At 70.3% G+C, this 113,046-nt stretch carries 110 protein-coding genes (2 of these 110 running past the window's edge); 28 read left to right on the top strand and 82 right to left on the bottom strand.

Annotation, left to right across the window (positions count from 1 at the left end; translation table 11 throughout):
- Window positions 1–52 carry the 5' end (the start) of a carbohydrate ABC transporter permease gene (locus tag BUR99_RS10210; RefSeq protein WP_084183882.1) on the bottom strand. It extends 935 nt beyond the left edge of the window, so 52 of the gene's 987 nt are visible here — the first part of the coding sequence; it begins with the start codon at window positions 50–52; the stop codon falls past the left edge of the window.
- A gap of 61 nt (window positions 53–113) precedes the next feature.
- Entirely contained in the window at window positions 114–1,358 is a 1,245-nt protein-coding gene (locus tag BUR99_RS10205; RefSeq protein ID WP_074260199.1) for an extracellular solute-binding protein, read from the bottom strand.
- A gap of 415 nt (window positions 1,359–1,773) precedes the next feature.
- Between BUR99_RS10205 and BUR99_RS10200 the strand changes: the two genes are divergently transcribed.
- The 9 genes from BUR99_RS10200 (at window position 1,774) to BUR99_RS10160 (ending at window position 11,226) form a co-directional block, all read left to right on the top strand.
- Entirely contained in the window at window positions 1,774–2,643 is an 870-nt protein-coding gene (locus BUR99_RS10200) for an SIS domain-containing protein (protein WP_074260342.1), read from the top strand.
- Entirely contained in the window at window positions 2,643–3,617 is a 975-nt protein-coding gene (locus BUR99_RS10195) for an ROK family protein (protein WP_074260198.1), read from the top strand. Before BUR99_RS10200 ends, BUR99_RS10195 begins: the two co-directional genes overlap by 1 nt.
- Entirely contained in the window at window positions 3,614–4,606 is a 993-nt protein-coding gene (locus BUR99_RS10190; RefSeq protein WP_074260197.1) for a 1-phosphofructokinase family hexose kinase, read from the top strand. Before BUR99_RS10195 ends, BUR99_RS10190 begins: the two co-directional genes overlap by 4 nt.
- A complete protein-coding gene (locus BUR99_RS10185) occupies window positions 4,603–5,451 on the top strand; it encodes a class II fructose-bisphosphate aldolase (protein ID WP_074260196.1) in 849 nt (282 codons plus the stop codon). The genes BUR99_RS10190 and BUR99_RS10185 overlap by 4 nt, the downstream gene beginning before the upstream one ends.
- Before the next feature lie 67 nt (window positions 5,452–5,518).
- A complete protein-coding gene (locus BUR99_RS10180) occupies window positions 5,519–6,304 on the top strand; it encodes a DeoR/GlpR family DNA-binding transcription regulator (RefSeq protein ID WP_074260195.1) in 786 nt (261 codons plus the stop codon).
- The gene (nagA, locus tag BUR99_RS10175) at window positions 6,305–7,465 is read left to right on the top strand and encodes an N-acetylglucosamine-6-phosphate deacetylase (protein WP_074260194.1); all 1,161 of its coding nucleotides are present in this window, start codon (window positions 6,305–6,307) and stop codon (window positions 7,463–7,465) included. It begins immediately after the preceding gene.
- Between the two features lie 477 nt (window positions 7,466–7,942).
- Entirely contained in the window at window positions 7,943–9,961 is a 2,019-nt protein-coding gene (locus BUR99_RS10170) for a sigma-70 family RNA polymerase sigma factor (RefSeq protein ID WP_143231569.1), read from the top strand.
- Window positions 9,962–9,970: 9 nt separating this feature from the next.
- Complete coding sequence (gene purU, locus BUR99_RS10165) at window positions 9,971–10,834, top strand: formyltetrahydrofolate deformylase (RefSeq protein ID WP_074260192.1); 864 nt, start codon at window positions 9,971–9,973, stop codon at window positions 10,832–10,834.
- Between the two features lie 23 nt (window positions 10,835–10,857).
- Entirely contained in the window at window positions 10,858–11,226 is a 369-nt protein-coding gene (locus BUR99_RS10160) for a YrdB family protein (protein ID WP_074260191.1), read from the top strand.
- Between the two features lie 45 nt (window positions 11,227–11,271).
- Here the strand turns inward: BUR99_RS10160 and BUR99_RS10155 are convergent, their stop codons facing one another.
- Window positions 11,272–12,327: a hypothetical protein gene (locus BUR99_RS10155; RefSeq protein WP_074260190.1), complete on the bottom strand. Its 1,056-nt coding sequence runs from the start codon at window positions 12,325–12,327 to the stop codon at window positions 11,272–11,274.
- A gap of 102 nt (window positions 12,328–12,429) precedes the next feature.
- On the opposite strand from BUR99_RS10155, the gene BUR99_RS10150 reads away from it, so the two are divergent.
- On the top strand, window positions 12,430–13,020 hold the full coding sequence (locus BUR99_RS10150) for a TetR/AcrR family transcriptional regulator (protein WP_074260189.1): 591 nt from the start codon (window positions 12,430–12,432) through the stop codon (window positions 13,018–13,020).
- Window positions 13,021–13,077: 57 nt separating this feature from the next.
- On the opposite strand, the gene BUR99_RS10145 is transcribed toward BUR99_RS10150, so the two are convergent.
- The 10 genes from BUR99_RS10145 to BUR99_RS10100 form a co-directional block, all read right to left on the bottom strand.
- Entirely contained in the window at window positions 13,078–13,863 is a 786-nt protein-coding gene (locus tag BUR99_RS10145; RefSeq protein WP_074260188.1) for a glucosamine-6-phosphate deaminase, read from the bottom strand.
- Window positions 13,842–14,792: an ROK family protein gene (locus BUR99_RS10140; protein WP_074260187.1), complete on the bottom strand. Its 951-nt coding sequence runs from the start codon at window positions 14,790–14,792 to the stop codon at window positions 13,842–13,844. The genes BUR99_RS10145 and BUR99_RS10140 overlap by 22 nt, the downstream gene beginning before the upstream one ends.
- Window positions 14,789–16,324 carry a glycoside hydrolase family 3 protein gene (locus BUR99_RS10135; protein ID WP_074260186.1) on the bottom strand — a complete coding sequence of 512 codons (1,536 nt, stop codon included), beginning with the start codon at window positions 16,322–16,324 and terminating at the stop codon, window positions 14,789–14,791. The genes BUR99_RS10140 and BUR99_RS10135 overlap by 4 nt, the downstream gene beginning before the upstream one ends.
- On the bottom strand, window positions 16,321–17,253 hold the full coding sequence (locus BUR99_RS10130; protein WP_074260185.1) for a carbohydrate ABC transporter permease: 933 nt from the start codon (window positions 17,251–17,253) through the stop codon (window positions 16,321–16,323). The genes BUR99_RS10135 and BUR99_RS10130 overlap by 4 nt, the downstream gene beginning before the upstream one ends.
- A complete protein-coding gene (locus BUR99_RS10125; RefSeq protein WP_074260184.1) occupies window positions 17,250–18,206 on the bottom strand; it encodes a carbohydrate ABC transporter permease in 957 nt (318 codons plus the stop codon). The genes BUR99_RS10130 and BUR99_RS10125 overlap by 4 nt, the downstream gene beginning before the upstream one ends.
- A 121-nt stretch (window positions 18,207–18,327) precedes the next feature.
- Entirely contained in the window at window positions 18,328–19,623 is a 1,296-nt protein-coding gene (locus BUR99_RS10120) for an extracellular solute-binding protein (RefSeq protein WP_074260183.1), read from the bottom strand.
- A 75-nt stretch (window positions 19,624–19,698) separates the two neighbouring features.
- Entirely contained in the window at window positions 19,699–20,889 is a 1,191-nt protein-coding gene (locus BUR99_RS10115) for an ROK family transcriptional regulator (RefSeq protein WP_074260182.1), read from the bottom strand.
- Between the two features lie 123 nt (window positions 20,890–21,012).
- Window positions 21,013–22,893 carry a heavy metal translocating P-type ATPase gene (locus BUR99_RS10110; protein WP_074260181.1) on the bottom strand — a complete coding sequence of 627 codons (1,881 nt, stop codon included), beginning with the start codon at window positions 22,891–22,893 and terminating at the stop codon, window positions 21,013–21,015.
- A 143-nt stretch (window positions 22,894–23,036) separates the two neighbouring features.
- Complete coding sequence (locus tag BUR99_RS10105) at window positions 23,037–24,254, bottom strand: NADP-dependent isocitrate dehydrogenase (RefSeq protein WP_074260180.1); 1,218 nt, start codon at window positions 24,252–24,254, stop codon at window positions 23,037–23,039.
- A 160-nt stretch (window positions 24,255–24,414) separates the two neighbouring features.
- Window positions 24,415–25,044 (bottom strand): hypothetical protein, encoded by a 630-nt coding sequence (locus tag BUR99_RS10100; RefSeq protein ID WP_074260179.1) that lies wholly within the window; start codon window positions 25,042–25,044, stop codon window positions 24,415–24,417.
- A gap of 134 nt (window positions 25,045–25,178) precedes the next feature.
- On the opposite strand from BUR99_RS10100, the gene BUR99_RS10095 reads away from it, so the two are divergent.
- Both BUR99_RS10095 and BUR99_RS10090 read left to right on the top strand, forming a co-directional pair.
- Window positions 25,179–25,631, top strand: coding sequence for a GNAT family N-acetyltransferase (locus tag BUR99_RS10095; RefSeq protein ID WP_074260178.1), 453 nt, complete (start codon window positions 25,179–25,181; stop codon window positions 25,629–25,631).
- Window positions 25,632–25,660: 29 nt separating this feature from the next.
- Window positions 25,661–26,002 carry an MGMT family protein gene (locus tag BUR99_RS10090; protein ID WP_074260177.1) on the top strand — a complete coding sequence of 114 codons (342 nt, stop codon included), beginning with the start codon at window positions 25,661–25,663 and terminating at the stop codon, window positions 26,000–26,002.
- Between the two features lie 36 nt (window positions 26,003–26,038).
- Here the strand turns inward: BUR99_RS10090 and BUR99_RS10085 are convergent, their stop codons facing one another.
- From BUR99_RS10085 to BUR99_RS10070, 4 genes are all read right to left on the bottom strand, one after another.
- Window positions 26,039–27,823, bottom strand: coding sequence for a sensor histidine kinase (locus BUR99_RS10085; protein ID WP_084183879.1), 1,785 nt, complete (start codon window positions 27,821–27,823; stop codon window positions 26,039–26,041).
- Complete coding sequence (locus tag BUR99_RS10080) at window positions 27,823–28,488, bottom strand: response regulator transcription factor (RefSeq protein ID WP_074260176.1); 666 nt, start codon at window positions 28,486–28,488, stop codon at window positions 27,823–27,825. The genes BUR99_RS10085 and BUR99_RS10080 overlap by 1 nt, the downstream gene beginning before the upstream one ends.
- 147 nt (window positions 28,489–28,635) lie before the next feature.
- Entirely contained in the window at window positions 28,636–30,441 is a 1,806-nt protein-coding gene (locus BUR99_RS10075; RefSeq protein ID WP_074260175.1) for an ABC transporter ATP-binding protein, read from the bottom strand.
- Window positions 30,438–32,327 (bottom strand): ABC transporter ATP-binding protein, encoded by a 1,890-nt coding sequence (locus BUR99_RS10070; protein ID WP_074260341.1) that lies wholly within the window; start codon window positions 32,325–32,327, stop codon window positions 30,438–30,440. Before BUR99_RS10070 ends, BUR99_RS10075 begins: the two co-directional genes overlap by 4 nt.
- 456 nt (window positions 32,328–32,783) lie before the next feature.
- Here BUR99_RS10070 and BUR99_RS10065 point away from each other — a divergent pair, with 456 nt between their 5' ends.
- From BUR99_RS10065 to BUR99_RS10050, 4 genes are read left to right on the top strand one after another with little or no spacing between them, the layout of a single operon-like run.
- A complete protein-coding gene (locus BUR99_RS10065) occupies window positions 32,784–35,822 on the top strand; it encodes a hypothetical protein (protein WP_074260174.1) in 3,039 nt (1,012 codons plus the stop codon).
- Window positions 35,819–38,569 carry an FtsX-like permease family protein gene (locus BUR99_RS10060; RefSeq protein WP_074260173.1) on the top strand — a complete coding sequence of 917 codons (2,751 nt, stop codon included), beginning with the start codon at window positions 35,819–35,821 and terminating at the stop codon, window positions 38,567–38,569. The genes BUR99_RS10065 and BUR99_RS10060 overlap by 4 nt, the downstream gene beginning before the upstream one ends.
- A 4-nt stretch (window positions 38,570–38,573) precedes the next feature.
- Window positions 38,574–39,644, top strand: coding sequence for an ABC transporter ATP-binding protein (locus BUR99_RS10055; protein ID WP_084183878.1), 1,071 nt, complete (start codon window positions 38,574–38,576; stop codon window positions 39,642–39,644).
- Window positions 39,641–40,339 carry an ABC transporter ATP-binding protein gene (locus BUR99_RS10050; protein WP_074260172.1) on the top strand — a complete coding sequence of 233 codons (699 nt, stop codon included), beginning with the start codon at window positions 39,641–39,643 and terminating at the stop codon, window positions 40,337–40,339. The genes BUR99_RS10055 and BUR99_RS10050 overlap by 4 nt, the downstream gene beginning before the upstream one ends.
- Here the strand turns inward: BUR99_RS10050 and ddaH are convergent.
- From ddaH to sucC, 10 genes are all read right to left on the bottom strand, one after another.
- A complete protein-coding gene (gene ddaH, locus BUR99_RS10045; RefSeq protein WP_327077888.1) occupies window positions 40,311–41,564 on the bottom strand; it encodes a dimethylargininase in 1,254 nt (417 codons plus the stop codon). The genes BUR99_RS10050 and ddaH overlap by 29 nt on opposite strands.
- A gap of 204 nt (window positions 41,565–41,768) precedes the next feature.
- Window positions 41,769–42,863 (bottom strand): Glu/Leu/Phe/Val dehydrogenase family protein, encoded by a 1,095-nt coding sequence (locus BUR99_RS10040; protein ID WP_074260170.1) that lies wholly within the window; start codon window positions 42,861–42,863, stop codon window positions 41,769–41,771.
- Between the two features lie 266 nt (window positions 42,864–43,129).
- A complete protein-coding gene (gene purH / locus BUR99_RS10035) occupies window positions 43,130–44,740 on the bottom strand; it encodes a bifunctional phosphoribosylaminoimidazolecarboxamide formyltransferase/IMP cyclohydrolase (RefSeq protein WP_074260169.1) in 1,611 nt (536 codons plus the stop codon).
- Window positions 44,737–45,330: a phosphoribosylglycinamide formyltransferase gene (gene purN / locus BUR99_RS10030; protein WP_074260168.1), complete on the bottom strand. Its 594-nt coding sequence runs from the start codon at window positions 45,328–45,330 to the stop codon at window positions 44,737–44,739. The genes purH and purN overlap by 4 nt, the downstream gene beginning before the upstream one ends.
- Window positions 45,331–45,397: 67 nt before the next feature.
- On the bottom strand, window positions 45,398–46,942 hold the full coding sequence (locus BUR99_RS10025) for an APC family permease (protein ID WP_074260167.1): 1,545 nt from the start codon (window positions 46,940–46,942) through the stop codon (window positions 45,398–45,400).
- Between the two features lie 69 nt (window positions 46,943–47,011).
- Complete coding sequence (locus tag BUR99_RS10020; protein WP_074260166.1) at window positions 47,012–48,322, bottom strand: cell division protein PerM; 1,311 nt, start codon at window positions 48,320–48,322, stop codon at window positions 47,012–47,014.
- 31 nt (window positions 48,323–48,353) lie between these two features.
- On the bottom strand, window positions 48,354–49,823 hold the full coding sequence (locus BUR99_RS10015; RefSeq protein ID WP_084183877.1) for a hypothetical protein: 1,470 nt from the start codon (window positions 49,821–49,823) through the stop codon (window positions 48,354–48,356).
- Between the two features lie 82 nt (window positions 49,824–49,905).
- Window positions 49,906–50,433 carry a hypothetical protein gene (locus BUR99_RS10010; protein WP_074260165.1) on the bottom strand — a complete coding sequence of 176 codons (528 nt, stop codon included), beginning with the start codon at window positions 50,431–50,433 and terminating at the stop codon, window positions 49,906–49,908.
- Between the two features lie 140 nt (window positions 50,434–50,573).
- Entirely contained in the window at window positions 50,574–51,476 is a 903-nt protein-coding gene (sucD, locus tag BUR99_RS10005) for a succinate--CoA ligase subunit alpha (protein ID WP_074260164.1), read from the bottom strand.
- Between the two features lie 16 nt (window positions 51,477–51,492).
- Complete coding sequence (gene sucC / locus BUR99_RS10000) at window positions 51,493–52,659, bottom strand: ADP-forming succinate--CoA ligase subunit beta (RefSeq protein WP_074260163.1); 1,167 nt, start codon at window positions 52,657–52,659, stop codon at window positions 51,493–51,495.
- A gap of 253 nt (window positions 52,660–52,912) precedes the next feature.
- On the opposite strand from sucC, the gene BUR99_RS09995 reads away from it, so the two are divergent.
- Complete coding sequence (locus BUR99_RS09995) at window positions 52,913–53,632, top strand: VIT1/CCC1 transporter family protein (RefSeq protein WP_074260162.1); 720 nt, start codon at window positions 52,913–52,915, stop codon at window positions 53,630–53,632.
- Window positions 53,633–53,701: 69 nt separating this feature from the next.
- On the opposite strand, the gene BUR99_RS09990 is transcribed toward BUR99_RS09995, so the two are convergent.
- From BUR99_RS09990 to BUR99_RS09980, 3 genes are read right to left on the bottom strand one after another with little or no spacing between them, the layout of a single operon-like run.
- Window positions 53,702–54,244: an NUDIX domain-containing protein gene (locus BUR99_RS09990; RefSeq protein WP_074260161.1), complete on the bottom strand. Its 543-nt coding sequence runs from the start codon at window positions 54,242–54,244 to the stop codon at window positions 53,702–53,704.
- Window positions 54,241–55,356 carry an FUSC family protein gene (locus tag BUR99_RS09985; RefSeq protein WP_074260160.1) on the bottom strand — a complete coding sequence of 372 codons (1,116 nt, stop codon included), beginning with the start codon at window positions 55,354–55,356 and terminating at the stop codon, window positions 54,241–54,243. Before BUR99_RS09985 ends, BUR99_RS09990 begins: the two co-directional genes overlap by 4 nt.
- Window positions 55,357–55,358: 2 nt before the next feature.
- The gene (locus BUR99_RS09980) at window positions 55,359–57,827 is read right to left on the bottom strand and encodes an ATP-dependent helicase (protein ID WP_074260159.1); all 2,469 of its coding nucleotides are present in this window, start codon (window positions 57,825–57,827) and stop codon (window positions 55,359–55,361) included.
- 153 nt (window positions 57,828–57,980) lie between these two features.
- Between BUR99_RS09980 and BUR99_RS09975 the strand changes: the two genes are divergently transcribed.
- Window positions 57,981–59,372, top strand: a complete 1,392-nt coding sequence (locus tag BUR99_RS09975; RefSeq protein WP_074260158.1) for an MFS transporter — start codon at window positions 57,981–57,983, stop codon at window positions 59,370–59,372.
- Window positions 59,369–60,193, top strand: a complete 825-nt coding sequence (locus tag BUR99_RS09970; RefSeq protein ID WP_074260157.1) for a carbohydrate deacetylase — start codon at window positions 59,369–59,371, stop codon at window positions 60,191–60,193. Before BUR99_RS09975 ends, BUR99_RS09970 begins: the two co-directional genes overlap by 4 nt.
- A 19-nt stretch (window positions 60,194–60,212) precedes the next feature.
- Here the strand turns inward: BUR99_RS09970 and BUR99_RS09965 are convergent, their stop codons facing one another.
- Window positions 60,213–61,262, bottom strand: a complete 1,050-nt coding sequence (locus tag BUR99_RS09965; RefSeq protein ID WP_074260156.1) for a glycerophosphodiester phosphodiesterase family protein — start codon at window positions 61,260–61,262, stop codon at window positions 60,213–60,215.
- Between the two features lie 154 nt (window positions 61,263–61,416).
- Between BUR99_RS09965 and BUR99_RS09960 the strand changes: the two genes are divergently transcribed.
- Window positions 61,417–62,232 carry a Bax inhibitor-1/YccA family protein gene (locus BUR99_RS09960; RefSeq protein ID WP_074260155.1) on the top strand — a complete coding sequence of 272 codons (816 nt, stop codon included), beginning with the start codon at window positions 61,417–61,419 and terminating at the stop codon, window positions 62,230–62,232.
- A gap of 87 nt (window positions 62,233–62,319) precedes the next feature.
- On the opposite strand, the gene BUR99_RS09955 is transcribed toward BUR99_RS09960, so the two are convergent.
- From BUR99_RS09955 to BUR99_RS09920, 8 genes are all read right to left on the bottom strand, one after another.
- Window positions 62,320–63,264: an L-lactate dehydrogenase gene (locus BUR99_RS09955; RefSeq protein ID WP_074260154.1), complete on the bottom strand. Its 945-nt coding sequence runs from the start codon at window positions 63,262–63,264 to the stop codon at window positions 62,320–62,322.
- A 106-nt stretch (window positions 63,265–63,370) separates the two neighbouring features.
- A complete protein-coding gene (gene guaA, locus BUR99_RS09950) occupies window positions 63,371–64,954 on the bottom strand; it encodes a glutamine-hydrolyzing GMP synthase (protein ID WP_074260153.1) in 1,584 nt (527 codons plus the stop codon).
- Window positions 64,951–65,457, bottom strand: coding sequence for a DUF3817 domain-containing protein (locus tag BUR99_RS09945; protein WP_074260152.1), 507 nt, complete (start codon window positions 65,455–65,457; stop codon window positions 64,951–64,953). The genes guaA and BUR99_RS09945 overlap by 4 nt, the downstream gene beginning before the upstream one ends.
- A gap of 34 nt (window positions 65,458–65,491) precedes the next feature.
- A complete protein-coding gene (locus tag BUR99_RS09940) occupies window positions 65,492–66,292 on the bottom strand; it encodes an SURF1 family protein (RefSeq protein ID WP_159440981.1) in 801 nt (266 codons plus the stop codon).
- Between the two features lie 110 nt (window positions 66,293–66,402).
- Entirely contained in the window at window positions 66,403–68,148 is a 1,746-nt protein-coding gene (locus tag BUR99_RS09935) for a glycerol-3-phosphate dehydrogenase/oxidase (RefSeq protein WP_074260150.1), read from the bottom strand.
- 149 nt (window positions 68,149–68,297) lie between these two features.
- Window positions 68,298–69,422: a GuaB3 family IMP dehydrogenase-related protein gene (locus BUR99_RS09930; protein WP_074260149.1), complete on the bottom strand. Its 1,125-nt coding sequence runs from the start codon at window positions 69,420–69,422 to the stop codon at window positions 68,298–68,300.
- Between the two features lie 145 nt (window positions 69,423–69,567).
- The gene (locus BUR99_RS09925; RefSeq protein WP_143231568.1) at window positions 69,568–70,056 is read right to left on the bottom strand and encodes a DUF6463 family protein; all 489 of its coding nucleotides are present in this window, start codon (window positions 70,054–70,056) and stop codon (window positions 69,568–69,570) included.
- A 99-nt stretch (window positions 70,057–70,155) separates the two neighbouring features.
- Entirely contained in the window at window positions 70,156–71,856 is a 1,701-nt protein-coding gene (locus tag BUR99_RS09920) for an ABC-F family ATP-binding cassette domain-containing protein (RefSeq protein ID WP_074260147.1), read from the bottom strand.
- Between the two features lie 127 nt (window positions 71,857–71,983).
- On the opposite strand from BUR99_RS09920, the gene BUR99_RS09915 reads away from it, so the two are divergent.
- Window positions 71,984–73,135 (top strand): MalY/PatB family protein, encoded by a 1,152-nt coding sequence (locus tag BUR99_RS09915; protein WP_074260146.1) that lies wholly within the window; start codon window positions 71,984–71,986, stop codon window positions 73,133–73,135.
- Between the two features lie 52 nt (window positions 73,136–73,187).
- Window positions 73,188–73,670 (top strand): GNAT family N-acetyltransferase, encoded by a 483-nt coding sequence (locus BUR99_RS09910; protein WP_074260145.1) that lies wholly within the window; start codon window positions 73,188–73,190, stop codon window positions 73,668–73,670.
- On the opposite strand, the gene guaB is transcribed toward BUR99_RS09910, so the two are convergent.
- Window positions 73,667–75,169 (bottom strand): IMP dehydrogenase, encoded by a 1,503-nt coding sequence (guaB, locus tag BUR99_RS09905; RefSeq protein ID WP_074260144.1) that lies wholly within the window; start codon window positions 75,167–75,169, stop codon window positions 73,667–73,669. The genes BUR99_RS09910 and guaB overlap by 4 nt on opposite strands.
- A gap of 401 nt (window positions 75,170–75,570) precedes the next feature.
- Between guaB and BUR99_RS09900 the strand changes: the two genes are divergently transcribed.
- The 4 genes from BUR99_RS09900 to BUR99_RS09885 are packed head-to-tail and all read left to right on the top strand — an operon-like array spanning window position 75,571 to window position 79,376.
- Entirely contained in the window at window positions 75,571–76,722 is a 1,152-nt protein-coding gene (locus tag BUR99_RS09900; protein ID WP_394327834.1) for a branched-chain amino acid ABC transporter permease, read from the top strand.
- 15 nt (window positions 76,723–76,737) lie between these two features.
- Entirely contained in the window at window positions 76,738–77,718 is a 981-nt protein-coding gene (locus BUR99_RS09895; protein ID WP_074260340.1) for a branched-chain amino acid ABC transporter permease, read from the top strand.
- Complete coding sequence (locus tag BUR99_RS09890; RefSeq protein WP_074260142.1) at window positions 77,708–78,622, top strand: ABC transporter ATP-binding protein; 915 nt, start codon at window positions 77,708–77,710, stop codon at window positions 78,620–78,622. Before BUR99_RS09895 ends, BUR99_RS09890 begins: the two co-directional genes overlap by 11 nt.
- Window positions 78,609–79,376, top strand: coding sequence for an ABC transporter ATP-binding protein (locus BUR99_RS09885; RefSeq protein ID WP_074260141.1), 768 nt, complete (start codon window positions 78,609–78,611; stop codon window positions 79,374–79,376). Before BUR99_RS09890 ends, BUR99_RS09885 begins: the two co-directional genes overlap by 14 nt.
- Before the next feature lie 47 nt (window positions 79,377–79,423).
- Here BUR99_RS09885 and BUR99_RS09880 read toward each other — a convergent pair whose 3' ends face one another.
- From BUR99_RS09880 to groES, 4 genes are all read right to left on the bottom strand, one after another.
- Complete coding sequence (locus BUR99_RS09880) at window positions 79,424–79,864, bottom strand: HIT family protein (protein WP_074260140.1); 441 nt, start codon at window positions 79,862–79,864, stop codon at window positions 79,424–79,426.
- Between the two features lie 108 nt (window positions 79,865–79,972).
- Window positions 79,973–81,265 (bottom strand): ABC transporter substrate-binding protein, encoded by a 1,293-nt coding sequence (locus BUR99_RS09875; protein ID WP_074260139.1) that lies wholly within the window; start codon window positions 81,263–81,265, stop codon window positions 79,973–79,975.
- Between the two features lie 264 nt (window positions 81,266–81,529).
- A complete protein-coding gene (gene rarD, locus BUR99_RS09870) occupies window positions 81,530–82,486 on the bottom strand; it encodes an EamA family transporter RarD (RefSeq protein WP_074260138.1) in 957 nt (318 codons plus the stop codon).
- Between the two features lie 187 nt (window positions 82,487–82,673).
- Complete coding sequence (gene groES, locus BUR99_RS09865; protein WP_022889766.1) at window positions 82,674–82,970, bottom strand: co-chaperone GroES; 297 nt, start codon at window positions 82,968–82,970, stop codon at window positions 82,674–82,676.
- Between the two features lie 207 nt (window positions 82,971–83,177).
- On the opposite strand from groES, the gene BUR99_RS09860 reads away from it, so the two are divergent.
- Window positions 83,178–84,365, top strand: coding sequence for a class I SAM-dependent methyltransferase (locus BUR99_RS09860; protein WP_074260137.1), 1,188 nt, complete (start codon window positions 83,178–83,180; stop codon window positions 84,363–84,365).
- A 12-nt stretch (window positions 84,366–84,377) separates the two neighbouring features.
- Here BUR99_RS09860 and BUR99_RS09855 read toward each other — a convergent pair whose 3' ends face one another.
- From BUR99_RS09855 to glmS, 10 genes are all read right to left on the bottom strand, one after another.
- Window positions 84,378–84,998, bottom strand: a complete 621-nt coding sequence (locus BUR99_RS09855) for a DUF4190 domain-containing protein (RefSeq protein WP_143231567.1) — start codon at window positions 84,996–84,998, stop codon at window positions 84,378–84,380.
- Between the two features lie 10 nt (window positions 84,999–85,008).
- Entirely contained in the window at window positions 85,009–85,734 is a 726-nt protein-coding gene (locus BUR99_RS09850) for a hypothetical protein (RefSeq protein ID WP_234980803.1), read from the bottom strand.
- A 47-nt stretch (window positions 85,735–85,781) separates the two neighbouring features.
- The gene (locus BUR99_RS09845) at window positions 85,782–86,252 is read right to left on the bottom strand and encodes a DUF4190 domain-containing protein (RefSeq protein ID WP_074260135.1); all 471 of its coding nucleotides are present in this window, start codon (window positions 86,250–86,252) and stop codon (window positions 85,782–85,784) included.
- Between the two features lie 127 nt (window positions 86,253–86,379).
- Window positions 86,380–87,447 (bottom strand): tRNA (adenosine(37)-N6)-threonylcarbamoyltransferase complex transferase subunit TsaD, encoded by a 1,068-nt coding sequence (gene tsaD, locus BUR99_RS09840; protein ID WP_074260134.1) that lies wholly within the window; start codon window positions 87,445–87,447, stop codon window positions 86,380–86,382.
- Complete coding sequence (gene rimI, locus BUR99_RS09835; RefSeq protein WP_074260133.1) at window positions 87,444–88,004, bottom strand: ribosomal protein S18-alanine N-acetyltransferase; 561 nt, start codon at window positions 88,002–88,004, stop codon at window positions 87,444–87,446. The genes tsaD and rimI overlap by 4 nt, the downstream gene beginning before the upstream one ends.
- Window positions 88,001–88,636 carry a tRNA (adenosine(37)-N6)-threonylcarbamoyltransferase complex dimerization subunit type 1 TsaB gene (gene tsaB / locus BUR99_RS09830; protein WP_074260132.1) on the bottom strand — a complete coding sequence of 212 codons (636 nt, stop codon included), beginning with the start codon at window positions 88,634–88,636 and terminating at the stop codon, window positions 88,001–88,003. Before tsaB ends, rimI begins: the two co-directional genes overlap by 4 nt.
- Before the next feature lie 10 nt (window positions 88,637–88,646).
- Window positions 88,647–89,189, bottom strand: a complete 543-nt coding sequence (gene tsaE, locus BUR99_RS09825) for a tRNA (adenosine(37)-N6)-threonylcarbamoyltransferase complex ATPase subunit type 1 TsaE (protein WP_074260131.1) — start codon at window positions 89,187–89,189, stop codon at window positions 88,647–88,649.
- Window positions 89,189–90,334 carry an alanine racemase gene (gene alr / locus BUR99_RS09820; RefSeq protein WP_074260130.1) on the bottom strand — a complete coding sequence of 382 codons (1,146 nt, stop codon included), beginning with the start codon at window positions 90,332–90,334 and terminating at the stop codon, window positions 89,189–89,191. The genes tsaE and alr overlap by 1 nt, the downstream gene beginning before the upstream one ends.
- On the bottom strand, window positions 90,331–90,699 hold the full coding sequence (locus BUR99_RS09815; protein WP_074260129.1) for a holo-ACP synthase: 369 nt from the start codon (window positions 90,697–90,699) through the stop codon (window positions 90,331–90,333). Before BUR99_RS09815 ends, alr begins: the two co-directional genes overlap by 4 nt.
- Window positions 90,700–90,724: 25 nt before the next feature.
- Window positions 90,725–92,575 (bottom strand): glutamine--fructose-6-phosphate transaminase (isomerizing), encoded by a 1,851-nt coding sequence (gene glmS / locus BUR99_RS09810; protein WP_074260128.1) that lies wholly within the window; start codon window positions 92,573–92,575, stop codon window positions 90,725–90,727.
- A gap of 58 nt (window positions 92,576–92,633) precedes the next feature.
- On the opposite strand from glmS, the gene coaA reads away from it, so the two are divergent.
- Window positions 92,634–93,590 (top strand): type I pantothenate kinase, encoded by a 957-nt coding sequence (coaA, locus tag BUR99_RS09805; protein WP_074260127.1) that lies wholly within the window; start codon window positions 92,634–92,636, stop codon window positions 93,588–93,590.
- Window positions 93,591–93,643: 53 nt separating this feature from the next.
- Here coaA and glmM read toward each other — a convergent pair whose 3' ends face one another.
- The 28 genes from glmM to rplP form a co-directional block, all read right to left on the bottom strand.
- Entirely contained in the window at window positions 93,644–95,008 is a 1,365-nt protein-coding gene (glmM, locus tag BUR99_RS09800) for a phosphoglucosamine mutase (protein WP_074260126.1), read from the bottom strand.
- Between the two features lie 23 nt (window positions 95,009–95,031).
- A complete protein-coding gene (gene rpsI, locus BUR99_RS09795) occupies window positions 95,032–95,517 on the bottom strand; it encodes a 30S ribosomal protein S9 (protein WP_074260125.1) in 486 nt (161 codons plus the stop codon).
- Window positions 95,518–95,560: 43 nt separating this feature from the next.
- Complete coding sequence (rplM, locus tag BUR99_RS09790; RefSeq protein WP_056010815.1) at window positions 95,561–96,007, bottom strand: 50S ribosomal protein L13; 447 nt, start codon at window positions 96,005–96,007, stop codon at window positions 95,561–95,563.
- Window positions 96,008–96,181: 174 nt separating this feature from the next.
- A complete protein-coding gene (gene truA / locus BUR99_RS09785; protein ID WP_084183873.1) occupies window positions 96,182–97,174 on the bottom strand; it encodes a tRNA pseudouridine(38-40) synthase TruA in 993 nt (330 codons plus the stop codon).
- 10 nt (window positions 97,175–97,184) lie between these two features.
- Window positions 97,185–98,486, bottom strand: a complete 1,302-nt coding sequence (locus tag BUR99_RS09780) for an acyltransferase family protein (RefSeq protein ID WP_074260124.1) — start codon at window positions 98,484–98,486, stop codon at window positions 97,185–97,187.
- A gap of 136 nt (window positions 98,487–98,622) precedes the next feature.
- The gene (locus BUR99_RS09775) at window positions 98,623–99,660 is read right to left on the bottom strand and encodes a GNAT family N-acetyltransferase (RefSeq protein WP_074260123.1); all 1,038 of its coding nucleotides are present in this window, start codon (window positions 99,658–99,660) and stop codon (window positions 98,623–98,625) included.
- 86 nt (window positions 99,661–99,746) lie between these two features.
- The gene (gene rplQ, locus BUR99_RS09770; RefSeq protein WP_074260122.1) at window positions 99,747–100,274 is read right to left on the bottom strand and encodes a 50S ribosomal protein L17; all 528 of its coding nucleotides are present in this window, start codon (window positions 100,272–100,274) and stop codon (window positions 99,747–99,749) included.
- A 50-nt stretch (window positions 100,275–100,324) separates the two neighbouring features.
- Entirely contained in the window at window positions 100,325–101,311 is a 987-nt protein-coding gene (locus BUR99_RS09765) for a DNA-directed RNA polymerase subunit alpha (RefSeq protein WP_022893850.1), read from the bottom strand.
- 138 nt (window positions 101,312–101,449) lie between these two features.
- Entirely contained in the window at window positions 101,450–101,848 is a 399-nt protein-coding gene (gene rpsK / locus BUR99_RS09760; protein ID WP_022889749.1) for a 30S ribosomal protein S11, read from the bottom strand.
- A 32-nt stretch (window positions 101,849–101,880) separates the two neighbouring features.
- Entirely contained in the window at window positions 101,881–102,261 is a 381-nt protein-coding gene (rpsM, locus tag BUR99_RS09755; protein ID WP_074260121.1) for a 30S ribosomal protein S13, read from the bottom strand.
- A 166-nt stretch (window positions 102,262–102,427) separates the two neighbouring features.
- Window positions 102,428–102,544: a 50S ribosomal protein L36 gene (gene rpmJ / locus BUR99_RS09750; RefSeq protein ID WP_005050492.1), complete on the bottom strand. Its 117-nt coding sequence runs from the start codon at window positions 102,542–102,544 to the stop codon at window positions 102,428–102,430.
- Window positions 102,545–102,615: 71 nt separating this feature from the next.
- Window positions 102,616–102,837 carry a translation initiation factor IF-1 gene (gene infA, locus BUR99_RS09745; RefSeq protein ID WP_021759551.1) on the bottom strand — a complete coding sequence of 74 codons (222 nt, stop codon included), beginning with the start codon at window positions 102,835–102,837 and terminating at the stop codon, window positions 102,616–102,618.
- Between the two features lie 189 nt (window positions 102,838–103,026).
- A complete protein-coding gene (ptsP, locus tag BUR99_RS09740) occupies window positions 103,027–104,709 on the bottom strand; it encodes a phosphoenolpyruvate--protein phosphotransferase (protein ID WP_074260120.1) in 1,683 nt (560 codons plus the stop codon).
- A 177-nt stretch (window positions 104,710–104,886) separates the two neighbouring features.
- Entirely contained in the window at window positions 104,887–105,714 is an 828-nt protein-coding gene (gene map / locus BUR99_RS09735) for a type I methionyl aminopeptidase (RefSeq protein ID WP_074260119.1), read from the bottom strand.
- Window positions 105,715–105,722: 8 nt separating this feature from the next.
- Entirely contained in the window at window positions 105,723–106,340 is a 618-nt protein-coding gene (locus tag BUR99_RS09730) for an adenylate kinase (protein WP_074260118.1), read from the bottom strand.
- Window positions 106,337–107,656, bottom strand: coding sequence for a preprotein translocase subunit SecY (secY, locus tag BUR99_RS09725; protein ID WP_074260117.1), 1,320 nt, complete (start codon window positions 107,654–107,656; stop codon window positions 106,337–106,339). The genes BUR99_RS09730 and secY overlap by 4 nt, the downstream gene beginning before the upstream one ends.
- A gap of 115 nt (window positions 107,657–107,771) precedes the next feature.
- On the bottom strand, window positions 107,772–108,455 hold the full coding sequence (gene rplO / locus BUR99_RS20545) for a 50S ribosomal protein L15 (protein ID WP_074260116.1): 684 nt from the start codon (window positions 108,453–108,455) through the stop codon (window positions 107,772–107,774).
- A complete protein-coding gene (rpmD, locus tag BUR99_RS09715; protein WP_074260115.1) occupies window positions 108,455–108,640 on the bottom strand; it encodes a 50S ribosomal protein L30 in 186 nt (61 codons plus the stop codon). The genes rplO and rpmD overlap by 1 nt, the downstream gene beginning before the upstream one ends.
- Window positions 108,640–109,341 carry a 30S ribosomal protein S5 gene (gene rpsE / locus BUR99_RS09710; protein WP_074260114.1) on the bottom strand — a complete coding sequence of 234 codons (702 nt, stop codon included), beginning with the start codon at window positions 109,339–109,341 and terminating at the stop codon, window positions 108,640–108,642. The genes rpmD and rpsE overlap by 1 nt, the downstream gene beginning before the upstream one ends.
- Complete coding sequence (gene rplR / locus BUR99_RS09705; RefSeq protein ID WP_056010846.1) at window positions 109,338–109,697, bottom strand: 50S ribosomal protein L18; 360 nt, start codon at window positions 109,695–109,697, stop codon at window positions 109,338–109,340. Before rplR ends, rpsE begins: the two co-directional genes overlap by 4 nt.
- Before the next feature lie 2 nt (window positions 109,698–109,699).
- Window positions 109,700–110,236: a 50S ribosomal protein L6 gene (rplF, locus tag BUR99_RS09700; RefSeq protein ID WP_074260113.1), complete on the bottom strand. Its 537-nt coding sequence runs from the start codon at window positions 110,234–110,236 to the stop codon at window positions 109,700–109,702.
- Window positions 110,237–110,240: 4 nt separating this feature from the next.
- A complete protein-coding gene (rpsH, locus tag BUR99_RS09695; RefSeq protein ID WP_056010852.1) occupies window positions 110,241–110,639 on the bottom strand; it encodes a 30S ribosomal protein S8 in 399 nt (132 codons plus the stop codon).
- 129 nt (window positions 110,640–110,768) lie between these two features.
- Complete coding sequence (rplE, locus tag BUR99_RS09690; protein WP_074260112.1) at window positions 110,769–111,356, bottom strand: 50S ribosomal protein L5; 588 nt, start codon at window positions 111,354–111,356, stop codon at window positions 110,769–110,771.
- Window positions 111,356–111,715, bottom strand: coding sequence for a 50S ribosomal protein L24 (gene rplX, locus BUR99_RS09685; protein WP_074260111.1), 360 nt, complete (start codon window positions 111,713–111,715; stop codon window positions 111,356–111,358). The genes rplE and rplX overlap by 1 nt, the downstream gene beginning before the upstream one ends.
- A 2-nt stretch (window positions 111,716–111,717) precedes the next feature.
- Window positions 111,718–112,086, bottom strand: a complete 369-nt coding sequence (gene rplN / locus BUR99_RS09680; RefSeq protein WP_056652970.1) for a 50S ribosomal protein L14 — start codon at window positions 112,084–112,086, stop codon at window positions 111,718–111,720.
- Window positions 112,087–112,119: 33 nt separating this feature from the next.
- A complete protein-coding gene (gene rpsQ / locus BUR99_RS09675; protein ID WP_074260110.1) occupies window positions 112,120–112,422 on the bottom strand; it encodes a 30S ribosomal protein S17 in 303 nt (100 codons plus the stop codon).
- A gap of 2 nt (window positions 112,423–112,424) precedes the next feature.
- Window positions 112,425–112,754 carry a 50S ribosomal protein L29 gene (gene rpmC, locus BUR99_RS20645; RefSeq protein ID WP_074260109.1) on the bottom strand — a complete coding sequence of 110 codons (330 nt, stop codon included), beginning with the start codon at window positions 112,752–112,754 and terminating at the stop codon, window positions 112,425–112,427.
- Window positions 112,754–113,046, bottom strand: the 3' portion of a protein-coding gene (rplP, locus tag BUR99_RS09665) for a 50S ribosomal protein L16 (protein WP_056010870.1). 127 nt of this gene lie beyond the right edge of the window; only the last 293 of its 420 coding nucleotides appear in the window; its start codon lies off the right edge, out of view; its stop codon occupies window positions 112,754–112,756. Before rplP ends, rpmC begins: the two co-directional genes overlap by 1 nt.

The following is a 113,046-nucleotide window of genomic DNA, read 5'->3' as shown; positions in this document are numbered from 1 at the left end:
GGCCATCGGCCGCCCCCGCCTGGATCGGTGACGCATCGGATGTGGTGCTCATGGTTCGGTGGTCACCGATCCCTCCGGGTGTTGCGAACGGACTGCTGGTCGTGCGGGCGGGATCAGCCCGCGTCGGCCTGCGCCTGGATCTCGGTCAGCACGTCCTGTGCGGGCTTCGTCTGGAGCTGTCCGAACAGCGCCTTGAACGCGGCATCCGTCGCCGACCACTTGGGGTTCGTGCTCGGGTAGAACTGGGCGTCGGGCAGCACCTCGAGGAACGGCGCGAGCGCCTCCTCGGAGGAGAGCTCCTCGGCACCCGACTTCGTGACGGGCAGGAAGCCCTCGGTCTGCACCCACGGCACGTAGACATCCGCCGTGTAGTAGTAGTCGAGGAACTTGGTGATCGCTTCCTGCTTGTCGCCGTCGTTCTGGAAGGCCATGAGCTGGTCCATGACGCCGACCGTCATGGGGCTGCCGTCCTTCGTGGGGATCGGGACGATCGAGTAGTCGAGCTCGGGGTTGTTCTCCTCGATCTGGCCGACGGTCGGCGGGAGGCCGACCTGCATGCCGATCTTGCCCTGGATGAAGATGTCCATGAGCGGCGAACGGTCGGTCGAGCCCGGGTCGGCCTGGGTGGCGCCCGCGTCGATCATCTTCTTGATCTGGTCGGCGCCGGGCAGGTTCGCCGGGTCGTCGACCGTGATCTCGGTGGCGTCGCCGAACGTGCCGCCGCCGCCCCAGAGCCACACGGCCGCTTCGGCCTGCGCCTCTTCAGAGCCGAGGGGCATGCCGTAGCCGGCGATGCCGCCGCCGAGGCCGGAGACCTTCGTCGCGGCATCGAGCAGCTCGTCCCAGTTGGTGGGCGGCGCCGCGACGCCGGCCTGCTCGAGCAGGGCGTTGTTGACGAACAGCGCGCGAGCCGATGCGATCAGCGGCAGCGCGTACGCCGTGCCGTCGACCTCGGCGTTCGCGATGAACGACTCCTGGAAGTCGCTGAACGTCTCGGGCGAGACGACGTCTTCGGCCGGGTAGAGCAGTTCGTCGGCTGCGAAGCCGGCGAAGGGGCCGCCGTTGTAGATGTCGGGTGCCTCACCGCCCTGGATCTTCGTGGCGATGACGGTCTCGAGGTTGTCCCACGACTGCACTTCGAGCTTGACGTCGATGTCGGTGTTCTCGGCTTCGAAGCCCTCGATGACGTCTTCCCACAGACCCTGGGTGTTGTCGGAGTAGCTCGGCACGAGCAGGTCGAGCGTGGTCTTGCCACCGGCTTCCTCGCCTGAACCGCCGCCGAAGCCGCAGGATGCGAGCGTGAGCGACGCCGTGGCGGCGAGCGCGACGGCCGTGCCGAGGCGCAGAGACTTCTTCATGGATGCTTCCTCACTGTGGTGGATGGTGCACCAACGCCCGGACGGAGCCTCGCGCGACGGTGCGTGTGTTCGGGGATCCGCACATGACGACGGTGCCAGAGTGCTGTTTCCTGAACGTTTCGACGAGCAAACGATCATGTTCGTTCATTCGACGCACGAAATCTATGACGGATGCGGATCAGCCGTCAAGACGTGCAACTGATTCGTTATGAGATTTTGTTCAGATCCCTCACAAATTCAAGGATGCAGCCGAATGGGCCCAATCGATCGCTTGACTGATCGTTGGACATCGATTGCAGTCATCTGCAATCATGAGGAGTCATGTCGGCGCCGATCTCGTGCGCCGGCCGCCGAACACCCGTCTGGAGCCGTCTTGACCGAGCATTCGACCACCGCACACACCCCCGCCGAGCACATGTCGGCCGAGCTCGACTCGCAGCCCGAGACGTGGGCGAAGGCCGAGTCGCTTCGCGCCGAGCAGGCGCTGCTCCCGGCCAGCGGCGCACGCATCGCCGTGGTCGGCTGCGGCACGTCCTGGTTCATCGCGCAGTCGTACGCGTGGCTCCGCGAGGCCGGCGGCCACGGCGAGACCGACGCCTTCGCGGCATCCGAGGCCTTCGTCGATCGCGGCTACGACGCCGTCGTCGCCCTCACCCGGTCGGGCACGACCACCGAGGTGCTGCAGCTCGTCGAGGGCCTGCGCGGGCGCGTGCGCACCGTCGGCGTGATCGGCGATGCATCCTCTCCACTCGTGGGCCTCGTCGACGAAGCCGTGCTGCTGCCGTTCGCCGACGAGCAGTCGGTCGTGCAGACCCGGTTCGCCACGACCGCGCTCGCCCTCTTCCGCGCGTCGCTCGGCGAAGACCTGAGCGGTGCGATCGCCGACGCCGAGCGAGCGGTCGCCGAAGAGCTCGCACCTGAACTGACGGGCGCCGAGCAGTACACCTTCCTCGGCCGCGGCTGGTCGGTCGGACTCGCCCACGAGGCGGCGCTGAAGATGCGCGAGGCATCGCAGTCGTGGACCGAGTCGTACCCGTCGATGGAGTACCGCCACGGACCGATCGCGATCGCCGCTCCCGGCCGGGTCACCTGGCAGTTCGGCCCGACGCCCGAGGGCCTCGCGGGCGACGTCGCCGCGACCGGCGCGCACTTCGAGGCGGGCACGCTCGACCCGATGGCCGAGCTCGTGCGCGCACAGCGGGTCTCGCTCGCCCGTGCCCGCGCAAAGGGCCTCGACCCAGACGCGCCGCGCAACCTCACCCGCTCCGTCATCCTCGACGCGTGATGGCCCCGCACCCCACCCCCGATGCGACCCGGCTCGGCCCGGGTCATGCGGTGCTCGCCTTCGACGTCGGCGGCACCGACACGAAGTCGGCGCTCGTCGACGCGTCGGGGCGGGTGCTCGGCCTCCGCCGCACGCCGACGCCCCTCGACTCCGCTGATCCCGCCGGCACGATCGTGGCCTCGCTCGCGGTGCTCGCCCGCGAGCACCTGGCCGCAGCGCCCGGCATCGTGCCGGTGGCCGCGGGCGTCAGCGTGCCGGGGCTCGTCGACGAGCTGGCCGGCATCGGCATGTTCGCCTCGAACCTCGGCTGGCGCGACGCCCCGATCCGCTCGATCGCCGAGACGGCGCTCGGCCTGCCGGTCGCCTTCGGACACGACGTGCGCGCCGCCGGCGATGCCGAGCACCGACTCGGTGCAGCTCGCGGCTACGGCGATGTCGTCGTGCTCGCGATCGGCACGGGCATCGCGAGCGCGCTCGTGCTCGGCGGCCGTCCGTATGCAGGCGGCGGCTTCGCCGGCGAGATCGGTCATTCGCTCGCCGATCCGCTCGGCGAGCGCTGCCCCTGTGGTGCGATCGGATGCCTCGAAACGATCGCGTCCGCCGGCGCCATCGCCCGGCGCTATGCCGCCGCGTCGGGCACGCCCGTCGGCGGCGCGCGCGAGGTGCTCGATGCCGCCACCGCGGGCGACCCGCTCGCCCGCCGGGTGTGGGACGACGCCGTCGAGGCGCTCGCGGAGGCGATCGCGAGGCTCGTCGCGATCCTCGCACCAGAGGCCGTCGTGATCGGCGGCGGTCTGGCGCAGGCCGGCCCCGCGCTCTTCGGCCCGCTCGGGGCGCGACTCGACGCCCTGCTCAGCTTCCACCGCCGGCCGGCGCTCGTGCACGCCGAACTCGGCGACGACGCGGGCCTGCTCGGCACGGCGCTCGCGGCTCGCGACCTCGCCGGCGCGCGGCGCGACGGTGATTCCGCATGATCCTCACCGTGACGCCGAACCCGGCGCTCGACCTCACCTGGCACGTCGATCGCCTGCAGCCGGGCGAGACGCACCGGGTCGATGCGGGCGCCGCGCGAGCGGGCGGCAAGGGGCTGAACGTCGCCCGCGTGCTGCACGCCGAGGGGCATGACGTGCTCGCACTCACGACCACCGGCGGCGCGGTCGGCGCCGAGTTCGCCGCGGAGCTCGCGTCGAGCGGCATCCCGCATCGACTGATCCCCGTGACCGGCGCGACGCGACGCAGCATCGCCCTCGTCGACGAAGCCGTCGGCGAGACGAGCGTGCTGAACGAACGCGGCGCCGCGCTCGCGCCGGGCGAGGTCGCCGCCTTCGCGGCGAGCGCGCTCGAGCTCGGCCGCCTCGCCGACGCCGTCGCGATCTGCGGGAGCCTGCCCACCGGCTTCGGGCCCGAAGAACTCGCAGAGCTGGTCGCCTCGCTCGTTGCTGCGGGCGTGCCCGTGATCGTCGACACGAGCGGGCCCGGCCTGCTGGCGGCCGCCCGCGCCGGCGCCTCGGCGCTGAAGCCCAACGCCGAAGAGCTCCGCGCCGAGACCGGCCTCGACGACCCCGCCGCCGGCGCCCGCGCACTGCTCGGCCTCGGCGCCGGCATCGTCGTCGCCTCCCTCGGCTCCGAGGGTCTCCTGATCGTGTCGGCGGATGCTCCGGGCGGCATCCGCGCCCGACTGCCCCGCACGCTGCACGGCAACGCCACCGGTGCGGGCGATGCCGCGGTCGCCGCGATCGCGGCGGCACTGGCCGAGAGGCCCGATCTGGCCGCCGACACGTCGGCCGCGGCCGACGCACGTGCACGCCTCGCCCGCCGCGCGACCGCGTGGTCGGCCTCCGCCGTGCTCATGCCGCTCGCGGGCGACCTCTCGCCCGAACACGTCGCCCTCGAACTCGAAGTCGACGTGACCACGACCAGCACCGGCACCGCCGGCCCCTCCGACCCGGAAGCGACAGCATGACCCTCACCCCTACTCGCGCCATCCTCACCGACGCCGTCGCGACGGGCCGCGCGGTCGGCGCGTTCAACGTGCTGCACCTCGAGACCGCCGAGGCACTCGTACGTGCGGCCGAGTCCACCGGGCTCCCCGTGATCCTGCAGATCTCCGAGAACGCGATCCGCTACCACGGCGGCTTCGAGCCGATCGCCCGCGCCACCCTCGCCGTAGCCGAGGCCTCGACCGCTGCCGTCGCCGTGCACCTCGACCATGCCGAGGACGCCGAGCTGGCGCTGCTCGCCATCGACCACGGCTTCGGGTCGGTCATGTACGACGGCGCCAAGCTCGACTTCGCCGACAACGTCGAGACCACTCGCAGAGTCGTCGCGCATGCCGCGACGACCGGCGTGCTCGTCGAAGCCGAACTCGGCGAGATCGGCGGCAAGGACGGCGCTCACGCACCCGGTGTGCGCACCGATCCCGCCGAGGCGGCGCAGTTCGTCGCCGAGACCGGCGTCGGAGCCCTCGCCGTCGCCGTCGGCTCATCGCACGCGATGACCGAACGGGTCGCGGCGCTCGACCTCGACCTCATCGCCCGTCTTCGGTCGGCGGTGCCGGTCCCCCTCGTGCTGCACGGTTCGTCGGGCGTGCCCGACGAGACGATCGTCGCCGGCATCCGCGCCGGGCTCGTCAAGATCAACGTCTCGACCCACCTGAACGCGCAGTTCACCGGCGCGATCCGTAGATTCCTCGACGAGCATCCGACGGTCGTAGACTCGCGCAAGTACCTCGCCGCCGGACGAGACGCCATCGAGGCTGAAGCGGCCCGCCTCCTCCGTCTCTTCGCCGGGAAGGACCCCAACGGATGATTCGCCCGGAACTTCCGACACGACCGAGCGCCGTGCTCGACCTCATCGCAATGAAGGAGTGCAACGGATGAATCGTGCCGAACGCCTGAGCGCCGTGCTCGACCTCCTCGCCGAGGGCGGCCAGGTCGACGTCGACCAGATCGTCGACCGCCTCGAGGTGTCGCCTGCGACGGCCCGGCGCGACCTCGACGCCCTCGCCCGTCAGCAGCTGCTGACCCGCACGCGCGGCGGAGCCGTGGCGCATTCCGTGGCCTACGACCTGCCGATCCGGTACAAGAACCAGCAGAACCCCGACGCGAAGGCCGCGATCGCCCATGCGGCGAGCGCCCTGGTCCCGCGCGGAGCGGTCATCGGCCTCTGCGGCGGCACGACGTCGACGGCGATCGCGGATGCCCTCATGTCGCGCGCCGACATCATGGAGCCGGCGCCCGACCCGAGCCTGACCGTCGTCACCAACGCGATCAACATCGCCATGCAGCTCGCGATGCGCCCGCAGATCAAGACCGTGGTGACCGGCGGCGTCGTGCACGCCCGCTCGTACGAGCTGGTCGGCGCGTACACCGACGCCGTGCTCGGCAGCATCACGCTCGATCTCGCGTTCATCGGCGTCAACGGCATCGATCCCGTCGTCGGGCCGACCTCGCACGACGAGCGCGAGGCCGCCGTCAACGCCCTCATGGCCGCCCGCGCGACGCAGGCGGTGCTCGTCGCAGACTCCTCGAAGATCGACAAGCGGGCGTTCGCGGCGATCGGTCCGAGGCGACTCTTCTCGACCGTCATCACCGACGCCGGGGCCACGCAGGAACAGCTCGAACGGCTGTCCGACGCGGGCTACGACGTTATCGTTGCTTAGGTGAGCACCCCACCCGTCATCATCCATTCCGCGCGTCTCGTGAGCGGCGCCGACACCGTCACCGACGCGTGGGTGCGCTTCGACGGCGATCAGGTCACCGAGCGCGGCATCGGCGACGGCTGGCGCGACGGGATCGCGGTCGAGCAGGCGACCGTGACAGATGCCGCGGGGCGCTTCCTCACTCCCGGATTCATCGACATCCACTGCCACGGGGCCGGCGGCGCAGCCGTCGACGAGGGCGATGCGGCGATCGAGACCGTGCTCGCGGTGCACAACGCGCACGGCACCACGCGCTCGGTGCTCTCGCTCGTCACCGCATCGGTCGATCGCCTCACTCGAGACCTGACGACGATCGCCCGCTTCGCGGAGCGCGATCCGCGAGTACTCGGCTCGCACCTCGAGGGGCCGTTCCTCGACACGGAGTTCCGCGGGGCGCACGATCCCTCGCTGCTGCGCGACGCCGACGAGGCATCCGTCGACCTGTTGCTCGAGGCGGCCGCCGGCACGCTGCGACAGATCACGATCGCCCCCGAGCACGACGGCGCCCTCGACGCGATCTCGCGGTTCGTCGCCGCCGATGTGCGGGTGGCCGTCGGTCACACGGGCGCCGACTTCGAGACCGCCCTCGCCGCGTTCGACGCCGGCGCCTCCATCCTGACGCATGCGTTCAACGGCATGCGCGGCATCCACCACCGCGCTCCCGGCCCCGTGACGGCGGCGATGCACGCCGACCACGTCACCCTCGAAGTCATCAACGACGGGGTCCACGTGCACCCCGACGTCGTGAAGCTCGCCTTCTCCGGCGCACCCGGCCGAGTCGCCCTCGTCACCGACGCGATGGCGGCGACGGGCTCCGCCGACGGCGTCTACGAACTGGGCTCGCTCGAGGTCGTCGTGACCGACGGCGTCGCCCGCCTTCGCGAGGGCGGGTCGATCGCAGGGTCGACGCTCACGCAGGACGAGGCGCTGCGACGGGCCGTGCTCGAGTGCGGCATCCCCCTCGACGAGGCCGTCGGCGCGCTCACCGTGACGCCCGCCGCGGCGATCGGCCGTGCCGGAGACCTCGGACGCCTGCAGCCGGGTTTCGCCGCCGACGCCGTGCTGCTCGACGCCGACCTCCGCGTGCAGGCCGTGTGGGGCGCAGGCTCGCGCCTGGCCTGATCAGCTCGTCGATCGAGACGGGGCCCGGAGACGTGTTCCCCATCGTCTCCGAGATCCCGGCCCGTTCGAGACGGAGCTCGGAGACGTGTTCCCCATCGTCTCCGAGATCCCGGCCCGTTCGAGACGGGGCCCGGAGGCGTGTTCCCCTTCGCCTCCGAGACCCTCGCCCGTTCGAACGGAGCGCATCGTTCCCCCGATGCACTCCGCTCACTCGCCGGCTGCGCCGGCACCCGTCTCGGGTGTTCGGGTCGCCTGAGACGGCGGTGATCGGAAGGCGTTCGCACGCCTTCCACCTGAGAGACGGCAGTACGGGGCATTCATGACGCGGATTCGGAGATTTTTTTCCGCACCCGTTTCCCAGCGATCTCTGGTGGAATAGGGGCACCCGAATCTTCGCGTCCTGATCCCCCTCTCGGCGCGTCTCATCGATGGACCGCTTCGACCTGCGGATCCGCCTTGTACCCGAAGGAGCCCGTCGTGCCGCCGCTGCGCACCGACCGATCGGCCGACGCCGCGCTCATCGAGCGCACGCGCAAGGGCGACGGCTCGGCGTATGCCGAGCTGTGGGAACGTCACTCCGCCTCGGCGCGCACCGTCGCGCGCTCGTACAGCTCGCTCGACCCCGACGATCTCGTCGCCGAGTCGTTCACGAAGATCTACAGCGCGATCCTGGCCGGTGGCGGGCCGACGGGTGCCTTCCGCCCGTACCTCTTCACGACGATCCGCAACACAGCCGCCGGCTGGGGCCGCGCGCGCCACGAGACGACGCTCGAGACGCTCGAGTCGTTCGAAGACCCGGCCACGAGCGAATCCGCCACGCTCGACGCGCTCGACCGCAGCGCCACCGCGCAGGCCTTCCGCGCGCTGCCGACGCGCTGGCAGGAGGTGCTCTGGTACTCCGAGGTCGAGAACATGACTCCGCAGCAGATCGCGCCGCTCCTCGGCATGAGCGCCAACAGCACGGCGGCGCTGGCGTACCGTGCTCGCGAGGGTCTGCGGCAGTCGTGGATCCGCGTGCACCTGCGCAACCCCGCCAACGCGCCCGAGTGCCAGTGGAGCATCGACCGTCTGGGCACGTACACCCGCGGCAAGCTCCGCGCTCGCGAGACCACGCGCCTCGAGGCGCACCTCGACGACTGCGCCCGATGCACCATCGTCGCGGCCGAGGCGCGCGAGGTCGGCTCGCGGCTCGCGCTCGTGCTGCTGCCGCTGACCGCCGGCATCGGCGGCGCGACCGCGTACTCGGCCTGGCTCTCGCAGGGCGCTCCCGTCTCCGAGATGGCGATGGGCGCGGCCGCGATGCCCGCCGTCATCATCGGCCACACGGCCGGCGCGGGCTCGACCGCCGGCGCCGGGTCGACCGCCGGCGCGGGCTCTACGGCAGGGGCGGGTGCCGGCGGCGCCGGCACCGCGGGTGCCGCCGGCGGTGCGGGATCCGCGACCGGGCTCGGCGCGCTCGGCGGCACCGGCGTCGTGATCGGCGTCGGAGCCGGCGCGCTCGTCGCCGCCGTCGCGGTCGCCGCCGTGATCGTGGTGCCCGGCATCGTGAACCCGACCGACCCCGAGTCGCCGCCCGTGGCCGTGGCCGCAGCGCCCGCAGATTCCGGGTCGAACCCATCGGTCGACGAGGCGCCCGCGGCGATCCCGCCGGCGCCGCGCGCACCGGCACCGGTGGTCGAGCCGGATCCGGACGAGGCAGAGGAGGCCGACGCCCCTGCGGCCGAGCCGGACCCTGCGGATCCTGTCCCCGCGCGTCAGTCTCCGTCACCGGTCCCGTCGCCCGAACCGACGCCGACTGCTACTCCGACTCCGACGCCGACTGCCACTCCGACCCCGACGCCTACGCCCACGCCCACGCCCACGCCGACTCCGTCTCCCACCCCGACCCCCACCCCGACCGAGCCGACTGACAACGTCGCACTGCCGCCGGTGGTCTCCGAACCCGATACGGCCGGAGGGCTCGTCGACCCGTTGCTCTCGGGTACGGCCGAGCCGGGCGCCACCATCAACGTGACCGTGCGCTCGAGCGATGCAGCGCTGGCCGCGGCATCCGCAGGCCTCGAACACCACGCCGTCGCAGACGACGACGGCAACTGGTCGCTCGTCTACTCGGGGCTCGCCGCCGGCACGCACGTGCTCGGCATCACGCAGACCGACGTCGCGGGCAACCGTTCCGAGCCGAGCTCGGTCACGGTGGTGCTTGCGAGTCCGAGCCTCGTCTTGAGCGGATTCGGTCCCTTCGTCTACGAGGCGACCATTCGAGGCCTCGCGCACCGCGACGTGCAGGTCTTCCGCGACGGACGGCACCTCGCCACCGTGCCCCTCGGCGCGAACGGCACCTGGCGTGAGCAGGGCCTCGAGGTCATCCCGTGGAACGTCGTGATGACGGTGCGGTACACCGCCGACGGCCGCACGGGTCCTGCATCGATCGCGACGCGAACGGACTGGTCGTCCGACCGCAGCCAGGTGACGAAGGGCGAGCTCTTCGCCGGGTAATCTGGGCGGATGACCGCGACCGAACACCTCCACCACTGGGTCGTCACGCTGAGCTGCACCGACGGCCCCGGCATCGTGCATGCGATCAGCGGGGCGATCGTGGCGGCTCGCGGCAACATCACCGAGAGCCAGCAGTTCGCCAGCCTCGACACGGGCAACTTCTTCATGCGCCTCCAGGTCGAGTCATCGGCCGACCGCGCCGAGTTCGAGGCCGCGCTCGCCCCGGTCACCGAGCGGTGGAACATGCAGTGGCACCTCGACGAGGTCGGCCGGCCGCTGCGCACCCTCGTGCTCGCCTCGACCGCCGGCCACTGCGTCAACGACCTGCTGTTCCGCCAGCGCGCGGGGCAGTTGCCGGTCGAGATCCCGCTCGTGCTCTCGAACCACGGCACCCTGCGCGACCTCGTCGACTTCTACGGGGTGCCGTTCGAGTCGCTCGCAGTGACGGATGCCGCGTCGAAGGCCGTGTTCGAACGGCGGGTGCTCGACGCGGTCGACCAGCACGACATCGAACTCGTGGTGCTCGCCCGCTACATGCAGATCCTCTCCCCCGAGCTGTGCGCCGCACTCGAGGGCCGCTGCATCAACATCCACCACTCGTTCCTGCCCGGGTTCAAGGGTGCGAACCCGTATCGCCAGGCGCACTCGCGCGGGGTGAAGCTCATCGGTGCGACCGCACACTTCGTGACGAGCGACCTCGACGAGGGGCCGATCATCGAACAGAACGTCGTGCGGGTCGACCACTCGCGCAGCCCCGGGGAGCTCGTCGCGATCGGTCAGGACGAGGAGAGCCGCACGCTCAGCCAGGCGGTCAAGTGGTTCGCCGAGCGCCGGGTGCTCCTCGACGGGGTTCGCACGATCATCTTCCGCTGAGGTCGCGGGTAGGCTTGACGGTTGTGAGCGACGCACAACAGCACGAGCAGCAGCCGAAGATCGGGCCGAACGACATCCTCCGGTTCTTCCTCGAACTCTTCGCCTTCGTCTCGCTCGGCGTCTGGGGCTTCCTGGCCTTCCCGCTTCCGTGGCCCGGGGTGCTCGTCGGCATCGGCGCGCCGCTCCTCGCGATCCTCGCGTGGGCGCTCTTCGTGTCCCCGAAGGCGGTCTTCCGCATCGACACGTTCGGCAAGGCGATCGTGGAGATCGCGGTCTTCTCGGCTGCTGCGCTCGGGTGGTGGACGCTCGGTCAGCCCGTCGTCGCCGTCGTCTTCGCCGTTGTCGCCGCAGTGAGCGGCATCATCAACGGCCGCAAGGAACTCGCCGGCTGACCCGCGGCGACCCGGCCGGAGCCGGGTCGCCTTCCGGCCGAAGGCTCAGACCGCGACGGCCGCCTCGGCGTCGGGTTCGGCACCGCCCGCGGTGCGGAAGTGTCCGACGACCGAGAGGAGCAGTCCGCCGACGGCCCACGCACCGAGCACCAGCCAGGGGAAGGTCATGTCGGCCGACGGGAAGTACGAGAGTTCTCGTACGAGGGTCGCCGCCGCTCCCGGCGGGAACCACTGCCCGATGTCGCCCCACGGCGCCGGATAGAACTCCTTCGGCGCCGCGGCGCCCGAGATCGGGTTCGCGAACAGCAGCATGACGACCGGGCCGACGGCGATGCCGGCGCGACCGATGAGCGCCACGAACCCGGTGATCGGAGCCGCGATGGCGGCCAGCGCCAGGCCGATCGCGGCGGCATTCAGCAGGTAGTCGCCCTGCAGCGCACCGAACCACCCCTGCAGGATGCCGGCCAGCACGAGCCCGCCCGCCGTCGAGTAGAGCAACACAGCGATGACCCGGCGCATCGCGCCGATGACGGCGATCGAGATCGCGATGCCGCCGAGCATGCCGCCGAGCACCAGCGGGAAGAGCGCTGCGGTGAGCCCGGTGCCGCGCGGGTCGGTGTCGGCGAGCGGCACCACGTCGGTGACGGCGACGTCGATGTGCGGCGGTGCGACGGGAGCACCGGCGGCCTCGGCCGCAGCAGCCGCCTGGGCGTTCACGCCCTCCTCGAGTCCGCTCGCGATGCCGGTGAGCAGCTGCGCGACCACGAGACTCGACGCCGACGAGGTCAGCACCTCGGGCTCGGCCCCGAGCACGATGGCGCCGTACACCTCACGGGATTCGATCGCGGCCACGGCGGCCTCGCGATCGTCGACCGTGTCGAACGCGATGGCGCCCGGCGACTGCTCGTCGACCGTGGCCTCGACCGCGGAGACCGCCTCGGCGGGGCCGGCGATCGCGATCGGCAGGTTCTTCGCGTCGGCCGTCACCGAGGGCCACGAGAACGCGAGCACGATGACGGCGACGACCGCGGCGAGCGCGAGCGCGATGCCGACCACGCGGCCGATGGGGGTGTGCCGGTTCGCGACATCCGAGTGGGCCATGATCTCCTCCGAAGAAAAACGAATGTTCGTTCTTTATTATTCTGAGCGCGCCGTCTAGGCTTGTCAAGAACGAAGATCCGCTCATCGACGGGGAAGCCGAGCATGCCGAAGGTCACCGCCGCGTACCGCGAGGCACGCAGGGACGAGATCATCGACGCCGCGCTGCGCGCCTTCGCCGCCAAGGGCTTCCAGGGCACCTCGATGGCCGACGTCATCGCCGAGACCGGCCTGTCGGCCGGCGCGATCTACGGGCACTTCGCCGGCAAGAAGGAACTGTTCGCCGCCGTCGCGGCCCGCACCTTGCAGAGTCGGCGCCTCGAGGTCGAGGCGCAACAGGCCGGCGGCCGTCTGCTCACACCCGGCGAGGTCGTCGCCACGATCCTCCGCGGCATGCGCGACACCTTCGACACCCGGCTGCTCGTGCAGCTCTGGGCGGACGCCGCCGCCGACCCCGGGATCCTCGAGAGCATCGGAGCGCCGCTCGCCTTCGTGCCCGAGGCGTTCGGTGCATCCGTTCGCCCGTGGTTCGAGGCGCACCCCGAGCACGCCGGCGGCGACATCGACGCCACGATCGCGCGGCTCGTGCCGATCATGCTGGCGCTCGGGCAGGGCTTCATGATCCAGCGCCAGATCTTCCCCGACTTCGACGACGAGGCCTACCTCGCGAGCGTCAGGGAGCTCCTCCCCCACTGACCGCGATGGGGCGAGCGGATGCCGCGGCATCCGCTCGCCCCATCGGCGACGCTTGGCTCAGATGCCCTGCCAGGCGGGCTTGTTCGCCCAGGCGTGGCGGTAGTAGTCGAGGTTCTCGAGTTCTGCTGCCGCGGCCTCGTCGACGATGACCGTGGTGTGCGGGTGCAACTGGATCGCCGAACCCGGCTGGCTCGCCGAGACGGGCCCCTCGACGGCGGCCGCGACGGCGTGGGCCTTCGCGGCGCCGAACGCGAGCAGCACGAGGTGGCGTGCGCGGAGGATCGTTCCGATGCCCTGGGTGATGCAGTGCATGGGCACGTCGGAGGGCGAATCGAAGAAGCGGGCGTTGTCGAGTCGCGTCGCCTCGGTGAGGGTCTTGACCCGCGTGTGGGAGGCGAGCGACGAGCCCGGCTCGTTGAAGCCGATGTGGCCGGTGCGTCCGATGCCGAGGATCTGCAGGTCGACGCCGCCGGCCGCCGTGATGGCCGCCTCGTAGTCGGCACCGGCGTGCTCGATCGTGGCGGGGTCGCCACTCGGCACGCGCACGAGCTCAGGGGTCAGCCCGAGCGGTTCGACGACCTCGCGGGAGATGACCGCGCGGTAGCTCTCGGGGTGCCCGGCCGGCAGCCCCACGTACTCGTCGAGCGCGAAGCCGCGCACGCCGCGCACGTCGATCGCGTCGTCGGCGATGCGACGTGCGAGCGCGCGGTAGCTCGCGAGCGGCGTCGAACCGGTCGCGAGGCCGAGCACGACATCGGGCTTCGAGCGGATGAGCGAGACGATCGTGTCGGCCACGAGTGCGCCTGCGGCGTCTTCGTTCGCTACGACGACGACTTCAGCCATGGGTCTTCTCCTACGAGGGCGGCGCCGACGGCGGCCGCTGGGAATCCGGGTGGGATGACCTGCACGCGAGTCGCGAGGTCTATCGATGCGAGGAAGGCCGATTCGACCGCCCACCGATTCAGGATACGGCGTGTGCCGGCGAGGAGTGGACCGCCGAGCGCGGCGAGCCCGCCCCCGATCACCACGGCGTCGACGTCGACGGTCAGCACGAGCAGGCGAACCGCCGCGGCCACGCCGGTGAGGAAGTCCTCTCGCACCGCGATCGCGCGCGCGTCGCCCGCCTCCGCGGCATCGAAGAGTTCACGTGCCGGATGCTCGGAGTTCGACGGCCAGGTACGCGCGATTGCGAGGCCCGATGCCACGGTCTCGAGGCATCCGCGCTGCCCGCACCCGCACAGCACGCCGACCGGATCGATCGGGATGTGGCCGATCTCACCAGCGACGCCGTGGCCGCCGCGCAGCAGGCGCCCGTCGAACACCACGCCGGCGGCGAGCCCCGTGCCGAGGTTGAGGTAGGCCATCGAATCGGCCCGGCGCCCGCCGGGCAGGTCGACGGGGTCGGATCGGCCGAGCAGGTGGTGTGCCCCGAGAGCCGCGGCCTTCACGTCGTTCTCGACCCGCACGTCGACGCCGAGGCGGTCGTAGAGGCGGCGGCCGAGATCGAGCCCGTCGAGCCCGAGGTTCACCGCGTGCTCCACGCGGCCGGTCGCGCTGTCGACGGCACCGGGGATGCCGATGCCGATCGAGGTGAACGACGCCGCGCCGACCCCGGAGAGCTCGCTCATGCGCTCCACGGTGCGGAGCGCGGTCGCGACGACCTCCTCCGCACCGAACCCCGTGGGCATGCGCACCTGGTCGGTCAGTTCTCCGTCGGCACCGATCGCCACCGCGGCCGTCTTGGTGCCGCCGATGTCGATGCCGAGCCTCACGACGTCGCCACCGCTGCCCTGAGCGCGTCGTCGACGAACTCGATGACCGCCTCGCCGAGGAGACGCGAGGCCCCGAACGTCGAGACGTCGGCATAGGCGCGATCGTTCGACGGCCAGCCCATGTCGATCGTCACGACGTCGTCGCGCACCGCGCGCAGCGCATCGATCGCCGCGCGGGCGAACTCGTGCCGGTGCAGGTCCTTGCCCACGACGAGCACGACGCCGTCGAGCCCTGCCGGATCGACGAGGCCCTGCTGCGCCGACACGGCGACCGTCTCGGCGCCGCCGAGCCACGACGGGTTCTCCGAGACGTCTTCGGCGGCGAACGGGCCCCACGGCGCGACACCGACGGCGATGTTCGCGACGGCGTCGACGCGCACGACCGTGCCGACCCGGGTCGATCGGGCGAGACGTTGGCGTGCGGCATCCGTCACCTCGAACGCGCCGATGACGCGGCCGATCTCCTCGGCGTCGTGCCGCGGCTCGATCGAGGCCGGAAGCGCCGGCCCCGCGGGCACCGGAACCGATTCGGCGGCGAGCGCGCGCACCCTGGCCGCGGATTCGCGCACGCGCGCCTCGGGGAGCCGGCCCGTCGCGATCGCGACCTCGACGGCGCCGACGATCTCGGCCATCTCCTCGGCGGAGTTGTCGGAGCCGATGCAGAGCAGGTCGCAACCGGCGGCGAGGGCGCGCACCGCAGCCTCGGGGATGCCGTGCACGCCGCTCGCCCCCTTCATGTCGAGGGCGTCGGTGACGATGACGCCCTCGAACCCCAGCTCCCCGCGGAGCAGGCCGTTCAGGATCTGCGGGGAGAGGGTGGCCGGGTTCTCGGGATCGAGCTCGGGCATCAGGATGTGCGAGGTCATGATCGTGCGGCTGCCGGCGGCGATCGCGGCCCGGAACGGCACGAGCTCGCGCTCGCGCAGGGTGGCGAGCGGCACGTCGACGACGGGGAGCGCGAGATGCGAGTCCGTCGCGGTGTCACCGTGGCCCGGGAAGTGCTTGGCGCTGGCCGCCACTCCGGTCTGCTGCAGTGCCGTCGTCCATGCCGCCGAATGGCGCGCCACGAGCTCGGGATCGGCACCGAAGCTGCGGATGCCGATCACCGGGTTGTCGGCGTTCGCGTTCACGTCGACGTCGGGGGCGAAGGCCACGGTGCATCCGGTCGCGGCGAGCGCCTCGCCCACGGCCGCGGCGACCCGGGCGGTCAGCTCGACGTCGTCGATGCGGCCCAGCACAGCGTTGCCGGGGAACGGCGCGCCGCGGTCGTAGAAGAGCCGGGTGACGTCGCCGCCCTCCTCGTCGATCGCGATCACGGCGAGCGGGTTCGCCGTGCGCAGCGTCGCGTTCAGCGAGCGCAGCTGCTCGGGCGATTCGATGTTCTGCCCGAAGAGGCAGACCCCGCCGAGTCCGTCGCGGAGCAGCCCGAGCACCCACTCGGGAGCATTCAGGCCGTCGAATCCCGGCAGCAGCGTCGTGAGGATGTCCCGGCGGAGGTCGGTGCCCGCGCCGGTCGAGTCGGTGCCGGTCATCCCTTGACCGCTCCGCTCACGAGCCCGCTCGTCATCCGTCCCTGCACGATGAGGAAGAACACGATCACCGGCACCGCGACGAGGGTGGATGCGGCCATCACCTGTCCCCAGTCGGTCTCTCGTGTGGCGCTCGCCTGGATGAACCCGCGCAGCCAGAGCGGCAGCGTGTGCATCTGTTCGGCAGGCAGCAGCACGAGCGCGACCGTGAACTCGTTCCACGCCTGCAGGAAGGCGAACACGCCCGATGCCACGAGGCCGGGAGCCAGCAGGGGGAAGGTGATGCGCATGAACGCCTGGGTGCGGCTGAGGCCGTCGACCATCGCCGCCTCCTCGAGGTCGGCCGGGATGCCGGCGACGAAGCCGCGGAGCATCCACACCGTGAACGGCACGACGGCCGCGGTGTAGATGATGCTGACGCCGATCACCGAGTTCAGCAGGCCGACGCTCGAGACCATCTTGTACTGCGCGATGAAGAGGCCCTCTGCGGGGAGCATCTGCACGATGAGCACCGCGAGCACGAACGCCTTGCGGCCCTTGAATCGGAAGCGGCTGATCGCCACGGCCGCGAGGAACGCGAACAGCAGGCAGCAGAAGACCGCGATGAGGGTGACCGAGAGACTGATGCCGAGGGCCGAGAAGAACGACCCGCCGTCGAGCACGTTCTCGTAGTTGTCGAGCGAGCCGCCGATGGGCAGGAACGTCGGGATGAACGACTGCAGCGTGCGGTTGGGCAGCAGCGACGAGTTCAGCATCCAGTAGACGGGGAAGACCCAGGCGATCGCGATCGCGAACGCGAGGACCGTGAGCACGACGCGGCGGGGGCGGAAGCGCCGGCTCCACCGTGTGCGGGTGCGGACTCGGGCGACGGGGATCGCCGACGCGGTGGCACCGAGCTCGCCGCCGGTGGGAATCGTGACGGAGGTGGTCATGACTGTTCGTCCTCCTTGAGCAGGGAGCGCACGTAGAACCAGCTGATGGCGAGGGTCAGGGCGAGCACGAAGATGGAGACGGCCGATGCCATTCCGAAGTCCTGGGCTCCGGCGCCGAGCTTGTAGATGTAGGTGCCGAGCAAGTCGAACTCGGAGGCCTTCGACCCGGCGTCCTGCAGCATCGTGATCTGCGTGAAGACGCGCAGGTCCCAGATGAGCTGGAGCAGCAGCACGATCATGATGACCGGCCGGATCATCGGCATGATGATGTATCGCAGGCGCTTGGCGCCGTTGGCACCGTCGAGCTGGGCGGCCTCGAGCACCTCGTCGGAGACCTGGGTGAGGCCGGCGTACACCGAGAAGGCGACGAACGGCACCGACATCCAGATCACGATGATGCTCGCGACGATGAAGAAGGTGAGGGGGTTAGACAGCCACGAGAAGCGGTTCATGTCCACGCCGGGGATCATGTCGAGCAGGTAGTTCACGACGCCGCGGCGGCGGTCGAAGAGCCAGATCCACACGGTCATCGCGGCGACGACGGGCATCGCCCAGGCGAGCAGCAGGGAGATCTGCAGCGTGAGGCGGGCGGTGCGCCCCACCGCGGTCATGAGCATGGCGAGGAGCAGGCCCACGACGAGCGTGAGGGCCGCGGTGACGAAGCAGAACAGCAGCGATCGGCCGACGACCTGCCACATGGTGGGGTCGGTGGCGAGCGTGATGTAGTTCTGCAGACCGACGAAGTCGGCCGGCTTGCCGAACTGCTGCTGGATGCCGAAGTCCTGCGTCGAGGTGATGATCTGCCACACGAGCGGATAGCCCATGCCGACCAGGAGGATGAGGATGGCGGGGATGAGGAGCAGGTGGGGCACTGAGAGACGGCGTCGCGCGGGGGCGGACGCGCGCGGAGCCGGAGTCGCGGTGGCGACATCGTCAGCGAGGATTCTGGTCACGTTCTCATCCTCCTTTCGAATGGAGCTCGCGTCACGGGTTTCATGGGTGGGGGCCACGGGCGAAGAGTCGCCCGCGGCCCCCGGTGGTGCTGGTCGCGGATGCCGAGGCATCCGCCGGGTGCTAGTTGAGGAGCTCGTTCAGCTTCTCGTCGTACTCGGCAGCGAGGTCGGCGACGTCGCCGCCACCCGAGACCTTGCCGAAGAACTCCTCGAGGATGCCGGCACCCTCGACCGCTGCCCAACCGGGTGCGGCCGGGGTCAGCTTGGAGCCTGCAGCGGACTCGATGAGGGCCTTCGCGAACTGGTCGTCACCGAGGCTCGACGCGTAGTCGAGGTTGGCCGGGCCGAGCCCGTTCTCGCCGAGCATCGTCTGGTACTCCTCGGAGAAGATGATCTTCATGAGTTCCTTGGCGCCGGCCTGGTTCTTGCTGGCCGCCGACACGGCGATGTTCGATCCACCTGCGAAGACCGGGGCCACGCCGCCGTCGACACCGGGGAGCACGAAGGTGCCGAAGACGTCGTCGTTCCACGTCGCGATCGTCTTGGTCGAGTCAGCGGGGTCCGGAGCGAGGTCGCCGATCGACCAGTGCGCCCATCCGGGAGCGATGATCGTTGCGGCCTCGGGCTTGCCGGTGGCGTCGTTGTTGTTGATGTTCACCCACGGGGTGCTGTCGAACTCGGTGACAGGCGCGTTCGAGGCACCCGTGAAGAGGGCCTGGAACTGCTCGAGGCCCTTGACCGACTCGTCGGACGACAGGGCGCCGACCCACTTGTCGCCGTCCTTCACCGCGAGCTCGCCGCCGTTGGCGAAGATCCACGAGATGCCGTTGCGCCAGTCGGAGCCGCCGATGTAGAAGCCCGACTGCGCGTCGGTGCGGAGCGACGTGACGGTCTCGCCGAACTCGTCGAGCGTGGTGGGAACGGTCTTGCCCGCTGCGTCCCAGATGTCCTTGCGGTAGAAGTTGTAGCGCGAGCCGAAGTAGTACGGCAGCGCGTACTGCGCGCCATCGACCTCGCCGACCTCGACGAACGACTTCAGCAGCTTGTCGCCGCCGAGCTCGTCGTACATGTCGGAGAGATCGGTGAAGGCGCCCGCGTTCGTGAACGTCGGCGACCAGGTGTTGCCGATCTCGGTCACATCGGGGGTGTTCGCGGCGTCGGGAAGCGCGGTGGTGAGCTTCGCGACCGCGTCGCCCCAGCCCTGCTCCTCGATCGTCAGCTTGCCACCGGTGGCGTCTGCGTACTCGGACTTCAGGTAGTCGCGCAGCTCGTCGGGCGTGTCGCCGCCCATCAGCCACAGCGTGATGTTCTGGCCATCTGCAGACCCGTCGTCGGCAGGCTCGCCGGTCGAGCTGCAACCGGCGAGAACGAGTGCGGCGGCGGTTGCGATCGCCGCGGCAGCGTACTTCCTCTTCATTGCGGTTTCCTTCTCTTGGTTGGGGTGTGGTGCGCCGGAACCGGTTCGGGTGAACGCGTCCGGGTGGCGGGTCAGCTAGGTGACCCCGAGTTGTCCGGAAAGGACCATGACGGCCGCGCCGCGAAGGACGATGTCCTCCGCCTGCTCGGACATCCGGAGCCTCAGATCACGGTTGAATTCCGTCATCGTCCGCTTCCGGAGCGTGTCGACGGCGGCCTCGTGGAACACGCCGTCAAGCAGTTGGGCCGGGCCGCTCAGCACGACCTCGGAGAGGTTCAGCGCGCCGACCACGGGTGCGAGCACGATGCCGAGTCGTCGGCCGGCCTCGCGGAGGATGTCGTCGCGAGCGGATGCCGCGGCGCCGGTGTCGCCGTCGCCGCCGAGTTCGGCGAGCTGCGCGGTGAGCCGCGGTGCGGCGACCCAGGCCTCGAGGCACCCGTCTCTGCCGCAGGCGCAGCGGGGTCCGCCGTCGGTGCCGACGACGACGTGGCCGATCTCGCCGGCCGCGAAGCCGCCGCCGACGACCGGCCGTCCGCCGATGATCAGGCCGGCGCCGACACCGTGGCCGACCTTGACGAGCAGGAGGTCGTCGTGGTCGGAGGAGCCGTGCTCGGCGAGCACGGCGACGTTCGCGTCGTTGGCGACGTGCACGGGCAGCGCGAAGCGGGCGGCGAGGCGGCCCTGCAAGGCGACATCGCTCCAGCCGAGGTTCGGGGCCGAGCGCACGACCCCGTGCGGGTCGACGACACCGGGCGAACCGATGCCGATGCCGAGCACGGGGGTCGAGGTGCGGGCGAGCAGGCGCTCGACGAGCGCCTCGACGAGGAGCACGGCGGACTCGCCGGTCGCGCCGTCGCGGCAGACCTCGTCGCGATCGATGATCTGGCCGTCGAGCCCGACCACGGCGCCGCGGAACACCTCGTGCTCCGAGAGGTCGATGCCGATGATGTGGAACGCCTCGCGGGCGACGTCGATGAGCGTGGCCGGCTTGCCCGGGCGGGCGTCTTCGCGTTGCCCGAGCTCGACCACGAGGCCCTCGGCGATGAGGTCGGCGACGAGGTCGGAGATCGTGACGCGGGTGAGACCGGTCTCGCGGGCGACATCCGCCCGGCTCTGCGCACCGGCGCTGTAGAGCGTCTGCAGCACGAGTGCGCGGTTGTGGGTGCGTGCGTGCTCGGGCAGCACCTTGCCGGTGGGGCGAAGGGCACGAGAGCGGCCGAAGATGACGGCGCCGGGTGTGACCGCGGCGCGCAGTTCGGATGCCACCGGGGAGGTGGGGGGCGTCGGCACCGTGACCGGGCCTCGCTGTGCATCCGTTGCAGTCACGTTTGTTAGTAAACCTTACGAACAAACTCCTCGCAAGACGGTTCCGACGATTTCTTCGCGGCGTTACCGAGTTGTGACCAGCGAGTGGATGCCTCGGCCGGACGCCTCGGCCTTGGCGTCGAGCCTCCCGCCGATCGCGCGGAGTGCCGCGAGGATCGTCACGAGGTCGACCACCTCCTGCAGGAGGGCTCCGATCGTCGCGGGGATCACGCCGAACGCGGCGATGATCATCAGCCCGATGCTCACGATGATTCCGAGCCAGATGCTCTGCAACGCGATGCGCACCGTGTCGCGCCCGATCTCGACCGCCTTCGCCGTGCGCGAGATGTCGTCGACGAGGATCACCGCCGACGCCGACTCGCTCGCCGCCGTGGCGCCCTTGGCCCCCATCGCGATGCCGACGTCGGCCGCCGCGAGCACCGGTGCGTCGTTCACGCCGTCGCCGACCATGATGACCGGCCGCTCGGCGATCGCCGCGACCTCCGCGACCTTGTCGGCGGGCAGGCAGTCGGCGCGCACCCGGGTGATGCCGAGCTCTGCGGCGATGTGATCGGCGGTCGCCTTCGCGTCACCGGTGAGCATCATCGTCTGGTGCACGCCGAGTTCACCCAGTCGCGCGAGCGTGGCATGGGCGTTGTCGCGCAGGCGGTCGCTCGCGAGGATCGCCCCGGCGAAGCGCCCGTCGACGGCGACGTACACGGCGAGCTCGCCCGGTGCGATACCGGTGCGTTCTGCCTCGGGCGCGTGCTCCTGCACGAATGCGAACTTGCCGACGACGATCTCCCGCCCGTCGAGCTCGGCCGTCACGCCGTTCGTCGCCGCCTCGCGCGCCCACTCGGCCTCGACGAGCGGCAGTCCACGATGCTTCGCCGCCTCGATCATCGACGTCGCGAGCACATGGGAGGAGTACTGCTCGGCCGAGGCGACCGCTGCGAGCAGCTCGTCCTCGCCGAAGCCCGGTTCCGGGCGGATCGCGACGAGCGTCGGCGAGCCGTACGTGAGCGTGCCGGTCTTGTCGAACACGGCGGTCTGCGCCGCGGCGAGCTGCTCGAGCACTCCCCCGCCCTTCACGATCACGCCGTTCCTCGCCGAGCGACTCATGCCGCCGATGAACGCGACGGGCGCTGCGATGAGCAGCGGGCACGGAGTGGCGAGCACGAGCACCTCGGCAAAGCGCACGGGGTCGCCAGAGACCCACCACGCCACCCCGGCGAGCGCGAGCGAGAAGACGGTGAACGGCACGGCGTAGCGATCGGCCAGCCGCACGACCGGAGCCTTCGACTCGGCCGCCGCAGTCACCAGGGCCACGATCTGCTGGTACTGGCTGTCGGCGGCGGACGCCGCGGCGACGACCTCGACCGCGGACTGGCCGTTGACCGAGCCGCTCAGCACCAGATCGCCGGCCTGCTTCTCGACCGGCACCGACTCGCCCGTGATCGACGACTCGTCGAAGCTCGCCTCGTGCGAACGCAGCGTCGCGTCGACCGGCACGATCTCGCTCGGCCGCACGAGCAGCACGTCGCCCACCTGCACGTCGGACGCGAGCACGTCGACGATCGCGTCGCCCTCCATGCGGTGCGCGTGCTGCGGCGATCGCGTGAGGAGCGCGTCGAGCTCGCGCTTGGCGCGGCGGTTGGCGTAGTCCTCGAGCGCGGCCCCGCCCGTGAGCATGAGCACGACGAGGAGCGCAGCGACGTACTCCCCGACGAGCACCGTCGCGACGATCGCGGTCACTGCGAGGATGTCGAGCCCCCAGTGCCCGCGCAGGATGTCGCGAACCATGCCGACGGCCTGCCAGACGGCGATGCCGAGCGCGTAGACGCTGAAGATCCACGGCACGGCGGCGCCTGCCCCGGTGAGCGCGAGCACGATGCCGGCGAGACCGATGCCGAGCGTGAGGGTCACGACCCAGTACCTGCGTGCGAGCTTCAGAAGGCGTGCCATGCGTCCATCCTCCCCTCGTTCCGCCGTCCAGTCGCTCCCCCGCCCCGGGTGCACGGGATTCGGGCTGTCCCAGGGCGAGCGGACCGAAACGGAACGGGGGCCGGATGCCAGTGGCATCCGACCCCCGTCTCGAGGCGTGTCGACTACGCGGCGATACGCGCCTTCAGGTTGTCGGCCAGCGTCGCGAGGAACTCCTCGGTCGTCTGGTAGCCCTGCTCGGGGCCGACGAGGAGCGCGAGGTCCTTCGTCATGGCGCCCGACTCGACGGTCGTGATGACGACGTCTTCGAGGGTCGCCGCGAACTCGATGAGCTCCTGGTTGCCGTCGAGCTTGCCGCGGTGCGCGAGGCCGCGCGTCCAGGCGAAGATCGAGGCGATCGGGTTCGTCGAGGTCGGCTTGCCGGCCTGGTGCTGACGGTAGTGACGGGTCACGGTGCCGTGCGCCGCCTCGGCCTCGACGACCTTGCCGTCGGGAGTGGCGAGCACCGAGGTCATGAGACCGAGCGAGCCGAAGCCCTGCGCGACGGTGTCGGACTGCACGTCGCCGTCGTAGTTCTTGCAAGCCCAGACGTAGCCGCCCTCCCACTTCATGGCCGAGGCGACCATGTCGTCGATGAGGCGGTGCTCGTAGGTGAGGCCGGCAGCGTCGAACTGCTCCTTGAACTCGGTGTCGAAGATCTCCTGGAAGATGTCCTTGAAGCGACCGTCGTACGCCTTCAGGATCGTGTTCTTCGTCGAGAGGTACACCGGGTAGTTGCGCGAGAGGCCGTAGTTCAGCGAGGCGCGTGCGAAGTCGCGGATCGAGGCGTCGAGGTTGTACTGCACCTGCGCGATGCCGTCGCCCGGGGACTGGTAGACCTCGAACTGCTGCGGCTCGCCGCCATCCTTCGGGGTGAACGAGACCGAGAGGGTGCCCTCGCCCTTGAAGAGGAAGTCGGTGGCGCGGTACTGGTCGCCGAAGGCGTGGCGGCCGATGATGATCGGCTTGTTCCAGCCCGGCACGAGGCGCGGGATGTTCGAGATGATGATCGGCTCGCGGAAGATGACGCCGCCGAGGATGTTGCGGATGGTGCCGTTCGGCGACTTCCACATCTTCTTCAGACCGAACTCCTCGACGCGCGCCTCGTCGGGCGTGATCGTCGCGCACTTGACGCCGACGCCGTGCTTCTGGATGGCGTGCGCCGCGTCGATGGTGATCTGGTCGTCGGTCTCGTCGCGCTTCTGGATCGAGAGGTCGTAGTACTCGAGGTTCACATCGAGGTACGGGTGGATGAGCGTGTCTTTGATGGCCTGCCAGATGATGCGCGTCATCTCGTCGCCGTCGAGTTCGACGACGGTGCCTTCAACCTTGATCTTGGACAACAGGGTCTCTCCTTGGATCTACTGGGGGAAACGGGGAAGTGTGCGGGGCGGTCGGACACGCCGTCTGCCAGCTTACCGCGTCGCCCGAATATCTCGACATCGAGAGAATTCCGGCTCGGATTCGAGCGCATGCGGATGCCGCGGCATCCGTTCGATCAGGTCAGATGCCGGCCGTGTCGCGGATGTCCGTGAGCAGTTCGTCGAGCATGGCGCGCTGGAGCTGCACCGTCGAGTACGTGCCGACGACGAGCAGGTCGTCCCCATCGGTGATCAGGCTGTAGGTGACGTGGCCGGGCGTCGTCCCGCCCGTGTCGGCGAGCAGCACGACGACGCCCGACTCGGGATCGGTGAGGTCGGCGAGGCTCACCTGGCCGTCGCACTCGGCCGCGTCCGCGGCGATCTGCTCGACGAGCGCCTGCCAGTCCTCATCGGAGTCCTGCACGATCGAGACCGAGAGCTGGGCCGCCATCCACTCGAGGTCGAACATCCGCGAGGCGTCGGGCTCGACCGACACGCCGCCCGAGAAGTCGCCGCCGCACACGCCGCGCGAGTCGTCTGACGCCTCGGCGTCATCCGCGTCGTCGGTCGGTTCGGCCTCGACGTCCGGCTGCGCGATCCAGCCCTCCGGCAGGTCCTCGGCGGTCGGCAGCCGGTCTTCGGCAGGCACCGCCGCGGCGGTCGACTCCGAGGTCGGCTCGCCGGTCGGCTGCGACTCGGCGCTCGACGCGCACCCGCTCAGCAGCATCGCCGAGGCGATCACCAGACCCGACCACATGAACCCTCGACGCATGACTTCCCGCTTCCTCCGACGACCGACATCGACAACCCGCGAGAGACTATCAGCGACCCTGACGGCTCGGCGGCAGTGCGCTTTTGTTGCCGCTCGGCTACCGAGGCGACGGCCCCACGGGTTAGCCTTGGCGCATGGCTGAGCTGAGACTGGAAGATCTGTCGGCGTCGAACATCGTGGCGGCGAACTCGTTGTCGCTCAAGCCCGGCCAGGAGCAGTTCATCGCGCCGGTCACGTACTCGGCCGAGTCCTCCGTCGTCAATCCCGCCACCGCCTGGCAGCGCGTGGCTCTGCTCGAAGATCGCGTCGTCGGCTTCATCCACGGCAACTTCGACCCCGAGAACGAGCACGAGGAGTTCCGGGCCTGCATCTGGCGCATCAACGTCGACGCGGAGGTGCAGGGCAAGGGCGTCGGCCGGTTCCTCGCGACGGCGCTCGCCGAAGAGGCCAAGCACCGCGGCTTCGACCGCATCACCGTGCTGTGGGAGCCGGGCGAAGAGGGCCCCGAGGCGTTCTTCCACCGCATCGGCTTCACCGACATCGGCGAGACCGCGTACGGCGACGTCATCGGCGCACTCGAACTCTGACGGGGCACCCGAGCGATCTGGCGCACCGGATGTCGCAGCAGCACGCCGCCGGACGCCGTCCGCAGCCCGCCGAGGGGTTCGTCGAGGCGGTGCTCGTGGTCGTCGCCGACATCCCCGCAGGGCAGGTCGCGACCTACGGCGACGTCGCGGCGCTGCTCGGCTCGCGCGGGGCACGCGCCGTCGGACGGGTGATGGCGCGCGCGGGCGGTGACGTGCCGTGGTGGCGGGTCGTTCGCGCCGGCGGCCGCCCTCCGGCCGGGCACGCCGAACGGGCGCGGCGGCACTACGTCGCCGAGGGCACCCCGCTGCGACCTTCGGCCGACGACGACGGCTACCGCATCGATCTCGCGGCCTGCCGCTGGCGCGGCTGACCGGCCGTCGCCGGCGCTGCGCGACCGTTCACCGGATCAGGTCGAGGTGAACCGGCCGAGCGGGATGCGAATGGTGATCGTCGTGCCGGCACCCGGCTCGCTGTCGAGGCGGAACCGGCCGCCCACCGCGTCGACGCGGTCGGCGATGCCGAGCATGCCGCTGCCGTCGGCGGATGCCCCGCCGACCCCGTTGTCGCGTACGACGAGCTCGAGTTCGCCGTCGACGAGCACGGCCCGCACCCAGCCCCTGGTCGCCTGCGCGTGCTTGGCGACGTTCGCGAGCGCCTCGGAGACCACGAAGTACGCGGTCGACTCGACGACCTCGGGCAGGCGCCCCTCGGCCTGCACGTCGATCTCGACCGGCACGGGGCAGCGGCCCGCGAGTTCGGGCACGGCGAGCGCGAGCCCGCCCGACGACAGCAGCGAGGGATGGATGCCGTGGGCGAGCTCCCTGAGCTCCTTGAGCGCCTGGTTCAACATCAGGATCGTGCCGTCGAGTTCGACCCCGAGCGGCTCGACCCCGCGGTCGCGGGCCTGGTTCGCCGCGAGGCGAAGTCGCATGCCGAGCGAGACGAGGTGCTGCTGCGCCCCGTCGTGCAGGTCGCGCTCGATGCGGCGCCTCGCCTCGTCGCCCGCTTCGAGGATGCGGGCCCGCGACTGGCGCACCTGTTCGAGGGTGCGCTCGATCTCGGACCGCAGCCGGCCGTTGTCGACCGAGAGGCGCAGTGCGCTCGAGACGCCGTCGAGCAGGCGCATGTTGTCGGTGAGCACGCGGTCGTGGCGGATCACGGCGATGGGCATGCCGGTCGGCGAGGAGACGGGCAGCAGGCCGTGGTCGCTGCGGCGGGCGGCGGGGCTGTCGTCGAGCGGCTCCCCCGAGGCATCCGCGTACCCGGCGCGCTCCTCGTCCCACCAGTAGACGCGCACCGAGGCGTCGCGAAGGGTGCGCGCGAGCGACTCCGCCCAGAGGCCGCGATCGGCGCCCTCGCGCGTGATGCGCATGAGATCGGCGACGCGGGCACGCATGTTGCGCGCGTGCGCGATGCCCGCGACGAAGCTGACGGGGATCGAGGCGATCGCCACGAGCGAGACCGTGTCGAGCACGAGGTCGGCGCCGCCCGAGGCGTACGCCGCGGCCTGGATCGCGAGGGTGATCACCCAGGCGATCAGGGCGATCGGCATGAGGAACGCGACGGTGCGGGCCGGCACGCTGCCGCGCACCCACCGCACGAGCAGTCGCACCGCGATGACGATCGCGAGCAGCACGCCGATGGCGCGGTAGCCGACGTCGATGATCGCGAACACGCCGGGTGCGTCGGCGACGAGATAGGGATTGACGGTGCAGTCGCAGACCGCGGCCGACGGCTGGCCGAGCAGCAGCACTCCGAGCAGGTAGCCGACCGAGGTGACGAGCGCGATGCCCGCGATCCAGCGGTCGACGCCGTCGATCAGCCGGCCACGGGGATACAGCAGCACGAGGATGCCGGTGAGCACCGCCCACCAGAGGTGCACGCCGTAGACGAAGGGCCAGAGCCAGGCGACGTGCTCGATGACGCGGAGGAACGAGAGCGGGATCCACACGAGCGGGAAGATGACCATGAGACGGGCCGGCAGGCGCGAGGGCCCGATCGCCCACGCCACCCCCGCGCACGCGGCGAACACGAGCGGGACGATCGCGTGCAGCGTCGTCCACGACACCTCGCGCCGCAGCTCCCCGGGGGTCGCGAGGAACCCCGTGATCTCCATCGTGAGGCTCGCGGCCACGACGAGCGCGATGACGATCGTGCGCCTGATGATCCGGCCCTTGCGGCCGGGGGCCATCACCTCGCGCCGAGGAGCGTCAGCACCGCGAGCACCCTCCGGTGATGCTCGGGCGACTCCTCGAGGTCGAGTTTCTGCAGGATGGAGCGCACATGCGTCTCGACGGTCTTCAGCCCGAGGAAGAGCGTCTGCGCGATGCCGCCGTTGGAGTACCCCTGGGCCATGAGCTCGAGCACGGACCGTTCACGCTCGGTGAGGCGGGAGAGCGGGTCGTCGGCGCGCGTGCGCTGCACGAGCTGCTCGACGACCTCGGGGTCGACGACCGAACCGCCCGAGGCGACCGTCTCGACGGCGCGCACGAGGGTCTGGGGCTCGGAGACGCGTTCCTTCAGGAGGTACCCGGTGCCGCTGCCCGCGCCCATGACCCGCAGCGCGTACTCGGGCGTCGCGTACATCGAGAGCAGCAGCACGCCGATCGTCGAGCCCTGCGCGCGCATCTCCTCGAGCGCGACGATGCCCTCGTCGCGGTAGCTCGGCGGCATCCTGATGTCGAGCACTGCTGCGTCGAGTCCCCCGCGTGCGGCGACCTCGAGCAGTTCGACGCCCGTGCCGACCGAGGCGACGACCTCGAGACCGCCGTCGGCGAGCACCTTCGCGATGCCCTCGCGCAGGAGCAGTGCGTCGTCGGCGATCGCGACGCGCAGGGGACGTTCGGGCGTCTCCATGTCTCCTCCAATCCGAGGGCAGGCCTGACCATGACGGTGTGCCCGCCTGTCGTGAGCGTATCGCGCGCGAGGCACATGCCGCGCGCCCAGTTCAGGGGGTGCCCCGAGGCGGGCACCCCTCTGAACGGTCAAGCTGGATGATTCGGCTCAGACCAGCGAGTCCCGCCACGCTGCGTGCATCGCCGCGAAGTGGCCCGTACCCGCGATCAGGTCGGCCGGTGCACCGTCTTCGACGATGCGCCCGTGTTCCATCACGAGCACCCGGTCGGCGATCGCGACCGTCGACAGACGGTGCGCGATGATCACCGCGGTGCGGTCGGCGAGGAGCTTCGTGAGGCCCTCCTGCACGAGCCGCTCGCTCGGGATGTCGAGCGAGGAGGTCGCCTCGTCGAGGATCAGCACGGCGGGGTTCGCGAGGAACGCCCGCGCGAACGAGATGAGCTGCCGCTGGCCGGCGCTGACCCGCCCGCCGCGCTTGTTCACGTCGGTGTCGTAGCCGTTCGGCAGTCCCTCGATGAACTCGTGCGCACCGACCGCCATCGCCGCGCGCACGATCTCGTCGAACGACGCGTCGGGCTTGCCGAGCGCGATGTTGTCGGCCACCGACCCCGAGAAGAGGTAGGCCTCCTGCGTGACCATGACGATCGCGCGTCGCAGGTCCTTCGGGTGCAGCTCGGTGAGCGAGACGCCGTCGAGGGTGACCGCCCCGTCGCTCGGGTCGTAGAAGCGCGCGATGAGCTTGGCGAGCGTCGACTTGCCGGCTCCCGTCGACCCGACGAGGGCGATGGTCTGCCCCGCCGGGACGTCGAGATCGAAGCGCGGCAGGATGACGCGGTCCTTCGTGTAGGCGAACTCGACGCCGTCGAAGCGCACGCGACCCTCCGCGTTCCACAGATCGACGGGCTTCACCGGATCGGGCACGCTCGGCTCCTCCTCGAGCACGCCCGAGATCTTCTCGAGCGCCGACGAGGCCGACTGGTACCCGTTGTAGAACATCGCCATGTCCTCCATCGGGTCGAAGAAGCGCTTCGTGTAGAGCACGACCGACAGGAGCACGCCGACGCCCATCGCACCGTCGACGACCCGGAAGCCGCCGAGCACGAGGGTGGCCGCCACCGCGGTGTTGCCGATCAGGGCGAGCCCCGGGTTGTAGATCGCGAAGAGGCCGAGCACCTTCGCGTTCACGTCGCGGTAGTCCTCCACGAGCCCGCCGAACTCCGTCTCGTTGCGCCGCTGCTTGCGGAAGGCCTGCACCGCGCGGATGCCGGTCATGGTCTCGACGAACTGCACGATGAGCTTGGCCGACGCCACCCGCGATCGCCGGAACAGCTGCTGCGAGCGCACCTGGAACCACCGGGTGAGGATGCCGAGCGGGATCAGCGCGACGAGCAGCACGAGTGCCGACGGCGCATCGACGATGACGAGCATGATGCCCGTGAACACCATGTACATGAGGCCCCGCACGAGCAGCGTCAACCCCTCGTCCATGAGCTCGCGGATCGCGTCGAGGTCGCTCGTCTGCCGCGAGATGATGCGGCCCGAGGTGTAGGACTCGTGGAACTCGAGCGAGAGCTTCTGCGTGTGCAGGAACACCCGGGTGCGGAGGTCGATCAGCACCGCCTGGCTGATGCGCGCCGACTGACGGATGTACACCGAGATGAGGAACGCGCCCGCGAGCCCGGTCAGCAGGTACGCGATGCCCGCGAACGCGACCGGGAACCAGTTCTGCTGCATGAGCGCGGGGATGCCCTGGTCGATGCCGTACCCGATGAGGGCGGGGCCGGCGACCTGGGCGGCCGACGAGATGATGATGGCGACCGCCGTCCACCAGAGCCGCGCCTTCTGCGGGGCGAGGAGCGACCCGAGCAGGCGCCGCGAACGGGCGCGGATCTGCGCGGATTCGGCCTTCGAGTAGTCCTGGCGTTCTTCGCCCTGCACACCGGTGACGCTCATGATGCGGCCTCCTCTCGGATCGTGGTGTCGACGTCGACGGCATCGACGCCGGTGCTTCTGCGCTCGTCGTCTTCGAGGCTCGTGATGACGAAGCGGTAGTGCTCGCTCTCGCGGAGGAGCTCCGAATGGGTGCCGACGGCCGTGACCCGCCCGTGCTCGAGCAGCGCGACCCGGTCGGCGAGCATGACCGTCGACGGCCGATGCGCCACGATGAGGGCGGTGGTCGAGGCGAGCACCGAACGGAGCTCGGCCTCGACTCGCGCCTCGGTCGCGACGTCGAGCGCCGAGAGCGGGTCGTCGAGCACGAGCACCGCAGGCTTGGCCGCGACGGCGCGCGCGAGGGCGAGGCGCTGCCGCTGGCCGCCCGAGAGGCTCATGCCCTCTTCGCCCACCTTCGTGTCGAGCCCGTCGGGCAGGTCGTAGACGAAGCCCGCCTGCGCGATGCGCAGCGCCTCGTCGAGCACGCGATCGGCCTCGGCGCGCACCGCCGGCTCATCGCCCGCGAGCTCGGGCCGCCCGAGCAGCACGTTGTCCCTGACCGAGGCGCTGAACAGGGTCGCGTCCTCGAACGCCATCGCGATGTGGGTGCGCAGCTCGTCGCGGCTGAAGGCCCGCACGTCGACGCCGTCGAGGGTCACCGACCCCGCGGTGACGTCGTACAGCCGCGTCGTGAGGGCGGTCATCGTCGTCTTGCCGCAGCCCGTGAGGCCGACGAGCGCCATCGTCTCCCCGGGCTCCAGCACGAGGTCGACGCCGTCGAGCAGGTCGCCGAACCGCTCCGGCGAGTCCTGGTAGCGGAAGTGCACGTCGCTGAACGCGAGCTCGCCTCGCGGCCGCTCGAGCGTGCGCGGCTCCGCAGGGTCGACGATCGTGTTCTCGCTGTCGAGGATGTCGAAGTAGCGGTCGGTCGCGGTGCGCGCGTCGAGCGCGAACGCGAGCATGAAGCCGATCGACTCGATCGGCCACGCGAGCACCGTCGCGGTCGCGAAGAACGCGACGAGCTCGCCGACGCTGAGTTGGCCCTGCGAGGCGAGCCAGACGCCCACCACGAGGCAGAGCGACAGGGCGATCGCGGGCACGACCATGATCCACACCCAGATGTTCGCGTCGAGGCGCGCCTTCTCGATCTCGGTGCTGCGCAGCGATTCGGCCTGCGCACGGAAGGTCGAGAGGGCGTGCTTGCCCCGGCCGAAGGCCTTCAGCACGCGGATGCCGTGCACCGACTCCTCGACGGCGGTCGCGAGGTCGCCCGCCTGGTCCTGGCTGAGTCGCGACATCTCGGAGTACCGGCCCTCGAAGCGCCAGCCCGCCCACCACAGCGGCAGCGAGCAGACGAGGAAGATGAGCCCGAGGAACCAGTTCATCGACATCAGGATGCCGACGCCGACCACGATGATGACGACGTTGGCCCCCGTCAGCACGAGGCCGAACGACAGCCACCGACGGATCAGGCCGAGGTCGCTGACCGCTCGCGAGAGCAGCTGGCCGCTCGGCCAGCGGTCGTGGAAGCTCACCGGAAGGTCCTGCAGCTTCGCGTACAGGGCGTTGCGCATGCGCGCCTCGACCTTGGTGCCGGGGCCGACCACCAGCCAGCGCCGGACCGCGAAGAGGATCGCTTCGACGGCCCCGAGCACGAAGACCAGCAGAGCGAGCGGAATGACCGCGTCAGCCTCCTGGTTCGCGAGCGGCCCGTCGACGATCTGCTGCAGCACCTGCGGGATCGTCAGCGCGATGAGCTGGGCGACGAGGGCCGCGGCCATGCTGCCGGCGAATGCCGGCATGGCGGGCCCGGCGTACTCGCGCAGTCGCCAGAGCGCGCGGACGGTGCCCAGTCGAGGAGGCTGCGACGCGGGTTCGGGCGCGTCGGGTGCGGTCGGCGTTTGCAGGGATACGGACACAGCCGGGTTCCAATCGGGATGGGAGCACCGAGCGCCCGCGGAAGGGCCGGTCGGTGAAAGGAAGGAGTGGAGGAAGCCGCGGATCGCGAGAACGCGTGAAACCGCGGAGCAGGCGGAGCCTGCGCGAGAGAGACGGGCGGTCTACCCGGCGAGCCCGAAGAGGTACGCCGGGCGGGCAGAGCCGGAGGCCGCAATCGTGCGGGCGTCGGTTTCTGTCTGCATGGTGTCCTCCTGCGTCATCGTCTCGAACCCTCGAGGCCGGTCGGAACTCACTCCTCGGCCAGCCCTACAGAATATGGGTTCGAACGGGTGGCGCGCAAGACCCACCACGGCGTTAGGCTATGCGGATTCGTCGCTGCGCGGGCGACGACGGCGTCCCCCGAGACGCCGTCCATTCCGGCCCCTATGCCGCCGCGCGTGCGACCCGACCGACGAGGAGCACGCGTGGGAGCGGCACGGACAGCGTTCGCCCGCGCGAACGCCCGCGCGGGTGTGCTCGCCTCGATCGCCGCGGTCGTCCTCCTGCTCTCCGGCCTCTCCACCGCGGTCATCGACTCGCTCGCCGGCTCCTCGGCGAGCGGTCTGCGCAGCAGCCTCGCCGCCGCGCAGGGCACGGCGGGCGCGGCACGCTGGCAGATCCGCATCGCACAAGACCCCGAAGCCCAGGCGGATGCCGCGGCATCCGTGCTCGATCGCATGGTCTCGCCGTTCGACGCCTCCTGGAGCCGCAGCGTCGAGACGGCACCGGTCGACGCCACGAGCGGCGACACGGCGTTCGGCGCGGTGCTGCTCGCCGACCCCGGGGCCGCGGAGCGCTCCGAACTCGTCGACGGCAGCTGGCCGGAGGAGCCGGAGGCGATCGCGGCGGCCGAGGCCGAGGGCGCCGTGCCGGCAACGCTGCACGCGGCCGCCGCCGAGGCGCTCGACCTCGCACCCGGCGACCTCGTCGACCTCGAGGGCGGTTCGGCGCGCCGCCTCCTCGTCGTCGGCACCTGGCTGCCGCTCGAACCGAGCGACCCGGCATGGTTCGGCGAGGGCATCGTCGCCTCGGGCACGACCGCCGACGGTGCGGGCCCGTTCCTCGTGGCCGAGGGCTCCGCGCTCGATCTGCCTGCGGCGATCGTCGTGCGCTGGACCGCCGTCGTCGACGCCTCCGTGACCCCCGACTCAGCGCGGCTGCTCCGATCCGAACTGCCCGATGTCGAACCCGCGCTCCGCGCCGAACCGGCCATCGGCACCGACGGGCTGAGTGCGCTCGGCGGCCTCGAGGCGACCCTGTCGCGGCTCCTCGCGAGCCTCGGCGCCGTGCGCGCCATCGCTCCGCTGCCGATCCTGCTCCTCGCCTTCACCGGCATCGCCGCGCTCACCCGCCTCGCGACGTTGCTCGGCGCCGCCCGACGCGGTGAGACGGTGCTGCTCCGCGCCCGCGGCGCCTCCGCCGCGCGACTCGCCCGCGACACCGCCGTCGAGGTGCTCGTGCTCGGAGTGCCGGCCGCGGTCCTCGGCGCTGCGGGGGCCCAAGCCGTGCTCATGGCGGCCCGCCCCGGAGAGACCCGCGATCCGGGCACCGCGGCCGTCGTGGCATCCGTCGTGGTGGTCGTCGCCCTCCTCGTCGTCGCCGGTCGCGCCTGGCTCGATGCGCGTCGCCCGGTCGTTCGCGGCGCGGGCGACGAGGTCGGCAGGGTCGCGCGCGGCCTCGCCACGGGCGGCGGGGTGCTCCTCGTCGTGCTCGCCGCCGTCGCCCTCTGGCAGTTCCGGTTGTACGGGTCGCCGCTCGTCGCGAGCGCATCGGGCGCCATGGAGGTCGACCCGATCGCCGTGCTCGCACCGATGCTCGTGCTGGTCGCCCTCGCGCTCGCGGCGCTCTGGCTCACGCGACCGATCGACGCGGTGCTCGAACGACTCGCCGCCGCCCGCCCCGGGCTGGTGCCGGCGCTGCCGATGCGGCAGCTCGCGCGGCGCGCGTCGCTGTACGCCGCCGCATCCCTCGTCACGATGCTCGCGGTCGCCGGGCTCACGCTGTCGGCGGCGTTCTCCGGCGCCTGGCAGGGCATCGACCGCACGGCCTCCGCGCTCGCCACCGGTGGCGAGGTGCGCGTGTCGTATGCGGGTCGCGACGTCGTGCAGGGCCCCGACCCGCTGGCACTCGACAACGGATTGGCGGGTGCCGAGGGCATCTCGGCCGAGGGGCCGGTCTTCCGCGGCGAGGTGCGGATCGGGTCCGATCAGGCGACCGTCGTGGCGCTGCCCGCAGGCGGCACCGCCCGCATCGCGCCGGGCACCGGGGCGGCACGCGTCGCCGCAGAGCTCGAGGCGTCAGCCGATGCGGCCGGCGCGGCCATGCCGGCCGGCACCACGGCACTCGACGTCGCCGTCGCACTCGACGCCCCGGCCGGCACCGGCGGCACCGTCGCCGTGACCGCGTGGTTCATCACGGAGGACGGCGCAGCGACGTCGACCGACCCGGTGTCCGTCGAGGTCGCGGCTGACGGCGGCCCGGTGAGCCTCGCAGTGCCCGATGCCGACGGCCTCCGGTTCATCGGCCTCGGCGCCTCGCTCTCGGGCGCCTCGGGTGCCGAGGTGCTCGTCTCGTTCGGTGCGATCTCGCTCGATGGCACCACCGTCGCCGGCGCGGAGTTCGAGATCGAGCCCGAACACCTCCTCACCTCCAAGGCGCCGAACGCGCGGGCGACGCTCACCACCGGCGGCAGCGATCCGCTGCCCGTCGTGCTCAGCGCTGACCTCGCCGAGCGGATGTCGGCCGAGATCGGCGACCGGTTCGCGTTCCGTGTGCTCACCGGGAGCGCCGAGATCGATGCCGTCGTGGCCGGGCTGCTCCCCGTCGTCCCCACCGCGGGCGATGACGGCATGCTGGCCGACCTCGCCGCGTTCGAGCGGTACACCTTCGACTCCGGCGCCGGGGTGCCGGCATTCGGCGAACGCTGGATCGCGACCACGGAGCCCGATCAGCTGGCCGCCGACCTCGATCGCGAGCACGGGTCGACGGTCATCGCCGATGCCAGGTCGGCGTCGTCGTCGGCGCCGTTCATCGCCCCGGCGATCGCCGCGCTCTGGGTCGGCGCTGCGGGGGCCCTGCTCTTCGCCCTCATCTCGGTGGTGGCACTCGTCGCGGCGCTCGGCGGCAGCCGCCTCGGCGAGGTCGTCGTGCTGCGCGCGCTCGGCGTGCCGGCGCGCACGCAATCGCGAGCCCGCTTCGCCGAACTGGCCGTGACCCTCGGCACCGCGGTCGTGATCGGCACGCTCGTCGGGTTCGCGACGGCCGTGCTCACCGCGCGCGAACTCGCGCGGGCGGCCGTCGCCGCGGTTCCGGCCGTCGTTCCCGTCGAGTTCGGCGTCGACGCGGCGCCGTGGCTCATCGGCATCGCCGCGTTCCTCCTGCTCGCCACGGCGATCGCCGCGGGCGCCGCGGCATCCGTTCGGCGCGTCGCGTCGCGCCCCGGGCTCAGGCAGGAGGAAGGATGACCGACACCCGGCACTCGCGGCTCAGTGCCGCCGGCCTGCTTCGACGCCAGTTCTTCGCAGGTCCGGTCGCGTCGATCATGCTCTCGCTGCTCGTGCTCGCCGGCGCACTGCTCGCGACGGGCGTTCCGCGCGCGGTGGCCGCGATGCACACCGCAGCGCTCGAGGACTCGCTCGAGCAGTTCCCCGGGCGCGAGATCGACCTCGTCACGTCCAGTCGGAACCTGCCCGAGCTCGGCGCCGCGAGCGGCGACACGACGCTCGAGCCCGAGATCGAGGCCGTCTGGGGCGCGCAGGAGCAGCGCCTGCTCGACATCCGTGCCGGCATGCCCGAACTGCTGACGCACGTCACGGGCGAACCGCTCACCGCGCTCGTCGCCGGACCGACGAACGCCGGCTCCGAGGGCTCGACCACGTACCAGCTCTTCACGGCGTACGACCCCAGAATCCGCGAGCACATCGAGCTCACCGGCGGCGAGTGGCCGGCGCCCCTGACCGGCCCCGTGCCGGGCGGGGCCCCCCTCGAGATCGTGCTCGCCGATGAGGTCGCCGAGCAGATGGGGTGGGAGACGGGCGTCGACCGCTCGATCCCGATCGGCACGGATCCGCAGGATGTGCGCCTGGTCGGCACCTTCGCGGCGATCGATCCCCACGACGGCTTCTGGACGCACGTGCCGTCGGTGGCGCTCGAGCCGGCGGTGGCGTACACCCCCGAAGGCAACATCGAGGTCACGGGCCTCGGGTTCGCCGACCCGGTGTCGTGGGCCGCGCTCGAGGAGTCCAAGCTGCCGACGGCGATGGATGCCTGGTACCCGGTGATTCCCGAACGCATCCGCGCCGCCGACTCCGCCGAACTCGTCACCCAGCTCGGCGAGTTCACGAGCCAGGTGTTCGTGCTCGGCAGCGGCTCCTGGGAGTACTGGTTCGCGACCGTCGGCGAGGTCGCGTTCACGAGCGGCCTCACCGACGCGCTGGGCGACGCGGCCGTCGCCGCGAGCGCGAGCGACGCCGTGCTCGCCACGATCGCCTCCGGGCCGATCGGCGTGATGGTCGCGGTGCTCGTGCTCGGCGCCCGAGTGGTGTTCGAACGGCGGCGCACCGGCCTCGAACTCGCCGCCGCCCGCGGGGCGTCGCCCGGCCAGCTCCGCGGCATCCTCGCCCTCGAAGGCCTCGCCATCGGACTTCCCGCCGCGATCGTCGGGGGGCTGCTCGGCACGGTGCTCGTCCCTGCCGATGCGGGGGCGGGCGGGTGGACGATCGCGGCGCTGTTCGCGCTCACCCCCATGGTGCTGCTCATCGCCGCCGAGCCCGGCCTCAGCCCGCTCCGCAGGGCGCGTGCCGACCTCGGCAGGCCGAGCACCGGACGTTTCCGATGGATCGCCGAGGCACTCGTCACGGTGCTCGCCGTCACGGCCGTGGTGCTGCTGTACCGCCGCGGCCTCGCCACCTCCACCGCCACGACAGGCGTCGATCCTTTGCTCGCGGCCGTGCCGCTGCTGCTCTCGCTGCTCGCCTGCCTCGTCGTGCTGCGCGTGTACCCGATCCCGCTCGCAGCCCTCGTACGCCGCACCTCGCGCCGGGCCGGCCTCGTGCCGTTCCTCGGATCGGCGCGCGCACTGCGCGACCCCTCCGCCGGAATCGTGCCCGTGCTCGCCGTCGTCGTCGGAGTCTCGGTGACGGTGTTCTCCTCGGTGCTGCTCGGCACCGTGCAGGCCGGGGTCGACCGCGCGGCCGACGCGCAGGTCGGCGCCGACGCCTCGGTCGCCGGAACGCCCTTCACGCTCGAACAGCTCGACGAGTTCGCAGCCGTGCCCGGCGTCGCGGCGATCGCACCCGTGTACTCGGCCAAGCCCACCAAGGTCACCGCCGACGGACGCGCCCGTACCTCGACGCTCATCGTCGTCGACGCCGAGCAGATGCGGCGGGTGCAGCAGGGCCGGGCCGCGCCCACGCAGCTCCCGGAAGGGCTCGGTGAGACCGACACCGAAGACGTGCCGGTGCTGCTCTCGAAGCCGGTCGCGGACTTCGTCGCGGACGCAGACTCCGCCGACCTCGACGGCGAGGACTTCGACGTGCTCGGCGTGGTCGACGGGCGCACGGCGTACTCGCCCCGCTCGAACTGGGTGCTCATGGACGTCGCCAACGCGAAGCCGTTCACGGCGACCCTCGTGCCGCGCACCGTGCTCGTCCGCTTCGAGCCGGGCACCTCCGCCGCAGACGCCGACGAGATCACCGCCGCCCTCGCCGAGATCGCCGGCGAGAACGCCGTGGTCGTCACGCCCGAAGACCTGCTCGCCGAGTTGCGCGAACGCCCCACGACGCAGGGGCTGGTCATCTCGCTCGTGGTCGCGATCGTGCTCGCGAGCCTGCTCACGGCGCTCGCGATCGTGCTGACCCTCGTGGTGGGCCGCCCCGCCCGTGACCGGCTGCTGCCGCTGCTCTCGACGCTCGGCCTCGGCCGACGCGGCGAGCGGGCGCTCGTCGTCTGGGAGATCGGACCGGTCGCCGTCATCGCGCTCGTCGCGGGCGCGCTGCTCGGCATCGCCCTGCCGTTCGTCGTGCTCGCGGGCATCGATCTGCGTGCGTTCACCGACGGCGATGCCCAGCCGGCCGTGACGCTCGACCCGTGGCTCATCATCGCGGTGCTCGCGGGCAGCATGCTCGTGACGATCGCCGCGGCGGTCGCGGCATCCCGCATCGACGGCAGCGTCAACGCTGCTCGCGCGATGCGCAAGGAAGAGGAAGGATGACCCCGTGACCCTCACCGAGACGGCGGCGCCGGCATCGACGCAGCCCCACATCCTCTGCACCGACCTCGTGCGCATCTTCAGCGCCGATGGTGTCGAGGTGCAGGCGCTCCAGGGGCTGAACCTGCGAGTCGACCCGGGTGAGATGGTCGCCGTCGTCGGCGCATCGGGCTCCGGCAAGTCGACCCTCCTGACGATCCTCTCCGGACTCGACACCGCCACTGCCGGTGTCGCCCGGGTGGCCGGCCACGACCTGCTCTCCATGGGCGGTCGCGAACGGGTCGCCTACCAGCGGCACACGGTGGGCTTCGTCTGGCAGCAGACCTCGCGCAATCTCCTGCCGTACCTCACCTCGGCCGAGAACGTCGCGCTCGCGATGAACGTCGCCGGCACCCTCCGCGGCGCGCCGCGGGCCCGCCGCGTCGAGGAGCTCCTCGAGCTGCTCGACGTCGGCGAGATGCGCGACCGGCGCCCCGGCGAGCTCTCGGGCGGCCAGCAGCAGCGCGTCGCGATCGCCGTTGCCCTCGCGAACTCCCCGCAGGTGCTGCTCGCCGACGAACCCACCGGCGAACTCGACGAGTCGACGTCGGCAGCGGTGCTCGAGGCGATGCGCGGCGTCAACGCGGAGCTCGGCGTCACCACGCTGATCGTCACCCACGACCCGACGGTGTCGGGCCACGTGCGTCGCACGGTGCAGATCCGCGACGGCCGCACGTCCACCGAGGTGCTGCGGTCGACCCGCGTCGACGAGCACGGCGAGGAGCAGCACATCGCCGAGGAGTTCGCGGTGCTCGACCGCGTGGGCCGCCTGCAGCTGCCGCACGACTTCATGCAGAGCCTCGAACTGCGCGATCGCGTGCGGCTCGCCCTCGAGGCCGACCACGTGGGCGTGTGGCCCGGCGACGAAGGGCGAGCGGATGCCGCGACGCCGCCGCCGCCCGATCAGCGGCCGCCCGGCGCGCCTGCAGCTGCGCGCGCCGAACCCGCAGCGCCCGCCCCCACGTCACGGCGCGCCCGGCGCGCCGAGGAGCGCGCGGCCGAGGCATCCGCCGCCGACGCATCCGAGGAGGAACGATGAGCACGCTGCGCGCCGAATCGATCAGCCGGGTCTTCGAGTCGAAGGCCGGGGACGTGCACGCGGTGGCGGAGGTGTCGCTCGAGGTGCGGCCCGGCGAGCTGCTCGTCGTGACCGGCCCGTCGGGCGCCGGCAAGACGACCCTGCTCAACCTGCTCGGCGGGCTCGACCAGCCGTCGAGCGGGCGCGTCTTCCTCGGCGACGACGAGCTCTCGGCCCTCGGCGACGACGAACTCGCCGCGGTTCGACGCGACCGTCTCGGCTACATCTTCCAGTCGTTCGGCCTCATCCCGGTGCTCTCGGCGGCGGAGAACGTCGAGGTGCCGCTCCGCCTGCAGCGCATGGATCCCGCCGAACGCGACGCGCGCGTCGCCGAGTCGCTCGACCTCGTCGGTCTCGGCGCGCACGCGGCCCAGCGTCCCTACGAGCTCTCGGGCGGGCAGCAGCAGCGCGTCGGCATCGCCCGGGCGCTCGCGGCGCGCCCGCAGCTGCTCCTCGCCGACGAGCCGACGGGCCAGCTCGACAGCGGCACCGCCGCGACGGTCATGGACCTCATCGGCGAGCTCGTGCACACCCGCGGCGTCGCGGCCGTCGTCACGACCCACGATCCGGCCCTCGTCGGCCGTGCCGACCGCGTGCTCGAACTGCACGACGGCCGCGCGGTCTCGCTCAGCGCACCCGCACCGACAGGCACGTGACGCAGCCCTCGAGCTTCTCGAACTCGCCGATGTCGACCGTCACGACCCGGTAGCCGAGGCTTGCGATCATCGCAGCGGTCTGCGGCGCCGACGACGACATCAGCAACGACTCGCGCGAGAGTTCGACGACGGCGACGCCTTCGGGTTCGAACACCGGCAGGAAGCGCGGGAAGAGGCTCGTGACGTCGAGCAGCGCAGGGTCGCCGATGATGGTGCCGTCGGGCAGCGCGGTGACGGCGCTCTTCAGGTGCAGCGCCTTCGTGACGGGCACCGCCACGACGGTGTACCGGTGCGGCGTGAGCAGGGTGCGCAGTTGCCGGATGCCCTCGGCGTTCGTGCGGTCCGACGCGCCGACGTAGACCGTCGAACCGACCTTCAGCACGTCGCCGCCGTCGAGGGTGCCCGGCAGCTCGATGCGCGTCACGGTGAGGCCGGGCACCTCGCGCACCGCGCGTTCGACCGCTTCGACCTCGGGCCGGCGCGACTCGGCGCCCGGGCTTGCGAGCACGGCGAGGTCGCCGAACATCACGACCATGTCCTCGACGAAGACCGAGTCGGCCAGTTCGGGTGCCGCGTCGACCTCGATCGTCTCCCAGCCCTCGGCCACGAGCGCGGCGCAGTAGTTGTCCCACTGCTGGTCGGCGAGCGCCTGGTCGATGGGCTGCCGGTCGCGGTGCGTGAGCACTGCCTCGTCGAGGTTCGACGCGGGGATGCGCACGAGGGCGATGCGCCGGTCGACCGCTTCGGGGGCGTAGGCGAGGATGCCGCGGAACACCACCGGGGCGAGCAGCATCTCGCCCACGATGATCGAGAGGATGAAGATCAGGTTGAGGCTCACGAGCGAGCCGACCACGAACAGGAAGATCGCGCCCGAGAACGGGTTGCCCACGGAGCTTGCGGTCGCGGTCGTCGCGATCAATGCGGCGAGGCAGCCCGAGGTGAAGCCCGTGATGAGCGTCAGGAACCAGGCGCGCGTCGCCCCCACCGCGTTCGCGACCGAGAGCAGCACCCACGCGACGAAGGCGGCGAGCGCGAAGTGGCCGAACACCTGTCCGAGCACCTGGGGCGACTGACCGCTGCCGATGAAGAACGCCAGCAGTGAGACGAGCATCGCGGCGAGCGCGACGGCCGCCGACGAGGCGAGCACCGCGGCGACCCGTCGCCCCGGTGTGATCGCCGGGGTGAACCTGGCCGGGGCGGTCGGTGGCATGGCGGGGGACGTCATGGCACGAGCCTACTGGCGCGCCGGAGCCCGCCGCTTGCGCGAGAGGCGCGGCACGAGGCCCTCCGCTCGCGCGAGGCGCGGCACGAGGCCGCACCGAGGCGCGCCGAAGCCCTCCGCTCGCACGAGGCGCGGCACGAGGCCGCACCGAGGCGCGTCGAGAGGGCGGCACCCCGGCGAACCGGAGTGCCGCCGCCCTCGACCGACTCAGCGGCCGGCGTCGAGCCGCGTGCGTGCGAGGCGCTCGGCGGCCTCGAGCGTCGTCGTGCCGTCGGCACGGGCGCTGCGCAGCACCGATGCCACGGTGTCGCCGATGCCCTCGATGCGGGCGTCGAGCGCGGCCTGGTCGGCGCCGGGCACGCTCGCGACGTCGAGGTAGATGACGCCACCGGCGTTGACCACGAAGTCGGGCGCCCAGACGATGCCGCGCTCCTGCAGCAGGGCGGCGACGTCGCGCGAGGCGAGCTGGTTGTTCGCGGCGCCGACGACGGCGGCGACGCGGAGGTCGCGCACGACCTCGGGTGTGAGCACGCCGCCGAGTCCGCAGGGCACGAAGACGTCGGCCTCGACGCGGTGGGCCTCGGCCGGGTCGACCCATGCTGCGCCGAGCTCGTCGGCGAGGGCGCGCTTGCCCTCCGCGACGTCCGTGACGGTCAGGCGGGCGCCGGCCGCGGCGAGGCTGCGTGCCAGGCGGCCGCCGACCTGCCCGAGACCGGCGATGACGAAGTGCCGCCCCTCGGGGTCGTTCGAGCCGAAGACCTCGCCGAGCGTCGCGAGGATGGAGGCGTGCACGCCCGCGGCCGTGGCATCCGCCGGCTCGCCGACGCCGCCCTGCTCGGGCGGGAGGCCGCAGACGTGTTCGGTGCGCTCGTGCACGACGGCCATGAGCTCGGCGCTCGTGCCGACGTCTTCGGCGGTCATGTAGGCGCCGCCGAGGGACTCGATGGCGTCGCCGAGGTCGAGCATGGCGTCGTGGGTCGTGGCGGCGTCGATCGTCGTGCCGGCCGGAATCGCGATGACGGACTTGCCGCCGCCGCGCGCGAGGCCCGCAGCGGCGTTCTTCATGGTCATCGCCTGCGAGAGGCGGAGGGCGTCGGCGAGGGCGTCGGTCCACTGGCCGTAGTGCCAGAGACGGGCGCCGCCGAGGGCCTGGCCGAGGCGGGTCGAGTGCACGGCCACGATGATCGTGAGCCCGGAACGGGCGCCGCGGGTGATGAGCACCCGCTCGTGGTCGGGTGCCTCCGTCGGCAGTGCTGCGCTTGCGCCGGTCGCGGGGGTCGCCGGTGCGTGGGTGATCGTCATCGATCGTTCTCCTTGACTCATCCGCTTCGTGGGCGGAACCTGACCCGGCGCCTCATGAGCACGGGTTCGGTTCAAGGGTACCGCCGTCGCGGCCGAACGGATGCCGCGGCATCCGTTCGTCAGCCCGCGGTCCGGATCCCGCGGCATCGACTCTCGACTCCGGCCCGCCACAGGTGCGGAGATCGACGCAGTATCGGCGGCGAATGCGCGCATCCGTCCGAATCAGCGCAGATCTCCGCAGCTCTGGCGGCCCGGCCGGAGCCGGATCAGTGGAAGAAGTGGCGCTCGCCCGTGAAGTACATCGTGACGCCGGCCTCGCGGGCCGCCGCGATCACCTCTTCGTCGCGAACCGAACCGCCGGGCTGCACGACGGCGCGCACTCCGCCGTCGAGGAGGATCTGGAGTCCGTCGGCGAACGGGAAGAACGCGTCGGATGCCGCGACGGAACCGGCCGCCCGCTCCCCCGCACGTTCGACCGCGAGCTTGCACGAGTCGACGCGGTTGACCTGGCCCATGCCGACGCCGACCGAGGCGCCGTCCGAGGCGAGCAGGATCGCGTTCGACTTCACGGCGCGGCACGCGGTCCACGCGAACTCGAGGTCGGCGAGGGTCGCCTCGTCGGCGGGCTCGCCGGCGGCGAGGGTCCACTCCGACGCCAGCGCGAAGTGACGGTCGGCCTGCTGCAGCAGCATGCCGCCCGAGACCTGGCGCAGCTCCACCGCCGTGGGCGTGAAGCCCTCGGGCAGCGTCAGCAGGCGGATGTTCTTCTTCTGCGAGAGCAGCTCGAGCGCCTCGCCCTCGAACGCGGGCGCTATGAGCACCTCGGTGAAGATGCCCGACACCGTCTGGGCCATCTCGAGGGTGACGGTGCGGTTCGCGGCGATGACGCCGCCGAAGGCCGAGATCGGGTCGCACTCGTGCGCCCGTCGGTGGGCGTCGGCGATGGGGTCGGATGCCCCGGCCGATGCCACGGCGATGCCGCACGGGTTCGCGTGCTTGATGATCGCGACGGCCGGCTCGTCGAAGTCGAACGCCGCGCGCACGGCGGAGTCGGCGTCGACGTAGTTGTTGTACGACATCTCCTTGCCGTGCAACTGCACGGCCTGGGCGATGCCGGGGCGCCCGCCCTGCGAGGCGTAGAGCGCGCCCTTCTGGTGCGAGTTCTCGCCGTAGCGGAGGTCGGCGTCCTTCGTCCAGGTGCCGCCCACCCACGCGGGGAAGGGCGACTCCTCGGCCGGCTGGTCGGGGGCGACGACGCTGCCCAGCCACGAGGCGACGGCCACGTCGTACGACGCGGTGTGGCGGAACGCCTCGCGCGCGAGCTCGGTGCGCTGGGCGAGGGTCGTGCCGCCCGCGGCGACCGCGGCGGCGATCTCGTCGTAGCGGCCGGGCGAGACGACCACGGCGACGTTCGCGTGGTTCTTCGCGGAGGCGCGGACCATGGCTGGGCCGCCGATGTCGATCTGCTCGATGACGGCGTCGGGCGCCGCGCCTGCTGCGACCGTCTCGGCGAACGGGTAGAGGTTCACGACGACGAGCTCGTAGGGCTCGATGCCGAGACCGGCCAGCTCGGCCTCGTGGCTCTCGAGGCGCAGGTCGGCGAGCAGGCCCGAGTGCACGGCGGGGTGGAGCGTGCGCACCCGGCCGTCGAGGTGCTCGGGGTAGCCGGTGACCTCGGCCACCTGCGTGACCGGCAGTCCGGCGTCGGCGATCGCCTTGCCCGTGCCGCCGGTCGAGACGATCTCGACGCCGGCGCCGACGAGCGCAGTGGCGAGCTCGACCAGGCCGCGCTTGTCGCTCACGGCGATGAGGGCACGGCGCACCGGCACGAGGTCGCGTTCGCGGTAGAGGCTGGGGTCGATGGCGGGGCCGCTCATGATCGTGCGAGTTCCTTCAGGTCGAGGTGCTGGTTGGCGATGTCGAGCACGGCCTGGATGAGCAGGCGCCGTTCGACGGGCTTGATTCGGTCGTGGAGGCTCGACTCGGTGTCGCCCGGCAGCACCGGGATGCGCTCCTGCGCGATGATGGGGCCGCCGTCGACGGAGTTGTCGACGACGATGAGGCTCGCACCGGTCTGCGTGACGCCGGCGGCGAGCGCGTCGCGCACTCCGTGCGCCCCCGGGAACTCCGGCAGGTACGCCGGGTGCGTGTTGATGAGGTGCGGCGAGAAGGCGTCGACGACGGCGGGCGGCACGAGCCGCATGAGCCCCGAGAGCACGACCACGTCGGGCTCCCAGCGCGCCACCTCGGCGATGAGGGCATCGCCCCAGGCATCGCGGTCGGGGTAGGCCGTGAACGGCACGGAGAACGTCGGCACCCCGTACTCCTCGCCGAGCGCGAGCCCTTCCGCGTCGCGGTCGGCGCCGATTGCGACGACCCGCGCCGGGAACTCCGCGTCGGCGGAGGCGTCGAGCAGGGCACGAAGGTTCGATCCGGTGCCCGAGATGAGGACGACGAGCTTCAGCACGCTTCGAGCCTACCGGCTGCGCAGATGCGCACAGCGCGGGCCATCGACTGCTCAGGAGCCCTCGCACTCAGATTCCGCCGTCGATCGAGCGGACGATCGGCAGCTCGTCATCGGGCACCAGCACCTCCGTCTCGCGGTTGAGCGACTCGCCGCGGAAGAACGGCTTCGAGTCCGCGAAGAACGACCACACCACCATCAGCACCGCGCCGAGCGCGAGCGACCCGACGCCGACGACGAAGACGCCGCCGACGCCCAGCAGCACGGTGTACCCGTAGTCGGGGTCGAGCATGTCGATCGCGGAGTAGACGAAGGCGCCGGTGAGCAGCACCGCCCCGACGAGCGGGAAGACCAGTCGATTCCAGAAGTTGCGCCACGACGCGAACAGCGTGGAGCGGAAGTACCAGACGCACGCGAACCCCGTGATCGCATAGTAGAACGCGATCGCGAGGCCGAGTGAGAGCACCGTGTCCTGCAGGATGTTGTCGCTGATGAGCGTCATGCCGACGTAGAACACGATGGCCACGAAGCCCATGAGCAAGGTCGAGAACGACGGCGTCTTGTACCGGGGATGCACCGTGGCGAATCGCCTGGGCAGCGCCTTGTACACCGCCATCGCGAGGGTGCCCCGAGCCGTGGGGAGGATCGTCGTCTGCGTCGACGAGATCGCGGAGATCATCACGGCGACCACGAGCAGCCACGCCCACGGACCGAACAGTGCGTCCTTCAGGGCGAAGAAGACATCATCGGCGCTGCTCTCGTTGCCGAGCCCCGTGCCCGACTCGCCGAGGCCGGCGTACGACATGGCCGCGACCGTGACACCGACGTAGGTGACGAGCAGGATGAGGGTCGTGAGCACGGCGGCACGGCCGGGGATGCGCTTCGGGTCGCGCGTCTCCTCGTTGAGGGCGAGGCAGGTGTCCCAGCCCCAGTAGATGAACAGCGCGAGCAGCACCGACTCGACGAAGGCGTCGAACGAGCCGAACGCGAACGGGTTGAACCAGCTGAGTTCGGGCGTCGTCGAACCCTCCGGCGCGGTGCCGTCGAGGATGCTCCACACCGCGAACACCACGAAGAGCACGAGCGCGAGGTACTGCACGCCGAGCAGCACGTTCTGCATCCGCTCGCCGATCTCGAGCCCCCGCCAGCTGATCCAGCTCATGAGCGCGATGAACACCACGCCGGTGAGCGTGACGACGAAGACGTTCTCGGCGAGGTCGGGCGCCACGAGCAGCCAGAAGTAGATTCCGCCGATCTGGGCGAGGTTCGCCAGCACGACGGTGCCGGCGACCGCGACGCCCCAGCCGCCCATCCATCCCACCCACGGCCCGAACGCCTTGGTGGCCCACGTGAACGTGGTGCCGCAGTCGGGCACCTCGTTGTTGAGCTCGCGGTACGCGAACGCGATGAGCAGCATCGGCACGAACGCGATGACGAACGCGATCGGCGCCTGCTCGCCGACCGTGAGCACCACGAACCCGAGCGTCGCCGCGAGCGAGTAGACCGGCGCAGTGGAGGCGAGCCCGATGACGGTCGAGCCCCACAGGCCCAGTGTTCCCGCTGCGAGCCCCTTGCCCTCGCTTCGAGGGCGGACGACCTCGTTCGGTGCCGTCATCGATCCCCCTCGATCATGCGGACACGCGAAGAATAGCACCGGCGTGCAGAGGCCGGCATCCCTCGTTCGTCAGCGCATCTCGGTCTCGAGCTCGGCGCGACCGGGGAAGGCGGCGTCGCCCTCGTCGCGGCGCTCTCGCGTCCGTAGCGAGTAGGCGCCGACGATCGCGCCGATCCCGACCGCGAGCGCGGCCACTCCGGCAACGGCCCACGGGTCGGGCCCGACCTCGGCGAGCCTGCCCGGCCCGACGGCACCGCCCGACCACCAGGCGAGCAGCCCGAGCACGAGTCCGGCCACCGCGCCGGACCCGACGCCGACGAGGGCGGGGAACCACCAGGCGGTGCGCACGTCGTCGCGACCGCCTCGCAGGTTCCACTCCGACGACGACCGCTCCGGTGCCGAGGGCGGCCCCACGAGCCACGCGCCGAGGAATCCGAGCAGCACCGGCACGACGAGCCACAGTGCGCCGAACGGCTGCGCATCGCTCGGCATGGCTCCGAGCAGCGGGATGCCGGGCACCGGCCCGAGCAGGGTGCCCGACGGGGCCACCGAGGAGCCGGCGCCGACCGCGAATCCGGGGCCGAGCAGCCACGCCGCGCCCCAGATGACGAGGTTCGGGACCAGCGAGAGTTCGGCGACGGTCAGGGCGATGCCGCCGTCGATCCCAGCGCCGAGCGACTGGTAGAGACCCGCGATCGTCGCGTAGTCGATGGTGATGAGCCCCGCGAGCAGCACTCCGGCGACCGCGAGGAGTCCGAACGCGGCACCGGCGCCGATGCGCACGACGATGCGCACCGTGTCGACCAGCACCGGGGACAGCTCGGCGACGTGCCGGCGCACGAAGCCCCCCGCGGCATCCGTCAACGGATCGTCGCGCAGCGATTCGACGACCGCGCCGATCACGACGCCCACCGCCATCACGAACGCCGGCAGCAGCGCCGCCTGCCAGAGCGATGACCTCGCGCCGTCGACACCGGCCGTCGAGGCGAGCACGAACCCGATGACCGCATAGACCACGACCGCGGAGATGCCGCCGGTGAACGAATGCCCCTCGGCGGCCGAGCGCCGGCCGATGCGACGCGCGAAGGCCACCGAGATGAGGGCGAAGCCGAGCAGCGCGATCGTGATCGGGAACGGGTCTCCGGCACCCGGCAGTCCGGACTGCTCCGCCGTCACGGGGTCGAGCTGCAGCATGAGGTCGACGCCGTGGCCGAGCAGCCACACGTCGGACGCGGCACGGAGGAACATCGTCGCGTCGACCGCGAGGCCGAAGTGCACCGCCCACAGCAGCATGAGCGGCACGAGCGCGATGCCGAGGCCGATGAGGGCGGCGACGGATGCCTCGAGGCCGGCGAGCAGGGCGATCGTCGTGCGTCTCATTCCACCGGGAGCCTACCCCGCCCGACGCCGCTCAGTCGGCAGGACGTGCGGAGTCGGGAGCACGGGGCACTTCGACATCGATCTCGTCGACGACCGCCTCGCCGTCGGGACCGACGACGACGAGCACCGACTCGTCGACCTCCACCGCCGACTCGGCGGCGGCGGCCTCGGCCTCGACCTCGGCTTCCGGTCGCCGGAGGAGCTCGACGATGAGGAGCGCCAGCAGCGCGAGCAGCACCGTCCCGATCACGAAGCCCGCTGACACCGGGCGCGAGAACAGCACGACGACCGAGGCGATGACCGCGATCGCGATGTAGGCGATGACCCGCCAGCGATCGAGCCAGATGCCGAAGCGGCCGGTCGTGACGCCATGCCGGGCCGCAGCGGCGCGCAGGGCCGAGAACCCCGACTCGGCGAATCCGCGCAGCGCGCGGGCGGGTCGCCACGGTCCGGAGAACCACGCCACGACGGCGACGAGCACGCCGAGCACGAGCAGCGCCACGACCGTCGACATCATGATCTCGATGAGTCCGGAGTAGATCGCCTCTGCGGCGTTCGCCGGCATGATCGATGCCACGGCGCTGACGAAGTACCAGCGGCCGATGCCGACGCCGCTCGCGAGGATCGCCATGGAGAGCGCGAATCCGCCGGCCGTCCAGACGAGCGCCCGCACGCGGTTGCGGGCCACGACGACGCCGACGACGAGGAACGCGAGCATGATCCACGGCAGCCACGTGCCCACGCCGACGGCGACCGCGTAGAGGGTGCGGATGAGCGCGAACGCGTCGTCCTGCGCGATGACCACGCTCCGATCCACCGCCGGGATCGCTTCGGCGAACCCGACGCCCTGGTCGATGAGCCGCTGCTTCACGGACTCCACGATGGGCCCGAGCTGCACCGAGATCGTGCCGTCGCTGCCGACGGCGAGCGCGGCATCGGGGTCGCCCTGCATGGCCGCCACGAATTGCGTGTGCGTGATGCGCAGGGTGTTCGCCCAGATGTCGGCGAAGGCCTCGGACGTGACCAGTCGGTCGACGACGTCGGAGACGAGCGACTGGATGCCCTGGGTCGCGGGCCCTTCGAGGAGTCCCAACGCCGTGTCGGCCTTCGGCGGCAGACCGAGCGAGCGGATGCCGTCGAACACGTCGGAGGTCAGCGCCGGGATGTCGACCTGCTCCTCGATCGCGGCCGTCACCTCGTCGCCGATGTATGCCTGCACCGCAGGGTCTTCGGCGATCGGGGCGAAGGTCGCCACGAAACGGTTCGTGTCGGCCAGTTCGAGGCGGGCCCACGCGGTGATCACGGCGACGGGCGCGAGCAGGAGGCCGACGACGATGAGCACGCCGGCTGTGAGGCTCCGGCCCCAGTGGCGCTTGGCCTTCGGCGCAGCGGATGCCGCGGCATCCGCAACGCCCTGCTCGAGGCCCGCGCGAAGCGCTGCGTTCTCGGATTCGAGCGCGGCGATGCGCGCCTCGAGTTCATTGCCACCAGTGTCGGCCATCAGGCACCCCTGCCACGACCCTAGCGCTCGCTCGTCCGCGCCCGCATCCTCTCATCCGTGTGAAGGCGCCGTGTCGCCCGACTCAGTGGATGACGGCCTTCAGCACGATCAGCGCGATGCCGAACCCGGCGGTGATGAGCGACCCGAGCACCTGCACCAGCCACGGCGCACCCCGCCGGTGGAACGCGATGAAGCCGAGCACCGCGAGCACGACCACACCCGCCCAGAGGGCCGCCCAGATGGCGACGGGGTCGGGAATCGCCCGGGTCGCGCCGAGCAGCAGGATGAAGAGCGGGATCGCCGAGGAGAGCAGGAGCCCGCGCGAGCGCCCCAGGGCGATCCCGAACGACTCCCGCAGGCCGACGACCCGGTCGTTGTCGAGGCCGTGGTGGGCGACGGTGCCCGCGTACACGTGCGCGGCCCAGAAGACCAGGACGGTGATCGCGACGCTCCAGAACACGCGCCAGGAGCTCTCGCCGTGTCCGCCGGAGGCGACGATCATGCCGGAGACGAGCAGTACACCGTAGACGGATTCCTCGGTGACGAAGGTGGCCCGCACGATCCGGTGGGCCTGGCTCATCCCCTTCGCGGGTGACTGCTGCTCGCTCATGCTTCCACTCTGTCACGGAGCCCTGCCTCGCGGAACGACCGGCGTGCAGGCGGTCGCCGCCCCGCGCCATGATCGGAAGGCGACTGAACGAATGACGAAGGGCCCCGCCGGCATCGCCGACGGGGCCCTCTCGTTCGCGGTTACAGCGCCGCGTAGACCTCGCGAAGCAGCTGCGCGGTCTCGGACGGCGTCTTGCCGACCTTGACGCCGGCGGCCTCGAGGGCCTCCTTCTTCGCCTGCGCGGTGCCCGCCGAGCCGGAGACGATGGCGCCGGCGTGGCCCATGGTCTTGCCCTCGGGAGCCGTGAATCCGGCGACGTAGCCGACGACCGGCTTCGTGACGTTGGCCTTGATGAAGTCGGCCGCACGCTCTTCGGCGTCGCCGCCGATCTCGCCGATCATCACGATCGCCTTGGTCTCGGGGTCGGCCTCGAACGCGGCGAGCGCGTCGATGTGCGTCGTGCCGATGATGGGGTCGCCGCCGATGCCGATCGCGGTCGAGAAGCCGAGGTCGCGCAGCTCGTACATCATCTGGTAGGTCAGCGTGCCCGACTTCGACACGAGGCCGATCGGGCCCTTGCCGGTGATGTTCGCCGGCGTGATGCCGACGAGGGCCTCACCGGGGCTGATGATGCCGGGGCAGTTCGGGCCGATGATGCGCGTCGCGTTGCCCTTCTCCTGGGCGTAGGCCCAGAACTCCGCGGAGTCCTGCACGGGCACGCCCTCGGTGATGATCACGAGGAGCGGGATCGAGGCGTCGATGGCCTCGACCACGGCGTCCTTCGTGAAGGCCGGCGGAACGAAGGCGATGGAGACATCCGCGCCCGTCTGCGCCATCGCCTCGGCGACCGAGGCGAACACCGGCAGCTCGACCGGGTTGCCTGCTGCGTCGTCGTGCAGCACCGTGGTGCCGGCCTTGCGGGCGTTCACGCCGCCGACCACCTGGGTGCCCGCCGCCAGCATGCGCGCCGTGTGCTTGGAGCCCTCGCCACCGGTGATGCCCTGGACGATGACCTTGGAGTCCTTGTTGAGGAAGATCGTCATGTCTGAATCCCTTTACTTACGCGGCGTTCGCCAGCTCGGCGGCCTTGTCGGCGCCCTGGTCCATGTTCTCGGCGAGGGTCACGAGCGGGTGCGCGGCCTCCGCGAGGATGCGGCGGCCCTCGTCGACGTTGTTGCCGTCGAGGCGCACGACGAGGGGCTTGTTCGCGGCCGAGCCGAGCTCGGCGAGCGCGCCCACGATGCCCTTGGCGACCTGGTCGCACGCCGTGATGCCGCCGAAGACGTTCACGAACACGCTCTTGACCTGCGGGTCGCCGAGGATGATGCCGAGGCCGTTGGCCATGACCTCTGCGGAGGCTCCGCCGCCGATGTCGAGGAAGTTGGCGGGCTTGACGCCGCCGTGGTTCTCGCCTGCGTAGGCGACCACGTCGAGCGTCGACATGACGAGGCCCGCGCCGTTGCCGATGATGCCGACCTGGCCGTCGAGCTTGACGTAGTTGAGGTCGAGCTCCTTCGCGGCGGCCTCGAGCGGGTCTGCGGCTGCCTTGTCTTCGAGGAGGGCGTGGTTCGCGTGGCGGAACTCGGCGTTCTCGTCGAGCGTGACCTTGCCGTCGAGGGCGATGACGTTGCCGTCTTCGTCGAGGATCAGCGGGTTGACCTCGACGAGCGTCGCGTCTTCGCCCTTGTAGACCTCGTAGAGCTTCACGAAGACGTCGGCGACCTTGTCGACGAGCTCGGCCGGGAAGTTCGCGGCGACCGCGATCTCACGGGCCTTCGCGGCGTCGATGCCGGCGATCGGGTCGACCTCGATGCGCGCGAGCGCTTCGGGCTTCTCGACCGCGAGCTGCTCGATCTCCATGCCGCCCTCGACGCTCGTGAGCGAGAGGTAGGAGCGGTTGGCCCGGTCGAGCAGCACCGAGAAGTAGAACTCCTGTGCGATGCGTGCGCCGCCGGCGACCATGACGCGCTTGACGACGTGGCCCTTGATGTCCAGTCCGAGGATCGCCTGCGCGGCCTCGTACGCCTCGTCGGGGTTCTTCGCGACCTTGACGCCGCCGGCCTTGCCGCGGCCGCCCGTCTTCACCTGGGCCTTGACGACCACGACGCCGCCGAGCTTCTCGGCGGCTGCGCGCACCTCATCGGCGGTGTCGGCGACGATGCCCGGGAGCACGGGGACCCCGTACTGCTCGAACAGGTCTCTGGCCTGGTACTCGTAAAGATCCACGCTCTACTTCCAATCGATCCGCACGCGCGAGAGCGCACAGGGGCTGGTGGGTGTCGGCCCGACCCGCCGAAGAATCTCGACGTCAAGATAAGTAGGGCCAAGTTCCATGCTACTCCTCCCGTTCCGCGCGACCGAACCGGGCCCGACGGCGACGGATGCCCCTGGGCGCCGAGCGCACACGGGGAGGACCCACTGCGGTGAGGACAGGCTCACCAAGCTGGTTCCGTCTCGGCCCGAGTGCGAGACTGGCGCCATGACGGACCTGGGCGAACCGATCCACCGCGCCGATCCCCACGAGGTGTCGGTGCACGCGAAGCTCAACTGGCTGCGGGCGGGGGTGCTCGGCGCGAACGACGGCATCGTCTCGGTCGCCGCGCTCGTGGTGGGCGTCGCCGCCGCAGCCAACGACGTCGGCCCGATCCTCATCGCGGGCGTCGCCGCGGTGGTCGCAGGCGCGATCTCGATGGGGCTCGGCGAGTACGTGTCGGTGTCGAGCCAGCGCGACACCGAGCGCGCGCTCATCGCGAAGGAGCGCTGGGAGCTCGAGACCATGCCCCAGCAGGAGCTCGCCGAGCTGGCGGGGCTCTACCGAGCGAAGGGTCTCACCCATGAGACGGCCGAGGCCGTGGCACGCGAGCTCACCGCGCACGACGCGCTCGCCGCGCACCTCGAGACCGAGTTGCACATCAACCAGGACGACGTCGCGAGCCCGTGGCATGCGGCCGGGGCATCCGCCCTCGCATTCCTGGCGGGAGCGGTGCTGCCGATGCTCGCGATCCTGCTGCCGCCGCCCGAGTGGCGCATCGCCACCACGTTCGTCGCGGTCATCGTGGCGCTCGCCATCACCGGCTGGTTGAGCGCTTGGATCGGCGGGAGCCCGAAGCCCCGCGCGATCCTGCGCGTCACGATCGGCGGTGGACTCGCCCTCGTCGTGACGTGGGCGATCGGCGGCCTGCTCGGGGTGGCCGTGTAGCGACGGCGACGCGGCTTCGCTCGCGCAGCACGACGATCACGTCGATCGGCGCGAGTCGACGGCCCGCGATCAGCCGATGCGGCCGAGCTCGGCGGCGGCGTAGAAGAGTGCGGCGATCGTCTCGCCGTCGGTGATCTCGCCGGCCGACACCATGCGGACGGCCTCGGTGAACGGCACCGCCTGCACGGCGCTGATGCCCTCCTCGGCCTGCGACCCGGCGACGGATGCCACGCGCCGCGCGCCGGTCGCGAGGTACACGGTCTCCGCGGCACGGCAGATGCCGTTGAGTGCGGTCATCCGCCCGATCTCGCGCCACTCCGCCGCCTCGTGGCCCGTCTCCTCGAGCAGTTCCCGGCGCGCGGCGACGATCGGCTCCTCACCGTCGGTGCCGCCCGCGGGCACCTCGATCGACGAGCCGACGGTGTGCCGGTCGATCGTCACGAGCAGCACCTCGTCGTCGTCGGTCATGGCGACGACGAACACGGCGTCGTTGCGGAGCTCGACGACCCCGTAGATGCCTTCGGTGCCGTCGGGCCGGACGATGTCGTCTTCGGTGACGGTGATCCATCGGTTCTCGTACACGGTGCGCCGTTCGCGCGTGGGCCAGGTCATGGTCGCTCCTTCGGTCTGATGCTCGGCGTGGCGGCGGTGGGCGGCGGCATCGGCACGTGCTCGACGAAGCGCCGCGCGAGGAGCACCGCCGCGACGCCGAGCACGGCGCCGACGACGGTCTCGACCAGCCGGTCGCCGAGCAGCACCGGCAGCGGCGTCGGGGCGGCGAGGTGCGCGACCGTGAGGGCGAGCGGGGTCACGAAGACGAGCGCCGCGCCGTAGTGGCGGCCGACGAGGATCTCGGCCCCGAACTGGCACAGGGCGATCACGGCGATGAGCACCGGGATCGGCGGCTCGGGCCACAGCACGAGCGCGGTCACGCCCACGCCGACGGCCGTGCCGATCACCCGGTGCCAGGCGCGCTGCACGGTGTGCGCGGCCCGTGCCGGCGGGATCACGGCGACCGCGCTGACCACCGCCCAGTACGGGTGGCCGATGCCGAGCGCGATGGCGACTCCCCCGGCGGCGAGCGCCGCGAGCACGTTCTGCACGACGTTCAGCCAGACCCTGGGGTCGGCGTAGGCGCGCGCCCGAACCGGCACCCGCCGCGGCAGGGCCTTGAAGATCGCCTCCTCGCGGGTGCGCGCGGCACGCCGGAGGAGCCATCCCGACATGGCGAGCAGCCACGCGAACGCGGCGGCCGCCGCTGCGACGCCCCAGCGGAGCCATCCGCTGCCGTCGCCGACGGGCTGGGCCGCGCACACGAGCACCGCGAAGACCGCGAAGAGCGGACCCGAGGGCGTCACGCCGAGCGTGTTGTAGACGAGGATCACGATCGCGATCACGACCGCCAGCACGCCCGCTTCGACGATCAGCGGCGCCTGCGCGGCCGAGAGCAGGATGCCGGCGCCGATCGAACCGAGCTGCACCGCGCCGGCCGCGGTGACCGTGCGCAGTCGCGTGCGATAGGGCTCGCTGCGACCGAAGATCGCCGTCATGCCGCCGAACGCCGCATACGCCGCGAGATCGATGCGATCGAGCGCGACGAGCACCATGAGCGGCACCACGGCGGCGAGCGCCGCTCGCAGCGCGACCTCGAGGTCGAGGGCCCGCAGCGAGCGGAGACGCGCCATGAGCCCCTCCGGTCGCGGGGCGCTCGCCGGATCGGCCATCGTCAGAGCTTCTCGATGGGCGCGATCTTGATGAGGAGCTTCTTCTGGCCCGCGGTGTCGAAGCTGACGTGGGCGATGCGCTTCGTGCCCTCGCCCGTGACCTGGGTGACCTTGCCCTCGCCGAAGTCGGTGTGGCGGATGCGATCGCCGGGCGCCAGCGTGAGGTCGCCGTTGTCGCGCACCGTGCCGGTGACCCGGTTGGCCCACTCGGTCTTCGGCTTGTCGGACCGGGTGACGCTGAACCGCTCGAGGTCGCGGTCGCGTGTGCCCCAGGCACCGCCAGGTTCACCGCGACGCGCGTTCAGGGCGCGCGGCTGGGTGCCGCCGCGGGAGGTCGCCATGCCCGGCGACTGACGCCAGTCGATGAGTCCCTCGGGGATCTCCTGCAGGTAGCGCGACGGCATCGCCACCGCGACCTCGCCGAACTGCGCCCGGCTCATCGCGAGCGAGAGGTAGAGACGCTTGCGGGCACGGGTGATGCCCACGTAGAAGAGTCGTCGTTCTTCGGCCGGGCCGCCCGGTTCGGAGGCCGACATCTGGTGGGGCAGGAGGCCCTCTTCGATGCCGGTGAGGAAGACGGCGTGGTACTCGAGCCCCTTGGCCGTGTGCAGCGTCATCAGCGAGACGGTGCCGGATGCGTCGTCGAGCTCGTCGGCCGCCGCCACGAGCGAGACCTGGGTGAGGAAGTCGACGAGCGTGGCGCCGGGGTTCTCGCGATCGAAGTCGCGGGTCTGCGCGACGAGCTCTTCGACGTTCTCTGCTCGGGTCTCGTCTTGCGGGTCGCGGCTGTTGCGCAGCGCGTCGAGCAGGCCCGACCGCTCCACGAGGAACACCAGCACGTCGGAGACCTTCGCCGCACCGGCGTTCGTGCCGGCCTCGAGCCCCTCGGCCGAGGGCACGAGCATCGCCGCGGCCTCGTCGAGCACGTTCGCGAGCGCCGAGATCGCGCCGGTCACCTTCGGTCCGAGCCCGAGCCCGTCGGCCGCGCGCATCGCCTGCCGGAAGCTGAGCTCGTTCTGCTCGGCGAACGAGGCGAGCGCCGTCTCGGTCGCCGGGCCGATGCCGCGCTTCGGCGTGTTCAGGATGCGCCGGAGCGCGAGCTCGTCGACGGGGTTCGCGACCGCGATGAGGTAGGCCATCGCGTCCTTGATCTCGGCGCGCTCGTAGAACTTCGTGCCGCCGACGACGCGGTACGGCAGCGCCGAGCGCACGAAGATCTCCTCCAGCGCGCGGGTCTGCGCGTTGGTGCGGTAGAAGACGGCGATGTCGCGGTAGGCGACGCCGGCACGGTGCAGGGACTCGATCTCGTCGGCGATGAACTGCGCCTCGTCGTGCGCCGTGTACCCGGTGTAGCCGACGATCTTGTCGCCATCGCCGTCGGCCGTCCAGAGTTTCTTCTCTTTACGGTCGAAGTTGTTCGAGATGACCGCGTTCGCCGCGGAGAGGATGTTCTGCGTCGAGCGGTAGTTCTGCTCGAGGAGCACGACCTTCGCTCCTGGGAAGTCCCGCTCGAACTCGGAGATGTTGCGGATGTCGGCTCCGCGGAACGCGTAGATCGACTGGTCGGAGTCGCCGACCACCGTGAGACTCGCGCCCGGGATCGCCCCCGAGCCGTCGGTCATGCCGCGGACGAGGATGCCGTGCGCGTCGAGCTCGTCGACGATCTCGCGCGGCACCGGCCGGGTCAGCTCGTGGATGAGCGAGTACTGGGCGTGGTTCGTGTCTTGGTACTCGTCGACGAGGATGTGCCGGAAGCGCCGCTGGTAGAGCGCGGCGACCTTCGGGAAGGCTCGGAAGAGGTAGACCGTCTCGGCGATGAGGTCGTCGAAGTCGAGCGCGCTCGCCGCCCGCAGCCGCCGCGTGTACTGGCGGAAGATCTCGAGGAACATGACCTCTTGCGGGTCGTTCATGTTGGCGTTGCGCGCGTGCGTCTCGACATCGGCGAGCTCGTTCTTCAGCTTCGAGATCTTGGCCTGCGCGCTCGCGGGCGTGAAGCCCATCGTGTCGGCGTCGAGCTCTTTGATGATGCGCTTGAGGATCGTGCGCTGGTCGGCCGAGTCGTAGATCGTGAAGGTCGACGACAGCCCGATCGACTCGGCCTCACGGCGCAGGATGCGCACGCACGCCGAGTGGAACGTCGAGATCCACATGCCCGACGCGCTCTCGCCGAGGAGCGCCTGGACGCGCTCGCGCATCTCGGCGGCGGCCTTGTTGGTGAAGGTGATCGCGAGGATCTGGCTCGGCCACGCCTCGCGGCTCTCGATGAGGCTCGCGATGCGGTGCGTGAGCACGCGCGTCTTGCCCGACCCCGCACCGGCGACGATGAGGAGCGCGGGGCCGCGGTACTCGACCGCCTCGCGCTGCTCGGGGTTCAGGCCGTCGGTCAGTCGGGAGCCGGTGGTGCCCGCATCGATGGCGGGGGGCGCCTCGCGCCAGCCGGCCGGGTCGTCGGGGTCGAGGATCAGCGTCATGTCCCTTCAAGTCTAGGCGCGACATCCGACACGCAGCTCGGGCGACGGACGGACGCCGCGACCGCACCCGAGCACCGATCCCGAGCGACGCGCGACGCGCGACGACGAACGCAGAATGTCGTAACATTTCCGCACCCCCAGCGAAGGACGACGATGACCGAACGCTCCGTGACGACCCCTGCCCCAGCCACCGCGCCCTGGCGTTACGCCATCGGCATGTTCGGCACCTCGATCCCGATCAACATGATCAAGGGGTCGATGATCCTGTACTACGTCGACATCCTCGGGCTCGACGTGCGGGTGTACGCGGGCGTCATGATCGTCTACGCCGTCATCGACGCCGTCGACAATCCGGTGCTCGGCTTCCTCTCCGACCGCACCCGCACCCGCTGGGGCCGGCGCCGGCCGTGGCTCGTCATCGGCGCACCGCTGCTCGCCGCGAGCATGATCGCCTTCTTCTCGGCGCCCGAATCGCTCGAGGGGCTCGGCCTCGTGCTCTGGTTCGCGATCTTCGCGATCCTCTGCGAGGCGTTCGACTCGATGCTGAACGCCAACTACGGCGCACTGCTTCCCGAGCTCTTCCCGCGTGAGCGCCGGCGCGCGGTCGCGAACTCGCTGCGGCAGGGCTTCCAGCTCGTCGCACTGGTCGTCTCGCTCGCGGTGACCCCGCTGCTCACGACGTCGGTGTTCGGCACCGAGGACACCACGGTCGGCTTCACGACGACGGCGACCATCTACGGCGCGATCGCCACCGCGGTCATCCTGTTCATGGCCTTCAGCGCGAAGGAGAACCCGCGCTACGCCGAGGGTGCGCGTCCGCGGTTCTTCCCGACGCTCCTCACGATCATCCGCAACCCGAAGTTCTGGTCGATCGGCGTCGCCGGCGCCTGCTATGCGAGCGCCATGGCGCTCGTGCTCGCGGGCCTGCAGCTCTACGTGCGGTACTCCCTCGGCCTGCCCGTCGCGAACGCGCTCTTCCTCCAGGCGACCGTCATCATCTGCTCGGCAGCCGGTCTGGTCGTCTGGACGCGGGTGATCCGGCGGAAGGGCGCGGCATTCACCTGGCGGCTCGCCTTCGTGATCCTCGCGCTCAGCTTCGTCCCGCTGTTCTTCGCCGCCGACCTCGTCACCGCGCTGCTCGCCGGGCTCCTCGTCGGCATCGGCTACTCGGGCATGCTCGCCACGAACGACCTGATCGTGGCGCGGGTGCTCGACGACGACGCCCGGCGGCACGGCCAGCACCGCGAAGGACTCTTCCTCTCGGCCTTCGGCTTCTTCGGGCGGCTGAACGGCATCATCACCGGTCTCGCACTCGCCTCGCTCGGCAGCTTCTTCGGCTACAACTCCGGAGACGACCCCGGCGGCCAACCGGATGTCGCGTTCCGCATCTACCTCTGCGTCTACCCGTTCCTGCTCTGCACGGTCGGCGCGGTGCTCGCCCGGTTCATCCGCGTTCCCGAGGGCCTCTCCGAAGCCGAGGCAGACGGCGAGATGACGCTCGCCGCTGTGCGCGGCACCGCGGCCGACGACGAGACGGCGCAGTGACCCGGCGCCTGGTGCTCACGGCCGACGACCTCGGCCGCGAGCAGGGCACCTCGGTCGAGATCGCGCGCCTGGCCGCCGAGGGCGCCATCACGGCGTCGACGGTCATCGTCGTCGCGCCCGGCGCAGACGTTGCGGCGAGCGCCGTCGCCCGCGCCGGCGTCGCACCGCGCCTGCACGCGACACTCTCGAGCGAACGCGGACTCGCCGCCTGGCGGCCGGTGCGAACCGCGGCGTCGCTGGTCTCGGACGAGGGGACGCTTCCCTTCGATCCTGCCGAGGTGGGGGCGCGAGCGGATGCCGCCGACGTCGCCGCCGAACTCGAGGCGCAGTTGCAGCGGCTGCTGGGCTGGGGCATCCGGCCCCTCGCCCTCGACTCGCACGCCGGCACCCTCTACGGGCTCACCGGGCGCCCGTTCATCGCCGAGGCGCTCGAACTCGCGTCACGCCACGGTCTGGGGTTCCGACTCCCCCGCGACCCGGCGCTCTACCTCGGCGGGGCGCTCCCGGCAGCGGCTGCGGCGCTGCACGCGTCGGGGGTCGCCGCCGCAGACGCGCTCGGCGTTCCGATTCCCGCCGCGATCGCGACGAACCGCATGCCGGCCGCACAGCTCGGGGGCTACGAGGGGCTCCGCGACGGCTACCTGCGCATCCTCGGGGCGCTCCCCGAAGGCACGAGCGAGATCTTCATGCATCCGGCGCCGGAGCACGCCGTCGCCGGACCCGACGGAATCGTGCGCACCTGGGAACTCGCTCTCCTCCGCGACGACCGGTTCCGGGCCGCGATCGACGCGGAGGGCATCGAACTCGTCGATGGCTGGTGACGCGCTCGGACTCGTCGCGTCAGGCCGCCGCCACCGCCCGGCGCGCTTCGACGCCGAGGTCGGGATGGTCGAGGAACACGCCGTCGACGCCCATGCCGATGATCTCGCCGAACTCGCCCGCCCAGTCGCCGAAGGCCGCCCGCGCGGTGCCGCGCCGGAACCGGCTCGCGAGGAAGCTGTTCTCGGGGCGGAGGGTCCACGTGTAGATCTCGAGGTCGGCCGCGTGCGCCGCATCGACGAGCTCGGCGCCCGAGAGCGGCGCGCCCGCGGCATCCGCTCGCTTCGCCTTCGCGCCGCCGACGAGCCGCGCCTTGCCGACGCTCACGCCGTCGAACCGGCCGGCGAGGCGGAGCAGCCCAGCCTCGGTCACGAAGGAGTCGTACTTCGGAGCACCGGAGCCCTGCTCGAGCACGAGGTCCCATGGCGCGCCGGAGCCCTCGATCAGGAACACCCGCTTGCCCCGGATGCCGCGCGCCCCGAGCCGATCGAGCAGCGTCGGCTCGAACGCCTCCATGATGAGCCGTTCGTCGCCGCGGCCCCAGCCGGCGGCATCGAGCTCGGCCTGGAACAGCTCGTCGAGCGGCAGGCCGATCGCGTCGAAGTGCGCGGCGTGCTTGAACTCGGCGACCATGCGCAGGAGGCGTCGCTGCTCGTCGGCGGCGACGTCGATGATCTCGAACAGGTCGCGGAGCCGGATGATCGGGAAGCGGTCGTCGAAGCTCGCACTCGCGTGACGCAGGGCGCCGAGCCGTTCGCGCGCCCGCAGCGTCGCGAGCTCGGCCCAGGTGAAGTCCTCGGTGAACCATCCGGTGAGGGGGCTGCCGTCGATCTCGCGCGTCGTGCGGCGCCCCGCGAACTCGGGGCGGTCCGCGACGTCGGTCGTGCCCGAGATCTCGTTCTCGTGACGCAGCACGAGCACGCCGTCACGGGTGGCGACGATGTCGGGCTCGACCGCGTCGGCGCCGAGCGCGAACGCGAGTTCGTAGGCCGAGCGCGTGTGCTCCGGACGGTAGCCGGGCGCACCGCGGTGCCCGATCACGAGCGGGCGCGGAGCTTCGTGGTGCTGCATGCGCCAAGCGTAGTCAGGGCCGGGCATGCCGAGCGGGGAATGTCGCGAGAACTCAGGGCGTTGTCACGGACAACTCGGGTAGGTTGGTAGTCAAGCGGATGCCGCGTGCGGCGGCCGCCCGACCCCCGATCACAGCCGAAAGCAGAGGAAACCCATGGCTCTCGACAACCCCGCATTCTCGCGGAACTCCGCGTTCTCCGCGCAGGGGGGCGTGGCCGCAGCGCAAGACATCTCGGCCCAGCAGCTGCAGGAGATGTACAACCAGCCCGCGACGCCGCCCGCCGGCGAGACCATGTCGGTCGAGACGACCATCCAGAAGTCGGTCGTCTCCTTCGGCCTGCTCCTCGTGGGCGCCGCGCTCGGCTGGGTCACGACCGAGTCGATGCCGTTCCTCTGGATCGGCGCCGGCATCGTGGGCTTCGTGCTCGCGCTCGTCAACATCTTCAAGAAGGAGCCGTCCCCCGCGCTGGTGCTCGCGTATGCGGGTGTGCAGGGCATCTTCGTCGGCGGCATCTCCGCGTGGTACGAGATGGTCTACGGCGGCGGCATCGTCGCCCAGGCGGTCATCGCGACCCTCGTCGTGGTTGGCGTGACGCTCGCACTCTTCGCCTCCGGAAAGATCCGCGCCTCGAAGAAGGCGACGAAGGTCTTCCTCATCGCGATGGTCGGCTACGCGGTGTTCTCGCTCGTGAACTTCGGCATCATGATCTTCGGCGGGGCTGACAGCAACCCGTGGGGTCTGCGCGGAGCCGACTTCCTCGGCACCGGCATCCCGTTCGGACTCATCCTCGGCGTGCTCGTCGTCATCATGGCGGCGTACTCGCTCGTGCTCGACTTCGACTTCATCCAGCAGGGCGTGCGCAACCGCGCCCCGAAGAAGTACGAGTGGTCGGGCGTCTTCGGCATCATGGTCACGGTCATCTGGCTGTACCTCGAGATCCTGCGGATGCTCGCGATCGCGCGCGACTGACGTCGACACCTCGCACCGTCGAACGGCCGCCTTCGGGCGGCCGTTCGTGGTTTCCGGCGGGCGCGGCTGTTCAGCGCGCCGGGCGGCTCAGATGCCGAGCGTCGCGACCGAAGCGCGGATCGTGTCGGCCGAGGCTCGGAGCAGCAAGTCCTCCTCCGTCGAGAACGGCGTCTCGGCGACCGGCACCGCGCCGTCTCCACCCACCACGCTGGGCAGCGACAGCGCGACGCCGTCGAGGCCCCGGATGCCGCGGAGCACCGTCGAGACCGGCAGCACGGCCCGCTCGTCGCGGAGCACGGCCTCGACGATGCGCGCCCCGGCCAGGCCGATGGCGTAGTTCGTGGCGCCCTTGCCGCGGATGACCGTGTACGCCGAGTCGCGCACCTCGCGTGCGATGTCGTCGAGTTCGGCGGCGGAGAACGGCTCGGCCCCGCGCCATTCGAGGATCGGCACCGGCCCGATGCGTGCGTTCGACCACAGCGGGAACTCGGTGTCGCCGTGCTCCCCCACGATGTCGGCGTGCACGCTCGACGTGGTGACGCCGGCGCGCCGGGCCAGCAGCCAGCGCAGGCGCGAGGTGTCGAGCACCGTGCCCGAGCCGAAGATGCGGTGCGGCGGCAGCCCCGTGATGCGCTGCGCTGCGACCGTGAGCACGTCGACGGGATTCGTGACGAGCACGATGACCGCGTCGGGAGCTCGCTCGAGGAGGGCGGGCAGGAGGCTCTCGAGGATGCGCACGTTGGTGCCCGCGAGGTCGAGTCTCGACTGGCCTGGCTGCTGCTTCGCCCCGGCGGTGACGACGATGACGTGCGAGCCCTCGACGACACCGAGGTCGGCCCCGCCGCTCACCGACGACCCCGTGAACTGCGTGCCGTGCGCGAGGTCGAGCACCTCGGCCTCGACCTTCTCGCGAGCGATGTCGTACAGCGCGACCTCGCTCGCGCTCCCACGGATCAGCGCCGAATACGCGAGGCTCGTGCCCACGCTTCCGGCTCCGATGACGGTCAACTTCGAGTTCTCGACGACGCCCATGCGTCCAGTCTGTCAGCACCCGTGAGGATGCGAGAAGGCCGGCACCCGATGGGTGCCGGCCTTCGTCAGCGGTCGAGTGGGAGCCTGCGCGGCTCCCCGACCGGCCTCACTCCCACTCGATGGTTCCCGGCGGCTTCGACGTGACGTCGAGCACGACCCGGTTCACCTCGGGAACCTCGTTCGTGATGCGGTTCGAGATCTTCGCGAGCACGTCGTACGGCAGGCGCGTCCAGTCGGCCGTCATCGCGTCCTCCGACGAGACGGGGCGCAGCACGATGGGGTGGCCGTAGGTGCGGCCGTCGCCCTGCACGCCCACCGAGCGCACGTCGGCGAGCAGCACGACGGGGCACTGCCAGATCTCCTGGTCGAGGCCCGCGGCGCTGAGCTCTTCACGGGCGATCGCGTCGGCCTCGCGGAGCAGGTCGAGCCGTTCGCGGGTGACCTCGCCGACGATGCGGATGCCGAGCCCTGGGCCGGGGAACGGCTGGCGCCCGACGATCGCCTCGGGCAGCCCGAGCTCGCGGCCGATCGCGCGCACCTCGTCCTTGAAGAGGGTGCGCAGCGGCTCGACGAGCTCGAACTGCAGGTCTTCGGGCAGGCCGCCGACGTTGTGGTGGCTCTTGATGTTCGCCGTGCCCGTGCCGCCGCCCGACTCGACGACGTCGGGGTAGAGCGTGCCCTGCACGAGGAACTTGATCGGCTCGCCCGCGGCGGCGGCCTCGGCGATGAGGTCGCGCTCGGCCTGCTCGAACGCGCGGATGAACTCGCGCCCGATGATCTTGCGCTTCTGCTCGGGGTCGCTGACGCCCTCGAGCGCCTCGAGGAAGGTGTCCTCGGCGTCGATCGTGATGAGCCGCACGCCCGTCGCGGCGACGTAGTCCTGCTGCACCTGCTCGCGCTCGCCCTTGCGGAGCAGCCCGTGGTCGACGAACACCGCGGTGAGCTGGTCGCCGACGGCCTCCTGCACGAGCGCGGTCGAGACGGCGGAGTCGACCCCGCCGGACAGCGCCGAGATCACGCGAGCGGTGCCGACCTGCTCGCGGATGCGCGCGACCTGCTCGGCGATGACGTTGCCCGAGTTCCAGTCGGCGGGGATGCCGGCGGCGCGGTGCAGGAAGTTCTCGATGATGCGCTGGCCGAACTCCGAGTGCTTGACCTCGGGGTGCCACTGCACGCCGTAGAACTTCTTCTCGTCGTTGGCGAACGCGGCCACGGGCGTCGAGGCGGTCGAGGCGAGCACCTCGAAGCCCTCGGGGGCGCGCGACACCGAGTCGCCGTGGCTCATCCATACGGTCTGGTCGGCGGGCTGGCCCTCGAGCAGCGCGTTGCCGGAGACATCCGTCACGGTCGCGGCGGTCGCGCCGTACTCGCGGAGGCCGGTCTGCGCGACCTCGCCGCCGAGCTGCGTGGCCATCACCTGGAAGCCGTAGCAGATGCCGAGCGTCGGCACGCCGAGCTTCAGGATGCCCTCGTCGAGCGCCGGGGCGCCTTCTTCGTAGACCGACGACGGCCCGCCCGAGAGCACGATGCCGATCGGGTTCTTCGCCGCGACCTCGGCCGCGGTGATCGTGTGCGGCACGATCTCGGAGTAGACGGATGCCTCGCGCACGCGCCGGGCGATGAGCTGGGCGTACTGGGCGCCGAAATCGACGACGAGTACCGGCCGCTGCTCGGTGGGCTGATCGGTCACTGCTGGGCCTCCAGGGTGTCGGAAGTGTCGGTGGGGTCTGAGGCGACGGGTTCGGCCGCTGCGGCCTCTGCGGCTTCGCGGCGGTCGAGGTACTCGCGCACCTCACGACCGATGCGCGCCTCGAGGAAGAACGAGAGGAACGGCACGATGCCGCCGAGCGCGATGACGATGAAGCGGCTGAACGGCCAGCGCATGAGGCTCCAGAGCCGGAAGTCGCTGAAGAGGTAGACGACGTAGAACCAGCCGTGCGCGATGAGGATGCCGGTCGAGAGGTTCACGCCCGTGCCGGTCGACTCGAGGCCGGCCGCCGTCTCGATCACGGGGGTGAAAGCGAGCACGCCCTGGTCGCCGAATGCGTAGAGCTCGAGGTGGAAGACGTACTTCATGATCATCTCGGCGCACAGCAGCAGGAGCATGACACCGGTGATCACCGAAGCGACCTGGTAGAACTTCAGCGCCCCGCGAATGCGCGGCAGATCGGCGGATTTCGGCTCGAGGGGCATGAGACCAGTCTACGCGGCGTCGAGCGCGCGATCGTCAGTCACCGGCAGGCGGCCCGGCGGCGGTCGTCGATGCGACGGATGCCGCGGCCTCGTCCTGCTCCTCGCGTTCGCGTTCGACGGCGTCGCGCACGAGTCGGTACCAGAGGTAGATCGCGAACCCGGCGAAGACCGCCCATTCGAGCGCGTAGAAGACGTTGAGCCAGTCGAGCTGCTGCTCCTGCTCGGGCGGCGGCGAGGCGATCGCATCGAGGCCCGCGGGCGCATCGGCGGCGGTGACGTAGCCGAAGTAGACGGGCCGGTCGTCGTAGTCGGCCCAGATGTTGATGAGCTGCGCCACGGCGACGGTCTGCATCGAGAACGGGTCGGCCTCCTGGTCGGGGGCGATCGGCGCCTCGCTCGGCAGGAAGCGGCCGACGAGGGTGATGGGTTCGCTCGGGTCGATCGACCGCTCGAACGCATTGGCGGCCTCACGCGCGGTCTCTTCGTCGGCAGCCCAGCCGAGTGCGACGGGAAGGCCCGCGGGAGTGCCATCCGTCACCTCGAGGTGCACGACGGGCCAGAATCCGGCGACGCCCTCGTTCAGCCGGCCTTCGACGATGACGGTGTCGCCGGGCACGACGGTGCCGGTGACCTCGACGAGTTGGGCGGTCGCCGCCTGCGTCGTCGGCCCGTCGGGCTCGGCGATGCCCGCGAACGGCCGCACCTCTTCGGTCGGGCGTTCGACGACGACCGACGATTCGACGGCGCGCTCGAGCTGCCATTGACCGAGCAGCGCGAACGCCGCGGCGATGCCGAGCGCGAGGAGCAGTGCGAGCACCCACCGGGGGCGCAGCATCATCTTGAGCATCAGTCGTCGGCTCCCGCGTTGGGCGTGGTTGCGCGGGAGACGTGCATGCCCTCCAGTTTAGGCGTCCGCTCCGGATGCTCGATCCACCGCGGGAGCGCTCAGTCCACCTTCACGATGTCGGGTGCCTCGAGCCGCACGCGGTCGGCCGACTCGTCGTCGGGCTGTTCCTGCGAGGCCCGTTCGGCGGCGACCCGCTCGAGGTAGCGCTCGACCTCGAGGGTCTGGCGCGCCGTGTTCCAGCCGAGCACCTTGCCCATGAGCTTCGCGGCGACCGGGGCGGCGGAGACGCCGCGGTCCCACGCCTCGATCGAGATGCGCGTTCGACGGGCGAGCACGTCGTCGAGGTGCAGGGCTCCCTCGTGCGAGGCCGCGTAGACGACCTCCGCGCCGAGGTAGTCGTCGGCCCCCGGCAGCGGCTCGCCGAGCGACGGATCCTCGCGGATCAGGTCGAGCAGCTCGTCGGTCATCGTGCCGTACCGGTTCAGCAGGTGCTCGATGCGCACCTCGTGCACGCCGAACGCCCGCGCGATCTTGCCGCGCTTGTTCCACGCCGCCTGGTAGCCCTCGGCTCCGAGCAGCGGGATGTCCTGCGTCGTCGACTTCGGCACCTTGCCGTCGAGGGCGTCGGCCGCCGCGTCGATCGCGTCCTTCGCCATGACCCGGTACGTCGTCCACTTGCCGCCCGCGATCACCACGAGTCCGGGCACGGTGTGTGCGACGAGGTGCTCGCGCGAGAGCTTCGAGGTCTGGTCGCTCTCCCCGGCGAGCAGGGGCCGGAGACCGGCGTACACGCCCTCGACGTCCTCCCGGGTGAGCGGGATGCCGAGCACCGCGTTGACGTGCTCAAGCAGGTAGTCGATGTCGGCGGCGGTCGCCGCCGGGTGCGCCTTGTCGAGGTTCCAGTCGGTGTCGGTCGTGCCGATCAGCCAGTGGCGGCCCCACGGGATCACGAACAGCACGCTCTTCTCGGTGCGGAAGATCATGCCCATCGCCGACTGGATGCGGTCGCGGGGCACGACGAGGTGCACGCCCTTCGATGCGCGCACCTTGAACGTGCCGCGTTCGCCGACCATGCGCTGGGTGTCGTCGGTCCAGACGCCGGTGGCGTTCACGACCTGCTTCGCCCGGATCTCGAAGTGCTCGTCGGTCTCGAGGTCGTGCGCCTTCACGCCCACGACGCGTTCGCCGACCTTGACGAAGCCCTCGACCTTGACCCGGCTCGCGACATGGGCTCCGTAGAACGACGCGGTGCGGGCGAGCGAGGCCACGTACCGCGCATCGTCGACCTGGGCGTCGTAGTAGGTGAGACCGCCGACGAGCGCGTCCTTCGAGAGCGACGGGATGGCCCGCATGACCTGCCGCTTCGACAGGTGGCGGTGGTGCGGCACGCCCGGGGGCCGCCCGCCGGTGTAGCTGAAGACGTCGTAGAGCAACATGCCGGCGCCCACGTAGCACCGTTCGATGATGCGGGTCTTCAGCGGGTAGAGGAAGCGCACGGGCTTCACGAGGTGCGGGGCGATGCGCTGCAGCAGCAGGCCGCGCTCGATGAGCGCCTCGCGCACGAGTCTGAAGTCGAGCTGTTCGAGGTACCGGATGCCGCCGTGCACGAGTTTCGATGAACGACTCGAGGTGCCCGACGCCCAGTCACGGGCTTCGAGGAGCCCCGTCGAGAGGCCTCGGGTGACCGCGTCGAGCGCGGATCCGGTGCCGACGATGCCGCCGCCGACCACGAGGATGTCGAGCTCTTTCTCTTTCAGCCGCGCGATCGCGGCCTTCCGTTCCTCTGGTCCGAGCTTGGTCGAACGCGTCACCGGCTTGAGCCCCGCCGACTTCTGAGTCGCCATCGTGCCACCCCATCCCCGCGGCCTCACGGCGAGGCCGCGCGATCCGGTTCCCACGCTACCCGAACCGCCTGCGGAATGAGCGAGGAGATCTGTTGATTGAGCTCGTCGAAATCCGGATGCCGGGTTTCGACAGGCTCAACCCGCAGAAGCTACGACGACTGATACGGCGCGACGACGACGTCCACGCGCTGGAACTCCTTGAGGTCGGAGTATCCGGTGGTCGCCATCGAGCGCTTCAAGGCGCCGATGAGGTTCGTGACGCCGTCGGCCGACGGCGCGGGGCCGTAGAGCACCTCTTCGAGCGGAGCGACCTGTCCGACGTGCACGCGCTGGCCGCGCGGCAGCTTCGGGTGGTGCGCCTCTGCGCCCCAGTGGTAGCCGCCGCCCGGGGCATCCGTCGCCCGTGCGAGTGCCGCGCCGAGCATGACGGCGTCGGCGCCGCACGCGATCGCCTTCACGATGTCGCCCGACTTGCCGACTCCGCCGTCGGCGATGACGTGCACGTAGCGGCCGCCCGACTCGTCGAGGTAGTCGCGGCGTGCGCCGGCGACGTCGGCGACCGCTGTGGCCATGGGGGCGTGGATGCCGAGGGTCGCACGCGTCGTCGACGCCGCTCCCCCGCCGAAGCCGACGAGCACGCCGGCCGCGCCGGTGCGCATGAGGTGGAGGGCCGCGGTGTAGGTCGCGGCACCGCCGACGATCACGGGCACATCGAGCTCGTAGATGAACTTCTTGAGGTTCAGCGGCTCCTGGTTCTTCGAGACGTGCTCGGCCGACACCGTGGTGCCGCGGATCACGAACAGGTCGACGCCCGCGGCGACGACGGTCTCGTAGAGCTCCTGCGTGCGCTGGGGCGAGAGCGCGCCGGCGACGGTGACCCCCGCCGCGCGGATCTCGGCGAGGCGCTCCGTGACGAGCTCGGGCTTGATCGGCTCGGAGTAGAGCTGCTGCATGCGGGCCGTGGCGTGCTCGGGCGCGAGGTTGCGGATCTCGGCGAGCACGGGCTCGGGGTCCTCGTAGCGGGTCCACAGGCCCTCGAGGTCGAGCACGCCCAGACCGCCGAGCTGGCCCATCATGATCGCCGTCTGCGGCGAGACGACGGAGTCCATGGGTGCCGCGAGGAACGGGATGTCGAACTGGTACGCGTCGATCGTCCACCCGACCGAGACGTCTTCGGGGTCGCGGGTGCGCCGGCTGGGCACGATCGCGATGTCATCGAATGCATAGACGCGCTGGCCCCGCTTGGAGCGGCCGATCTCGATCTCCTGGGTCACCACTCAACCCTACCCGGCCGATACCGCGCCGGTTGAGAGGAGCAGGGCGTCCACCGGAACTCGCACTCACTGCCATGACCGTTGCGATCGTCGACGCGGGTGGTCGAGCCGACGCCCTCGGAGCCGACGACGGACTGGACCGAACTCATGCCCTGCCCTGTGCCGATCGTGATGAGTGCTCGAGCCCGGCGCCCTCCGACTCCGACGGGTCCACTGCTTCGAACGGACGTTCGCCCCTGCCCAGGTCAGCCGATGCACGCCGACGGCTCTGGCGTGCCGACTGCACGACAGCGATGACCGCAGCCACGAGCACGAGCAGGAAGCCGGACACCGGCGCCGCACTCACCCCGATCAGCGCGATCATCAGCAGCGCGATGCTGACCGACCATGGCAGCCGCCCGGCGTGCTCGAGGGCGGTCATCGCCAGGCCGGCGACCAATCCGAAGAATCCGGTCATCAAGAACCAGAGCGCCACCTCGAGGTCGCTCGTCATCGCTCCGTACCAGCCGCCGGCCAATGCCTCGCCCAGCGCTGGAGCAGATGCAAGCACTCCGACTGCAGTGTGCAGCACCCACACGATGATGAGCACCGGTCCGGCAATCGCCGTTCGCCTGTTGCTTCTCTGTCTCGTCATGCCGATCAGTCTGGGTGTCGGCACCCCCTCCGCGCCTCACCCCATCGGGTGACCCGACTCCGCGCGTCCACGACTCGCTCCACGACTCCAGGCGCGAAGCTAGCGGGCGCGTACCACGCGGGACTCGTCCCACACCGGGGCATCCGACTCGTAGACCTCGCCGTCGCTGCCGAAGACGAGGAACCGGTCGAAGCCGCGCGTGAACCAGCGGTCGTGGGTGACCGCGAGCACGGTGCCGTCGAAGCGCGACAGGCCCTCTTCGAGCGCCTCGGCCGAGACGAGGTCGAGGTTGTCGGTCGGTTCGTCGAGCAGCAGCAGCGTCGCGCCCGAGAGTTCGAGCAGCAGGATCTGCAGTCTCGCCTGCTGCCCGCCCGAGAGCGAGTCGAAGGTCTGCTGCGCCGCCGCCGCGAGTCCGTAGCGGTCGAGCGCCGAGCTCGCGGCCTCGCGCGCCATGCCGTCGCGGTTGGCGTCGCCGCGATGCAGGATGTCGAGGAGGGTGCGGCCGCGGTACTCGGGGTGCTCGTGGTTCTGCGCGAACCAGCCGGGCACGACCCGTGCGCCGAGCACGGCACGACCGGTGTGCGGCACCCGGGCGAGCGACTCGCCCACCGTCGTGATGTGGCCGAGGGTGCGATCGGGTTCGGTGCCACCGCCCGCGAGCAGGCGCAGGAAGTGCGACTTGCCCGAACCGTTCGAGCCGAGCACCGCCACGCGGTCTCCGTACCAGACCTCGAGGTCGAAGGGCTTCATGAGCCCCGTGAGCTCCAGCCCTTCGCCGACGACGGCGCGCTTGCCCGTGCGCGATCCGCGCAGGCGCATCGACACGGCCTGCGCGGGCGGGCGCTCCTCGGGCGGCCCGGCCTCCTCGAACTTGCGCAGGCGAGTCATCGCGGCCTGATAGCGCGAGGCCATGCCGTCGTTGTAGGTCGCCTTGACCTTCAGGTTGGCCACGAGCGTCTTCAACGCGACGTGCTGCTCGTCCCATCGGCGGCGCAGCTCGTCGAGTCGTTCGAAGCGCTCGTCGCGCGCCTGGTGGTATCCCTCGAAGCTGCCGCCGTGCACCCACGCCGTATTGCCGGCCGCGCCGACCTCGAGCGTGACGATGCGATCGGCGGCGCGGGCGAGCAGCTCGCGGTCGTGCGAGACGAGCAGCACCGTCTTCGGCGTGGCCCGCAGCTGCGACTCGAGCCACCGCTTGCCCGGCACATCGAGCGAGTTGTCGGGCTCGTCGAGCAGCAGCACCTGCTCGGGTCCGCGGAAGAGCGCCTCGAGGGCGAGCCGCTTCTGCTCGCCGCCCGAGAGCGTGGAGAGCTCACGCCACTTCGCGCGCTCGAACGGGATGCCGAGCGCCGCGATCGTGCAGTGGTCCCACACGACCTCCTGGTCGTAGCCGCCCGCCTCCGCGTACTCGGCGAGCGCGGTGGCGTACCGCATCTGCGCCGCGGTGTCGTCGTGTTCGATGAGGGCGGCCTCGGATGCATCGAGCTCGATCGCCGCCTGACGGATGCGGGTCGGCGCGACGGAGACGAGGAGCCCCTGCACCGTGGCATCCGTGCCCTCGATCGTCGCGCCGGTGCCGACGAACTGGTCCATCACGCCGAGCCCGCCGTCGACCTGCACGCTGCCCTCGTCGGGTCGCAGCTGGCCGCGGATGATGCGCAGCAGCGTCGACTTGCCCGCGCCGTTCGCGCCGATGAGGGCGGTGGTCGCGCCATCCGTCACGCGGAATGCGAGGTCGGCCAGCAGCGGCCGGCCGTCGGCGAGCGAGAAGGAGACGCCGTTGACGTCGATGAAACCCATGGGAGATCCGTTCGGTCCGCGGCCGGGCCACCTCGCCCGGTTCCGCACCGCCCGATGGGCAGCCGACCAGACTAGCGCGCATCGATTGCCTCTGCCACCCGCAGCCGTTCTGCGGCAAGCTGGAGCCATGCAACGCACCGCAGCAGAGCCTCTCGACGTCCTCCGCACGCGAACCAGCGAGAAGTGGCGCCATTACCCCGCCGACGTGCTGCCGCTGCCCGTCGCCGAGATGGACTACCCGCTCGCCGACCCCATCAAGGCGGCGCTGCACGCCGCCGTCGACCGCTCGGACACGGGCTACTCGTCGGGCAGTCGCCAGGTCGCCGAGGCATTCGAGGGCTTCGCCGCGACCCGTCTCGGCTGGACGATCGACCCGACGCGCGTGACCTGCACCGCCGATGTCAGCATGGGCATCGTCGAGATGCTGCGACAGGTCACCGAACCGGGCGACGGTGTCATCATCACCCCGCCGATCTACCCGCCGTTCTTCGACCTCGTGACCGAGGCCTCGGGCCGGGTCGTCGAGGTGCCGATGCTCGGCGGCATCGACGAGGGCTGGTCGCTCGACCTCGACGGCATCGATGCGGCGTTCGCCGCCGGCGCCCGGGCGATGGTGCTCTGCAACCCGCACAATCCGATCGGCCTGGTTCCGGATGCCTCGCAGCTGGCCGCCCTCGCGGACATCGCCGCCCGGCACGACGTCACGATCGTCTCCGACGAGGTGCACGGCCCGCTCGTGCAGCCCGGCGTCGACTACACCCCGTTCCTGACCGTCTCCGACGCGGCACGCGAGCACGGCGTCACCGTCACCGCGGCGACGAAGGCGTTCAACATCGCCGGGCTGAAGGCGGCCCTCATCGTGACCGCGAGCGATCGCGGCGACCGCGCCCGCACCGCACTCCCCTACGAGGTCGAGTGGCGCATGAGCCAGTTCGGGTCGATCGCGTCCGTCGCGGCGTTCCGGCACGGCGGCCCGTGGCTCGACGGCGTGCTCGCGAGCCTCGACGACAACCGGCGCCTGCTCGCCGAGCTGCTCGCCGACGAGCTGCCGGGCGTGCGCTACCGCATGCCCGACGCGACCTACCTCGCCTGGCTCGACCTCTCGGCGCTGGGTTGGGGCGACGACCCCGCCGCGTACGCGCTCGAGCACGCGAAGGTCGCCCTCGGCATCGGGCCCATGTTCGGTGCCGGCGTCGGTCGCGGACACGTGCGACTGAACTTCGCGTGCTCGCCCGAGGTGCTCGCCGAAGCCGTCACGAGGCTCGCCGACGCCCGCTGAGCGCCGGGCGCGAGCCCCGGCCGAGCATCCGAGCGAAGGGACTCGAGGAGCCATGACGACCGAACCGAACACGTCGACCGGGATCCGGTTCGCCGTGCCCGACGACGCACCGACGGCCGCTCGCCTGCAGGTCGAGTTCGCGGTCGAGTTCGACTCGCCCACGCCGAGCCGGGAGGTGCTGACCCCGCGGTTCCGCGCGCTCATCGCCGACGCCTCGGCATTCGTGCTGTTCGCGGGCGCGCCGCCCGAACCGCAGGGCTACGCGGTGGTGACACTGCGTCCGACCGTGTACTGCGACGGCCCGCTCGCCGTGCTCGACGAGCTCTACGTGGGCCCCGGCCTGCGCGGCGCCGGCATCGGCACGGCGTTGCTCGAGCACGCGATCGCCGAGGTGCGCCGCCGCGGCGGTGGCGAGATGCACATCAACGTCGACGAGGACGACGTCGATGCCCGGCGGTTCTACGAACGCCAAGGGTTCGTGAACATCGAGCCGGGCACCGACTACCGCATGCTCTGCTACATCCGGGAGCTCTAGCGGGTGTAGTTCGGCGCCTCCACGACGATCTGCACGTCGTGCGGGTGCGATTCCTTGAGCCCCGCCGGCGTGATGCGCACGAATCGGCCCTTGGACTTCAGCTCGGCGATCGTGCGCGCGCCCACGTAGAACATCGACTGGCGGAGGCCGCCGATGAGCTGGTACGCGACGGCCGACAGCGGGCCGCGGTAGGGCACCTGGCCCTCGATGCCCTCGGGGATCAGCTTGTCGTCCGACGGGACATCCGCCTGGAAGTAGCGGTCCTTCGAGTACGAGGTCTTCTGGCCGCGGGTCTGCAGTGCGCCGAGCGAGCCCATGCCGCGGTACGCCTTGAACTGCTTGCCGTTCTGGAAGACGAGTTCGCCGGGGCTCTCGGCGGTGCCGGCGAGCAGGGAGCCGAGCATCACGGTGTCGGCGCCGGCGACGAGCGCCTTCGCGATGTCACCCGAGTACTGCAGGCCGCCGTCGGCGATGAGCGGCACACCGGCGGGCTTCGTGGCCTTGGAGGCCTCGTAGACGGCCGTGATCTGCGGCACGCCCACACCCGCGACGACGCGCGTGGTGCAGATCGAGCCCGGGCCCACGCCGACCTTGACGGCGTCGGCGCCGGCGTCGACGAGCGCCTGCGCGCCCTCGCGCGTCGCGACGTTGCCGCCGATGACGTCGATGTGGGCGAACGTCGGGTCGGTCTTCAGCCGGCGGATGATGTCGAGCACGCCGGCCGACTCGCCGTTCGCGGTGTCGACGACGAGCACGTCGACGCCCGCGTCGCGGAGCGCCTCTGCGCGCTCCCATGCGTCGCCGAAGAAGCCCATCGCGGCGCCGACCCGGAGGCGGCCCTCGCTGTCTTTCGTCGCGTTCGGGTACTGCTCCGACTTGTCGAAGTCCTTGACCGTGATGAGTCCGGTGAGGTGGCCCTCGTCGTCGATGAGCGGCAGCTTCTCGACCTTGTGCTTCGCGAAGATCGCGAGCGCCTCGTCGGGGTTCATGCCGACGCGGCCCGTGATGAGCGGCATCTTCGTCATGACCTCGGCCACCGTCGTGGTCGGCTTCTCGAAGTCGGAGACGAAGCGCATGTCGCGGTTCGAGATGATGCCGACGAGCTTGCCGTCGGTGTCGACGACGGGCAGTCCGCTGACCCGGTACGTCGCGCAGAGCGCGTCGACGTCGGCGACGGATGCCTCGGGCGTCGTGGTCACCGGATTGGAGACCATGCCCGACTCGCTGCGCTTGACGCGGTCGACCATGTCGGCCTGGTCGGCGATCGAGAGGTTGCGGTGCAGGATGCCGATGCCGCCCTGGCGGGCCATCGCCACGGCCATGCGGGCCTCGGTCACGGTGTCCATCGCGGCGGAGAGCAGCGGCGTCGCGACGTTGATGCGGCGGGTGAGCCGCGAGGTCGTGTCGGCCTCGCTCGGGATCACATCGGTATGGCCAGGCAGCAGAAGGACGTCATCGTAGGTGAGTCCTGTGAGTCCGAACGGGTCGGCCTGGTCCATGTCGCTCCTTGTGTCGAGTTCTGCCCGAATACCGCGCGCCGGTGGTCGGGCCCGCAGTATCAATGTTAAGCGAGTTTGCATCCCGGGCATTCCCGGATAACAATCGAACGCCGTTTGCCTCATGAGCGAAACACATGAGACATAATCGGCACGTACTGTCGACGACGTTGTCGACAGGTAAGGACCGAACCCCGAAGGCCACCAGCCCGAGGGGTGCCCTTGGAGGTGCAGTGAAACCCACACGAACGCTCGCCCATCGGTCTCCAGGGAGGTGGCTCGTTCTCCTCGGAATCCTCGTGTCCGCACTCACTCTGTCCGGCATCGCAGCGTCCCCTGCGATGGCGGAGGATGGGAGTACGGCCCAGGCTTCCGAAGAATTCGAGTACTTCTTCACGGGGAACGTGCAATTCGATCGCGAGCCGCTCGAAGGCGTCAAGATCACGGTCGAAGGCGGCGGCTTCGAAGCCGACGCCGAGACCGACGTCGACGGCAAATGGCGCATCGGCGTGCCCGAGAAGGGCGAATACAAAGTCACACTCGACGAGGACACGCTCCCCAAGGGCGTCGTCGTCGCGAAGGGCGAGGCCACCGTGACCGCGGAGTTCGGCCTCACGAAGCTGAAGGCCGTGAACTTCTTCCTCGGCGAGGGCGAACGCACGACCACGAACTTCGGCGCGCAGCTGCTCGAACGAGTGATCAACGGCCTGAACTTCGGCCTGCTGCTCGCGCTCGCGGCCATCGGCCTCTCGCTCATCTTCGGCACGACGGGGCTCTCGAACTTCGCCCACGCCGAGATGGTGACGTTCGGCGCCCTCATGGTGCTGACGCTCGGCGTCGACCTCGCCTGGCCGATCTGGCTGGCCATCGCGGCCGCCATCGTGCTCAGCGCCGGGCTCGGCTGGACGCTCGATGCGGTCATCTGGAAACCGCTCCGCAAACGCGGTGTCGCGCTCATCCCGCTCATGATCGTGAGCATCGGCCTCTCGCTCGCGATCCGCTACACGTACCAGTTCTTCTACGGCGGAGCGACCCGGCAGCTGCCGGGTGCCACCGCACCGAAGGAACTGTCGTTCGGCGGCGTCCAGCTCTCCTGGATCGACGTCGGCAGCATGGTCGTCTCGGTCGTGGTGCTCCTCGGCGTGGCGTTCTTCCTGCTGCGGACCCGCATCGGCAAGGCCACCCGCGCCGTCTCCGACAACGCGAGCCTCGCCTCCGCGAGCGGCATCGACGTCGACCGCGTCATCCGCATCGTCTGGGTGCTCGGTGCGGCGCTGGCCGGCCTCAGCGGCATCCTCTGGGCCTACTTCCGTCCCGGCGTCAGCTGGGACATGGGCTTCCAGATCCTGCTGCTGATCTTCGCCGCGGTCACGCTCGGCGGTCTCGGCACCGCGTTCGGCGCCCTCGTCGGCTCCCTCATCGTCGGTCTCTTCATCGAGATCTCGACGCTGTGGCTGCCGAGCGACCTGAAGTACGTGGGCGCGCTCGTCGTGCTGATCCTCGTGCTGTTGTTCCGACCGCAGGGCATCCTCGGTCGCCGCGAGAGAATCGGCTAAGGAGGACCGACCATGATCGACTGGATTCAGATCTTCTCCAACGCGGCGCAGGAGCTCATCAGCCCCACGACCGCGGCGTACGCGCTGGCCGCTCTCGGCCTCGCGATCCACTTCGGATACACGGGCCTGCTGAACTTCGGGCAGGCGGGCTTCATGGCCCTCGGCGCCTACGGCTACGCGATCTCGGTGCTCTCGTTCGGGCTCCCGGTGTGGGCGGCGATTCTCGTCGGCATCGGCGCGTCCGTCGTGTTCGCCCTGATCCTCGGTATCCCCACGCTGCGGCTCCGTGCCGACTACCTCGCGATCGTCACGATCGCGGCGGCCGAGATCCTGCGGCTCATCTTCACGACGAACACGTTCGAGGCCATCACGGGCTCGGCGCAGGGCCTCAACGGATACAAGGGCAGCTTCGCCGCCTTGAACCCCATCCCGAAGGGCACCTACGGATTCGGCCCGTTCCAGTACAACGAGTACGACTGGTGGCTGCGGATCCTCGGGTGGACCGTGGTGGTGCTCCTCGCACTGCTCACCTGGCTCATCATGCGCAGCCCGTGGGGCCGCGTCATCAAGGGCATCCGTGAGGACGAGGACGCGGTTCGCGCGCTCGGCAAGAACGTCTACTCGTACAAGATGCAGAGCCTCATCCTCGGTGGTGTCTACGGCACCCTCGCCGGCATGATCTTCATCCTGCCTCGAGCGGTCGTTCCGGCGAACTACCAGACCTCGCTCACCTTCTTCGTCTATGCGATCCTGCTGCTCGGCGGGGCCGCCACGATCCTCGGACCCATCGTCGGCTCGATGATCTTCTGGGTGCTGCTCTCCTTCTTCTCGGGCTTCATCTCCCGAGCGGTCGAGGCGGGCTGGCTCCCGTTCATGACGCAGGTGCAGGCCGGACAGCTCCGGTTCATCCTCGTCGGCGTCGCGATCATGCTGATCGTGATCTTCAGGCCTCAGGGCATCTTCGGAAACAAGAAGGAGCTGGCCTTTGTCAAGTGAAGTCACTCCCACGTCCAAGCCGGTGAAGACCACCGGCCTCCACATCGGCGAGGCAGAACCGGGATGCCGCAAGGTCGACCCGATCCTCATCGCCGACGGGGTCACCCGCACGTTCGGCGGCCTGAAAGCGGTCGACGTCGACCACGTCGAGATCCCCCGCGGCGCGATCACGGCCCTCATCGGCCCGAACGGCGCCGGCAAGACCACGTTCTTCAACCTGCTGACGGGCTTCGACAAGCCCGACACCGGCAAGTGGGAGTTCGACGGGCGCTCGCTGGCGCACGTGCCCGCCTACCGGGTCGCCCGCATGGGTCTCATCCGCACCTTCCAGCTGACGAAGGCGCTGGGCCTGCTCAGCGTGCTCGACAACATGAAACTCGGCGCGAAGGACCAGAGCGGCGAGAACCTCTTCCGCGCGATGTTCCCCTTCCTCTGGCGCAAGCAGGAGGAGGAGATCGAGTCGAAGGCCGTCGAGCTGCTCACGCGCTTCAAGCTCGATGCCAAGCAGACCGACTACGCGGCGAGCCTCTCGGGCGGGCAGCGCAAGCTGCTCGAGATGGCACGGGCCCTCATGAGCGATCCCACGCTCGTGATGCTCGACGAGCCGATGGCGGGTGTGAACCCGGCACTGACGCAGTCGCTGCTCGACCACATCCTCGACCTGAAGTCGCAGGGCATGACCGTGCTGTTCGTCGAGCACGACATGCACATGGTGCGCCACATCGCCGACTGGGTGGTCGTCATGGCCGAGGGTCGCATCGTCGCGGAGGGCGATCCCTACACGGTCATGGAGAACCCCGCTGTGATCGACGCCTACCTCGGCGCGCACCACGACAGCGATCTGGGTGTCACCGACACCGAACACGTCGAGGCGATCAAGGAGCTCATCGATGACGAACAGTGAATCCGCCGCGAGTGCGGTGGTCGAGCCCCTCGGCGACGAGGTCGTCGCGGTCGACAACGTCACCGCGGGCTACCTGCCCGGAGTGAACATCCTGAACGCGTGCTCCCTGGTGGCACGGCAGGGTGAGCTCATCGGCATCATCGGCCCGAACGGCGCCGGCAAGTCGACCCTGCTCAAGTCCATCTTCGGACTGGTGAAGGTGCGCGAAGGCCAGATCCGGCTGAACGGCGAGGAGATCACGAACCTGAAGGCGAACAAGCTCGTCGCCAAGGGCGTGGGCTTCGTGCCGCAGACGAACAACGTGTTCCCGTCGCTCACCATCCAGGAGAACCTCGAGATGGGTATGTTCCAGAAGCCCAAGGGGCTGAAGGATCGACTGGAGTTCGTCACCGAGATCTTCCCCGAGCTCGGCAAGCGTCTCGGCCAGCGCGCCGGCTCGCTGTCGGGCGGTGAGCGGCAGATGGTCGCCATGTCGCGGGCGCTCATGATGGGCCCGCACGTGCTGCTCCTCGACGAGCCGAGCGCGGGCCTCTCGCCCGTGCGTCAGGACGAGGCGTTCCTGCGAGTGAAGGAGATCAACCGCGCCGGCGTCACGACCATCATGGTCGAGCAGAACGCCCGCCGCTGCCTGCAGATCTGCGACCGCGGCTACGTGCTCGACCAGGGCCGCGACGCCTACACGGGCACCGGTCGCGACCTGCTGAACGATCCGAAGGTCATCGGTCTCTACCTGGGCACGCTCGGGCAGGACTGACCACCAGGCACGACAGAGGGGCGGATGCTGCGGCATCCGCCCCTCTGTCATTCCACGAGCGGTTCCCGCTCTCGGACGAATGCCGCTCGGAGCCGTTCCGCCATCGGATCGAGCCCGAGCGGATCGGCGAGCGTCTCGGTCCATGCCGGAACGAGCTGATCCTCACGCATCCTCGGCACCAGGTGGAAGTGGACGTGGAAGATCGACTGCCAGCCGGCGGCACCGTTCGCTTGGAACACCGTCATGCCGTCGGGCTCCAGCTCGGTCGTGACGACTCCGGCGACGCGCCGAAGCGAACGGCCGAGTCCAGCGGCCGCGGCATCGGAGAGGTGCCAGAGTTGCGGCGCATGCTCTCGTGGGATGAGCAACGTGTGCCCGGGCGCTGCTGGGTGGATGTTCAAGAAGGCGATCGTGAGCTCGTCTTCGTACACACGATGCGCAGGTACCCCACCCGCGACGATCGCGCAGAACACGCAGTCGTGGCCCATGAGCCATGAGGCTATCAGCGCCTCGGCGGGCGCTCCGCTCCGAGCGGTCCCGGGCGCACGAAAGCGGGCCCCGGCCGAAGCCGGGACCCGCTCTACGTTCGACCCGTATTAGTTGATGCGGGTGTACTTGTTGTCGTCGCCGTACTCGTAGACGCCGATGGTCGCCTCGGTCGGGTCACCGTGCTCGTCGAGCGTGATGGGACCGGACGCACCGTCGTAGTCGATCTGCTTGCCCTCGGCGAGCAGCGCAGCGCCGTCGGCGAAGTTGTCGACCTTCTCGCCGTCGCCCGAACCACCCGACACCTGACGCAGGTACTTGGCGATCTCGGCACCGTCGGTGCTGTTCGCCGCGTACGATGCGAGGGCGATGAGGATCGTCGCGTCATACGACTCGGGGCCGTAGCTGAAGTCGGCGAGGTCCGGGTTGACTCCGAGGAGCCGGTCGCGGAAGTCGTCTGCGAGCTTCGGGCCGGGCAGCGTGCCCTTCGAGCCGGCGATGAGGCCGGGCGCGAAGTCCGCGCTGTAGTCGGACAGGTTGCCGTCGACGAAGTAGAGCTGGTCGCCGGGGTAACCGGAGCCGACGAGCGCCGGCACGACGACCTTCGCCTCGTCGAACGTGATGACTGCGACGGCGTCGGGGTTCGCGGCCGAGATGGCCGAGAGCTGCGCGTCGAAGTTCGAGTCACCCGTGTTGAAGAGCTCTTCGGCGACGACTTCGCCACCGGCTGCTTCGAACGCCTCCTTGGTCGCGGCCGCGAGGCCGGTGCCGTAGGGGTCGTTCAGCACGAGCAGGCCGAGCGTCGAGTTGCCGTCGTCGGCGATCTGCGTGCCGAGCACCTCGCCCTGGAGCAGGTCGGAGGGTGCCGTGCGGAAGTACAGACCCGCGTCTTCGTACTCGGTGAAGTCGGGCGAGGTGTTCGCCGGAGAGAACTGCACGACGCCGGCCGAGGTGATCTGGTCGATGACCGTGAAGGAGACACCCGACGACGCGGCACCGATGATCGCCGAGACGTCCTGCGAGAGCAGGTCGGTCACGGAGACGGTGGCGATGTCGGTCGTGGTGTCGCCCGAGTCACGGAAGACGACCTCGACGTTCATGCCTGCGTCGGCTGCGTTGACCTCTTCGGCGCCGAGTGCGACGCCGGCCTCTTCGGGCGGGCCGAGGAACGCGAGCGTGCCACTCTGCGGAAGGATCGTGCCGAGCTTGAGGTCAAGGTCGCGGTCACCTGCCTTGATGGGCAGCGCGTCGCCGGCGGTGTCGTCGCCGGGATCTGCCGACTCGGTCGGCGTGCCGCCCGACGCGCACGCAGACAGGAGAAGGGTGCTGACGCCGGCAATGGCGAGACCCGTCCAGGCTGCGCGAGCCGAACGCTTGGCCGTGGCCTTCGCGAATACGCTCATGTTGCTCCTTGGGACTGAAGGAATTGGTACACAATGCAGCGCCATGGTGACGCCGTTGTCTGACAGTATTCCGCGCCCATGGCGGAAACAAGACGCTGCGGTCACAACCGTGTAACACCGCGTCAATCGTTACCGTGCCGACACCTCGGGCGCACTCAACGCACGGAATCGGCGGAAACCCGGCCGTTCACGCGAAGATCGCGCGCACGCGGCATCCGCTCGAAGGCTCGAGCCCCGCGTCGTGCGCGACGCTCCCAGCGCGGCTCAGGCGGGCTCGGCGATCACCCGGCGTGAGGCCTGCACCCCGCGGATCAGGTCGACCGTCAGCACGATGAGCGCGAGCCACACGAGGCCGAAGCCGACCCAGCGCTCGGGCGGCATCGGTTCCTGCAGGATCACCACTCCGACGAGGAACTGGATGAACGGGGCGAAGTACTGGATGAACCCCATGAAGATGAGCGGGAGTCGGCGAGATGCCGCGGCGAAGAGCAGCAGCGGCACCGCGGTGACCACGCCGAGGCCGATGAGCAGCGCTGTGTGCCAGACGCTCACCGTGCCGATCGTGATGCCGGTCGTCATCGCGACGAAGACGAGTTGCACGATGGCGAGCGGCGCGAGCCAGACGGTCTCGAGCGTGAGCCCCGAGACGGCGTCGACCTTCGGGCCGACGCGCTTCTTGATGAGGCCGTAGAACCCGAACGAGAACGCCAGCACGAGTGCCAGCCACGGCAGCTGGCCGTAGCCGACGGCGAGCACGATCACCGCGACGATCGAGATGCCGACGGCCGTCCACTGCGTCGGGTTCAGGCGCTCCCGCTGCACGAACACGCCGAGGAACACCGTGACGATGGGGTTGATGAAGTAGCCGAGCGACGCTTCGACCACCTGGTTCGTCGTCGCAGCGAAGACGTAGGTCTGCCAGTTGATGAAGATGAGCACGCCGGCGAGGCCCATCGTGAGCACGATGCGCCGATCGCGGAAGAGCAGCCCGAGCGCACGCCATGCGCGCGTCACCAGGATGAGCAGTGCGCAGAAGACGAGCGAGAAGAGCACGCGCCAGGCGACGATCTCGACCGGACCCGACGGGGCGAGCGCGATGAAGTAGATCGGCAGGAATCCCCAGAGGCCGTAGGCGGCGATCGCGTAGGCGAGGCCCGACCGGCTCACGCCTGCCGAGTGGCCGGGCGATGCGGGGACCTGGGTCTCGGAGCGGGATGACACCAGCACAGACTACGCCCGAGGTCGGACGCCGATCGGCGCCCCGTCGGCCGTTCGGCGTCGAGATCCGGCCACGGCAAGACGGCGGCATCGCATTCAGGGCAGCGGATGGCGCGGCATCCGCTGCCTGGACACGACGAGGCCCGGATGCCCCATGGGGCATCCGGGCCTCGGATCGATCGTGTTCCGCTTAGCGGACGACGACTGCGAGCACGTCGCGAGCCGACAGCACGAGGAAGTCCTCGCCGCCGAACTTGACCTCGGTGCCGCCGTACTTCGAGTAGATCACCTTGTCGCCGACAGCGACGTCGAGCGGCACGCGGTTGCCGTTGTCATCGATGCGGCCGGGGCCCACTGCCACGACCTCGCCCTCCTGGGGCTTCTCCTTGGCAGTGTCGGGGATGACCAGACCGGATGCGGTGGTCTGCTCGGCCTCGACCTGCTTGATGACGATGCGATCCTCGAGCGGCTTGATGGAAACCGACACGGTTGACCCCTTCTCTCTGTGAAGAAAACTGTCTTGACGAAGACTTGGTTAGCAGCCTCAGAGCGAGAGTGCTAAGGCGAGTCTAGGCGCGATTTGGCACTCGTGCAACGTGAGTGCCAGCCCGTTCAGCCACTGGCGAAACACCGGCAGCGAGGCGGTGCTCATCGTGCACACGGTGCATCGGGCGCGCGGTGCTAGCGTTGCCGGGTGGATCGCGCCGAACTCGTCGAACTGCTCTCCCCCGAGGGCCTCACGCTGCTCGACGGGCTGCCCGACTGGGACTCGAAGGCGGACATCGTCAAGACCGTCGCCGCCCTGCGCAAGCAGGGGCATCCGCCGACACTCGTCGCCGCCGTGCTCAGCCAGGCGAAGCTCCGGGCGAAGGCCGAGGCGAAGTTCGGCCCGTTCGCCTCGCGCATGCTCTTCACCGAGGCCGGCCTCGAGCAGGCCACGCGCCTGAAGGTCGCCGCCCTCCACGCCGGGCGCTTCTCGCGTGCCGGCGTGCGCCACGTCGCCGACCTCGGCTGCGGCATCGGCGGCGACGCCCTCGCCATGGCCGCGATCGACCTCGAGGTCACCGCCGCCGAGGCCGACGAGGTGACGGCCGCCATCGCCGCGTACAACCTCACGCCCTTCCCAAGGGTCCGAGTGCTGCACGAGCAGGCCGAGCACGTCGCCCTCGGCGGCATCGACGGCGCCTGGCTCGATCCCGCGCGCCGCACGACCGCCGGCGGCACGACGACGAGAATCGCGGATGCCTCCGCCTACTCCCCCTCGCTCGACTTTGCCTTCGGGCTCGGCGAGCGCATGCCCGTCGGCGTGAAGCTCGGCCCCGGCACCGACCGCGACGTGATTCCGGCGGGCGCCGAGGCGCAGTGGGTCTCGGTCGATGGCGACCTCGTCGAACTCGGCGTCTGGTTCGGCTCGGTCGCTCGACCGGGCATTCGCCGGGCAGCGCTCGTGATCCGCGGTGATGCCGCTCAGGAGCTCACCGCCGACGCCGACAGCGAAGACGCGCCCGTCGGCCCGCTCGGTGAGTACGTGTACGAACCCGACGGCGCCGTGATCCGCGCGCGACTGATCGGCGACCTCGCTCGGGCCAACGGCGCGTGGATGCTGAGTTCGGGCATTGCGTACCTCACCTCCGACACGGCGTTCGATTCACCGTTCGCACGCGGCTTCCGCGTGCTCGAGCGCCTGCCCGCCGACGAACGCCAGCTGCGGCAGGCCCTGGCCGCCCGCGGCGTCGGCACGCTCGAGATCAAGAAGCGCGGTGTCGACGTCGACCCGGCGCAGCTGCGCACCCGACTGAAGCTGAAGGGCGCGGCATCCGCGACCATCGTGTTGACCCGTGAAGCCGGGCGTCACGTGGCGCTGCTCGTCGAGCGCCTCTGACGTCGGTCGGGGTCAGCGCGGAAGCGCGCCGAAGACGATCGCGTAGTACCCGATCCAGACGGCGGAGAACACGAGGCCGGCGAGCCCCGTGCCGATGCCGACGAAGGCCAGGGTCCGGCCGTGCTCCTCGCGGCGCAGACCGAGCACGCCGAAGACGATCGCCGCGATCGAGAGCGGCAGCATCCAGCCGACGAAGAGCGATGCCGCTGCGCCGATGGTGCCGACCACGGCGGCCACCCAGCTGTAGACCCGCCGCTGGGTCTCCTCCTCGGCCTCTTCGACCTGGTCGAAGCCCGGGCGATGCACGATGAGGAGCTGCCCGGTCGAGATCGACTGCAACTGACCGGTGTCGAAGGGCACTTCGAATTCGCGCACGGCGGGCTCGGCGCGGAACGTCGGTTCGGCCGGCTGGAACGGGGCGAGCGGGTCGGACGGCAACGCGGGCTGAGCGAGTGGCGGCGCCGGCGCTTCCGGCAGCGAGACCTCCGGCAGGGACGTGTCGGGCTGCGACAAGTTCGCCCGCGGCGCGTTCGGTTGCGACGCGTTCGGCCGCGGCGCAGCATCCGGTTCACCGGCCCCCGGAATGCGGTCAGGGGCCTCGCCGTCGGGCGAAGCCCCATCACGCGTGGTCATCGGATGCCCCTCAGTAGTAGTAGTTCCCGTAGCCGGCGAACAGCACGCTCCACAGCACGAGCGACAGCAGGCCGATGCCGACGCCGACGAAGCCGGTGATGATGCCGGTGAGCCACATGCCCTTGGCTGCCGGCTCCTTCTTCTTGCCCAGGAAGCCGAGCACGACGGCTGCGGCCGGGATGAAGAGCTGCAGGATGCCGCCGACGAAGGGGATGAAGACGACGAAGAAACCGATGATTCCCACGATGCCCGCGATGAGCGAGATCAGGCTGAGCACCGGAGTCGGCTTCGCCGGCGTGGCCGGAGCGTACGCGCCGCCGTAGGCGGGCTGCGCCGGAGCGCCGTACCCTGCCGCCGGGGCGCCGTACCCGGGCGCCGGAGCACCGGGAGCAGGCTGCGCCGGACCACCGTAGGCGGGCGGCGCCGGCGGCGTCGGTGCTCCGTAGCTCGGAGCAGCGGGCGGCGGCGCGCCGTAGCTCGGGCCCGACGGCGGCGCGGGCGGTGCCGGCGGCACCGGCGCTGCCGGCGGCTCAGGCGCCGACGGAACCTCGGGCACGTCGGGCGTCGAGGCGACCGGAGCCGCTTCGACGGGAGCGACGGGCTCGGGTGCGCTCGGCGCGACGGGCGGGGCCGCGACCGGCGCCTCGGGCTCGGCAGCGCTCGGCGTCACCGGTTCGACCGGTTCGACCGGAACGTCGGGAACGTCAGGAACGTCAGGATTCTTCGGATCACTCATGGAAGTTCGCCCTTCTTCGTGGTCGTGCAGACGCTCGGGACCGCCGCTCAGTACGAGGAGTACGAGCTGCTGAAGGCACCGGCCGTCGCGAGGATGATGATCATGATGATCCAGATGATGCCGGCGGCGATGCCGATGTAGCCGATGATCAGGCCCGCGATCGCGAGGCCGCGCCCCTGCTCGCCGGTCTTCTTGATCTGGCTCAGCGCGATGTGGCCGGTGATGACCGCCGCCAGTGAGACGAAGAACGCCGACACGAGCGAGACGATCGCGAGCACGTTGGTCTTCGCTGCGGGCGCCTGCGAGTAGGCGGGCTGACCGTAGGCGGGGGCGGGCTGGCCATAGGCAGGGGCAGCCGGCGGTGCGTAGGCGGGTGCTGCGGGCGGCTGCGGCGCGCCGTAAGCGGGCGCGGCGGGTGCAGCGGGTGCCGCAGGTGCGGCCGGAACCTCGGTCGCGGCCGGCGGTGCCGGCGGGACCGGCGGAACGGCGGGCTGCTCGGGAAGGTTCGGATCGGTCACTGTCGGTGTTCCCCTCGATGCGTTCGAATACGCTCAGCCACGGCGGCCGGCGCTCCGGGCGCCGTCAACGACGGCGACCTCCGGTTCTCCCGCTCACACTACCGCGACACGCGCATGGACGCACGGACTACGCGACGCTCGCCGCCATCTGGATCTCGGTCGCCGGCAGCGTCGAGTCGGCTCCGAAATCGACGGTCGACGGCGGATGCCCCGCCATCATGAGTTGCGCGCCGAGGGCCGCGATCATCGCGCCGTTGTCGGTGCAGAGCGACCGCGGCGGAATGCGCAGGGCGATGCCCGCGGCATCCGCTCGCTCGACCGCCACTTCGCGGAGGCGCGCATTGGCGACCACGCCGCCACCGAGCAGGAGGCGCGGCACGCCGAGGTCGGTGCACGCTGCCACGGCCTTCGAGACGAGCACGTCGACGACGGCCTCGCGGAAGCTCGCGGCGACGTCGGCGAGGGGCACCGGTTCGCCTGCGGCCTCGCGCTGCTCCACCCAGCGCGCGACGGCCGTCTTCAGCCCCGAGAAGCTGAAGTCGTAGCGGTGGGCGACCAGGTCCTTCGGCTGCGTGAGCCCTCGCGGGAAGCGGATGGCGCGGGGGTCGCCGCCGATCGCGGCCCGGTCGATCTCGGGGCCGCCCGGGTAGCGCAGCCCGAGCAGGCGGGCGACCTTGTCGAACGCCTCGCCGGCCGCATCGTCGATGGTCTCGCCGAGCAGCTCGACGTCGGAGACGAGGTCGCGCACGAGCAGGAGTGAGGTGTGCCCGCCCGAGACCAGCAGCGCCACCGTCGGCGTCTCGAGCGGTGCCGTCGTGTCGAGCAGGTCGGCGCCGACATGGCCGACGAGGTGGTTGACCGCGTAGATCGGCACGTCGAGCGAGAGGGCGAGGGCCTTGGCAGCGCCGACGCCGACCATGAGCGCGCCGGCGAGACCCGGGCCGCTCGTCACGGCGACGGCGTCGAGCTCGTCGAGCGTGACGGACGCCTCGGCGAGCGCCGCTCGGATCGTCGGGCCGAGCGCCTCGAGGTGGGCGCGCGCCGCGACCTCGGGCACGATGCCGCCGTAGCGCGCGTGCTCGTCCATGGACGAGGCGATCGTGTTGGCGAGCAGAGTCGTTCCGCGCACGATGCCGACACCGGTCTCGTCGCACGAGGTCTCGATGCCGAGGATCAGCGGGGCGTCCCGGTTCATCGCTTCGCCTCCGCGTCTCGCGCTTCGATCGGGGTTCGCTCGGACGATGCAGCACCGGCGGCGCCCGCGTCGGCGGGCCCGGCCACGGCGGGCGGCACCGTCAGCCGCATGTGCACGGCATCGATGCCGCCGCGATAGTAGCGACGGCGGATGCCGATCTCTTCGAAGCCGAGCGAGTCGTAGAGCGCGCGGGCGATGGGGTTGTCGGCTCGCACCTCGAGGAAGATCTCGGCGACGTGCCGTCGGCGGGCCTCGGTGATCAGCGCGTGCATGAGCCCACGCCCGAGCCCGATGCCGCGGATCGCGGGAGCGACCGCGATCGTCTGGATGTCGCCCTGGCCGCCGCCTTTGGGCGCGAGGAGCCCGGCATAGCCGAGCAGGCCGGCCGCCTGGTCGTCCGCTTCGTCGTCGACCGCGATGAGGTAGTAGGCGTGCGGGCTCTCGAGCTCGCGGCGCATGGCGTCTTCGGGCCAGGCATCGGCCTCGAAGGTCTCGCGTTCGAGCACCATGATGCGATCGAGGTCGGCGACCTTCGCCCGCCGCATGAACACGCTCATCGCAGCACCTTCTTGCCGACCGACGGGGTCACGTCGGGTGCGCGCAGGTAGATCGGGGCGTCGGCCGCGAGGGGCAGCCGCCCGGCGGCGAAGGCGAGCTCGGCGAGCATTCCGATCGCGCCCGCCGAGACGACCGTCGCGTCGAAGCGGATGCCCCGCGATGCCGGCACCTCGTCGCGTGGCACGAGCACGGGGCCATCGACCCGCACGGGCAGCCCATCGGCGTCGAGCCCGTCGTACTCGGAGACGGCGAACTCGCGCCGGCGGGCATCGGTGACGACCTGCAGCGGGCCGTCGTCGCCCGCCGTGTACCGGCTCAACGCGATCGCGTCGTGACTGACGACCGGAACGAACGGGCGGTCGATGCCGAGCGCGAAGGCGTGCGCGGCCGCGATGCCGACACGGAGCCCCGTGAACGGACCGGGCCCCATGCCCGCTGCGACGCCCGACAGCTCGCGGCGATCGATGCCCGACGCGGCGAGCGCGTCCCTGATGAAGCCGCCGATCACCTCGGCGTGGCGCATCGTGTCGTCGGTGCCGGTCTCGGCGAGGCAGCGCAGCTCGCCCGTGGCACGGTCGCGATCGACGACGGCGACACTCGTGCCCGTCGAGGTGTCGATCGCGAGAAGCATGTCCTCAAGCCTACGCGCGCGCGGCGTACGGAGTGGCCGCCCAGCGGGGGCCGTATCCCGTCGCCGTGACGACACGGGGTTCGTCGGCGTCGAGCGCCGCATCGAGGTCGCCGTCTCCGTCGCGAGCGCCGTCTCCGTCGGCATCTGCTGCGCGCGCGACGACGGCGCTCGCACCGGTCGGACGTTCGATGACGATCTCGAGCCACGAATCGGTGACGTCCTCGACCAGGCCGGCGCCCCACTCCACGACGACGACCGAACGATCGAAGTCGAGATCGAGGTCCTCGAGCAGCGCCGCGCTGCCGAGCCGGTACGCGTCGACGTGCACGAGCGGGGCGCCCCCGACGAGGCTCGGGTGCGTGCGGGCGAGCACGAAGGTCGGGCTCTGCACCGGGCCGCGGATGCCGAGCCCCGCGCCGATGCCGCGCGTGAGCGTGGTCTTGCCCGCACCGAGCGGGCCCGTCAGCACGACGACGTCGCCGGCCTGCAGCACCGCCCCGAGATCACGGCCGAACGCCTCCATGGCTCCGGTGTCGGATGCCTCGAAGCGCATCACTCGCCGCCGAGGTAGCGCCGCGGCACGCGCGCCCCGATACGGGTGACGATCTCGTAGCCGATGCTGTCTGCGGCGTCGCCCCAGTCGTCGGCCGAGGGTGCGCCCGTCAGCGGGTCGCCGAACAGCACCACCTCATCACCGGTCTCGATGGGATCGTCGCCGACGTCGACCACGAACTGGTCCATCGCGATGCGGCCGACGACCGGGCGCCGGGCGCCGGCGATCCAGACCTCGCCGCGGCCCGATGCCTGGCGAGGGATGCCGTCGGCGTACCCGAGCGGCACGAGTGCGAGGTTCGTCGGGCGGTCGGCGCGCCAAGTGTGCCCGTAGGAGACGCCGGTGCCCGGCTCGATGCGCCGCACGGCGGCGACGCGGCCGCGCAGGGTCATCACCGGTCGGAGCCCGAGGTCCGCGGCGGTCGTGCCGTCGCCGAACGGAGGAATGCCGTAGGCGCCGATGCCGATGCGCACGAGGTCGAACCTCGCCGCAGGCAGCCGCAGCGCACCGGCGGTCGAGGCGAGGTGGCGCACCTCGGGGCGGAGCCCGGCGGCCTCCGCCTGCACGACTCCCAGCTCGAACGCCGCGAGCTGCGCGGCATCCTCCTCGGGAGAGGTGTTGGCGAGGTGGCTGAACAGGCCGCGGACGAGGATCCGCTCTGCGGCTTCGAGCTCTGCCGCGCGGGCGACGACGTCGGGCCAGTGCCCGGGGGCGACGCCGCTGCGACTGAGTCCGGTGTCGAGTTTCAGGTGCACTCGGGCCGTCCGGCCCACGGATGCCGCGGCATCCGAGATCGCCTCGAGCTGTTCGCGCGAGGAGACGCCGAGATCGATGTCGCGAGCGATCGCGGGCCCGAAGTCGGCACCCGGGTCGTGCAGCCAGGCGAGGAGCGGCGCGCCGATGCCCGCTTCGCGGAGCGCGAGCGCCTCGGCGATGTCGGCGACGCCGAGCCACTCGGCGCCCGCCGAGAGTGCGGCCCGTGCCACCGGCACGGCGCCGTGCCCGTAGGCGTTCGCCTTGACCACTGCCATCGTGCGCGCGGGCGCCACGGCTGCCGCGAGGGCGCGGATGTTCTCGCGAACGGCGTCGAGGTCGACGACCGCTTCGCGGAACGGCGGCGCCGCGGCATCCGATGCCGTGGTCACGAGGCGCCGCCCGCGCCGGTCTCGAGCACGACGAACGCGCTCGCGATGCCGGCGTCGTGACTCATCGTGAGGTGCACTCGGTCGATGCCGAGGCTGCGCGTGAGCTCGGCGATCGCGCCCGACAGTTCGAAGTCGGGGTTGCCGTGCACGTCTTGCACGACGCGCATGTCGTGCCACCTGATCACGTGGTTGCCGCCGAGCGCCTTGATGAGCGCCTCCTTCGCCGCGAACCGTGCGGCGAGCGACCGCACCGGCCGATCGCGTTCGCTCTCGGCGAACAGGCGCTCGCGGAGTGCGGGAGTACGGGTCAACGACCGCTCGAACCGGGCGATGTCCACGACATCGATGCCGATCCCCGCGATCACGGCGCCGCCTCCCGCACCCGCACGCTCACTCGACCGTGACCGACTTCGCGAGGTTGCGCGGCTGGTCGACGTCGAGGCCCTTCGCCTGCGAGAGCTCCATCGCGAAGATCTGCAGCGGCACGACCGCGAGCAGCGGCTCGAAGAGCGGCGCCGCGAGCGGAATGCGCAGCACCTCGTCGGCGAACGGCAGCACGGCGGCGTCGCCGGCCTCGGCGATCGCGATGACGCGAGCACCGCGAGCGCGGATCTCCTGGATGTTCGACACCACCTTCGGGTGCAGCGTCGCGGAGCCGCGCGGGCTCGGCACGACCACGAAGACGGGCTGACCCGGCTCGATGAGCGCGATCGGTCCGTGCTTGAGCTCGCCGGCGGCGAAGCCCTCGGCGTGGATGTAGGCGAGCTCCTTGAGCTTCAGGGCGCCCTCGAGGGCGATCGGGTACCCGACGTGACGGCCGAGGAAGAGCACCGAGCGGGTGTCGGCCATCCAGTGCGCGAGCTGCGCGACCTTCTCGGACTCGGCGAGCACCAGCTCGAGCTTCGCGGGCACCGCCTGCAGTTCGTGGAGCTGCTCCGCGATCGCCTCGGCCGACATCGTGCCGCGCACGCGCGCGAGGTGCAGGCCGAAGAGGTAGAGCGCCGCGATCTGCGCCACGAACGCCTTCGTCGACGCCACGGCGACCTCGGGTCCGGCGTGCGTGTAGACGACGGCGTCGGACTCGCGCGGGATCGTCGCGCCCTGCGTGTTGCAGATCGAGATCGTGCGCGCACCCTGCTCGCGGGCGTACTTCACGGCCATCAGCGTGTCCATGGTCTCGCCCGACTGGCTGATCGAGACGACGAGCGTGTGGTCGTCGATCACCGGCTCGCGGTAGCGGAACTCGTGGCTGAGCTCGATCTCGACGGGCACGCGCGCCCACTGCTCGATCGCGTACTTGGCGACCATTCCCGCGTACGAGGCGGTGCCGCACGCGATGATCGTGATGCGACGGATGCCTCGGAGCTCCTCATCGCCGAAGGACGCGAGCTCGGGGATCACCACGGCGTCGTCGACGACCCGGCCGAGGAGCGTCTTCGCGACGGCCTCGGGCTGCTCGGCGACCTCCTTGCGCATGAACGACGACCAGCCGCCCTTCTCGGCGGCGGAGGCGTCCCACGCGACGTCGAACGGCTCGACCTCGACGGGCTGCCCGTCGAAGTCGGTGACGACGACATCGCCGGCGGTGATCGTCACGATCTGGTCCTGGCCGATCGCCACGGCGCGCTTCGTGTACTCGACGAAGGCCGCGACATCCGAGCCCAGGAAGTTCTCGCCGTCACCGAGGCCGATGACGAGCGGGGAGTTGCGACGGGCTCCGACGACGACGCCGGGCTCCGAGCGGTGCACGGCCAGGAGGGTGAACGCGCCGTCGAGGCGCGACACGGTGTTGCGGAACGCCTCGCGGAGGTCACCGGTCGCCCGGTACTCCTTGCCGAGCAGCACCGCCGCGACCTCGGTGTCGGTCTCACTCTCGAACGTGAACCCCTCGGCGAGGAGCTCGGCCTTCAGCTCGGAGAAGTTCTCGATGATGCCGTTGTGGATGAGGGCGAGACGCCCGTCGTCTCCGAGGTGCGGGTGGGCGTTGACGTCGGTCGGACCGCCATGCGTCGCCCAACGGGTGTGGCCGATGCCGGTGCCGCCCCGGTGCAGCGGGTTCGCCTCGAGTTCGTCGGCGAGCACCTGGAGCTTGCCGGCGCGCTTGGCCGTCTCCATCGCGCCGTCGTCGTCGACGACCGCCACTCCTGCCGAGTCGTAGCCACGGTACTCGAGGCGACGAAGACCTCCCATAAGGACGTCGAGGCTGTTGCGCTCTCCGACGTATCCGACGATTCCACACATGCGTGCGATTCTACTGGCGCGCCGCTGGGTGCCCGCTCCGCCTGACTACACTGGCACGGTGCCCGATCCGCAGAGTCCGTCGTCGCACACGGCGCACATCTCCCCGTTCATCGAGCTCGATCGTGCCGATTGGGCCGCGCTCGCGCCGTCGATGCCCGCCCCGCTCCGCGAGACCGAGATCGTGCAGCTGCGCGGCCTCGGCGAACCACTCGATCCGCGCGAGGTCGCCGAGGTCTACCTGCCGCTCAGCCGCCTGCTGAACCTGTACGTCGGCGGCACGAAGTCGCTGCACAACGTCACGAGCGAGTTCCTCCGCGAGCGCGTCGAATCGACGCCGTTCGTCATCGGCGTGGCCGGCTCCGTCGCCGTCGGAAAGTCCACGATCGCGCGCCTGCTGCGCGAACTCCTCGCCCGCTGGGAGCACACGCCCCGCGTCGAGCTCATCACGACCGACGGATTCCTCTTCCCCAACGCCGAGCTCGAACGCCGCGGGCTGATGGCGCGCAAGGGCTTTCCCGAGTCCTACGACCGCCGGGCCCTGCTCCGTTTCGTGAGCGAGGTCAAGGCCGGGGCGGCGGAGGTGCGGGCGCCCTTCTACTCCCATCTCGCGTACGACATCGTGAAGGACGCGCAGATCACCGTGCGCCGGCCCGACGTGCTCATCGTCGAGGGACTGAACGTGCTGCAGCCGCCCGGACCCGGGCACCGTCTCGCCGTCAGCGACCTCTTCGACTTCACGATCTACGTCGACGCGCGCACGAGCGACATCGCTCGTTGGTACGAGGAGCGGTTCCTGAAGCTCCAGCGCGGGGCGTTCGCGAATCCGCGTTCGTACTTCCACCGCTTCGCGAGCCTCACCGAGGCCGAGGCTCGGGCGCGTTCCCGCGAGATCTGGCACTCGATCAACGAGCCGAACCTGCTGCAGAACATCCGTCCGACCCGCTCGCGTGCATCACTCGTGCTCCGAAAGGGCTCCGACCACACGGTCTCGAGCGTGCTCCTCCGCAAGCTCTGAACGCACAGCATCCCCTGCCGGGCGCACGGGCGCCCGGCAGGGGATGCGTCGTCTCAGGCGATGGCGAGTCGCTCGCGCACCACGTCGGCGAGGGACGCGGCGTGCCGCTCGGCGACATCCTGCTCGGCGGCCTCGACCATGACGCGGACCATCGGCTCGGTGCCCGAGGGGCGCAGCAGCACGCGGCCGCTGTCTCCGAGCTCGGCCTCGACGGCGGCGACCGCAGCAGCGATCTCCGCATCGTCGGCGAGTGCGTGGTGGTCGACGCCGCGAACGTTCACGAGCACCTGCGGGTAGACCGTCATGACCGAGGCGAGCTCGGCCATGGTCTTGCCCGTACGCGCCATCTCGGCGGCGAGGTGAAGACCCGTCAGCACCCCGTCGCCGGTCGTGGCGAACTCGGTCATGATGACGTGACCCGACTGCTCCCCGCCGAGGGCGAGCCCTTCGGCGGCGAGGGCCTCGAGCACGTATCGGTCGCCGACCTTCGTCTCGACGACCCGGATGCCGTGTTCGGCCATCGCGCGGCGCAGGCCGAGGTTCGACATGACGGTCACCACGAGGGTGTCGTCGGTGAGTGTGCCGCGCTCCTTCATCGAGACGGCGAGGATCGCCATGATCCGGTCGCCATCGATGACGTCGCCGTCGGCGTCGACCGCGAGGCAGCGGTCGGCGTCGCCGTCGTGGGCGATGCCGAGATCGGCGCCGTGTTCGATGACGGCGGCCTGGAGCTTCTCGAGGTGCGTCGAACCGACCCCGTCGTTGATGTTCATCCCGTCGGGGTCCGCCCCGATGACGATGACCTCGGCGCCTGCGTCCCTGAAGGTATCGGGCGAGACGCCGGCCGCAGCGCCGTGGGCGCAGTCGAGCACGACCTTGAGGCCCTCGAGACGGTGCGGCAGCGTGCCGAGCAGATGCACGACGTAGCGGTCTTCTGCGTCGGCGAAGCGACGGATGCGACCGACGCCGTCGCCGACCGGTGCGAGCTTCTGCTTGCCGAGGAATGACTCGATCCGGTCTTCGACCTCATCGGGCAGCTTCGTGCCGCCGTAGGAGAAGAACTTGATGCCGTTGTCGGGCGCCGGGTTGTGCGACGCCGAGATCATCACGCCGAAGTCGGCGTGGATCGAGTCGATGAGGAACGCCGTCGCCGGAGTCGGGATGACCCCGGCATCGAGCACGTCCACACCGGAGCTTGCGAGCCCTGCCGACACGGCGGCGGTGATGAACTCGCCGGAGACGCGCGGATCGCGCGCCACGACGGCGACCGGGCGCCGGCCGGCGGCGCGAAGCTCGTCGGCGTGGCGCCCTTGGGTGAGGACGGCGGCAGCCGCCTGGGCGAGGCCCAGGGCCAGGTCAGCCGTGAGTTCACGGTTGGCGAGGCCCCGGACCCCATCGGTTCCGAAAAGCCGAGGCATGTACGGAGAACCGGACGCTGGGATCAGCGCTTCGAGAACTGCGGCGCCTTGCGGGCCTTCTTGAGACCGGCCTTCTTGCGCTCGATGACGCGAGCGTCACGCGTGAGGAAGCCCGACTTCTTGAGCGTCGCGCGGTTGTTCTCGCGGTCGATCTCGTTCAGTGCGCGAGCGATCGCCAGACGCAGCGCGCCTGCCTGGCCCGAGGGGCCGCCGCCCGTGATCTTCGCGACCACGTCGTACGAGCCGACGAGCTCGAGCACCGTGAACGGGTCGGTGATGAGCTGCTGGTGCAGCTTGTTGGGGAAGTAGGCCGCGAACTCGCGGCCGTTGACGGTGATGCCGCCGGCGCCGGGAACGAGGCGCACGCGGGCGATCGCCTGCTTGCGACGGCCGACGGCCGCGCCCGACACGTTGAGCACGGCGCGGGGGGTCGTGGGAGCTGCCTCGGGGGCACTCTCGGTGGTGTAGCTCTCGGGAGCCGCTTCGATCTGGTCTGCGATCTTCGCCATGGTGGTGTGAATCCTTATTTCGAGAACGTCGAGGGTGCCGGAATTACTGGGCGACCTGGGTGAGGGTGTACGGCTTGGGCTGCTGGGCCGCGTGCGGGTGCTCCGGGCCGGTGTAGACCTTCAGCTTCTTGAGCTGGGCCCGACCGAGCGAGTTCTTCGGGAGCATGCCGCGGATCGCCTTCTCGACGGCGCGGACGGGGTTCTTCTCGAGGAGCTCGGCGTAGCTGACAGCCGTGAGACCGCCCGGGTACCCCGAGTGGCGGTAGGCCTTCTTCTGCTCGAGCTTCTGGCCGGTGAGGGCCACCTTGTCGGCGTTGACGATGATGACGAAGTCACCGGTGTCGACGTGGTTCGCGAAGATCGCCTTGTGCTTGCCGCGCAGCAGTGCTGCGGTGTGGCTCGCGAGGCGACCGAGAACGATATCGGTTGCGTCGATGACGACCCAGTCGTGCTGGATGTCGGACGGCTTGGGAGTGAACGTGCGCGTCACGGAAGTGCTGCTTTCTGATCGAGTGAGGGGTTCGTGAATCCCACTCCGGTGGGTGTTCGCCCGCGATGCGTACGAACGCCCTGGTGGAGGGCTCAACTTCGGATGCCGCCGCAGAGGACGGCACCAAAGGGCAAGCTTAGCGGGTCGAGACGCGGTCGTCCAATCGGCCGCCCCTCACTCCCCCGCCTCTGACTCGTCGGCGAGTCCGCCCTCGATCTGCACGCGCAGTTCGCGCCGCGCACGCGTCAGCGCGGCGCGGGTCGCGAGTTCGTGGTCGTCGGGGTAGCCGACCTCGGTCAGCACGAGGCCCTTCGCCGGCATCACCATGAAGGCGTTCGTACGCTGCCCGGCCTGGAGCAGCGCGGCCGGCGCTTCGACGTCGAGGCGGCCCTCTCCGACCGCGACCGCCGCGCCGATCAGTGCGCGCACCATCGAATGGCAGAACGCATCGGCCTGCAACGACGCCACGAGCACGCCGCCGGAATCCCGCCGCCATCGGTACGACTGCAGGGTCCTGATGGTCGTGGCCTCGGCGCGCGGCTTGCAGAACGCGGCGAAGTCGTGCAGGCCGAGGAGCGTCTGCGCCGCGACATCCATCCGCTCGGTGTCGAGCGCGCGCGAGTGCCAGACCGTTCGCAGACGATCGAGCGGATCCCGTACGGCGGCCGAGTCGGCGATTCGGTACTCGTACCGCCGCCACATCGCCGAGAACCGCGCGTCGAAGCCGTCGGGCGCCGGCGCGGCGGCCGTCACCACGACATCGGCGTCGGACGCCCCGATCACACCCGTGAGCCGTCGCAGCAGCACCGCGGCGGGATCGGCTGCCCCGCGTCCGGTCGCATCGCCGCGCCGTGCCCGGGTCACCGCGGCGAGGGCGGAGGTCGGGACATCGAAATGCGCCACCTGCCCCAGTGCGTGGACGCCCGCGTCGGTGCGCCCCGCGACCGTCAACCGCGGTACCGCGCCGGTACGCCGGAAGAGGAGTCCGAGCGCGTCCTCGACGACGCCCTGGACGGTGCGCAGGCCCGGCTGCCGGCTCCATCCGTTGAAGCGGGTGCCGTCGTACGCGATCGAGAGCCGCACGCGGACCCAGCCGTCATCGGCGCCCGCTGGAACGGCCGGATACCCACCGGTGCCGGGCGACGCGACGGATTCGGAGACGACCATGCAGTCAAGCCTACGATCGCGGCGCCGACGCGGCCGCCGTGCTCGGAAGCTCGGCCGGCGCTGCAGCCCGCAGCCGCGCGCCCGGACCTCCGACGATGAGGGCGACCACTGCGACCGTCACGAGCGTCCAGCCCAGCAGCCCGTTCTGCCAGGGAACGTATCCCAGCACGAGCAGCACGCCGACGCCGGCCACGGCGGACGCGCTCCAGAGCAGCACCGCTGCGAGCGGGGTCCTGCGTTCGACCGGATTGGGCCAGCGCGCTTCGAGACGCGGCACGACCACGCAGCATCCGGCCACCACGACTGCGATGGCGATGATCCAGAGCGGACGCGTCGCCCACCACGCCGGCGAGAGCACCGGCGGGAACGGCAGCCCGAAGAGCAACTGCAACGCCGTCACGACCGCCATCGCGAAGGTGTGCCAGAGGTAGATGACCATGCCGTACACGCCGAAGACGAACACGGCGCCGAGCATCGGCCGCCAGTGCATCATGCGCCGGATGGCCGGCTGCGCGAGCGCGAACAGGCACGCCTGGCCGAGGGCGAGAGCGAGGATCGCGAGCGTCGGCGGGTTGAGGTTGTCGAGCATGTCGTGCGAGTAGCCGAACCAGGTGACGAGCACGCCGATGACCCCGTACGCCCCGACCGCGACGCCGAGGAGCACGAGCCGCGACCGTCGTGCGAACCAGCCGTCGCGGAGCCCGAACCCGAGCTGCTGCGCGAACAACCAGACGAAGATCCAGTTGAGCGCCCCGACCGGCACACCGAACCCGCGCACGAGCACGTCGACGACGACGACCGCCGCCGCGAGCCCGAGATAGGCAGGCCACGGCGCGTGCCGGTGGAGCCACGACATCGTGGGCACGAACGCGGTGCAGATCAGGTAGACCGGGATGAACCAGAGCGGCTCGGCGAGCCGCACTGCGAAGGTGCGCACGAACTCGGCGTCGACCCCGGCGAGGAGCATGCCCGCGAGCACCGCTCCGACCGCGGCGACGAGCGCGACCACCGGCTGCGCCAGACGGATGGCGCGGATCCGGATGTAGTGGGAGACCGTCTCTCCGTGTCCGCGCAGCCGCCGCCACTGGGTGATCGAGGCGAATCCGCCGCAGATGAAGAAGACGGGCATGATCATGAGCGGCCAGGTGGCCCAGGCGAGGGGCTCGAAGCCGTCGAGCGCGTTGAACGCCCGCAGCGGGTCGCCGCCGATGCCCATCTGCAGCGCGTGCAGCAGCACCACGATCGGCAGACAGAAGGCGCGGGCGAAGTCGATCGAGAGATCCCGGTCGACCGGGATGCGGACGGCGGCCACGATGCTCCTCTTCGAGCACCGTTGACTGCGGCGCTGAGAACAGATTGTGGCACAACGCGAACGGCCTCAGTGCGTGCACACCGAAGCTGTGCACCTCGCTCAGCGCCGAGGTGCGCACCCGGCTCGTCGCGCCGCCTCAGACCACGATCGTGTAACTGGTCTCGGTGGTCGCCGCACGGAATCCCATCGCCTCGTACAGTGCGAACGCCCCGGTCGGGTTCGCAGCGTCGACCTCGAGTGTCGAGTACTCGAGTCCGGCGTCTCCTGCGGCGATGAGATGAGCCGCCAGCAGGGCCTTCGCGACGCCGCGTCCGCGGTGGCCGCGCACCACGCCGACCAGGGGGACGTGCACGCTCGAGAACCCCTGCCCGTCCCAGTCGTCTTCGTTCACCTCGCCCAGCACGAATCCCACGACCCGATCGCTCGCCTCGTCGATGGCGACGACCGAGAGGTCCATGCGGAACACCGCGCTCGAGAGGAAGACGCGCCATTCCTCCTCCGACCTCGGCTGGCTGCCCCAGTGATCGCGGAAGGCGTCGTTCCGGGCCGTCCTCACCTCGTCGGCCCGCGTCGCCTGCAGCGCCTCGACGCGGATGCCCGCGCCGGCGCGGACGTCGTCGACCGGCTCCCCGAGATCGCGGCGCAATCCGGCGAAGTACCGCGCGGCGGTGAAGCCCTCCGACTCGAGCAACGGGCCGGCTCCGCGCGCACGATCGTCGGTGAATCCCATGATCCACCCCGGAAGCGGCAGATCGGATGCCGCGAGCTGCTGTTCGCCACGCGCTCGCTGCCAGGCGAGAAGGACGCGGCCGATGCCCCGACGACGCCACTCGGGATGCACCCCGCCGACGAGGATCGAGCGCACGAGGGTGTCGTGCCCCGGCGGGTGGTGCACGAGTCCCCAGGCCACCGCACGGCCGTCGGCATCCAGCGCCACGATCGAGTCGCGCTCACGATCGACGAACGACATCCCGAGGTCGTCGGCGAGCTCTGCTCGCGGAAGCGCGTACTCCGGATGATCGGCGGCCGCCATGGCCGCCTCGAGCACGACGATCAGGTCGAGGTCGTGGTCGCCGACCGGACGCCATGTCTCGACGTCGGGATGTGCAAGTGTCGGCATCGTCTCGGGGCATGCGATGCGCTCGAAGAGCGGCGACAGTTCGTGCTCGGTCACCGCTCCAGCCTAGACGGCGGCCTCGCGGCGGAGACGGCGAAGGGCCCCGGTGCTCGCACCGGGGCCCTTCGTGATCGAACTCGAGGCTACTTGGCCTCGGCGGCCTCCGCCTCGTCGGCGACGACCTCGGTCGTCTCCTCAGCGGCTGCGTCGGTCGACTCGACCTCGGTCGTCTCCTCGACGACCTCGGCCGGAGCCTCCTCGGCGACGGGCGCCTCGGCAGCGGCCGGCTTCGCGGCGCGCTTCTTCGGGGTCACGGGCTCGAGCACGAGCTCGATGACCGCCATGGGCGCGTTGTCGCCCTTGCGGTTGCCGATCTTCGTGATGCGGGTGTAGCCGCCCTCACGGTCGGCGACCTGGGGGGCGATGACCGTGAACAGCTCGTGCACGACGGTCTTGTCGCCGATGACGGCGAGCACGCGACGGCGCGCGTGCAGGTCGCCGCGCTTGCCGAACGTCACCAGACGCTCGGCCAGCGGACGGAGGCGCTTGGCCTTCGTCTCGGTGGTGGTGATGCGCTTGTGCGTGAACAGCGCTGCAGCGAGGTTCGCGAGCATCAACCGCTCGTGGGCGGGGCCGCCTCCGAGGCGGGGGCCCTTCGTGGGCTTCGGCATGGTTCGTTCTCTCCAGTAGGTGGGGGTTGGTGGGCGACCGCGAGGTCTGCCTAGTTCTCGTCGTCGAAGCCCGTGTAGAAGTGGGCCCCGTCGAATCCGGGGACGGAGTCCTTCAGCGACAGGCCCATTTCGGTGAGCTTGTCCTTGACCTCATCCACCGACTTCTGGCCGAAGTTGCGGATGTTCATGAGCTGCGACTCCGACAGGGCGACGAGCTCGGACACCGTGTTGATGCCCTCGCGCTTCAGGCAGTTGTAGCTGCGCACCGAGAGGTCGAGGTCTTCGATCGGGATCGAGAGCTCGCTGGAGAGCACGGCGTCGACCGGCGCGGGGCCGATCTCGATGCCCTCGGCAGCGGTGTTCAGCTCGCGGGCGAGACCGAACAGTTCGGTGAGCGTGCGGCCCGCCGAGGCGATCGCGTCGCGCGGCGTGATGGCCGGCTTCGACTCGACGTCGACCACGAGGCGGTCGAAGTCGGTGCGCTCGCCGGCACGGGTGGCCTCGACGCGGTAGGTGACCTTCAGGACCGGCGAGTAGATCGAGTCGACCGGGATCTGGCCGGCCTCGGAGTACTCGTTGCGGTTCTGGCTGGCCGAGACGTAGCCGCGGCCGCGCTCGATCGTGAGCTCGAGCTCGAACTTCGCCGAGTCGTTGAGCGTCGCGATGACCAGCTCGGGGTTGTGCACCTCGACGCCCGCCGGAGCGGAGATGTCGGCTGCGGTGACCTCACCGGCACCCTGCTTGCGCAGGTACGCGGTGATCGGCTCGTCGTGCTCGCTGGAGACGACCAGGTTCTTGATGTTGAGGATGATCTCGGTGACATCCTCCTTCACACCCGGAACCGTCGAGAACTCGTGGAGCACGCCGTCGATGCGGATGCTCGTCACGGCCGCGCCGGGGATCGAGGAGAGGAGGGTGCGACGGAGCGAGTTGCCCAGGGTGTAACCGAAGCCCGGCTCGAGGGGCTCGATCACGAAACGCGAACGGAACTCCGAGATGTTCTCTTCGGTGAGCGTCGGGCGCTGTGCGATCAGCACTGTTGATTCCTTTCGGCAGGGTGTCCGCTATATGACACCTGCGAGTACGAGGATCTTGAGTTGTGTGAGAGAACGGATGTCCCGGCGATCGAGGAGGGCCCGGCAGAAGCGGGCCACTCCTCGATCACCGGGAGGGAATCAGACGCGGCGACGCTTGGGCGGGCGGCATCCGTTGTGAGCCTGAGGCGTCACGTCGTTGATGCTGCCGACCTCGAGGCCTGCGGCCTGGAGCGAGCGGATCGCGGTCTCGCGGCCGGAGCCGGGACCCTTGACGAACACGTCGACCTTCTTCATGCCGTGCTCCTGCGCCTGGCGGGCTGCCGACTCTGCGGCGAGCTGCGCGGCGAACGGGGTCGACTTGCGCGAGCCCTTGAAGCCGACGCCACCGGAGGAGGCCCAGCTGATCACGGCACCGTTGGTGTCGGTGATCGAGACGATCGTGTTGTTGAACGTCGACTTGATGTGGGCCTGGCCCACGGCGATGTTCTTCTTTTCCTTCTTGCGCGGCTTGCGAGTAGCCGCCTTGGGTGCTGCCATGTGTGAAATCTCCTAGATCTGGCGACGAGCGGTTACTTGCGGCCGGGCTTCTTCTTGCCGGCGACGGTGCGCTTCGGGCCCTTGCGGGTACGAGCGTTGGTCTTGGTGCGCTGGCCGCGGACCGGGAGACCGCGACGGTGGCGGATGCCCTCGTACGAGCCGATCTCGACCTTGCGGCGGATGTCGGCGGCGACCTCACGGCGGAGGTCACCCTCGACCTTGAAGTTGCCCTCGATGTAGTCGCGCAGCGCAATGAGCTGGTCGTCGCTGAGGTCCTTCACGCGGATGTTTCCGTCGATGCCGGTCTCGGCGAGCGTGGTGAGCGCTCGCGTGCGGCCGACGCCGTAGATGTAAGTCAGTGCGATCTCCACGCGCTTCTCGCGCGGGATGTCGACTCCTGCCAGACGTGCCATGTGTGGCTTCTCCTGATTCGAAGTGGAGGTGTGGAGCAACGCCGGTGCCCGAGCCTCCGACTCGAGGTGTCCCCGCGGCATCCGTGGATGCCTGCGGTTCTGGCGCTGCCGATGTATTCAGTTGTGGGATGAGGGGCACGCACGCGGCGCGCCCCTTGTCTGGTGACTAGCCCTGGCGCTGCTTGTGGCGCGGGTTCGACTTGCAGATGACCATGACGCGGCCGTGGCGGCGAATCACCTTGCAGTGGTCGCAGATGGGCTTGACGCTGGGGTTGACCTTCACGATTGTTCCTTGATGTGTCGCTGTCCTCGTACCCGCGAGATGTCGCGGGCCGTTACTTTCCGAGCAGCCGTTTACTTGTAGCGGTAGACGATGCGGCCGCGCGTCAGGTCGTATGGGCTCAGCTCGACGATCACGCGGTCCTCGGGGAGGATGCGGATGTAGTGCTGGCGCATCTTTCCTGAGATGTGCGCGAGGACCTTGTGGCCGTTCGTGAGTTCCACCCGGAACATCGCGTTCGGGAGGGCCTCGACAACCGAGCCTTCAATCTCGATGACGCCGTCTTTCTTGGCCATAGCCTCACTATCGCTTGGAGTTTGGGATGCTGGTCGTGCGATGGTTCCGCTCGCCGAGCCCGAGTCCCCTGAATTCAGAGGCCGTCAGGCATGCCGAAGCAGGCGTGCAGAACACCAAGGGTCAACTCTAGGTGATTCCGAGCGTTTTCGCCAGTCGAGCGCGCAGACGGCCCGGGCCGGTGCGTCGCACTACGCCCCTGATCCGCCCCGCGCGGAGATCTCGGCCGCGAGCGACCCCGCCGCCGCTCGCGCCGCCGCCGCGTCCTCGGCCGAGAGTGCGGCCCGGGCGAGGGCTCTCGCGTCGTCGGCACCGAATCGCTTCAGCGAGGCACGGACGTCGGCGAGCGCCGAGGGCGACATCGACAGGCTGGTGGCCCCGAGACCGACGAGCACGACGGCCAGCAGCGGATCCGCAGCGGCCTCGCCGCAGATGCCGACGGGCCGCCCGAGCGCGACGCCGGCCGCACCCACCTCGGAGATGAGGCGCAGCACCGCGGGGTGCCACGGGTCCTGCAGCGTCGCCACGGTGCCGAGCAGGCGATCGGCGGCCATCGTGTACTGCGTGAGGTCGTTCGTGCCGATCGACGCGAAGTCGGCCGCCGCAAGCACACGGTCGGCGATCAGCGCCGCCGACGGCGTCTCGACCATCACGCCGGCGACGTCGATGCCGAGCTCCTTCGCGAGCCCCACGAAGTAGCGCGTCTCCTCGACGGTCGCGATCATCGGGGCCATGACCTGCAGTTCGGCCTCCGTCTCCGAGGCGGCGGCCGCGAGCGCGGTCAGCTGGTCGCGCAGGATCGCCTCGGCATGTCGGAGCGCTCGGATGCCGCGCAGCCCGAGTGCGGGGTTCGCCTCGGGCGCATCGTTGACGAAGGCGAGCGGCTTGTCGGCACCGGCGTCGAGCACGCGGACCACGACCTTCCGCCCGGGGAACGCGGCGAGCAGCCGTGCGTACTCGACCTGCTGCTCCCGCACGCTCGGGGCGACGTCGGCGCCGAGGAAGAGGAACTCGGTGCGGAAGAGCCCGACGCCCTCCGCGCCGAGGCGCACGGCCTCGGCCGCGTCATCGACGGAGCCGAGATTCGCGAGCAGCGGCACCGGCGTGCCGTCCGCGAGCGCGCCCGGTGCCGACGGTGCCGCAGCCGACGCGGCACGCTCCTCGATCCGGGCTCGCGCACCCGACAGCTGTTCGTCGGAGGGCGACACGATGACGAGGCCCCTGGCTGCATCGACGACGACGGTGTCGCCGTCGACGAGCCGCGCGGCGTCCGCAGCACCGACGACGGCGACGAGCGACCTCTCGCGGGCGAGGATGGCGGTGTGCGAGGTGGGACCGCCCTCGACGGTCACGAGCGCCTGCACCCGGTCGAGGTCGAGCAGCGCGGTGTCGGCGGGAGCGAGGTCGTGTGCGACGAGCACGAACGGATGGCCAGGGTCCGGCACGCCCGGCGCCGGCACCTGCATCAGCTCTGCGATCACCCGCTGGGAGACGTCGTCGAGATCGGCGGCCCGCTCCCCCAGGTAACCGCCCATCTCCGTGAGCCGTCGTCGATACGACGCGAACGCCTCGAAGACCGCGCGCTCCGCCGTGGCGCCCTCCGCCAGTTTCGCATCGACGAGGTCGACGAGACTCGGATCCTGGGCCATCATGGCCTGCGCCTCGAGCACGTCCTTGCCCGCTCCGCCGGCCATCGCGCCACGACGCGACAGCTCGGCGGCCACGGCGGACAGCGCATCCCCGGCCCGTGTCGATTCCCGCTCCGGATCGAGCGTGCTCGCCGTATCGGCGGGCTCCGGCAGTCGTTCAGCCATCCGCACGACCGGGCCGATGGCCACGCCCTGGCCGATCCCGGTCCCTGTGATCTCCCTCATCCGCCCGGCCTCCGTTGCGAGTATCCGTTCTGCATTCACCCTAGCCGCCTGCCGAGCGGGCGCCGAGAGGTTCGTGGCGGCGACCGGCGGGCCGAGAGCCACCCGACACCGTACGCACCACGGCGTTTCTGGTCGAAGCCTCACCCGACGCGCGAAGCGGCGTGCCGGCCCAGTGGATCAGGCGATGGGGGCGGGGCGCACCCCGAACCGCGCCAGCCCTGCGGCCCCGCCGTCGGCGGCGGTGAGCACCCAGATGCCGTCGGCGTGCACCGCGACGGAATGCTCCCAGTGCGCGGAGTCCGAACCGTCGGAGGTGGTGACGGTCCAGTCGTCGTCGCGCGTGAACGTGTCGACGGACCCGCCGACGATCATCGGCTCGATCGCCACGACGAGCCCGGGCTTGACCGCCGGTCCGCGACGATCCACGCGGTAGTTGAAGACGGGCGGTTCCTCGTGCATCGTGCGCCCGATGCCATGACCGACGTAGTCGGTGAGGATGCCGTACGCGCCCTCGCCGTGGACGAAGTCCTCGATCGCGGCGCCGACCTCGTTGAGGTGCGTGGCGCGCGCCAGCGTGGCGATGCCGAGCCACAGGGCGTCCTCGGTGACCCGGCTCAGCTCGCCACGGGAGGAGACCACGTCGGGCCGCTCGGCATCCGGCAGCACGACGGTGAACGCCGCATCGCCGTTCCAGCCGGCGACCTCCGCGCCGCCGTCGACCGAGACGATGTCGCCGGCACGGAACGGGCGGTCTCCGGGGATGCCGTGCACGACGTCGTCGTCGACCGAGACGCACAGTGTGTGCCGATATCCGGGCACGAGCTGGAAGTTCGGCACGCCGCCGCCCTCGCGGATCACACGCTCGGCAGCCGCATCGAGGTCGAGGGGCGTCGCGCCCGGGACGAGCAGTCGGCGCGCCTCCGCGAGTGCCGCAGCGGTCAGCTCACCGGCCGCCTGCATCGAGCGGAGCTCGGCAGGCGACTTGTAGATGGACCGTCGGAACACCGAACGGCTCAGGCGGAGACGCCGTTGGGCGCGAGCCCTCGTGCGGCGAGCGCCGAGAAGATGCGCTCGGTCACCTCGTCGAGCGTGCCGACGCCGTCGATGCGCACGACGGCACCACGGTCGCGGTACACGTCGAGGATCGGTGCGGTCTCGCGCTCGTAGATCGCCAGGCGGTTCGCGATGACCTCTTCGGTGTCGTCGGTGCGACCCTGGTCGGTCGCGCGCTGCTTCAGGCGACCGATGCTCTCCTCGCGGGGCACCACGAGCTCGATCACCGCGTCGAGCGCCTCGCCGCGACCAGTGAGGAACGCGTCGAGGTCGTCGACCTGACCGCGATTGCGCGGGTACCCGTCGAGGAGGAAGCCGCCCGCGGCATCCGCCTGCTCGAGTCGATCGCGCACGAGCTCGCTCGTGAGTTCGTCGGGAACGAGGTCACCGGCTTCGATGATCGCCTGGACGCGCTTGCCGAGTTCGGTGCCGCCTGCCACGTTCGCGCGGAAGATGTCTCCGGTGGCGACCTGGGGCACTCCGAACGCCTCCGCGACGAGCACACCCTGCGTCCCTTTGCCGGAACCCTGGGGGCCGACGATCAGGAAGCGAGCTGAGCCGGTAGCGGAAGCCGTCATCGGAGAAGTCCTTCGTAGTGTCGCTGCTGGAGCTGGGCGTCGATCTGCTTGACCGTCTCGAGGCCGACGCCGACGATGATCAGGATCGAAGCGCCGCCGAAGGGGAAGTTCTGGTCGGCTCCGACCATCGCGAATGCGATGAGCGGGATCAGGGCGATGAAGCCGAGGTAGAACGAGCCCGGGAGCGTGATGCGGGTGAGCACGTAGTCGAGGTACTCCGCGGTCGGGCGACCCGCACGGATGCCGGGGATGAAGCCGCCGTACTTCTTCATGTTCTCCGACACCTCGTCGGGGTTGAAGGTGATCGCGACGTAGAAGTACGTGAAGCCGACGATGAGCAGGAAGTACATCAGCATGTACAGCGGGTGGCCGCCCTGCGTCAGGTTGTTCGTGATCCAGGTGACCCAGGCCTGGGGCTGCTCGCCCGCCGCCGGGGTGTTGAACTGCGCGATGAGCGCCGGCAGGTAGAGCAGCGACGAGGCGAAGATGACCGGCACAACGCCCGCCATGTTGACCTTGATCGGGATGTAGGTGTTGTTGCCACCGTAGGTGCGCCTGCCGACCATGCGCTTGGCGTACTGCACCGGGATGCGCCGTTGCGACTGCTCGACGAACACGACGGCGACGACGACGAGGAGTCCGATGGCGAGCACGATCGCGAAGACGTCCCAGCCGCGTGCGATGCCGATGGCCCAGAGCGAGCCGGGGAACGTCGCGGCGATGGAGGTGAAGATGAGGAGCGACATGCCGTTGCCGATGCCGCGCTCGGTGATGAGCTCGCCCATCCACATGATGAGGCCGGTACCGGCGGTCATGGTGATGACCATGAGGAGGATCGCGTACCAGGCGTCGTTCGTGATGAGCTGCGAGCACTCGGGGGCGCTCGAGGGGAAGAGCGCGCCGGAGCGGGCGACCGTGATGAGCGTGGTCGACTGGAGCACGCCGAGGGCGATCGTGAGGTACCGGGTGTACTGGGTGAGGCGGCTCTGGCCGGCCTGACCCTCTTTGTACAGCGTCTCGAAGTGAGGGATCACGACGCGCAGCAGCTGAACGATGATCGACGCCGTGATGTAGGGCATGATGCCCAGCGCGAAGATCGACAACTGGAGCAGTGCGCCGCCCGAGAAGAGGTTCACGAGGTCGTAGAGACCCGTGGCCGTCTGGTTGGCGGCGAGACACGCCTGAACGTTGCCGAAGTCCACGAATGGCGCGGGAATGAACGAACCCAGCCGGAACAGGGCGACGATGCCCAGCGTGAAGCCGAGCTTGCGGCGAAGATCCGGCGTGCGGAAGATCCGCCCGATGGCGTTGAACACTCGTCCTCCTGTTGCTCCGTGTGGAGTCAGTCCATATGCGGCTCGAGCCAGTCGAGACCCCCGTGAATCATACGCGAGGTCCCGACTGGCTCGTGCAATCGGTGCTGTTTCCGGTCTACTTGACCGAGCCGCCAGCGGCGACGATCTTCTGCTCGGCCGAGCCGGAGACCTTGTCGACCGCGACGTTGAGCTTCACCTGGATGTCACCGTTGCCGAGAACCTTGACGCGCTCGTTCTTGCGAACGGCGCCCTTCTCGACGAGGTCGGCGATCGTGACGTCGCCGCCCTTCGGGTACAGCTCGGCGAGCTTCTCCAGGTTCACGACCTGGTACTCGACGCGGAACGGGTTCTTGAAGCCGCGGAGCTTCGGCGCACGCATGTGGTACGGAAGCTGGCCACCCTCGAACCCGGGGCGGATGTTGTTGCGAGCCTTCGAGCCCTTGGTACCGCGACCTGCCGTCTTGCCCTTCGAACCCTCACCGCGTCCGACGCGGGTCTTGTCCTTCTTGGCGCCGGGAGCGGGGCGGAGGTGGTGAACCTTCAGCACCTGCTCGCGCTTCTCCGCGACGTCCGCCTTGGCAGCGGCCGTCTTGGAGGACGCAGCCTTCGCGGGGGCCTTCTTCGCCGGAGCCTTCTCAGCGGCGGCCGAGTCGGCCTTCGCTGCGGTGGCCTTGGCGGGGGCCTTCTTCTCGGCGGCAGCCTTGGGGGCTGCCTTCGCGGCGGCGGGCTTGTCGGCCGTCTTCTTCGCCGGAGCCTTCTTGGGGGCTTCGGCGGCGACGTCCTTCTTCTCGTCAGCCATTAGTCAATCTCCTCAACCTTCACGAGGTGCGCGACGGTGTTCACGTAGCCGCGGTTCTGCGAGTTGTCCTCGCGAATCACCGAGTCACCGATGCGCTTGAGTCCGAGGCTGCGCAGCGTGTCGCGCTGGTACTGCTTCTCGCTCACCTTGGACTTGATCTGGGTCACCTTCAGCTGCTTGGCCATCAGGCACCTGCCTTCGCTGCTGCGGCGGCCTCGGCCGCCTGGGCCTCGGCACGCAGCAGACGGGCCGGAGCGACCTCGTCGTAGGCGAGGCCACGACGGGCTGCGACTGCACGGGGCTCTTCGAGCTCCTTCAGGGCGGCGACCGTGGCGTGCACGATGTTGATGGTGTTCGACGAGCCGAGCGACTTGCTCAGCACGTCGTGGATGCCGGCGCACTCGAGCACCGCACGCACGGGTCCACCGGCGATGACACCGGTACCGGCCGAAGCCGGGCGCAGCAGGACGACGCCGGCTGCGGCCTCACCCTGGACGGGGTGCGGGATGGTGGCTCCGACGCGGGGGACGCGGAAGAAGTTCTTCTTCGCCTCCTCGACGCCCTTCGAGATCGCAGTCGGGACCTCGCGCGCCTTGCCGTAGCCGACGCCGACGAGTCCGTTGCCGTCACCCACGACGACGAGCGCCGTGAAGCTGAAGCGACGGCCGCCCTTGACGACCTTCGACACGCGGTTGATGGTCACGACGCGCTCGAGGAACTGGCTCTTCTCGGCGTCACGGCCACCGCGGTCGCGGCCACCCTGGTTGCGGTCACGACCGCCGCCGCGACGGTTGTCGCGCTCGTTCCGAGCCGGCTCCGAAGCTGCTGCCGTCTCGACGGGTGCCTCTGCGGTCACCTCGGTCTCCTTCGTAGTGTTCTCGCTCACAGGTTGAGCCCTGCCTCTCGCGCTCCATCGGCGATCGCTGCGACACGACCGGCGTACTTGTTGCCGCCGCGGTCGAAGACGACGGACTCGATGCCGGCCTTCTTCGCACGCTCTGCGACGAGCTCGCCGACCTTCTTGGCCTTGGCGGTCTTGTCACCGTCGAACACACGGAGGTCTGCCTCCATGGTCGAGGCGCTGGCGACGGTCAGGCCCTTGCTGTCGTCGACGACCTGCACGAACACGTGACGTGCCGAGCGGGTGACGACGAGGCGCGGGCGCAGCTCGGTGCCGACGACCTTCTTGCGAAGGCGGGTGTGGCGGCGCGAACGCGCTGCCGTCTTGGTCTTCACAGCCATGATTACTTACCTGACTTTCCGGCCTTGCGACGCACGACCTCGCCGGCGTAGCGGATGCCCTTGCCCTTGTACGGCTCGGGCTTCTTGATCTTGCGGATGTTCGCGGCGACCTCGCCGACCGCCTGCTTGTCGATGCCCGCGACCGTGATCTTGTTGTTGCCCTCGACGGTCAACGTGATGCCGGTGGGTGCGTCGACGACGACGGGGTGCGAGAAACCGAGCGCGAGCTCGAGCGACGAGCCCTTCTGCGCGACGCGGTAACCGGTTCCGACGATCTCGAGCCCCTTGGAGTAGCCCTGGGTCACGCCGATGATCTGGTTGGCGATGAGGGTACGCGTGAGGCCGTGCAGCGAGCGCGAGGTGCGCTCGTCGTCGGGGCGTGTGACGAGAACCTGGTTCTCTTCGAGCTTGACCTCGATGGGGGCGGCGACGGTGAGCGCGAGCTCGCCCTTCGGGCCCTTCACCGAAACGGCCTGGCCGTCGATCTTGACCTCGACGCCCGCGGGGATGTCGATGGGGAGACGTCCGATTCGTGACATGGAACTACCACACGTAGGCGAGGACTTCTCCGCCTACGCCCTTCTTCTCGGCCTGACGGTCGGTGAGCAGACCGCTGGAGGTGGACAGGATGGCAACGCCGAGGCCGCCGAGCACCTTGGGGAGCTCCGTCGACTTCGCGTAGACGCGGAGGCCGGGCTTGGAGACGCGCTTGATGCCAGCGATCGAACGCTCGCGGTTGGGGCCGAACTTGAGCTGCAGCGTCAGCGTCTTGCCCACGCGAGCATCGGTCAGCTCGAAGTCCGCGATGTAGCCCTCCTTCTTCAAGATCTCGGCGATGTTCGCCTTGAGCTTGGAGTTGGGCATCGACACGGAGTCGTGGTGTGCGGAGTTCGCGTTCCGCAGACGGGTCAGCATGTCAGCGACCGGGTCGGTCATCGTCATGACGAGTGTTTCCTTACGTTCACCAGGTTTCAGCGCCCGTTACACGAGCGATGACCTGTGGTGTCGGTCTTCCACGGATGCGGGAGACCGGGTCGGATGCTGCGGGCGTGCGCCCGCAGCATCCGGGGTTCAGTTGGCGGACTCGGCCGACTTGAAGGGGAAGCCGAGCTGCTTGAGCAGCGCGCGGCCCTCTTCGTCCGTCTTGGCCGTGGTCACCACAGTGATGTCCATGCCGCGGACGCGGTCGATCTTGTCCTGGTCGATCTCGTGGAACATCGACTGCTCCGTGAGACCGAAGGTGTAGTTGCCGGTGCCGTCGAACTGCTTGTCCGAGAGACCGCGGAAGTCGCGGATACGGGGCAGTGCGAGCGAGAGCAGGCGGTCGAGGAACTCCCACATGCGGTCGCCGCGAAGCGTGACGTGGGCACCGATCGGCTGGCCCTCGCGCAGCTTGAACTGCGCGATGGACTTGCGAGCCTTGGTGACCTGCGGCTTCTGGCCGGTGATCTTGGTGAGATCGGCGATCGCGCCGTCGATGACCTTGCCATCGCGCGCGGCCTCGCCGACACCCATGTTCACGACGATCTTCACGAGACCCGGAACCTGGTGCACGTTGGTGTAGCCGTGCTCCTCGGTGAGGGTCTTCGAGATCTCGTCCCGGTACTTGGTCTTCAGGCGCGGCTGGATTTTGCCAGCCTGCGTAGCCGTGTCGGTCATTACAGGTCCTTACCTGACTTCTTTGCGTAGCGGACGCGGACGGTCTTCTCGACGCCGTCCTTCGTCACGGTCTCGATGCGGAAACCGACGCGGGTCGGCTTCTTCGACTCGGGGTCGACGAGTGCGACGTTCGAGACGTGGATCGGGGCCTCGACGGTCTCGATGCCGCCGGTCTTCGAGCCGCGCTGCGTCTGGCCGACGCGAACGTGCTTCGTCACGAAGTTGATGCCTTCGACGACGACGCGGTTCTCGGCGACGAGCACCTCGAGGACCTTGCCCTGCTTGCCACGGTCTCCGCCGCGAGCCTGGCTGCGGCCCGAGATGACCTGAACGAGGTCACCCTTCTTGATGTTGGCCATGACTAGATAACCTCCGGTGCCAGCGAGATGATCTTCATGAACTTCTTGTCGCGAAGCTCGCGACCGACCGGTCCGAAGATACGGGTGCCGCGGGGGTCACCATCGTTCTTCAGGATCACTGCGGCGTTCTCGTCGAACTTGATGTAGGAGCCGTCGGGACGACGGGTCTCCTTGACGGTGCGGACGATGACGGCCTTGACCACATCGCCCTTCTTGACGTTGCCGCCGGGGATCGCGTCCTTGACGGTCGCGACGATGGTGTCACCGAGGCCGGCGTACCGGCGCTTCGAGCCACCGAGGACGCGGATCGTGAGCAGCTCCTTGGCGCCGGTGTTGTCGGCGACCTTGACTCGTGATTCCTGCTGAAGCACTTTGAATCTCCTTCTTTCAAGTAAGCCCGAGGCTTACTTGGCCTTCTCGACGATCTCGACGAGGCGCCAGCGCTTCGTGGCGGAGAGGGGACGGGTCTCGCTGATCACGACGAGGTCGCCGATGCCGGCGGTGTTCAGCTCGTCGTGCGCCTTGACCTTCGAGGTACGGCGGATGACCTTGCCGTACAGCGGGTGCTTCACGCGGTCCTCGACCTCGACGACGATGGTCTTGTCCATCTTGTCGCTGACGACGTAGCCGCGACGAACCTTGCGGTAGCCGCGGACGAGCTCGGCCGCGGTGTCGACCTCGGCCGAAGCCTTCTTGGTCTCAGCCATGATCAGGCCTCCTTCGTCTCTTCGACCTCGGCTGCAGCATCAGCGGATGCCTCGGCCTTGGCCTTCTTCGTCTTCTTCTCGGCCTTGACCGGAACCTCGACCGGCGCGGGCGTTGCCCGGATGCCGAGTTCGCGCTCGCGGATGACCGTGTAGATGCGCGCGATGTCGCGCTTGACCGCCCGGAGGCGGCCGTGGCTTTCGAGCTGACCGGTGGCCGACTGGAAGCGCAGGTTGAACAGCTCTTCCTTGGCCTTCTTCAGCTCATCGACGAGTCGCTCGTCTTCAAAGGTGTCGAGCTCGACGGGGCTGAGCTCCTTGGTGCCGACGGCCATTATGCGTCGCCCTCCTCGCGCTTGATGATGCGTGCCTTGAGGGGCAGCTTGTGGATGGCACGGGTCATGGCCTCACGAGCGAGTTCCTCGGAGACGCCGGAGACCTCGAAGAGGACTCGACCCGGCTTGACGTTCGCGACCCACCACTCGGGCGAACCCTTACCGGAACCCATTCGGGTTTCGGCCGGCTTCTTCGTGAGCGGACGGTCGGGGTAGATGTTGATCCACACCTTGCCGCCGCGCTTGATGTGACGCGTCATGGCGATACGAGCGGACTCGATCTGACGGTTCG

The organism is Agromyces cerinus subsp. cerinus (genome assembly GCF_900142065.1).
Classification (GTDB): domain Bacteria; phylum Actinomycetota; class Actinomycetes; order Actinomycetales; family Microbacteriaceae; genus Agromyces; species Agromyces cerinus.
The sequence above is the reverse complement of the archived record's forward strand: the minus strand, read 5'-3'. Positions and strand labels throughout refer to the sequence as shown.

What these genes read in the sequence shown, in the direction of transcription:
- BUR99_RS09915 (WP_074260146.1), top strand. Translation starts at nt 71,984, where the DNA reads ATGCAACGCACCGCAGCAGAGCCTCTCGACGTCCTCCGCACGCGAACC.
- rimI (WP_074260133.1), bottom strand. Translation starts at nt 88,004, where the DNA reads ATGAGCGTGTTCATGCGGCGGGCGAAGGTCGCCGACCTCGATCGCATC.
- sucD (WP_074260164.1), bottom strand. Translation starts at nt 51,476, where the DNA reads ATGACGATCTTCCTCAACAAGGACTCCAAGGTCATCGTCCAGGGCATC.
- BUR99_RS10200 (WP_074260342.1), top strand. Translation starts at nt 1,774, where the DNA reads ATGTCGGCCGAGCTCGACTCGCAGCCCGAGACGTGGGCGAAGGCCGAG.
- BUR99_RS10075 (WP_074260175.1), bottom strand. Translation starts at nt 30,441, where the DNA reads ATGAGCGTCACCGGTGTGCAGGGCGAAGAACGCCAGGACTACTCGAAG.
- BUR99_RS09920 (WP_074260147.1), bottom strand. Translation starts at nt 71,856, where the DNA reads ATGGGTTTCATCGACGTCAACGGCGTCTCCTTCTCGCTCGCCGACGGC.
- BUR99_RS09985 (WP_074260160.1), bottom strand. Translation starts at nt 55,356, where the DNA reads ATGGCCGATCCGGCGAGCGCCCCGCGACCGGAGGGGCTCATGGCGCGT.
- tsaE (WP_074260131.1), bottom strand. Translation starts at nt 89,189, where the DNA reads ATGCGCTTCGAGGCATCCGACACCGGAGCCATGGAGGCGTTCGGCCGT.
- tsaD (WP_074260134.1), bottom strand. Translation starts at nt 87,447, where the DNA reads ATGAACCGGGACGCCCCGCTGATCCTCGGCATCGAGACCTCGTGCGAC.
- BUR99_RS09995 (WP_074260162.1), top strand. Translation starts at nt 52,913, where the DNA reads ATGACGGACCTGGGCGAACCGATCCACCGCGCCGATCCCCACGAGGTG.
- BUR99_RS09940 (WP_159440981.1), bottom strand. Translation starts at nt 66,292, where the DNA reads ATGCTGCGCCCCCGGTGGGTGCTCGCACTGCTCCTCGCGCTCGGCATC.
- BUR99_RS09955 (WP_074260154.1), bottom strand. Translation starts at nt 63,264, where the DNA reads ATGGGCGTCGTCGAGAACTCGAAGTTGACCGTCATCGGAGCCGGAAGC.
- tsaB (WP_074260132.1), bottom strand. Translation starts at nt 88,636, where the DNA reads ATGCTTCTCGCGATCGACACCTCGACGGGCACGAGTGTCGCCGTCGTC.
- BUR99_RS10095 (WP_074260178.1), top strand. Translation starts at nt 25,179, where the DNA reads ATGGCTGAGCTGAGACTGGAAGATCTGTCGGCGTCGAACATCGTGGCG.
- BUR99_RS10020 (WP_074260166.1), bottom strand. Translation starts at nt 48,322, where the DNA reads ATGAGACGCACGACGATCGCCCTGCTCGCCGGCCTCGAGGCATCCGTC.
- BUR99_RS09850 (WP_234980803.1), bottom strand. Translation starts at nt 85,734, where the DNA reads ATGAGTGATCCGAAGAATCCTGACGTTCCTGACGTTCCCGACGTTCCG.
- rplO (WP_074260116.1), bottom strand. Translation starts at nt 108,455, where the DNA reads ATGGCTGACGAGAAGAAGGACGTCGCCGCCGAAGCCCCCAAGAAGGCT.
- BUR99_RS10145 (WP_074260188.1), bottom strand. Translation starts at nt 13,863, where the DNA reads ATGGCTGAAGTCGTCGTCGTAGCGAACGAAGACGCCGCAGGCGCACTC.
- BUR99_RS09855 (WP_143231567.1), bottom strand. Translation starts at nt 84,998, where the DNA reads ATGACCACGCGTGATGGGGCTTCGCCCGACGGCGAGGCCCCTGACCGC.
- glmM (WP_074260126.1), bottom strand. Translation starts at nt 95,008, where the DNA reads ATGCCTCGGCTTTTCGGAACCGATGGGGTCCGGGGCCTCGCCAACCGT.
- BUR99_RS09965 (WP_074260156.1), bottom strand. Translation starts at nt 61,262, where the DNA reads ATGCAGCACCACGAAGCTCCGCGCCCGCTCGTGATCGGGCACCGCGGT.
- ddaH (WP_327077888.1), bottom strand. Translation starts at nt 41,564, where the DNA reads ATGACGTCCCCCGCCATGCCACCGACCGCCCCGGCCAGGTTCACCCCG.
- rplQ (WP_074260122.1), bottom strand. Translation starts at nt 100,274, where the DNA reads ATGCCGAAGCCCACGAAGGGCCCCCGCCTCGGAGGCGGCCCCGCCCAC.
- BUR99_RS10040 (WP_074260170.1), bottom strand. Translation starts at nt 42,863, where the DNA reads ATGACGATCACCCACGCACCGGCGACCCCCGCGACCGGCGCAAGCGCA.
- rpmD (WP_074260115.1), bottom strand. Translation starts at nt 108,640, where the DNA reads ATGGCCAAGCAGCTGAAGGTGACCCAGATCAAGTCCAAGGTGAGCGAG.
- BUR99_RS10050 (WP_074260172.1), top strand. Translation starts at nt 39,641, where the DNA reads ATGAGCACGCTGCGCGCCGAATCGATCAGCCGGGTCTTCGAGTCGAAG.
- BUR99_RS10110 (WP_074260181.1), bottom strand. Translation starts at nt 22,893, where the DNA reads ATGGCACGCCTTCTGAAGCTCGCACGCAGGTACTGGGTCGTGACCCTC.
- rpsH (WP_056010852.1), bottom strand. Translation starts at nt 110,639, where the DNA reads ATGACGATGACCGACCCGGTCGCTGACATGCTGACCCGTCTGCGGAAC.
- rplX (WP_074260111.1), bottom strand. Translation starts at nt 111,715, where the DNA reads ATGGCCAACATCAAGAAGGGTGACCTCGTTCAGGTCATCTCGGGCCGC.
- BUR99_RS09910 (WP_074260145.1), top strand. Translation starts at nt 73,188, where the DNA reads ATGACGACCGAACCGAACACGTCGACCGGGATCCGGTTCGCCGTGCCC.
- purH (WP_074260169.1), bottom strand. Translation starts at nt 44,740, where the DNA reads ATGAGCGGCCCCGCCATCGACCCCAGCCTCTACCGCGAACGCGACCTC.
- BUR99_RS09935 (WP_074260150.1), bottom strand. Translation starts at nt 68,148, where the DNA reads ATGGCGACTCAGAAGTCGGCGGGGCTCAAGCCGGTGACGCGTTCGACC.
- rplF (WP_074260113.1), bottom strand. Translation starts at nt 110,236, where the DNA reads ATGTCACGAATCGGACGTCTCCCCATCGACATCCCCGCGGGCGTCGAG.
- BUR99_RS10025 (WP_074260167.1), bottom strand. Translation starts at nt 46,942, where the DNA reads ATGACGGCACCGAACGAGGTCGTCCGCCCTCGAAGCGAGGGCAAGGGG.
- BUR99_RS10155 (WP_074260190.1), bottom strand. Translation starts at nt 12,327, where the DNA reads ATGGCCCACTCGGATGTCGCGAACCGGCACACCCCCATCGGCCGCGTG.
- BUR99_RS10185 (WP_074260196.1), top strand. Translation starts at nt 4,603, where the DNA reads ATGACCCTCACCCCTACTCGCGCCATCCTCACCGACGCCGTCGCGACG.
- BUR99_RS10080 (WP_074260176.1), bottom strand. Translation starts at nt 28,488, where the DNA reads ATGGAGACGCCCGAACGTCCCCTGCGCGTCGCGATCGCCGACGACGCA.
- BUR99_RS09730 (WP_074260118.1), bottom strand. Translation starts at nt 106,340, where the DNA reads ATGACGGCTTCCGCTACCGGCTCAGCTCGCTTCCTGATCGTCGGCCCC.
- truA (WP_084183873.1), bottom strand. Translation starts at nt 97,174, where the DNA reads ATGGTCGTCTCCGAATCCGTCGCGTCGCCCGGCACCGGTGGGTATCCG.
- rpsM (WP_074260121.1), bottom strand. Translation starts at nt 102,261, where the DNA reads ATGGCACGTCTGGCAGGAGTCGACATCCCGCGCGAGAAGCGCGTGGAG.
- BUR99_RS09925 (WP_143231568.1), bottom strand. Translation starts at nt 70,056, where the DNA reads ATGACGAGACAGAGAAGCAACAGGCGAACGGCGATTGCCGGACCGGTG.
- rpmC (WP_074260109.1), bottom strand. Translation starts at nt 112,754, where the DNA reads ATGGCCGTCGGCACCAAGGAGCTCAGCCCCGTCGAGCTCGACACCTTT.
- BUR99_RS09875 (WP_074260139.1), bottom strand. Translation starts at nt 81,265, where the DNA reads ATGAGCGTATTCGCGAAGGCCACGGCCAAGCGTTCGGCTCGCGCAGCC.
- BUR99_RS10010 (WP_074260165.1), bottom strand. Translation starts at nt 50,433, where the DNA reads ATGAGCGAGCAGCAGTCACCCGCGAAGGGGATGAGCCAGGCCCACCGG.
- BUR99_RS09885 (WP_074260141.1), top strand. Translation starts at nt 78,609, where the DNA reads ATGACGAACAGTGAATCCGCCGCGAGTGCGGTGGTCGAGCCCCTCGGC.
- BUR99_RS10015 (WP_084183877.1), bottom strand. Translation starts at nt 49,823, where the DNA reads ATGGCCGACACTGGTGGCAATGAACTCGAGGCGCGCATCGCCGCGCTC.
- BUR99_RS10180 (WP_074260195.1), top strand. Translation starts at nt 5,519, where the DNA reads ATGAATCGTGCCGAACGCCTGAGCGCCGTGCTCGACCTCCTCGCCGAG.
- purU (WP_074260192.1), top strand. Translation starts at nt 9,971, where the DNA reads ATGACCGCGACCGAACACCTCCACCACTGGGTCGTCACGCTGAGCTGC.
- BUR99_RS10085 (WP_084183879.1), bottom strand. Translation starts at nt 27,823, where the DNA reads ATGGCCCCCGGCCGCAAGGGCCGGATCATCAGGCGCACGATCGTCATC.
- rpsK (WP_022889749.1), bottom strand. Translation starts at nt 101,848, where the DNA reads ATGGCAGCACCCAAGGCGGCTACTCGCAAGCCGCGCAAGAAGGAAAAG.
- BUR99_RS10205 (WP_074260199.1), bottom strand. Translation starts at nt 1,358, where the DNA reads ATGAAGAAGTCTCTGCGCCTCGGCACGGCCGTCGCGCTCGCCGCCACG.
- rplE (WP_074260112.1), bottom strand. Translation starts at nt 111,356, where the DNA reads ATGACCGACACGGCTACGCAGGCTGGCAAAATCCAGCCGCGCCTGAAG.
- infA (WP_021759551.1), bottom strand. Translation starts at nt 102,837, where the DNA reads ATGGCCAAGAAAGACGGCGTCATCGAGATTGAAGGCTCGGTTGTCGAG.
- BUR99_RS10120 (WP_074260183.1), bottom strand. Translation starts at nt 19,623, where the DNA reads ATGAAGAGGAAGTACGCTGCCGCGGCGATCGCAACCGCCGCCGCACTC.
- BUR99_RS10150 (WP_074260189.1), top strand. Translation starts at nt 12,430, where the DNA reads ATGCCGAAGGTCACCGCCGCGTACCGCGAGGCACGCAGGGACGAGATC.
- BUR99_RS10090 (WP_074260177.1), top strand. Translation starts at nt 25,661, where the DNA reads ATGTCGCAGCAGCACGCCGCCGGACGCCGTCCGCAGCCCGCCGAGGGG.
- BUR99_RS10100 (WP_074260179.1), bottom strand. Translation starts at nt 25,044, where the DNA reads ATGCGTCGAGGGTTCATGTGGTCGGGTCTGGTGATCGCCTCGGCGATG.
- guaB (WP_074260144.1), bottom strand. Translation starts at nt 75,169, where the DNA reads ATGGACCAGGCCGACCCGTTCGGACTCACAGGACTCACCTACGATGAC.
- BUR99_RS10130 (WP_074260185.1), bottom strand. Translation starts at nt 17,253, where the DNA reads ATGACCACCTCCGTCACGATTCCCACCGGCGGCGAGCTCGGTGCCACC.
- BUR99_RS09975 (WP_074260158.1), top strand. Translation starts at nt 57,981, where the DNA reads ATGACCGAACGCTCCGTGACGACCCCTGCCCCAGCCACCGCGCCCTGG.
- rplR (WP_056010846.1), bottom strand. Translation starts at nt 109,697, where the DNA reads ATGGCTGTGAAGACCAAGACGGCAGCGCGTTCGCGCCGCCACACCCGC.
- BUR99_RS09980 (WP_074260159.1), bottom strand. Translation starts at nt 57,827, where the DNA reads ATGACGCTGATCCTCGACCCCGACGACCCGGCCGGCTGGCGCGAGGCG.
- BUR99_RS10190 (WP_074260197.1), top strand. Translation starts at nt 3,614, where the DNA reads ATGATCCTCACCGTGACGCCGAACCCGGCGCTCGACCTCACCTGGCAC.
- BUR99_RS10135 (WP_074260186.1), bottom strand. Translation starts at nt 16,324, where the DNA reads ATGACCGGCACCGACTCGACCGGCGCGGGCACCGACCTCCGCCGGGAC.
- BUR99_RS10195 (WP_074260198.1), top strand. Translation starts at nt 2,643, where the DNA reads ATGGCCCCGCACCCCACCCCCGATGCGACCCGGCTCGGCCCGGGTCAT.
- glmS (WP_074260128.1), bottom strand. Translation starts at nt 92,575, where the DNA reads ATGTGTGGAATCGTCGGATACGTCGGAGAGCGCAACAGCCTCGACGTC.
- BUR99_RS10060 (WP_074260173.1), top strand. Translation starts at nt 35,819, where the DNA reads ATGACCGACACCCGGCACTCGCGGCTCAGTGCCGCCGGCCTGCTTCGA.
- rpsQ (WP_074260110.1), bottom strand. Translation starts at nt 112,422, where the DNA reads ATGGCTGAGACCAAGAAGGCTTCGGCCGAGGTCGACACCGCGGCCGAG.
- BUR99_RS09960 (WP_074260155.1), top strand. Translation starts at nt 61,417, where the DNA reads ATGGCTCTCGACAACCCCGCATTCTCGCGGAACTCCGCGTTCTCCGCG.
- ptsP (WP_074260120.1), bottom strand. Translation starts at nt 104,709, where the DNA reads ATGAGGGAGATCACAGGGACCGGGATCGGCCAGGGCGTGGCCATCGGC.
- BUR99_RS09880 (WP_074260140.1), bottom strand. Translation starts at nt 79,864, where the DNA reads ATGGGCCACGACTGCGTGTTCTGCGCGATCGTCGCGGGTGGGGTACCT.
- BUR99_RS09945 (WP_074260152.1), bottom strand. Translation starts at nt 65,457, where the DNA reads ATGCCCCTCGAGCCGAAATCCGCCGATCTGCCGCGCATTCGCGGGGCG.
- rpsI (WP_074260125.1), bottom strand. Translation starts at nt 95,517, where the DNA reads ATGGCGAAGATCGCAGACCAGATCGAAGCGGCTCCCGAGAGCTACACC.
- BUR99_RS09990 (WP_074260161.1), bottom strand. Translation starts at nt 54,244, where the DNA reads ATGACCTGGCCCACGCGCGAACGGCGCACCGTGTACGAGAACCGATGG.